Origin of the sequence: Bacillus cereus group sp. BfR-BA-01522 (assembly GCF_022662635.1) — a bacterium.
Lineage (GTDB): Bacteria > Bacillota > Bacilli > Bacillales > Bacillaceae_G > Bacillus_A > Bacillus_A cytotoxicus.
The window spans coordinates 57,672-170,728 of sequence record NZ_JAKUDY010000009.1 but is presented as its reverse complement, the minus strand read 5'-3'; the positions used below and the strand labels follow the sequence as shown (position 1 = coordinate 170,728).

Here is a 113,057-nt window from a genome sequence, read left to right as displayed (position 1 = left end):
CGCCAGCGTTCATCCTGAGCCAGGATCAAACTCTCCAATAAAGTTTGTCTAGCATCATAAATAAAAATTGACGTTTCACGTTGTTTGTTTCGTTCAGTTTTCAAAGAACTCATCAGCCGCCGAAGCGACTCCCTTATGTTAACAGCTTCATTTTTCGATGTCAACATTTTTTATAATTTCTTTCTGCGCTTTTTGCTGTTTCGCATCAGCGACGCTTATTAATATACCAGACCGTTTTTTTAATAGCAAGTCCTTTTATAAAAAAATATAAATATTATTTTATCCATCAATACATTTTGTCTTATTTATTCAAACCATCTCTTCTTATAAAATACCATTTCGTTATATACGAAACTCATCCTATAAAAAAAAATCAATTAAAGTAAAGATTTACTTAGCGAATGTTCCCTTCATCCCAACTGATTACAAGGCTTCTTCTAATCAGACCGTTCCAACTCCCCTTCCTTTCCTCCCTCTAAATCGAGAAATCGAAATTTTACTTTTCTAAAATGGCGGGGGGCAAAAATGAATCAATTAAATTCCCTATTTCTGTAACATGCACAATACATAACCTCTCTACCTTACAGTTCTAATCATATAACATCATTTGTTTAAATAAAACATTCTTCAATGTCACAAGCTAGCTTTTTCTTTTCAAACTAAAAGATACTCTCATGCGAAAGGAAAAATTTAGAATTTTTTTGCGTTTTTTAGTGAAAAATATCCAAATTTTGTTATATGATAAGAAAGTGCCATACCAAAACAAATAGTAAAGAAAGATGGAGGAATTTAATTATGGATAGGTTAACAAAATTTTCATTAAAAAATCGGGCCGCCATCATCATTATGATTTTTCTCGTTTCTGTACTCGGTATTTATTCCGGCTCAAAATTACCAATGGAGTTTCTGCCCAGCGCCGACAATCCTGCTATCACTGTCACTACAATGTCTAAAGGATTAGATGCGGAAACAATGACAAAAGAAGTAACCGAACCACTCGAAAAACAATTTCGAAACTTAGAGCATGTTGATACAATTACATCTTCTACTCATGAGGGGTTATCACGCATCGACATTGCATATACGTCTAAAGCAGACATGAAAGAGGCGACGCGTGCTGTCGAAAAGATTACAAACAACGTAAATTTCCCAAAAGAAATTACAAAACCTGTCGTCAGCCAACTAAACACTTCTATGATTCCGCTCGCACAAATTACTATTCAAAAACAAAATGGGTTTACAAAAGCTGACGAAAAACAGGTTGAAAAAGAAATTATCCCGCAGTTCGAAAATATCGATGGCGTTGCTAACGTCATGTATTACGGTAAATCAACATCTGAACTATCTATCATATTAGACATAAATGAAATGAAAAATAAAAATGTAACCTCTCAACAAGTATTAACTGCTTTACAAGGAAAAGAAACTTCTACTCCAGTTGGTCAAGTGACTGTCAACAACGAAGACCACAGCCTTCGCGTCATTGGAAATGTAAAAAATGTAGATGACGTAAAAAACATATCACTTACATCTCAATTGAAATTGCAAGATATAGCTCAAATAGAATTAAAACAACATTATGATGCTATTTCACATGTAAATGGCGAGGATGGAACCGCCCTAGTTATTATGAAAGAACCAGGTAAAAACGCCGTTGAAATCGGCAAAGAAATCGATAAAAAACTTAAAAACATTAGTAAAGAATATAAAGATACTTACACAATTAAATTACTATCCTCTACTCACGAACAAATCGAAAATGCTGTTACGAGTATGGGGAAAGAGGTCATTTTAGGAGCGATCGCTGCGACATTTATTATTTTACTCTTCTTGCGCAGCGTGCGAACAACGCTTATCGCTGTTGTTAGTATCCCGTTATCTATTTTGTTAACACTATTTTTACTCGATCAATCTCATGTTACGTTAAACATTTTAACTCTTGGAGGATTAGCAGTCGCTGTTGGACGTCTCGTTGACGATAGTATCGTTGTTATCGAGAATATCTTCCGTCGCTTACAAAAAGAGCATTTTTCAAAAGACATTATTGTAGATGCGACAAAAGAGGTTGCTATTGCAATTACTGCTTCAACATTAACTACAGTGGCTGTCTTTTTACCTATCGGCCTTGTATCAGGCGCAATCGGCAAATTGATGCTTCCTATGGTATTAGCAGTTGTATATTCTATTCTTTCGTCTCTCGTTGTTGCACTTACAGTTGTTCCACTTATGGCGTTTTTATTACTTAGAAAAACAAGACAGCGCACATCGAGACCTTCAAGAAAGTATACGGCTACTTTAAAATGGGCACTTTCACATAAATTTATTATTTTATTCTCGTCTTTCTTATTATTTGTAGCTTCCATTGCTGCTTATATCATACTGCCAAAAGCAAATATAAAATCAGAAGACGATACGATGCTCTCAATTAACATGACATTTCCAACGAGTTATGATGAGGAATCTAAAAAACAAAAAGCTTTTGACTTCGAAAAAAAATTACTTTCTAATCGCGATGTACAAGATACTTTTTTACGAATAGGGTCAAGTGCTGAAGATGCACAGTGGGGGCAAACTACTAAAAATAATCTTGCATCTATATTTATAACCTTTAAAAAAGGAACAGATATTGATCAATATATTAAACAACTAAAAAAAGAACAGACAGATTTCAAACCAGCTGAATTCGATTATACAAAAACAAGTTATTCTAATTTTGGCGGTGGAAATAACTTGCAATTCAACGTAACTGCAAACAATGAAACAAGTTTAAAGCAAGCTGCTGATATCGTTGAAACAAAATTAAAAAGTTTAAATGGACTTTCTAAAGTGAAAACAAACTTAGAAGAATCAAAGAAAGAATGGCAAATTAAAATCGATCAAAACAAAGTAGAACAAGTTGGATTAACACCAGAAATAGTTGGAGAACAAGTTTCACTCCTTATGAAAAAATCACCGATCGGACAACTCACGATCGATGATGAAAAAACAACTATTATGTTAGAACATAAAAATGAAAAGATAAATAATAAAGAAGATATCCTTAATACAAACATCTTATCACCGATAACAGGAGCAATTCCTTTAAAAGATATTGCAACAATATCAGAAAAACAATTACAAACTGAAATTTTCCATAAAGACGGAAAAGAAACAATCCAAATTAATGCCGTTGCTGCTAACGATGATTTAAGTAAAGTAAGCGCTGAAGTAAATACAGCAATCGCTAAATTAGATTTACCAACCGGTGCAAAAGTTGCCGTTGCTGGAGCAACTGAATCCATGCAAGAAAACTTTACAGATTTATTTCAAATCATGGGCATTGCCATCGGAGTTGTCTATTTAATTATGGTTATTACATTTGGGCAAGCACGCGCTCCATTTGCAATCCTTTTCTCTTTACCACTCGCTGCTATTGGTGGTATTTTAGGATTAATCATTTCCGGAACGCCGGTTGATCTCAATTCACTTATCGGTGCATTAATGTTAATCGGGATCGTCGTCACAAATGCTATCGTATTAATCGAACGTGTTCAACAAAATAAAGAGCATGGCATGACAACTCGTGACGCTTTACTAGAAGCAGGTTCTACAAGATTACGTCCAATTATTATGACAGCCATTACAACAATCGTCGCAATGTTACCTTTATTATTTGGCCAATCGCAAGCAGGAAGTATGGTCTCTAAAAGTTTAGCCGTTGTTGTAATTGGTGGTTTAGCTGTTTCCACTGTACTTACACTCGTTGTTGTACCTGTTATGTATGAGCTATTAGATAAATTCGGTAAAAAGCGTCGCTCACGCAGAAAATCAAATACGACTATCGATACTCCAAACGCCTAACAAAAAAACGTTATCTCACAAACTAGAGATAACGTTTTTTCTTTCGTAAACATACACATATTAAGCAGCTTTTACTTTCGATGTTTTACGAGACTTTTTCGTTCCCGTAAAATGTTTATGAAGTACAGTTGCAGTAAAACGAGCAATAATATTAAACAGTAATACCATAACAATGAGTACTGCTGCTGATTTTGTTGCAATCAGCTTCGCGTCTGGGATAATCCCTTCAGAATTTAATTTCCAAATATGAACTGCCAATGTTTCAGCTGGTCGAAATGGATTTAGCGGATGTGCAGGACTAGAAAAATCAACTGCAGAATTTAAAATTGGTGATGTTAATCCCGCTGTATAAATTAATGCCGCCGCTTCACCAAATATACGACCTGCCGCTAAAATAATCCCTGTAATAATTTGCGGTAATGACGATGGAAGAATAATTCGCACAATCGTTTGCCACTTTGTTGCACCAAGTCCAAGACTTGCTTCTTTTACATTTGCAGGGACTTCTGTGATTGCATTTTCACAAACTCGCGTTAATCCTGGTAAGTTTAGAATGGTTAAAGCAAGTGCACCACCTATTACTGTATAGCCCCAACCTGTCATTGTAACAAGCACTAATAAACCAAATAAGCCAACAACAATAGAAGGCAATGATGCCATCGTTTCAATGCATAGACGAACAAAACTTAAAAAGCGTCCTTGCTTTGCATATTCTGCAAGATAAATCCCAGCTCCCAATCCAAGTGGAATAGAGATAACAAGCGTAATAATAAGCATATAGAAAGAGTTGAATAATTGCGGACCAATCCCTCCCCCAGCCCTCGTATTACTCGGTTCTCCAAACAAGAAACCTGGATCCCAAAATCCCCAGCCCTTTTGTAAAATCTCATATACTAAGAAAACCAATAAAACTACCACAAATGCTGCAACTGTATATAAAATACCCGTCCAAATATTATTTACCTTTCTTGCATTCATCGTTATCGTTCACCTCTTTGGCCAATTGCTCGAATAACTAAAATAAATAGGAATGAAATAGCAAGCAATATCATCGCTAAGGTCCATAAAGCATTATTCCAAGCCGTTCCGTTTAACGTATTTGTCATGTCCATTGTGAGAATACCAGTCAACGTTGCCGTTGGGCTATATATTCCTTCTGGCAACTTCACCGTATTCCCAATTACCATTTGAACTGCCAGCGCTTCACCAAAAGCACGTGCTAACCCTAAAACAATCCCTGTTAAAATACCTTTCTTAGCAGCAGGAACAATGACACGGCTAATCGCTTGCCATTTTGTCGATCCTAAACCATACGAAGCTTCTAAATAATCAAATGGAACCGCACGTATTGCATCAGAAGCAATACTAGCAATAGTAGGTAAAATCATGATACTAAGTACAACAATACCTGCAATTAAACTAAAGCCAACACCACCAAAAGAATCTCTTAACAATGGAATTAAAATCGTAACCCCTAATAAACCGTATACAACGGACGGGATACCAACTAATAATTCCAAAACTGGTTTCAACACTTTGTTCCCAAACTTAGGCGATATTAAATTCATAAATATTGCAAGAGCAATCGCGATTGGTGTACTAATCATAACCGCACCAATTGAAACAAGCGTGGAACCGACAATAAAAATAACTGCACCAAAAGAACCTGGCTCAACATTCGGATTCCATTTTGTTGAAGTTAACATTTCAGAAAAGGAAATACCACTTTGTGTAAAAGATTGAATTCCCTTTCCACAAATAAATGCAATAATCGATAATGTAATAAGAACAATAAATAGACCACAAAACGTAACGAGTGTTCTTCCAATGTACTCGCTTTTCACATAATTAATCTGCTTTTTTCCCTTCATCACAAGACATAACCCCACTTCATAGTTTGAAATGAACAAGACTGGCCTCGCAGCCAGCCTCCTTGTATGTGTTACTTATCTAGCTTAGACATCGGGATGTATCCCATATCTTCAACTTGTTTTTCAAAATCTTTACCTTTTACATAATCAATGTAAGCCTTTGTTGCTTCTTTCGCTTCTCCTTTAGTCACCATGTATTCATAAGACCAGAATGGATATTTACCAGCAGAAATCTCTTCAACCTTTGGTTCTGCACCATCAATTTTTACAGTTTGTAATGCCCCTTTTTTATCGCCTACCATGTAGGACATCGCAAGGTAACTAATAGAACCTGGCGTAGAGTTAATTGCTTGTTCTACCGCACCGTTAGAATCTTGCGTTGTTCCTGTCCCGTCATTAATCTTTACATCTTTCATAATCGTTTTCTCAAATGTAGCACGTGTACCAGAAGATGCCGGACGATTGATTACATTGATTTTCTCATCTTTACCGCCTAGCTCTTTCCAGTTTGTAACCTTTCCACTAAAGATATCTTGTACTTGTTGTACAGTTAAGTTATCAACTTTCACATCTTTATTAACAACAAGTGCAAATGCGATACCTGCAACTTTATTATCAACTAATTCTTTTGCTTTTTCTGGATCTTTTATTTTATCTGCCGCCGGGACATCAGAGTTACCAATTTGTACCGCACCAGAGGCTACTTGGTTAATCCCCGTTCCACTACCGCCACCTTGAACTTGAACAGAAACTTTAGGATTCTTTTCCATAAACTTTTTACCCGCTTCTTCTGCAAGCGGTTGAAGAGCTGTAGATCCAGCTGCTGCAATCGTACCAGATATCTCTTCTTGTTTTGCATCATTGCTACCTTTAGCAGTCTCATTCGTATTTGTGCTTTCTGACTTTCCGCAACCAACTAATGCACCTGCAACAACTAATGCTGCTAATGAAAATGTAATTCCCTTTTTCATGACCATATCTTGTACCCCCATTTGAATTATCACTTTTCTTATTCATCGACTTCTTTCGAACACAAATTCATTGTAGGACAATATTATTGTGTTAGTGTTAAGCAATTTTTAATTTTAAGTAAATAGAGATAAAGGTATTAAAAACTTATATTTCTCAACTATTCCCATCAAGAAAAGCCAAAAGAATCCACAAAAAATTACATTCATTGTAAATTTAACTTTAATAATGTAAATATGAAGTAAATAAAACTCTCCTTTTAACCAACTTTATTAAAATTAAATTTACAAACTATTCTTGTCTGAACATATTTGTTTGAACTATGCATATATCCAACATAAATTCTAGTCATATTTTTTATCACAAAAAATAAATTGGAACAATTCTAAAAATTTTTGAATATTTCTAAAGTATTAATTGACAGCATTACCGAATGTAGTCTAGTATATTAATAACAAAAAGTTTACCTTAAGAAACTTTTTAAACTATAACTAAAAATATAGAGAAGAGGGAACTTTTATGGTGTCGGCTAATACCAAACCCCTTTCTTCATTTAGAACAGGGGAGTTTGTACAAATCGAGAGAATACAATTAGAAGGAACTATGAAGAGACGTTTATTAGATTTAGGATTTATTCCCGGGGCTACCATTAAAGTATTGCAAAAAAGTCCACTCGGAGATCCCGTTGCATATCAAGTGAGCAACACAACAATTGCATTGCGTAGCGAAGAAAGCTCCCTTATTTTTGGAATATTAATAGGAGATGATTCAAAATGAACAACCATCGCATTGCGTTAGCAGGAAACCCGAATACTGGGAAAAGTACATTATTCAACACATTAACAGGATTAAAACAACATACCGGAAACTGGACGGGAAAAACTGTATTAAAGGCAGAAGGAGAATATGAGCATAACGGAAAGGTATATACGGTAATCGATTTACCTGGAACATATTCACTTTATTCAAACTCTGCAGATGAGGAAGTAGCACGAGATTATATTATTTTTGAAAAACCAGAGGTAACTGTAGTTGTTGTAGATGCAACTGCAATGGAAAGAAATTTAAATTTAGCATTACAAGTGATGGAAATGACAAACGATGTAATCGTCTGCATTAACTTAATAGATGAAGCAGAAAAAAAAGGAATCGTCATTGATGAACAGAAATTAGCAAAGTCACTTGGCGTTCCTGTAGTCAAAATCTCAGCTCGCAACCGTACTGGAATTGGACATTTACTAAATGTAATTTCTAAAGTGGCTAGTAAAAAAACAATCCCTACACCAGTTCAAATTACTTATAATGAGCATATTGAAAAGATGATTCAAGAATTAGAGCCGCAAATTTACAAAGTATTCGGTGATACATACCCAGCTCGTTGGGTTGCACTGCGAATACTAGATGGGGATAAAAATTTCTTAACTACACTTCAAAAACATCATAAAGAACCGCTTGTAAGGGAGGTCGTAATCAATGGAATCTCACTCAGCCAGTAAGGCTCTTCCATTAGATTATATTATTCAGCATGCACAAACGCTTACTAAAGAAGATATACGCGATGACATTGTTAGTGATATTTATCGTACATCAAAAAGTATTTGTAAAGATGCAGTACAATACACAAATACCGATAGATTGTATCGTTCAGAAAAACTAGATAAGATTTTCACTTCTCCAATCTGGGGATTTCCAATTATGCTTGGTATTTTATCTATTATTTTTTACCTTACCATTGCAGGAGCGAATGTACCGTCAGATATGATTGCTGAATTTTTCGGTTGGGCAGAGGGACATTTAACTGCTTTGTTCCAAGCAATGCATGCACCTGAATGGTTACATGGTATTTTAATACTTGGCTTATTCCGGGGTACAGGGGCTGTTATTAGCGTTATGTTACCACCTATGGCTATCTTCTTCCCAATGTTTGCTTTATTAGAAAACTATGGGTACTTACCTCGTGTAGCATTTAACATGGATCGTTTATTTAAACGTACTGGTGCACACGGAAAGCAATCTTTAACGATGGCAATGGGCTTCGGTTGTAATGCTGCCGCTATTATGTCAACACGCATTATCGAATCACCACGTGAGCGTATGTTAGCAATTTTAACAAACAACTTCGTTCCATGTAATGGACGATGGCCTACTTTAATTTTAATGGCATCATTATTTATGGCTGCCGGTTATACAAGTAGCATGCAAACACTTGTTACAGCAGGCGTTGTAGTCGGCATGGTAGTCATCGGAATTATCGTTACTTTAACAGTTTCTTGGGCTCTATCAAAAACTGCATTAAAAGGTGTTCCAACTCATTATACATTGGAATTACCACCGTATCGTAAACCAAAAATTTGGAATACAATTGTACGTGCAACACTTGATAAATCAATTTATGTTTTAAAACGTGCCGTAGTTGTAGCTGCACCTGCCGCTATCTTAACTTGGGTTTTAGCAAATATTTATATCGGCGACACAAGCCTACTTATGTATTTCGTTAATTTCTTAGACCCATTCGCTAAATTGCTCGGGCTTGATGGATTTATTCTCGCTGCATTTATTCTCGGCTTACCAGCTAATGAGATTGTTATTCCAATTTTATTAATGTCTTATTTATCAACTGGTGCCTTAACAGAAATAGAAGATTTTAATCAAATTAAAAACTTATTCTTAGAGCACGGCTGGACTTGGTTAACTGCGTTAAACACAATGTTGTTTTCTCTTCTGCACTTCCCATGTGGAACAACATTGGTTAACATATATAAAGAAACAAAAAGTCCAAAATGGACATTCTTATCGTTTGCAATCCCTACCGTAATCGCCATTGTTGTTACATTCCTCTCTACGCAATTGGTACATTGGCTAGGGCTTGTATAAAACCTTCCATCAGTAGTGAGACTTCTCTTCTCTACTGATGGTTCATTTTCACGCCTTATACTTCTATATAAATGATTATAATCCCTTACTTCCGTTGCTAGATTTTAAATTTTACGATCCCAAAAACAAAAGGAAATCTAATCTACTGGTTTCCTATTTTCCTCTTCATTTACATCTTCCCATGGTTGCACAGTGTATTTTTTTATTTTCTTATTTAAAAAATACACTGTGTATGGAATAATAGCCATCAAAATCATACTAATAATTGCTAAAGTAGAAAGCATTTTCATATTACTGACCACCTTTTGGTACTAATGAACCAGAATGCTCTACTACCGGATGAACACGAACTGCTATATCAGTCTTCATAAAGTAGTTCTCCCCATAATCCCAATTCTTCTCTACTTTTTTCCACTTTTTATAATTATGCCGTTTATAATAATCCCCTAATCCAAGTACATCCGTTTTATACTCTTTTTGTACTTTTTTTATTGTTCTCCCCACTATACGTTCCATCTCTTTTGTAATGTATGAATTTATTCGCTTCTCACTCCATGCTTTTGCATCCTCTCCTAAATATACTTCTCCAAGCACACCTTTAGGATACATATCAATTATAAACTTTGGATGACGAGGATCTGTAAAGGAAGCACGGATTTTCCGTCTTATTTTATGAATTTCATACGTAAATACCTTTTCTTTTTTTCGAATGGTTAAAAATCCCCCCACTTTCTTTCCTATTATATAATTTAATCCTTGTGTATCTTTTCCACTTAAAAGACCGACCAGTTTATTATTCTCCCCCTTAAAAATAGCAGCTCCTTCCATCTTTACCCCTTGCTTTGTTAACTCTAAAACTGGAAGTACAAAGCTTCTTTTAGAAGTTAACATTTCTTGAACCTCTCCGATACGAACTGCCTCTAACATAAATGAATTCACATCTGCATGATCCGCTAGTAAATCAATATATTTTGCCGGAAAATTTTCTGGTTTCGCATTTTGTTCAAAAATTTTTCCAGCTTGATTTTTCGAAACAAAAATTTTAATATTCCGCCTCATTTCATGGGCACGAAAAAAGATATCTAATGTTTGTTCTAAAAAGTTTTGTCGCTTTAATAAATCTTTAGAAAAAATAACAACTTTAATATGAGGAAAAAACAAAGAACGACTTATTTTCTTGGATGCTTCACGAATTTGTGTAAAAAGACTATCCGCAGTTACATTGATATTCATATACTGAGCCCCATCTGCACCTTGTTTCCCCTGTTGTGCTAACGCACTTGGTAAAACTAATTGATACGTTCCTTTCATACGAGGTGGTTTCTTCTCTTCACTTTCTTCTTTCACAACATCAAATGCTGCCCCTACAACAAATCCTCTCTCTTCAATTTCTTTTCGCTCTGAGCACCCACTCATACAGATCACTAACATAACGCAACACATGTATTTATGAAGACGGCTCACTCTTTCCGCCCCCCTTTATTTTATAAATGCTAAAAACAAGTATAGGAACAATGATAATACATGCCATATCAATCCAAGCTAAATATGTACTATATTGCGTTAACTTCGTCACATTTTCAGGAAGCATATTCAAAAGATATATAATCGGCGCACTTATAAAAATAAATGTTTTCTTTTTAATAGCAGGAAACATCGAACAAAACCCTATTACTGCGATATCATAATACATGGCTGTTGTATTAAAAATGGTAATAATCCACGTCGTAAAAAAAATGGCATCGAATCGTTCTAAAAATCCCCCACCAATTTCAATCTCCTTTCCTAACTCAATGACAGGATACGCAAGACTTTTCGTGGTAGAATAGGAAAACACCATAATACAAGTAAGATAAATAAGAATATATAATAAATTGGTAATCATCACTCCTTTTGCAGCAGCAAGAGGCGCTTTATCTTTTTGTTTCACAATTGAAGAATAAAATAAGACAATTTCAAATCCAATGAATGTAAAGATCGATTCCTTCATACCAACAATATATTGGTTCCATTTTGTTTGAAAAAGCGGCAATACATTATCCGGCTCCATTAAATTAATATTTAATAACGACAGAGAAAATATAGCGCATACAACGATTGGTAAAAATAGCATATTTAAACGAAGTAACGCTACTCTAGAACCACTTACTCCATAAACAACAACAAGTAAGTAAAAAAATGATAAAAGTTCAATCGGTGTTTTACTAAATAAATACGTTTGTGAAATAACGGAAATGGCTCTTGCTTGATATGCAGTAATACTAGCAAATGTTAGCACCATAACACTTGTAACAAGGTAAGCTATCGGCTTTGATAAGTATATGCTAGTATATTGAAAAAACGTTTGTTCCGTAAATATATTTGCTATTTTCGCAATACACCAGGCAAAAAATGCACAAATCACTCCGCCAATAAGTAATATAATCCAACCATCTGAAAACAGTGTCTGCTCTGCAATTACGCGGGGCATCGAAAGTGCCCCTGTCCCTATAATGACCGAAGATACAGCAAATGTTAGTTCTCGAGATCCGATCTCCTCATCTCCGTACTCGAACGGTTTCAATTTATTTTCTCTCCTTTGAGCGTATTTGATCTTTTGTTTGCAAATAGTCTGGTCTCGTCTGTAACATCGCTTTTGGTAATCTTGCTACTTCTGCTTTCCAATCTTTATAAAAAGTAGGTGCTAATGGTGTAGAATACGGAATTCCAACACTTTTTAAATTCGTAATATGAATTGCTAATGCAATTAACGCTAAAATAATCCCGTATAGTCCAAATATAGTCGCAGCTAAAATAAACGCAAATAACAAAAAGCGAAATGTAATTGTGATACTGTAAACAGGCAATGAAAAAGTAGCAATCGCCGTAATCGCGGTTACAATAACCATAAAGGGATTTACAATTCCAGCGTTTACTGCCGCTTCTCCAATAACAAGTCCTCCTACAATTCCAACAGTTTGTCCAATTTGTTTAGGCAACCGAAGCCCAGCTTCTCTAATTAATTCCATTGTTAATGTCATAATAATCGTTTCAATATAAGCGGGAAACGGGACACCTTCCCTTGCTCCAGCAATTGAATACGCCAAATTAGATGGAATGAGACCTTGATGATAAGAAACAAGCGCAATATATACTGCTGGAAATAATACAGCCATAAGTCCAGCTAGCATTCGCAATCCTCTTAATAAAGTTGCCATAATCCAGCGTTCATAATAATCTTCAGGTGATTGAAAAATATCCACAATAACCATAGGTGCAAGAATTGCAAACGGTGAACCATCTACTAAAATAATTGCTTTTCCTTTTGCTAAAGCAGCAATCGCCCGATCTGGTCTCTCTGTATTTAAAAATTGCGGAAAAGGAGACAAGGTGTTCTCTTCTAGTAATTGTTCGATTTTTCCAGAATCTAAAATCATATCTGTTTTAATGGACTGTAAACGCCGATTCAACTCTTTTACAATATAAGGATTGATAATATCTTCAATATAAATTAATGTAACTTCTTTTTGAGAACGTTGCCCCATAATATAAGATTGAAATCGAAGCTTCGGATCACGCAACTCGCGTCTAATTAACATTTTATTAGTAGCAATATCTTCAACAAACCCTACTTTAGGACCTCGAATAACATCCTCTGTAATCGGCGGTTCTAAACCTCGCTTTTCCCATGCTCGACAATTAATGACTAACGCATGCGGAATTCCATCAATTAAAACAACCGTATCCCCCACCAAAACAGAATTCACAAGATCCGGAAATGTTTTAACTGTATTTATTTCACCTATAGAAATAAATCGATCGACTAAAGTTTGCATGATTGGACCTTTAGGCGGAATCTCTTCATGTTGTAATGGATGAATCACAAATCGATAAATTAAATCTTTATCCGTAATCCCACAAAGAAACACCACAGCGCACCGAGTAGATGAACCAGAAAGCGCAAATTCTCGTACCGTTAAATCATTAGGTGACTGCAGTGTTTCTCGAATAGAATTTGTAATTGCTGATAAGCTTGCTTCTAAATTCATCATCTTTCCTCCTAAGCGTTACAGTTATATTTCTCCGTATAGGGTAAATATATACAATAAAAAAATGCTATCTCCCTAAGGAAAGATAACATTTTTTTATCCCGCTATTTTAGAGGTGTAATAGCCCGATTGGTGGCGGCTCATAATTTGTAGAAAATGATTTAAGTTTCACTTTATCGATCTAACATAGTAGAAGTATGCTGTACTTCAATTTTTCTAGTCATGATACTCACTGCTAACATAACAATGATGTTGATTCCTAATGCAACAATCCCTACATTTAAATCTTTCATATATTGCGGAAAAATTGGAAATATAGTAGAGAGAGTCGATCCAGATAATGTAATATAAGCCACCATGAATAATCCAACTATCATTCCAGAGATAGCACCTTGTTTTGTTACAAATTGACGTGGAAATAAACTGCATACAAGCGCCGGAAAAAGTTGCGTCACAATGCTGTATCCCATTAAAAGCAGAGCTCCAATTGTTTCTCCTCCTTTGAAGGTAAAGAAAACAGATACAATCGTCACAATAGGCACAAATAGCTTGGCTACTCGTGCCACTTGCTGATCTGATACGGATGGCGCGAGCACTTGATAAATATTTTTTGCTAACAAAGTAGATGCAGCCATAAGAAGCATAGATCCCGGAACTAATGCAGTTAGTACTCCAGCACTTCCAATGATCCCAATAAACCACGGATCAAATGTTTGAATAGCAAGGCGGAATAAAGACAAGTCTGCATCTGCCCCCTGTAATCTAGGTACTTGTAAGATAGCCGCAAATCCTGCAAAAAATACAAAGAGTAACACGAAAGAGTATAATGGCATAATAGTGGCGTTTTTTCGAAATACCTTTTCACTCTTTGCTGAAAAAGCGGCAGCAAATGTATGGGGCCACATATAAAACCCTAGCGCTGTTAATATAATAGTAGAAACAAACCATGAGACACTCATTCCTTGTTCAGGTAAAGATAAAAATCCTGGTTTTGCAGCTTCTACCGCTTCAAACATCGGCTGAAACCCTCCGTAATAATGATAGGGTAAATAAATACCTAAAAACATAACGATAAATAGGATCATCATATCTTTTAATGCAGCTGTCCAAGCGGAACCATGTATACCAGAAATCATCACATATATTGTAATTGTTATTCCGCCAATCCAAACAGCAAGAACTGGTGATACTTTTCCATAAGAAGCTTCAGAAACAATAATCCCCAACCCTTTTAACTGCAGTACAAGATATGGAATAATTGAAATGACACCGATGATCGATACAATAATCCCTAACGCTTTACTATTATATTTTTTGGTAAAGAAATCTGGTTGCGAAATCAATCTATGCTCTTTGGCATACTTCCAAACTGGAGGTAAGAGAAAGTAAGATAAAATATATGCTAATGCACTGTATCCTAAAATATAAAATGTAGGTGCACCTTTGCTATATGCCCATCCACTTCCTCCCAGAAAAGTAAACGTCGTATATATTTCTCCTGCCATAAGAAGAAAGACAAAGACTGTTCCAAATCCCCTTCCCCCAACCGACCATTGTTCCAAATTCATGTCTTTTCCACTTCTTGCACGAACTCCTAAAAATAATGCCAAACATAGAAATACAACAATGATAATAAGTGCTATCATTTCATCTCCTCCTTGTTAGCAGGATCTAGCCAATATACAATCCACATACAAAAGGAGGTAATGAACACAGATAATAAAATCCAAAATAATAAAAATGGCATACCTAGTACATATGGAGTAACTGAATTTGTAAATATCGGTCCAATAATTAAACAAAGAACTGGAATCATTGCCAGCATACGAATTTTCTTCATTTTATTCTCCTTTGCGCATCAAATTCAAAACAGTTCTAACAAAAACCTCAACTCCAATTGGTAAGGCATCCTCATCAATTGTAAAGCGCGGATGATGATGTGGATATACAATTCCTTTTTCTTTATTCCCTGCACCAATAAAGAAAAACGTACCTGGGGCCTTTTGCAGAAAAGCTGAAAAATCTTCACCTGCCATCGTCGGCTTCAAACGTACAACTCGCTCTCTTCCATAAAGCTGTAGCGCTGCTTCTTCAACATACGCTGTTACTTTCTCATCATTCACAACAGGGCGATATCCATATTCATATGAGAATGTATAATTTGCCTTATACATTTCTGTCACATGCTTAACAATTCTTTCAATCTTTTGGGCTGTCTCTTCTCGTAGCTCATGTCTTAAACTTCTAACAGTTCCCTCAATCTCTGCTTGCTTCGGAAGAACATTGTGTGTTGTACCCGCATGAAATTGCGTAACAGATATAACGAGAGAATCTAACGGGTCTGTAAGACGTGATACAATCTGTTGAATTTGTGCTACAACTTGTGTACCAATCGCAATGCTATCAACTGTTTCATGCGGAATTCCAGCATGCCCTCCTTTTCCTTCAATTGAAATTTTAAATACATCAGGGGCTGCCATCGCAGGACCATAAGTGATACCAACTTTCCCAACTTCTAGCGATGCCCACAAATGTGCACCAATAATATAATCAACGCTTTCCATTACACCAGCTGCTACCATCTCCTCAGCGCCACCTGGGAAATTTTCTTCAGCATGTTGGAATAAAAAACGAATTTCCCCTCGAATTTGTTCACGTTTTTCAACAAGGGTATATACTGTACCAAGTAAGATAGCGATATGACCATCATGCCCACAAGCATGCATAACGCCAGGGTTCTTGGAGATAAATTCAAATTCATTTTCTTCTTGAATAGGCAGAGCATCCATATCAGCACGAATCGCAATCGTTTTGCCAGGTTTCTTCCCAATTAACTTTGCCATGACGCTATACTTTGTCGGTCTAGATACTTCTAAATGTGGATTTTTTTGAAGCAATTCAAATACAAATTGTGATGTTTTCTCTTCTTGGAAAGACAATTCCGGATATTTATGAAAATATCTTCTCCATTCAATCAATTGATTTTTTAATAGAAGCTGTTCATTTACAATATCCATTTAACTCTTCCTTTCTTCACTAAGTTAAATGTTATTATAGCTCCAATCGCAAGTTAAATAAATAATATTCAGAATAATTAACTAATTGTTCACATTCTCAACTCTATCCACATCTTGCTATCCAAAAATAGCAAGATAAAAATAAGCAGTCATCTTTTTTAGATGACTGCTTATTTTTATAAAATAGTAATTGCTTGTTTCCCCATTTGTTCCCATGCTTTTTCAAATTGAGCGCGCGGCACTCCTTTACGCGGATTGTTTGCAAGCGGATCATTTACATATACAAAATGTTGGTCATATCCAACAACTACTACACTATGTTCATAATACGTGATCTTTATTTCTCCTGCACTTGTATTCCATGTTTCAAAAAGTCCATCATCTAACGGTTGAAATCTTGTATTCGCAATGACCCATACAGGTGAACCTGAACTAATTGCCTTATATACATCTCCTATATCTCTTCCAGTTAAATTAATTACTTTTTCAGGAACATATTTTTCTGCGAGTTTAAAAATCGGTTGGTGATATACACCATATCCCGGCTCAGATTTTGTATAAATATTTCCTACAAAGCCTTCATACGGGTTACCATGCAAACCGTTTTCTTCAAACGGGACGCGATAAATTTCACTCGCAAGCTTCATTTTATCCACTTCAACTCCTTTATATTGAAGTAGCATTGCTAAACTTGTTACTTCACACCCTCTTGGTAATTCAGGAAGTTGCTGTATAAATGGAACATTTTCAATTATAGCGTTTTCTTTCATTTCAGTTAAATAATTCAATCTTAATTCTTGAGCTTTTTGCACAATCTTATCTTTTCCAAATAGACCTACAACAACCACGATTATACCTAATATGAATAAATATTTCAGTTTTTTCATTATCAATCAAGCCCCATTACCACATTAATTATTTTCACATCACTCTCACCATTGTACCCTTCTTCTTACTAGTTTACTAGAAAGAAAATGTAAATCATTATTCGATTTTATCTTTCAAAAATTCTAATTCTTTGCAATAAAAAGAAAAAATAAATATACATTTTCAGAATATTTTGTTAGAATTAGAAATGCTCCTGCGGTAAATAGTGATTTTATATCCGCATAGGACAGAAGGTAATTAGTCATTGTTTCTCATCCCCCATCAATGATTAATCTAGCAATTAAATCCTAATAGGTAAACAAAACAAACAATGCAAATACGGGGTGAAAAAGTATGAATCAAACAACTACAAACCAAAGCGGTTTAAAGCGGACAATGAAGAGCAGACATTTATTTATGATTGCTCTAGGTGGTGTTATTGGTACTGGACTATTTATGGGGTCTGGACAAATTGTGCACAATGCTGGACCTGGTGGAGCAATTCTTGCCTTCTTAGTTGGGGGCTTCGTTATGTATTTAACAATGCTCTGTCTTGGTGAACTATCTGTTGCGATGCCAGAAGCCGGTTCCTTTCAAAGTTATGCTAGCAAATTTATTTCACCAGGATTTGGATTTGTTGTCGGTTGGATGTATTGGCTAAATTGGGCTGTCACAGTTGGTGTAGAACTTACAACTGTTAGTATTTTAATGAAACGGTGGTTTCCGGACGTTTCTTCATGGATTTGGTGCATTACATTTGCTGCATTACTGTTTATTGTAAACGCTTTATCAGCGAAGGCATATGCAGAAGCAGAATTTTGGTTTGCTAGCGTCAAAGTTGCTACAATCGTCATCTTCATTGTACTTGGAGGTGCTGTAATATTCGGATTTCTAGATTTCAATGGGAAGCCCGCACCAATGCTACATAATTTCACTGAAAACGGCGGTTTGTTCCCCAATGGTGTCTTAGCTGTTTTATTTACAATGATTACTGTTAACTTCTCATTCCAAGGAACAGAGTTAATCGGTATCGCTTCTGGTGAAAGTGAACAACCTGAAAAAACAATTCCAAAAGCGATAAAAAACACCATTTGGCGTACTTTATTTTTCTTTGTATTGGCCATTGCTGTTGTAGTAGGCTTACTTCCATGGCAAGAAGCTAATCTCGTTGAAAGTCCATTCGTACTTGTTTTTGACACAGTCGGAATTCCATATGCAGCTGACATAATGAATTTTGTTATTATCACTGCTGTCTTATCTGTAGCAAATTCAGGACTATATGCAAATTCACGTATGCTCTGGGCAATGGCACAGCAAGGTATGGCAAACCCATTATTTACAAAATTAACGAAAAAAGGGGTACCTCTTAATGCTTTAATTTTCAGTCTTATTTTTGCAAGTCTTTCTTTATTAACGAGCGTATTTGCCGCAGATACAGTCTTCTTAGTTCTCACATCAATTGCCGCAATGGCAGCGGTTGTCGTTTGGATGTCAATTGCCGCTTCACAATTTTTCTTTCGAAGAGAATTTCTAAAGAACGGTGGAAATATAAACGATTTAAAATACCGTACACCTCTTTATCCACTCGTTCCAATTGTTGCTTTCTCGTTAAATTTTATTACATTTATTAGCTTAGCTTTTATACCAGATCAACGCATTGCTCTTTACTGCGGAATCCCGTTTATGATCATTTGTTACATTTTATATCAAATAAAATATAAAAAATTTGTCACATTTCATCAGCAACCAAATATTACACAGGAAATAAACTAAATATATAAAACATTCAACTATCTTTCTTTATGATAAGATAGTTTTTTTCTATTTACTGGATATCTTGGTATAACTTTATTTATCTTAAAATTTCTACAATCACCTTTTTGTTAAAAAAATAGTTTACAATGTTATCAAGTTACAAATGATATTCACCTTAAAAAGTGTGTATTTGTGTCTATTTTTTAACAATATGATGAAAACTATTGCCTTCTATAAATTAATAGGTTTATATTGTTTTATTGGCATAGTTTCAATCCAAGGAGAAAGGAGATTTTCAATCGTGCAACTAAAGAAAGCGTTTTGGAAGTTGGCTTCACTTCTTCCGCTATCATTACTCTTGTTCCTCGGTGGCTGCGATAAGAAACTCGCAGTATTAAACCCGCAAGGACCTGTTGCAAAAGCACAGTATGATTTAATTGTTTGGTCATTCGTGCTTATGTTGTTAATTATTGCAATTGTATTCATCTTGTTTACAGTCATCTTGATTCGTTATCGTGAAAAACCAGAAAATATGGACTATGAGCCACCTGATCAACACGGTAACACAATGTTAGAAATTATTTGGACGCTTTTCCCAGTTATTATCGTTATTGCTTTAGCAATTCCAACGGTAAAAGCTACTTATGCATCGGAAAAAGCACCAGAGCAATCTAAACATATGAAACCAGTTGAAATTTATGTTACATCAGCAAACTGGAAATGGTTATTCAGTTATCCAGAGGAAAAAATTGAAACCGTTAACTACTTAAACATTCCAGCTGGTGTACCAATTCAATTCAAATTAACATCCGTTGGTCCAATGAACGCCTTCTGGATTCCAGAACTTGGTGGTATGAAATACACAATGGATGGCATGATTATGGACTTATATTTACAAGCAGATAAACCAGGTTCTTACACTGGTCGTAGTGCAAACTTCTCAGGTGAAGGATTCACTCACATGGAGTTTGAACTTGAATCAAAAACAAAAGAAAAGTATGACAAATGGGTTAAAGAAGTACAACAAACTGCTCCTAAATTAACAGAAGAAAAATATAACGAAATTGTTAAACCTGGTGTAGTAGGTCGTATGACTTTCTCTAGTCATCACTTAGACTATGTAGATCCAAAATCACTTGAGTATTGTGATTACAACTACTACAAAAATAAAAAGTAATAGCTACTATTCCAACAGATTGGAGTGAACACAGTGAAGCTTGATGAATTTTTTGTCACAGGTGATCCGATTATTTACGGAGCTGACGCATCTATTGTTCTTGTGACATTAGCAATCCTTTTCGTACTGACAAAGTACAAAAAATGGAGATGGCTTTGGGACGAATGGTTAACAACTGTTGACCATAAGAAAATTGGTATAATGTATATTATCTCAGCAATTTTAATGTTATTCCGCGGTGGTATGGATGGTCTAATGATCCGTGCACAATTAACATTCCCTGATACAACATATTTAAACGCTGAACACTATAACGGTATCTTTACAACGCATGGTACAGTTATGATTATCTTTATGGCAATGCCATTCGTTATGGGATTAATGAACGTTGTTGTACCATTACAAATTGGTGCTCGTGACGTTGCATTTCCATTCTTGAATGCATTAAGTTTTTGGTTATTCTTTATCGGTGCTATGTTATTCAACATCGCCTTTGTTATCGGAGGTTCTCCAGATGCTGGATGGACAATGTACTTCCCAATGGCGGGTACAGAATTCTCTCCTGGCGTAGGAAATAACTACTACGCAATTGCATTACAGATTTCAGGTCTCGGTACGCTGATGACAGCAGTTAACTTCCTTGTTACAATCTTAAAAATGCGTGCACCTGGCATGAAGTTAATGCAAATGCCAATGTTCACATGGTCTATTTTAGTTACAACTGTTATTATTCTATTTGCTTTCCCAGTATTAACAGTTGCTCTTGCATTAATGACATTTGACCGTCTATTCGATGCTCACTTCTTTACGATGGCGAGCGGCGGTATGCCAATGCTTTGGGCTAACCTTTTCTGGGTATGGGGTCACCCTGAAGTATATATCGTTATTTTACCAGCATTTGGTATTTTCTCTGAGATTGTAAGTACATTCGCTCGTAAACGTTTATTCGGTTACAGTGCAATGGTATATTCAATGGTTGCAATTGCAATCTTAAGTGGTCTTGTATGGCTTCACCACTTCTTTACAATGGGTGCTGGTCCAGCAGTTAACTCATTCTTCTCGATTTCGACTATGGCGATTTCGATTCCAACCGGTGTTAAAATCTTTAACTGGTTGTTTACACTGTATAAAGGTCGTATTCGTTTTACAGTTCCAATGCTTTGGTCATTGGCATTTATTCCAAACTTCGTAATCGGTGGAGTTACAGGGGTTATGCTTGCGATGGCAGCAGCTGACTATCAATACCATAACAGCTACTTCCTAATCGCTCACTTCCATTACGTATTAATTGCAGGTACAGTATTTGCAATGCTTGCCGGATTTACATTCTGGTATCCAAAAATGACTGGTCACATGCTAAATGAGCGCATTGGTAAATGGACATTCTGGATCTTTATGATCGGATTTAATATCTGTTTCTTCCCAATGTACTTCCTAGGTTTAGATGGTATGACTCGTCGTATGTACACGTACTCAGCTGATCTTGGCTGGGGATGGCTAAACCAAATCGCATCTGTCGGTGCAGTAATGATGGGTATTGGCTTCATCCTATTAGCTTACAACGTAATTTACAGCATTCGCCATGGCGAACGCGATGTAACTGGAGACCCTTGGGATGGTCGTACGCTTGAGTGGGCAACACAATCTCCAGTACAACCTTACAACTTTGCAAAATTACCAGAAATTAAGCATAGCGATGTATTTTGGGAAATGAAGAAAAATGGTGAGTCTATTACACCGAAGGCTGAAGAATTGAAACCAATTCACATGCCAAGCAATTCAGGTGTTCCAATCATTATGTCTTCTTTTATCGGTCTTGCAGGTTTTGCTTTAGTATTTAGCTGGTTCTGGTTAGCAATTGTCGGTGGTATTGGTATGGTGGCTTGTATGATCTGGCGCTCATTCGATTATGACGAAGGATATTACATTAGCGTAGATGAAATTAAAAAGACAGAACATGTTGCATGAGAGGTGAAACGAAATGGCGGCTTTAGATAAAAGCTTACCTTTAGAATATCAATTGGAACAAAGTAGATTGAACATTCTAGGGTTCTGGATTTTCCTAGGGGCTGAGATCGTGCTGTTCGCAACACTTTTCGCCTCTTATCTAGTACTTGCTGGTCGTACGGCAGATGGCCCTACACCGGCTCAGCTGTTTGAACTAAAAACCCTTTTAATTCAAACACTCTTACTTTTAACAAGTAGTTTTACTTGTGGTATCGCAATTCATGAGATGCGTAGGCACAACAAAAATGCAATGTTAGGATGGTTTATCTTTACATTACTTTTAGGTGCAGGCTTCCTTTTCTTTGAAATTGAAGAGTTTATGACTTACGCTGCAGAAGGCGCAACAATCCAAACAAGTGGATTCCTATCTGGATTCTTCGTCCTTCTTGGAACGCATGGTGCTCACGTAACAGCTGGTATCATCTGGGCAATCTGTGTTATTATCCAAATTTTAAAACGAGGATTAACACCAATTACAGCTCGTAAAGTATTTATTATCAGCTTATACTGGCATTTCCTTGATGTTGTTTGGATCTTCATTTACACACTAGTTTACTTGAACGGGATGGTGGCGTAATAATGGGACAAAACAATCAAGCTCATAGCGGGTTTCCGTGGTCACACGTTTTCGGATTTATTTTATCACTTGCATTAACGTTCCTTGCTTTATACGTAGCGTTATATACTAGTTTGCCACTTTCAACAGTCTTAACAAGCATCATTGCAATGGCAGTGGCACAAGCAGCATTACAATTAGTTATGTTTATGCACATGAAAGAAGGAGAAGGTATCGCACAAACAATCGCAATGTTATTCAGCTTTTTCATCGCTGTAGTAACGGTTGCTGGTACAGTTTGGATTTTCTTCTCTATGTAATTTTCAAAAGTCTGCTGGACAATATCCTAGCAGACTTTTTTATTCCGCTATTTCCCCTCACTAATCCGGCTGTTAATTAGCAAAGAACGCATCCCTCTTAGTTAAAGTTTCACTCTCCCTTTTCATCCATATTACGGAAATTACAACATAATCATCTAAAGTATACTTATTATGACAAATGTTAAGAAAACTCTTTCTTTATGAAATCGAGTTCATACGCATTGCTTTTCTTCTTATAATATGGCTAAATAAGTACTATATTATTTGAAGGGAGAGAACGCAATGGAACAACATTCTTCAGTCCTATCACTCATGATTGTCGTCGCAATCGCGTTTTTCATTCCCCTTTTGCTGCAACGCTTTAAATTAAAAGCAATTCCTGTTGTCGTTGCAGAAATTATTGCAGGGATTTTTGTAGGAAAAAGTGGATTTAACGTTATCGAGCCAGATATGTGGCTAGAGGTCTTATCAACACTAGGATTTATTTTCTTAATGTTTTTAAGCGGTTTAGAAATTGACTTTTCAATTTTTAAACAAAAAGAAAAAAAGAATAAAACAAACGAACCAAATACGTTCCAAGTAGCAAGTACTATCTTCTTGTTCATCTTCATTTTGTCCTATGGCTTATCGCTCATGTTCGTATGGCTTGGATTTGTAGATAGTGCACTCTTTATGACGTTAATTATTTCAACGATTTCCTTAGGTGTCGTTGTGCCAACTTTAAAAGAAAACAATTTAGGTAAAACAGCAATTGGCCAAATTATTTTATTAGTCGCTGTTATCGCTGACTTAGTCACAATGATTTTGCTTGCTGTATTCGTTGGATTAAACTCTGAAAGCGGCCAAAGTATGTGGCTCCTTCTCGTTTTATTTGGAGCGGGCATTGTCATTTATTTCGTTGCAAGACGCTTTAAAAATATTCCATACTTAGAAAGCTTAAAGGCGGGTAGTGTACAAATTGACACACGTGCTGTTTTTGCACTCATCTTAATATTAGTTGGATTATCTGAATCTGTCGGTGCAGAAAATATTTTAGGAGCGTTTTTAGCTGGGGTTCTCGTATCCTTACTATCGCCAAATGAAGAAATGGTCGAAAAACTGGATTCTATCGGATATGGATTCTTCATCCCTATTTTCTTCGTTATGGTTGGTGTTAATCTAGAAGTATGGTCTATTTTTAAAGAACCTTCTAGTATGTTAATGATTCCAATTTTAATTATCGGTCTCCTTATTTCAAAACTGCTACCATCGCTTATCTTGCGAAAATGGTATCCACGCAACATTGTATTAGGAAGTGCGATTTTATTAACATCTACGCTGTCATTAGTTATCGCAGCAGCGCAAATTGGTGAAAAATTGAAGATTATTAGTCCAAGCCTGTCTGCTGCGCTTATTTTAAGTGCAGTCATTACATGTATTTTTGCACCTGTATTATTTAAAAAGATGTTCCCAAAAGTGGAAACGCCAAAACCTAAAGTTTCTATTATTGGTGCAAGTCGAATTACATTGCCACTATCGCTTGATTTGAAGCGTGAAGGCTATGATGTAACCCTTTATATGATGCGTCAAAATAAACTAAACACAGAGGAATCTCAGTCACATGACTTCCCAATTGTAAAGTTAGATACAATCTCTATAGAATCATTAGAAGAAAAGAAAGCATTTGATGCTGATCGCGTTGTTGTTGCAACAAGTGATGACGAACAAAACTTATTGCTGGCAGAACATGCAAAAGAATTAGGCGTTGAACATGTCATTGCAAGTGTAGAAGACCCGCTCCTCCAAGAAAAAGCGACACAAGAACATATTGCCGTATTCTCAACGATTAACTCGACACGAATTTTACTACGAGCACTTATTGATAAACCAAGTCTCGTTCATTTAATTACAACATCAAATGAAACAGTTCGTGAAGTTGAATTACGCAGTAATAAATATAACGGTTTACCACTTCGTCGTTTACCATTCTTAGGAGATGTGCTGATTATTCAAATTTATCGTGGAAAGAAAGCATTAATACCACATGGTGATACGAAACTACAGCATGGTGATACACTACTTGTTACTGGTTCTAAAGAGCATATTGATACACTAAAAAGTATACTCGAATAGGCAAAAGTCCCCTTCTCTCTTTTAAGGGGACTTTTTTATTCCAAGTTCTTTTTTATTCCAAGTTCTTTTTACTCTTCTTACACAATTTTTATTTTTTCTTACAGTTCTTATTTTTTAATGGTAAAATATTACTACCAACAATAATACGGAGATGAATTACACGATGTCTATTTCAACTTTAGCTCTTTTATTATTAGCAGAAGTACTTGTTGCCATTATTCTCATTGGCATTAGTATTGAGATTTGTAGTTACGGATGGAAAAAATCAACTGGAATAAAATATACTTGTCTCACATGTTCACTTCTTCTTGGTGCAAGCAGTATAATAGGGCTTTGTATTGCCCCAGCCTATTTCTTTTTACAACTTATTGAAAAAGGACTATAAGAAAGGAGAATCCTATGATAATTGTGAAACATATTGATGCATCCGAGACTTATGAATTACGGCAAAAAATTTTACGTCCAAAGCAAACGATAGAAGATTGTAAATATCCTTCTGATTACGAATCATCCTCCTTTCATCTAGGCGCATTTCTACACGATAAATTGATTAGCATTGCCTCTTTTTCTAAAGAATCCTCTCCCTATCTATCTGGAAGACTTCATTATCGTTTAAGAGGCATGGCTACACTCACCAACTTCCGAAAGCAACATGCTGGTAGCTCATTAATCCAACAAGCCAAAGTGATCTTACAAGAGCGCCAAGCACATATGCTTTGGTGTAATGCACGAATCACAGTTACAAATTACTATAAACATTTAGGATTCTATGAATATGGTGAAATCTTTCATATCCATCCGATTGGCCCTCATATACTTATGTATACAATTTTATAAGCTGAAACTTGAATCAGTATCATCGACTACTGATTTAAAGCTCTATTCCTCTCCTTTCTATAAACAGCGAAATACATGGACGTATAAGTTGCTTTCTTATGATGTCTATTGATGACAACCATTCACCACCGTAACTTACATGTTAGAGAATAAATCAATATATAGTACAGATATAATTAACCATTCTTGTAGCACAACAGAATAAAATGTTTTATAATTTAAAATAGTCAAACATATACAATGTATTTTTCATCCTACAAGGAGGCTTCTTATGCAACACTCAAACAAATCGAGTCATTTAAATCGCGGTTTAAAACAGCGGCACATTACTTTAATGTCACTCGGATCTGCGATTGGAGTTGGATTATTTTTAGGATCGGCTTCTGCTATTAAACTAGCTGGCCCTTCTATTTTACTAGCCTATATGATTGCTGGGCTCGTAATCTTTTTCATTATGCGTGCCCTTGGAGAAATGGCAATTGAACAACCTGTCGCTGGTTCTTTTAGTAAATATGCATATGATTATTTAGGACCACTTGCTGGCTATATAACGGGTTGGAATTACTGGTTTTTATGGGTCGTTACATGTATGGCCGAAATTACAGCAGCCGGAATATATATGCAGTATTGGTTCCCAGATATCCCGCGCTGGATTTGGGCGCTACTTGCTCTCTTATTAATGAGCGCTTTCAACTTTCTATCTGTAAAAGTATTTGGAGAACTTGAATTTTGGTTTGCTTTAATCAAAATTGTCACAATAATCTGTATGATCGTTGTCGGGGTTGGTATTATTCTATTTGGCTTTGGAAATGATGGGATTGCTACTGGTATTTCAAATCTTTGGTCACATGGCGGATGGTTTCCAAATGGTTTCTCTGGCTTACTCCTTTCCTTACAAATGGTTTTATTCGCTTATTTAGGGGTAGAACTAATTGGTGTTACAGCAGGTGAAGCACAGAATCCGAAAAAAACACTTGCTAAAGCAATTGATAATGTATTTTGGCGGATATTGCTCTTTTACGTCGGTGCTTTGTTTGTTATGATGGCAATTTATCCATGGAATGAATTAGGAGACAAAGGAAGTCCATTTGTATTAACATTCCAACAAATTGGAATAGCAAAAGCAGCTGGGATTATTAATTTTGTTGTTTTAACAGCTGCACTTTCTTCTTGTAATGGCGGATTATTTAGTACAGGCCGTATGTTATTTACGTTAGCAGAGCAGAAAAAAGCTCCGAAAAGATTTGGACACCTAAATAAAAATGGGATTCCAAGGAACGGTATTTTAGCAACTGCTTTCGTTCTTCTCGTTGGTGTTATTTTAAATTATCTTGTTCCTGCTAAAGTATTTACATGGCTTACAAGTATCTCAACATTTGGAGCAATTTGGACATGGGGGATTATACTTATTGCACAAATTCGTTTCCGTAAAGGATTAACCGTGCAAACAAAACAAAAATTAACATACAAAATGCCTTTATATCCACTCAGTTCTTATTTTTCACTCGCTTTTCTTATCCTTGTATTAGGCATCATGGCATATTCAGAAGATACAAGGGTCGCATTAATTGTTGGTCCCATTTGGTTAATTGCACTCGCAATTGTGTATTATATAAAAGGATTCCATAAAATAGACGATGTACCAAGCTCAAAAATTAGTTAAGTATTGATCCCCTCTTCATTAGAGGGGATATTTTTATCCCGCTATTTTAGGGGTAGTAAGACTCCCACCTCAAGACTCAGAGAGAAACAAGGAAGATAGGTGGGAGTAGGGCTGCCCGTAACAGCCCGATTGGTGAGGGCTCATAATCAGTAGGGGATGAAGAAAACCCCCGCTGATTAAAGTTTCACGTTATACTTTTTCAACAAAATTTGTGCTATTTTTACGTCTTTTTCATATATTTTTTATTTTTCATCTTTCTTTTTGCAAAAAAATCTATTACATTATTAAAGCAATTTATTTTTTTATTAGGGGGATTCTTCTATGAAGAACAAAAAACGGCTTATATTATCACTAGCAGTAACGATTACACTCACTACTGGAAGCGCTTATCTTCCATCTGCTTTTGCTGAAAGCTCCACAGATCCTGCACCTGAAATTACAGCAAAGGTTATCAATCAAAATAACGGAAAAAAAGTATTATTTGATAACACTCACGGTCAAACGGCCGGAACAGCTGATTGGGTTATCGATGGTGGTTTTTCTGATTTTGGAAATGGTATTGCTAATAATGGATATTTTGTAAAAGAACTTCGCCAATCGAACCCGATTACATATGAAACTCTAAAAGATTACAATGTATTTATCGTTCCTGAAGCAAATATTCCTTACAAAAAGTCAGAGCAAGACGCTATGCTACAATATGTTAAAAATGGTGGAAGTATTTTCTTTATAGCGGATCATTATAATGCAGACCGCAATAAAAATCGTTGGGATTCTTCGGAAGTTTTTAATGGGTATAGACGAGGTGCATGGGAAAATGCTGCAAAAGGAATGTCCACTGAAGAAGAAACTTCCTTAGCAATGCAAGGAGTAGAAAGTTCTGATTGGTTATCACAAAACTTTGGTATTCGCTTTCGCTACAATGCATTAGGAGATATTACTGCTACAAATATCGTATCCCCTAATCAATCATTTGGTATTACAGCAGGTGTTTCATCTGTAGCTATGCATGCGGGCTCTACACTTGCTATTACAAATCCTAAATTAGCAAAAGGAATTGTATATCTTCCAGAGAATCCACCAAAATGGAATCATGCAGTGGATAGTGGTGTTTATAATGGCGGTGGTATTGCGGAAGGTCCATATGTTGCAATCGCTAAAGTAGGGCTCGGGAAAGCAGCCTTTATCGGTGACTCATCCCCAGTCGAAGATGCAACGCCAAAATACGTTCGTGAAGATACGGGACAACCGAAGAAAACGTATGATGGCTATAAAGAACAAAACGATGCAATTTTGTTAGAAAATATCGTAAATTGGTTATCCCATCAGGAGACATACACAAGCTTAGACCAAATAAGTGGATTACAATTAGATGAACCAACACCTTTACAAACATTCGAGCAGCCAAGCTTATCAACTGAACCACAACCAGAACCTTGGAGCGCTCCAACTCAAGGTTATCAATGGTTCAATACGGATACTTTTAAACCTGGTTCATACGGATATAAAGGTTCAATAGCGACACCCGTTCATAATTATGTAGTTACTCATCCTAGCGTTCTACCAAATAATGAAGTGTTTCAAATAAAAATTCAAGTCAATAATTTATTACCTAACACAACGTACAACAATTATTCGCTAGGAATTTTCATAGCTGGCGGTACACAAGTTGCAAAAGTACAAAACTCAAACGGAACATGGCCATCTACTTATGGATATAGTAATGCCTTTTCCTTCACGACAAATAGCCAAGGTTCAGCTGAGAAAGTAGTAAATGTACAAATTTCACCGAATACAATTGGTCAAGCAACATTGCGCCTACGTCAAAATTCTATAGCTAAATATAGCGAGCCTGTTACAATTCATGCAAACTAAATAAAAAGGTGTTTTCCGTTATGGAAAGCACCTTTTTAATCCTTTTTGTTAACTAAAACACTTATAACAATTCCAAGACACGCACTTACAATAGCCGGAACTAGCCAACCGACTCCTTCTGTATAAAAAGGAATATGTTTAAGTAGCGGTGTCCATCTATCCATGAATACATTCCGATTTACAATATCTATTGCGCTAAATAGCGCTACGCTCCCGATTGTTATAGGATATATATATACATATCGGCTAATCTTTTTATGAAACAGTCCTAATATGATTAACGTTAAAGCAACTGGATATATGAATCCAAGGATTGGAACCGATACCTTTAAAATCTCTGTCAATCCCAAATTAGCCAGAAACATGCTTATAAAGCTTAGTATAAATCCCCAAACTCTATAAGGTATTTTGGGGAATACACTTGTAAAAAATTGACTACACGATGTCACAAGACCTACGGAAACACAGAGGCATGCAATCGTAAAGATAATTCCTAGCAGAACAACACCACTTTGTCCAAATAACAGAGTCATCACTCCTGCTAGTACTTTCGCACCATTCTCAAACTGTCCTAATGAACCACTAATTGAACCGACATATCCAAGGATAATATAAATAATAGACAATAAAAGCCCGGCACCAACGCCCGCTATACTCATATATTTCGCTAAGCTTTTATCGGATTTTATCCCCTTTTCCTGTACAGCATTCGCAACTACAATACCAAAGATTAAGGCAGCCAATGCATCCATTGTTAAATAGCCATCTAAAAATCCTTGAAACATAGGTGCTTGTCCATAATTTCCAAGCGGCGCTTCCAAAGCTCCTACAGGCGTAATCATGCTTTTTATAAAAATAAGAGCAATCATACATAATAATAAAGGCGTCAACACTTTCCCAAATAGGTCCATTAGTCTTGATGGCGATAAGCTAAGCCAATACACAATACTAAAGAAAACGACCGTGTAAACTAACAAGACTAATTTTCCAGGCTCCGGAAAGAATGATCCGAATCCCATTTCAAACGCTAAACTCCCTGCTCGTGGTATTCCAAGTCCTGGACCGATAAATACATACACTAAACAAGGAAAAACAATAGCAAATGAACGATGCACCCGTTCTCCTAATGCTTGAAAACTTCCTGCCTTCGCAACTGCCACAACACCTAATATCGGAAGTCCTGTCGCTGATATGATAAAACCTATCAACGAAATCCACACATACTCTCCTGCCTCATATCCTAAAAAGGGAGGGAATATAAGATTTCCAGCACCAAAGAACATGGAGAATAGCATTAAGCTAATAAGTAAAATCTCTTTTTTCTGTAACACTCTCATTTTCTCCTTCTAAATTCCATATAAAGCAAACATAGTCCATAGTCTATCACAAAAGAATTTCTCATTCTACACTTGTTATGTTTTCCGATTTCTTCAAAAAAATCAAACTTTATCGACTTTTAATACTTAATAAAGAAAAATATTTAATTTTGGTTTGTTTCAGAGGAACCTTATATGGAATCAGCGATACAACTTGAGAAAAAACAACATATAGCGGTAATCATTATTTTAACTTGCTTCGTTGTCTTGTTCTGGGCAGGATTTGAACAAGCAGGAAGCTCCTTGACACTATATACAAATAAAATGGAACTTTAATCAGTGGGGGTTTTCTTCCATCCCCCACTGATTATGAGCCCTCACCAACCGGGCTGTTACGGGCAGCCCTCCTCCCACCTATCTTCCTTGCTTCTTTCTGAATCTTGAGGTGGGAGTCTTACTGCCCTAAAATAGCGGGATAAATTTATTGATTGCTCCGTATTTGGATGGGAAATTCCAACATCTTAGTTTCAATCGGTCAATCCTTTATTTATTATTTTACTTGCTCCAGCTATTTCCGCACTATGGGCAAAGGTTGCAACTACAAAACACGGTGATTTAAAAATCTCAACAAAAATGGGTGTTAGTATGATTTTGCTTGGAATCGGTTATATGGTTCTTGTAATCTTGACATTAAAAACAAGTAGCGATGAATCTAATGTGGCGGAAAAAGCACACTTACTCTTTATTGTTTTTACGTATCTTTTCCATACATTAGGTGAACTATTCTTATCACCTGTTGGATTATCAATGGTAAGCACCTTAGCTCCAATCAAACTTGCTTCTTTACTGATAGGTGTGTTGGCTTGCCAGTTCAGGGATTGCTAATATTGTAAGTGGACAGCTTGCAAGCTTCACAACTTCTAGTATTTATCATGATAGGAGCTGTCGCAATTGTGCTAGGTTGTGTTTTATGGTTACTATCTAAAAAATTAGTAAAATGGATGGAATAAAAAAGATGAGGGACTTTCCCTCACCTTTTTATGCACTCTCACCTTTTTCAATTGCTTGCTTATATAACTCTTTATGCTCTTTGTATTCACTTGGAACAAATCTTTTATAGAAAAATGAAAGCCAGCTATCTCCTTTTTTATATCCTTCTTCACGAATTTTTTTGGCTTTTTTATTCGAATGGAATCCTTCTGTAAACCATTTCTTCTGCAAATCATTTTGTTTATACTTCGAAGGGACTTTTAAATCATAGTTTTCAAATGCATATGTATATCCCTCTTTCTCTATTCGTTTTTTCGTATTTTCATATGATTTTTCATAAGCTGCTTCATATGCTTTTACATACTCTTCTTTTTCATTATTTCTAGGATTCTTTTCAGCTAATGTTTCCCCATCTTTTTTACCTATCTCTTCCTGTTCCTTTTTAATCTTTTCTGTTCGCTCTTTATTTCCTATTTGAAATCCTTCTGCAAAGTTTGCTTTAAATTCTGGAGCTACTTGGCTATCATCCATTGTCTCTTGCGCTAATCCTTGTTCTTTTCCTTTTTCAAAATGCCCTTTTCTCTGCTCTGCTAATAACCACGCTGAAGAATACGCATGTGTAAAAGCTTGCTTATAAGCTTCTGATTTTCCAGCTATATGTACTTCTACATTGTTCTTTCCTGCTTGAAAATCTGTTTCTCCATTCTTCTGACCATCTGCTTGACCCTTTTCTATATCGGCTTGTCGTTGTGCTTCCTCTTTACGTTGTCTCTCTTCCTCCGCTTGTCGTTGCGCTTCCTCTTTACGCTGTCTCTCTTCCTCCGCTTTTCTTTGTTCCTCAGCTTTTTGTTGTGCTTTAGCTTCTGCTGCACCATTATTTTGACTAGATGTCGTAGAATTTGTAGTATTATTCGAAGCCGGTTTGTTATGATAATGATATTCTCCGTATTGCAATCCCCATTTCTCACAATTTGTCCGGCACGTATGTCCACCGTTAGCATCCGTTCTTCCTGGATGTGCATAAACAGATGCGGGTGCTACTAATAATGCTACACTCGCTGTTAAAAATAATTTTCGCACTTGTTTCTTCATTCTTGTTCCTCCAAAACTCAAAATACACCTTTATTATACAAAAATACTAATATGTTGTAATCATAATATATTTATTCTATTATTTTTTAATATTGGCAAAAATAAAGAAGGTTCACTCTCAAGCGAGTAAACCTTCTTTATTTCTTTTGCTTCATTTGTACAAAATCACCTGAAACAACATAACGTTTCGAATTATCTGCAATAGATACACAAGTAATAAGTGTTATTTCTTCTTTCCCATGATCCTCCACAACTTCCCACTTATCAGGAGTTACTTCTGATACACCTGTTACAGCATACTCATACTCATTATCATTATCATATAAATAAATTTTATCGCCTTTTTTCAAAGTTGCTACATCACTAAACAAAACACCCTTTTTAGACATATTATGCCCAGCTAATGCATAATTTCCTTTTCCCATTTCTTGCTTATCCTTCACGGTTGTTGCACCTGATAACAAATTTTTCTCAGTTGAACTATTTAAGACGGGAAGTTCCAATGAAATACTCGGAATCTTAATTCGCCCAATTACTTGTTTTTTATCTAACGACGCATTCGCTACCTCTGCTAAATCGGGCTGCTTAATTTGAGAAGCATCTACAAATTTTGTTTCTTGTTTTTGATATTCCATTTTCTGAACAACTTGAGCATTCGTTTCTTGTTTTTTCCCTGCCATATATTCATCATAAAATGGCTTACCTATTAATACTCCACCTACAACAAACAACAGAATTGCTAATATACTATATACTTTCCCCTTATTCATATATAATTCCTTTCCACTACAAAGTCTTACTTCTATATAAGATGATAAGATAAGATGACTATATGTACAAGTATGAGGTGAAAAGGAATAAGAATTTATTTATGAATATGATAAAGTGAAACTTTAATCAGTGGGAGTTTCCTCATCCCCCACTGATTATGAGCCCTCACCATCTGTTCCACTTTCCCGCGATATGCCGGGTTTGATATACTTCCTTTCGGCAATTCCTCTATTTCATTTACAAACATTTTCTTTTCTACCGACTCTGCATTCACATAATTCCCTGGACATAATACACTTGCAATGCCAATGATTCCGCTATACAACAATACTTTTTTCATTTTCTCACTTCCCCATGTTCAATCTAATTTCTATCATAAGAAACATTTGTAAACCCTTACCTCTTTATAAATTAATTTTTTGTAAAAAATAAAAGACGTGCTATACACACGCCTTTAAGCAAATTTATTTCGATAAAGTGAAATGTGAAACACTGTCATTTGAATGAAATAGATAAAATACACAATATACAATGGATATGCAGGAACATATAGGCTCACTAAAGGAGTGAATACTAGTAATGCAAGTGCAAAAGGTAATACACACCATAAAGAAAGAAATGTAGTACGGCATGCTTTCGCTGTCATTCCCTCTTCCCGTTCATCTTCCTGTGGAAATAATAACGGATACACCCAGACGGAAAGAGACTTCACTTTTTTCTTTTTCCTCTTATAGAAAACAAACGCTATAAGAGCTCCAGTTAATAATAGTACAAATGGCATGACGTTCATTGATATTTCAAATGAAAATTTGTCATATTTTATAATATTCGAAAACTCTGCAAAAAAATAATAAAACTCAACCAACGCCCAACACGATACTATGCTATACAATAGATTCACAATATACGAAACAGCGATTTTATTCATCTACTTCTCCCTCCTTATTTAAAACAAAAACATCCTCCATCTTTAGATGAAAAACATCACAAATCATTAACGCTAATAATAATGAAGGAACATAATCTCCTTTTTCAATTGCTGCAATTGTTTGTCTTGTCACACCGACTTTTTCAGCCAATGTACTTTGTGTAAAGTTAAAACGAGCTCTTAGCTCCTTTACTCTATTATAAATGGTCAACTTTACCACCCCTTACCATTATTGTATGCTATACTTTACAAAATGTAAATTCAACTTAACATTTATTTACAAAAAAATCCAACTTCACATAATGTAAAGTTGGATTTGATTTTAATTTAAAATTGTAACTTTAACAGTTCTTCTGCCCCAAGCACTAGATGCTGCTTTATTTGGCATTAGTACATCAATTCGATGTCCTTTAATAGCTCCACCAGTATCTCCAGCAATTGCAATTCCATACCCCTCAACCTTCACAGTAGATCCTAATGGAATGACTCTTGGGTCTACTGCAATTAGTTTTAAGTTTGGATTTCCAGTTAAATCATGTCCCATTGCTGACTTAACATGCTCTCCTGCCTTATAACCATTTTCTAAAGGATCTGCTGTATAAGCTGTAGCTTCTACATAAATCTCTCTCCCATTTGAAGCAGGTTTTGGAGTTGGTTTCAGTTCTGGTTTTGAAGTATTGTTGTTTACTACAGGTGCAGCTTGTTCCTGTTTTTGTTTAGCAGCTATTTCTGCTTTCGCCTTCTCTAAAGCTTCTCGTTCAGCCTTGGCAGCTTCCTCTGCTTTCGCTCGCTCTTCTGCTGCTAATCGAGCTGCTTCTTGTTCACGAGCAATCGTTTCTTGCACAGTTTTCATATTTGCTTCAATTTTCGCTTTTTCTTGTTCAGCTAAATTGATTTGATTTGCGATTTGATTATATTTTTCTTGTACACTTTGTAAATTTTCTTGACGCTTTTTCAAGTTTTCTTGTAGTTCGGCTTGCGCTTGCGCTAGCTTTTGTTTATCTACAGTTAAAGACGCTTCTTTTTCATCAATTGTCTTTTTATCTTCTTCAATTTGACGAAGATCTTGTTCTTGTAATCGTAAAATTTCTTTATCTGCATCTAAAATTGTAGACACAGCAGTCATACGTTGTAAGAAATCAGCAAAGTTTTTTGATTCTACAACAACTTCCACTACTAAACTTGTATTAGAACTGTTTTGTACAGAAATCATACGCTTTTTCATAATATCTTTGCGAGCAAGCACCTTATCTTCTAAAACGATAATTTCTTTCTTTTTTTGTTCAATCTGCTTATGCGTTTCATCAATTTTACGCTGAATAGCAGCTTGATCCTCTTTGTTTTTTGTAATTGTATTATTTAAAGTATGTAGTTCATTCTCAATGCTTTGAATTTCTTTCGTAACAGCTTGCTTCTCTTGTTCTTTTTTCTGAATATCATCATTATTCTGCTGCAATTGCTGTTGCATGTTGTTTAATTTCTCGTCGTTTGACTCAGCTTTTACAGCGACTGTACTAGAAAGGCCAATAATTCCTGCTAATACAAGGCTACTGATTCGCTTAAAATAGTTCATAATCCGACTCCCTTCTCATACAGTTATACATGATTTATTTTACAGTTTGTTTACAAACTCATTAAATGCATTTTATTTTTCATGACAAAAGAGCGCGGATTACAAAATAATGTAATACATTCTTAAATTTTTAACAATTAACTATACTTATAACGCGTTAAAAATGCTAAAATCCAAATATAGAGAAAATAAAAATCAAAGGCGGTTGGAGCGAATACTATGTTTACTCAAACAAAATCATTGCAAACGAAAATTAGCCAATTAGAGAATCGCATACATGAATTAGAAACTCAATTACAACAAAAGGAAATCGAACAACAAGAAATCATTTCTTCTATTCATAAGCGTTTACAAAATGTTGTTAAAGAACATGAGCATGTGAATAGCCAACATCATACACTCCAAGACTTAATTCAACAATTAAATGCAAGTTTCAAGAACGTTTCTACAAGTACAACAAATTCAAATGAATTAAACAGTGAAATGTTACAAAAAGAACAAGACCTCATTCAATCTATTGAAAAGATTGTCGTATGTTCTAACGAAGGAAAAGAATCTGTTCATCGTTTGTTAATTGTAATTAACAAATTAGGTGAACAATCGCAACGAACTTCTGATAGTATGAATCATTTAAGTGAGCGCTCTAAAGAAATTGAACAAATTGTTGAAGTGATTCAAAATATCGCTGCTCAAACAAATTTATTAGCATTAAACGCAAGCATTGAAGCTGCTCGTGCTGGTGAACATGGAAAAGGGTTTGCAGTCGTTGCAAATGAAGTACGTAAATTAGCGGAAAGTACAGCTGAAAGCACAAAAAACATAGGGAACTTAACGAAAAAAATTCAAGAAGAAATTGAGAAAGCATATGAAAATACGAAAGATAATCTTCATTTAGTCGATGAAGGCGTCGAAATGAGCGCAGATACAAACGCTAGAATTGAAACTATTTTAACAATGATCCAAACATTGCAAACAGATGCTACAAATGTTATTCAAGCTATTGAAAATCAAAAGCTTTGCAATGACGAGGTTTTACATGAATTCGCTACTACAAAACAAATGTTCGAAAAATTAAATACGACGATTATGAAGCATATCGATGATGCCCAAAAAGTTGATACACAATTATCAAAAAGCATACAAGAAATTGCAACAACAAAATAATAATACAAAGCTCCTACCAAAAGGTAGGAGCTTTGTATTATTATTCAAGAATGAATTTTATTTTTCTTTCAATCTACTGGCACTATTTTGCTATAATAAGAAAAGCTGTCTATATCAACTATTCGTTATAAGGAGGATGTTATGGAACAATTGTATTATATTTTAAAGTATTTATTCCTTGGTTTATTTCAAGGGTTAACGGAACCGATCCCAATCTCTTCAAGTGGGCATCTTGTACTAGCCCAGCACTTATTGGGTTTAAAAATAGAAGGGTTTAGTTTTGAGCTGCTTGTTAATGCTGCTTCATTATTAGCAGTATTACTCATTTATAGAAATGATCTAATCAGACTAACGAAAAATGGTTTCTCTTATTTATTCACAAAACAAGCAGAGGCAAAATCAGATTTTTTCTTTATTATTTACCTCATCATTGCCACAATTCCTGCAGGCGTAATTGGTGTGTTATTTAAAGATCATATTGAATATTACCTAAAAGGGGTCAAAATGGTTGGAATTTCACTCATTATTACAGCCATTGGTCTTTGGATTATTCGCAATTTACGTGGACGTAAAAATGATGGAGACCTTGCAATGAAAGATGCGATTATTGTTGGGCTGGCTCAAGCTTGTGCGTTAGTTCCTGGTATTAGCCGCTCGGGTGCTACAATTGTTGCAGCAATGTTACTTGGCATGAAACAAGAAACAGCTTTACGTTTTTCATTCTTACTATATATTCCGGTTAGTTTAGGCGGATTATTACTAAGTATTACAGATATTGCAAAAGATCCTAATTTAAATACATTATTTATTCCTTATCTTGTAGCATTCATTGCAACATTTATCATGACATATATTTCTTTAAAATGGTTTATGAACATTATGGCTAAAGGAAACTTAAAATATTTCTCATTTTACTGTGTAATCGTCGGTGTCCTTACTATTCTCTTTTTATAGATAGAAGAATTTTTTCACCATGATTATCCCTTATTTAAAAGGCTGTTCTATTTAATAGAATAGCCTTGTTCTATTCTAAATTAAATCCCTTCTATCCCCTTATATGCTTTTTCCTTTTGTTTACTTTTAATTTTCAGAATAGTATAATATTTATATCGTTATTCATTTATATAATTTTTTATCATGTATATAAAGAGGTGTGCCTATGTTTATTATTACGAAACTGATTCATATTAAATTTGGCTATGAAACCGAAGTGATTCAATCACTTCAAAACTATTATCCACTCTCTAGTACTCATGGATTTATTAACATCGAGTTCAATCATATACAACGTACAGATTATGGAAATGAGTATATGATTCGTATATTGTGGAAAACACAAGAAGATTATCACGAATGGATTTCTCATAAAAAGAAAACAGGCTTAGCAACATGGAAACAACAGTTTCAACACTGTATTCTTTCTTCAAAGTCTAATGTTATACACATGAAGTAAACTCCCCCACCTACGGCTCGCTTAGAAGTGGGGGGCTTCTATTTGCTTATCACCTGAAATTGATAGGAGTGTTCTAACTTCCTCACATTCACAGTAAGAGAGAGTGGTGATTCCTAATAGGATTAAGCCTGAAATGATAAAAACATGTATCACCTTGTTTTCTTAATAGAGAATATTTTTTCTATATATGGATTTAAAAAAAGCCCTGTTTCATCTAATAACTGTCTCACCTGTAAAAATGAATGCAGCTTCGGATACATAGCTCGTAATTGTTCATATGTCATTGTATGCATTTTCCCCCAATGTGGACGCCCTTCATACTTTTGAAAGATTTGTTCTACTGCACCAAAGTAATCTGCATATTTCATACCTTTATACATATGAACAGCAATATAAGCTGAGTCCCTCTCATAAGCTGGACTTAACCATATATCATCTCCTTTTACATAGCGACATTCGATAGGAAAATGTACTTGATACTCTTTTTCTTGAATAAGCTCATAAATCTCCTTTACTACATTTCGCATATATTGAGCAGGAATACTATACTCCATTTCATAAAAAGGGACATTTCGAGATGTTGCAAAAACTCGGAAACTCTGTCCAATTATTTTCATGTTTGGTACTGCTTTTGCTGACAGTTGACTTACTCTTTTACTTATAGAAGGAAATCGTCTGCATCCATTAGATAATAACGAAAACACTTTATTCTCTAGCAATTCAATTTTTAACTTATGCCATTTTAAATCTCCTGCTTCTCTTTCTGTTTCATTCGCAAACTTTACTTGAACATGATTGGAATACGGAAAAACAAAAAATTCAAAATGACGATTTTGTTTATATTCTTCTAACTTTTCCATAACGAGAGAAAAAGGCTCTTTTCTACTTTCATAGACGAGTGAATATGCAGGAATAACTTTCAATTTTATTTTCACAATAATACCGAGCAATCCAAGTGATAGTTGAAAGGCTTTCCAGTAATCAGAATTCTCCTTTTCAGAACAAACAATAATCTCTCCCGAATGAAGAACAGCTGTAATTTCGAGCACCTGGGTTGATAGACTCCCAAATGTAATACCCGTTCCATGTGTTCCCGTACTAATAGCCCCAGCAATAGATTGCGAATCTATATCCCCTAAATTCTCTTGTGCATAACCTGTCTGTTGAAGTAACTGTCCTAAATCATATAGTTTTGTTCCTGCCCAGACTTCTACCGCCATCGCTTGCGTGTCTACGTCTACAATTCCTTTTAGTTCATCTAAAGAAACTAAAATGTCTTCTGTTTGTACAAGAGGTGTAAATGAGTGACCAGAGCCAACGATACGAATCTTTTTCTCTTTCTTTTTGGCAATATGAATTACTTCAACAACATCTTGGACACTCTTTGGATACATCGTATATTGTGGAATTCCTTCCACATTACCAGTCCAATTTCTCCATTTCTGCTCTTTTATAGAAAGCATTGGCTATCCCCCCGATATGTTGTATATTCCCCTATAATCTCTCCTTCTTTAATCCGATACAAGGAACGAAAACGCTCACATAATTCTCCTGCTTTACTATGTCGAAACAATATAACATCCCCAACCTCTATTTGCTCATTTCCTTTATAGAAAACAGGCGTTTGCACCTCACCTGCTCCTTCTAAGGACAGTAGTTTAGCTCCTTTCGGCCTCCAAACTTCTGGCTGTTTATCTCTTCCCATCGATCCTGAAGCAATGTATCCTCCTCCTAAGCAAGTATAAATATGAGGAAGTGCTTTCCTAACAATAGGTAACGCAAAACCAACAGCTGGTTCAAAACTTATCTCCTTATAATAGTCAAACAGCTTTGGAGCATAAAATGCCGAACCTACTGTAATTTCCGTAACAGATCGATCTTGTCTCGTTGTTTTTATACTTCCTGTACCTCCACCATTTACAAACCGCAATTGAATTCCTTGTGCTTGTATCCCGTTTATAATACTTTGTCTTCTTTTTGTTACCTCTACTGCCGACTTTCTTTTTAAATAAGAAATCACTTTATTCTTAAACCACTGCTTTGGTACACGATCTCCAACACCAGCAATCTGTGCCTCATATCCCATTACTCCATCCATTTGTAAATAAGGAGATTGCATAACTTGCTTCACAATTCGTAACGCTTCTGATACACTTCTCACCGGAGACCTTCTTACTCCAAAATGAAACTGATAAAAATGACTACTCATATCAATATCAATACAAACTCGAAAACAACCACCTGATTTTTCCGCGATTTTCTCTAAATAAACAACATGTTCCTTGCAATCTACCATACATGTAATGACCAATCCTTGTTTTGTCATTACACTAATCTCCGTTAAAGAAGGCTCATCATACACCGGGTATCCTAACAATAAATCATCGAATCCTTGCTGAACTAAGTACAATACTTCCCTAGGTGAAAAACACATAATCCCTTGAAAACAATGATCTGAAGCTAATATTCGTTTCATGACAGAAACAGAACGTAATGATTTACTTGCAATACGAATCTTCTTTCCACCACTCAATTGAATAACTGATTCAATATTTCTCTCTAACGCACTTTCATCAAGAAACGCACATGGTAAGGCAACCTTCTGGAATATCTCTCTTTCCACATCGTTCGCTCCCCTTCTCTATTTGTCTTATACATATTGGAGAGAAACTTCTATTTTCCTGTCACCAAACCAAATAAAAAAGTTTCTTCCACAAAGAAGAAACTTTTTTCACTTATTTCATAATGATTGTTGCCTCTACTGGATAATGATCTGAATAATCATTATATGTATATGTTTTAAACCATGAAGTGACAGACCATTCAGGAGATTTTGGCTGTAATACTTTATTCTCTAAATATGTTGGAGTCGCATGATCTTTACTTGTAACGATGTAGTCTAAATATTCCGCTGGTGCCTCTGGGAAGTTGTATTTTGCAATACTATTTGTTGTTGCATCCCAAGTTGCAGTATGTCCTGTATACGATGGTACACTTGCATGTAATGTTTTAAACATAGATTCATATTCTGACGTATGATTACTGTTTATTTTATTTACATTCATATCTCCACCAATGACTACATACTCGTCACTTGGAATATTTTTCTTTTGAATAAACTCTTGAATTTCTTTTAATTGGTTTGTGCGCACCGATGATGGTGAAATGTTTCCACACTGATTATCCTCTGCTTGTAGGTGCGTTCCAATTACGTGAATAAAACGATCATCTTTCTTAATTTTTGTGTAGACAAATCCTTTATTAGATAGATTGTCTGGCCCGCATCCTTTCTGAAATACATATTGTACCTTTTCCACAATTGGCCACTTACTTACGATTGCAACTCCTCCATCTTCAGGGGCTACAGAAGAATAATTACCTAACGTTTGATCCCACATATCTCCATTAACGCGACCTAATACCGCTGTTTGGTTTGGATACTCTTTCTTTAGATTTTGCAATAGACTGTCTGAAGCTTTATTATCAAATACTTCATTTAATATAACAACATCTTGATTTTTTATATAATTCGCTTCCCCAATTAAGTCTGCTCGCTCCTTTTGTCCCCAATTTGGATACAAATTTGTTGATAGCATATATACATTATGTGTCATTATTTTGAATGTATCGCTATCACTAGATGTTTCAGCCTGTGCAGAAGAACTATATAAGGCTGTCAAACCAATTCCAAAGCTAAGAATACCTTTTAACAACTTACTTTTCATCATTCACTACCTCCATTTATTATATTCGAAAAGACCAAATACAACATATTTGGCCTTCTCAAATTACTCTTAACGGTTTACATATGTGTCAAACCAAAGTTGAATATATCCAGCTGTAACACGTTGTGCATCCATTAAACGCTTCCCTGTCATCGGTGTAACCTCAGCACGCCATTTGTCTGCATACTCCTGTGATATAGTTGCTTTCACAAACCACTCTTTTGTATTATCATTTACAATGCCAGGGAAATCTTGTTTTGCTACTACTGCCGCTGCATGAATCCAATCTTCTGGATTACTTCCTTTCCAGTTCCAATATCCATTTCCATCTGTTACCTTATAGTTATCTTTTATTGTATCTACAAAATTTTCATATTTAGAATGAAAGCCTTGTGGATAAGAAAGATTCGTAAAATTTGCTGCATGCATTGGTTGATTCACATCTCCTAAATAATGAAGAGATAAACCTAAATAGAAGAATGCTTGTTTCATATCTTTATTTTGATAAGATTCGCCAGCAAGTTTGAAATATTTTGCACCAGTTTCTTTTGCTTGCTTAGCAAATGAGATATACGTTTTCCCGCTATCTGGATCATAGAAATGAGAAGTAAATGTACTATTATCATAATAAGGATTTTCATAATCAGCAGAATAAATACCATTCTCTAAATCTGTACGCCATTCATTTAATAATGCCAATTGCTCTTGTTTTACAATTGTTGTGTTGCGAGACATGATATCTATTGCACGATTGACAATCCATAAATGAGAATTTACTCCCTCTTGATGTCGAGCTTCAGCAGACCAGCCCTGAAGTTTTCCAACTCTATATGCCCCGTCATTTTCATGCGCAAATGCTACCGTTTGCATCGGTGCTACTAATGTAATTGCCGCTGCTAAAGCAAGTACTTTCTTTTTCATATAACAAATCCTCCATTTATCATTAAGTAATAAAAAAACATATCGTTGGGATCCTATGATTTTATCCGGTTAACCTATGACTAGAATATCTCACCTTTTATGGAAATACTATCATTAAATTAAAATATGTAAATTTTCATAATCTATTTTATTGAAAATTAAAATAATTACCCATACAATTAACTTTTAAGTAAAATTCATGTATGACATTAGATAAAAATAATTACCAAAAGCTCTATAAAGGGACCGTAGAGTGTCATGTTTTGTTCCAGTCAATATTTTTTTACCATTCTAGTTTTAGCAAATTTTCACTTCACATTAGCATTACATGAAGAATTAAAAAGAGAACAAAAAAACATTTCATTCCATCTCTTCTTTCGCTTTCCAATATCTCTAGACACAACTTAAATACCCTTACATTGTAATCGGAAATTATGAATCTACTGCAAAGAAATGAATAAAAGATTGTAAAAAAAGGGGCCCCGAACCTCAAAAAGTAGCCTCCCTCTACTGCTAGAAAAAGCTACCTTTCTTGTTGAACTTATATATTATATTAGGTGAAACAAGAATTTTCACTGTTCCTGTTCGTACAGTTGGTTCTGGAACTTCTTCTACTCATACATCACGCTGATTGTGCCAAAGTAAAGTTTTCATTTTCTGCATCCTTCTCTCTGTATACTTAATGTGGTGAAGTTTACGAATTGATTATAGTATCGCTATCCATATGTCCCTAAAAACAATGTACATTTCACAAATTTTTAACAACTACTGTACATTATTTTGTCACTTTATACTTTTTTCCACATTTCATTCAATTTCATTGCAGTTAAAATTCGCATTATGCCATAATAGCATAGGAGAGGTGAACATCGCTTGAAATATTTTATCTATTTTATTGTTATCATCGCGTTTTTAGATACATTTTCACAATTACCGATTATGAGTACTTACGCACAAAGTCTTGGAGGAACTCCGCTTATAATTGGGCTTGTCATAGGTATGTATTCATTTGCTAATATGATTGGTAACATTATTGCTGGCATATCTGTTGATAAATTTGGTGCAAAGAAAGTACTTTATACGAGCATGGGGATTACAAGTTTCATAGTTTTACTATATACCATTGTTCAAAATGGTGAACAATTGCTTGTCGTTCGTTTCCTGCATGGATTTAGTGATGGCTTCTTAATCCCTGCTGCCTTTACTTTCCTGTCCAAACAAACAAAATCTACAAAGCAAGGAAAAGCAATGGCATTATCTGGGGCGGCTGTCGGAACAGCAGCGATCGTTGGACCTGCCTTTAGCGGTATTATGAAAGCAACTGCAGGGATTCAATGGGTCTTTATCACTATTTCTACCCTCATGATGATCGGAACAATTGTATCCTTATTTTTATTGCCAAGTCATATAACAAGAACAGATACATCACGCACTCAAATGATGACAAAAGAAGATATGATGGCTTTAGTAAAGTCCGAACCATTACTACAAGCATATATCGGAGCATTTACACTGATGTTCTCGCAAGGAATTGTCACATATATGCTGCCAATGAAAGTGGAAGCACTCGCACTCAAATCATCTACAACAGGCATGATGATGAGTATATTCGGGATTACTGCCATCCTCTTCTTCTTATTGCCGACCAATCGCATATTTGATCGCTTTAATCGTTCAAAAATGATGTTAATCGGTATCACCGTCATGGCATTATCATTGTCACTGCTCGGCTTATTTACAACAAAAGGAATGATTTTCATCGTCATGATGATTTATGGAGTCGGATTCGCAATCCTTTTCCCATCGATTAATGCTCTGCTTGTTGAAAATACAACCGAAAACAACCGAGGAAAAGCATTTGGATTATTTTACGCTTTCTTTTCGTTAGGAGTAGTCGCTGGTTCTTTTACAATCGGAGCAATCGGGGCATCACCGAGTGTCAGCTTTATAATTGGAACTGCATTTTTATTAACATTTGCCGGAATGATTTATGTAAGAGGAAAAGTCAAAAAGACAATGCTAGGCTAAATGCCAGCATTGTCTTTTTATTTCCCCTCTACTTTCACTACCTGTGTTCCAGCAATGAAATCATGAATCATTCTTTCTATATTTCCAGTAAAAATCCGCTAACTTCTAACTATATCTCGACAATTTCCTTGGAAATATTTCTTTTCCTTGTATCATTTGATAAAAGTAAACATTAATTTACCATATGTTCAATACTATAAAATAATCATATAATATATGATTTCTAAAATTCTTTCTCATTCTATTTCAAATACAATAAAAATCCCCGTAAAGTATTAAAAAACACTTTACGAGGACTTTTTATAATATTTATTTCTCTTGTGTTTTCTCCCAATCTGCTAAGAACTTCTCAATCCCTTGATCTGTTAATGGATGTTTCACTAATGCACCAATTACATTTGCTGGAATTGTTGCGATATGTGCGCCATTTAAAGCAGCTTCTGTTACATGTACACTATGACGTACAGATGCTGCAATAATTTCTGTTTCAATGTCGTGAATTGCAAAAATCTCAGCTACTTGACGAATTAAATCCATACCGTTATGACCAATATCATCTAGACGACCTAAAAATGGAGATACATATGTTGCACCAGCGCGTGCTGCAAGTAATGCTTGTACGGCAGAGAACACTAGCGTAACGTTTGTACGAATTCCTAAGTCTGAGAATGCTTTTACTGCTTTTAATCCTTCTTTTGTCATCGGGACTTTTACAACAACGTTTGGTGCGATTTTTGCTAATTCTTTTCCTTCTTCAATCATTTTATCGGCTTCTAAGCTAATTACTTCCGCGCTAACAGGTCCTTCAACAACACCGCAAATTTCACGAATACGTTCATGGAAATCTACGCCTTCTTTTGCTACAAGTGATGGATTTGTCGTTACACCTGCTAATATACCTAATTCATTTGCTTCTTTAATTTCATTAATATTTGCTGTATCAATAAAGAATTTCATTTGTAATTCTTCCTTCCTTATTTTTCATATTTTATTTTTTCTTAATAAGATCCAATCCAATCGGAATGAATTTCTCCACTTTTTTACCTTGATTTACTTGTTTTGCTGTTTCCATCGCCTTTTCTCCGATTAATTCTGGCTTTTGTGCGACGGTTGCTGCCATACGTCCTTCTTTAACCGCTTTCACGGCATCATCTGTTGCATCAAAGCCAACGACAGCTACATCCATTTTGCCTGCAGATTTTAACGCTTCTAGCGCACCTAATGCCATCTCATCATTATGAGCGAATACTGCCTTCACATCACTATTGGCCTGCAAAATATTTTCCATAACAGATAATCCTTTCGCACGGTCAAAATCAGCAGTTTGCTTAGCTGCTACTTTCAATCCAGTGTCTGCCACTTCATGAAATCCTTTCCCTCTCTCGCGTGCGGCAGATGATCCCGGAATTCCTTCTAATTCAGCCACAGCAGCTCCCTCACCAACGAGCTCACGAATATAATCTCCAGCTAATTTCCCTCCTGCCACATTATCAGAAGCAATATGAGAGACAACTTTTCCTGAATTTGCAACGCGGTCCACTGTAATTACAGGAATATTTGCTGCATTGGCTGCACTTACCGCTGAAGCAACAGCATCTGAATCCGTTGGGTTAATAACAACTATATCAACACCTTTTTGAACCAAGTCTTCGACATCGTTCGTTTGCTTAGCTGCATCATTTTGTGCATCAACTGAAATTAATTCTATGCCAATATCCTTCGCTTTCTTTTCTGCTCCTTTTTTCAATGTAACAAAAAATGGATTATTTAAGGTAGAAACAGAGAATCCAACTTTAATAGTCTTATTTCGCCCTTTATCGCTAGAATCCTTTGCCCATTCTGGTGGTTCCATCGAGCAACCAGTAGTAACGACCATAATGAGTGCAACAAGTACAAGTAACCATTTTTTCATGAATTATCCCTCCATTACGCTTCTTTTCGACGATCAATTAATACAGCAAGTAGGATAACAAGCCCTTTTACAACTTGTTGGAAGAAAGATGACACGCCTAATAAATTTAGCCCGTTATTTAGCACTCCAATGATTAGTGCCCCAATAAACGTACCAACAATCCAACCTTTTCCTCCAGAAAGGCTTGTTCCACCTAATACAACTGCAGCAATTGCATCTAATTCATAAGAAGAACCAGCAGTTGGCTGTGCAGAATCTAAACGAGATGTTAATACAATACCTGCAAGCGCTGCCAAAACACCAGATAGACCATAAATCATGACTTTGATTCTTGTAACATGAATGCCTGATAATATCGCTGCCTCTTCATTTCCACCGATAGCAAGTGTACGGCGGCCAAATGTTGTTTTCTTTAAAATAAAATATAGAACTGCAAAAGCAATCATCATCGTTACAGCTGGTACTGGGATACCAAGGAAATAACCACGACCAAACATTTGGAACATGACATGATCACCAAGACCAGTGATCGGACGTCCGTCCATATAAACAAGTGTCAATCCACGAAAAATTGTCATTGTTGCTAATGTCGCAATAAAAGGTGCCACTTTTCCTTTCGCAATAATGATACCGTTTACAATTCCCATCGCAAGACCGGCTAATAATCCAACTACTATTGCCAAAAACGGATCCATATCACTTGCTAGCATTCCAGCAACAAGTGCACTTGATAATGCTAAAATAGAACCCACTGATAAGTCAATACCCCCTGTTAAAATAACAAAGGTCATTCCAAATGCAATGAGTGCATTAATCGATACTTGACGTAAAATATTAAATAAATTCGGAATTTCAATAAATGCTGGATTTAATGCCGTAATCACTACAATAATGAGTACTAAGCCGATTAAAGATCCAAGTTGTTGCAGAACATTCCCCTTTTTTGCCATCGTTTACTCTCCTCCTGTAGCTAATGCCATAATGGATTCTTGCGTTGCTTTCTCTTTCTCAAGAATACCGCCTACTTTTCCTTCATGAATGACTAGAACGCGATCACTCATCCCTAATACTTCAGGTAATTCAGATGAAACCATAATCACTGCATCACCTTGGTTTGTAAACTTATTCATAATAGAATAAATCTCTTTTTTCGCACCAACATCTACACCCCTTGTTGGTTCATCTAAAATGAACAGCTGCGGATGGATTCCAAGCCATTTTGCAATGACAACTTTTTGCTGATTTCCACCAGATAGCGATTTCACAGCTTGTTCTCCATTTGTTGCTTTCACATTCAAAAGTTTCATCATATCCTCTGTAAACTGCGCTTCCAATCCTTTGTCCATGACACCGCTTTTTGAAAGAGTTTCTAAATTAGGTAATGCAAGATTTTCTCGAATGGAAAAATCTAATACAAGTCCTTCTGATTTTCTATCCTCTGTAATAAAAGCAATTCTTTGTCTAATCGCATCTATTGGACTAGCAATCTTTACTTCCTGTCCATTGATAAAGATTTGTCCTGAGTCAAGTGGCTCATATCCAAATATAGCTTTCATAATATCTGTACGTCCAGCCCCCATTAGTCCAGCGACACCAAGAATTTCACCTTTCCTAACTTGAAAAGAAATGTTTTCAAACTTACCTTTTTTCGTTCCATTCCGCATTTCAAAAATGACTTCACCAATCTTTGCATGACGCTCTGGATAACGTTCACCAATACTACGCCCTACCATCATGCTAACTACTTCATCAAATGATGTTTCAGGAATTTGTCTTGTGCCCACATATTCTCCATCACGCAAAATCGTAATTGCATCACAAATAGAAAATATTTCTTCCATGCGATGCGAAATATAAACAAATGATACACCTTCTTTTCGCAGTTTATGAATCACTGTAAAGAGCGTTTCAATCTCACGATCTGTCAAAGCTGCTGTAGGTTCATCCATAATAATGACACTCGCATTTGTTATTAATGCTTTACCGATTCAATAATTTGCTGTTGTCCAACCGATAATTCTCCTGCCATTGTAGTTCCTTTTACATAAAGCCCTAAATCAGCCAATTGTTGCTGAGCTATAGCATTCATTTGGCGCGAGCGCAAAACACCTGTTTTCCCATACATTAGCTCTTTGCCAAGAAACATATTTTCAGCAACTGTTAAATTAGGCAAGATGTTTAATTCTTGATGAATAAAAGCAATTCCATACTCCTCGGCTTCTTTTGCATTTTTAAATATTCTCTCTTGTCCATCGATTTTGATTTGACCACTATCTTTCTTATATACACCTGTTAAAATTTTCATGAGCGTTGACTTACCCGCTCCATTTTCCCCCATCAGTGCATGAACTTCGCCTGTTTCGATACGAAATTGGGCATTCTTCAAAACAGGGTTCCCATTGAACGCTTTTGAAATATTTTTCATTTCAATACGCATTCTCATCACATCCCTTTATTAAAAAATCACACCTGCATGTAAAATAATGTTCGCATAAGGTGTTGCTTCCCCTGTACGAATAATCGCCTTTGCCTGCTTTGTTTTCTCTTTAAACTCTTCATGCAAGACATATTCAAAATTCGCTTCTTTTAAACGTGTTTCAATTTCTTTATAGATTTCTCTATTATTTGTAGTAATCTCTTCCGCTACTGTTACTTTTTCAATAGCCATATCCTCTATTACAACTTGTAATACATCCAGAAAAGAAGGCTTTCCAAGCTCTACAGCTAAATCTATTCGCTTCACGCTATCAGGAATTGGTAATCCGCAGTCCGCGATTACAATCGTATCTGTATGACCAAGTGCCGCTAATATAGCAGCAATTTCACTATTTAATACGCCATGCTTTTTCATTTAACAATCCCCTGTACTTCCCGCACCTGTTCTCTTGTTGGCATACCACCTTGTGCACCGAGCTTTGTTACAGAAAGGCCACCGGCTATATTTGCAAAACGAATTGCTTTTTCAAGCACTTCTCCTTCTGCAAGCGAAACTGCTAATGCCCCGTTAAATGTATCACCAGCCCCTGTCGTGTCAACTACTTTTACAGAAATACTTGGCACTTGTACAATTTCTGTACCATTATGGAATCGAACTCCTTTACTTCCTTCTGTCATTAATAATTTATTTGGATATTTAGCAAGTAAGTCTTCAATCGGTGATTCAAAATCATCTAGTACAATGCGACACTCGTGTTCATTCGGTGTAATATATGTTGCCTTTTCCAAAATCCTTGTCGATAATGCTTGTGCTGGAGCTGGATTTAACATGACTGGGATCTTATGCTCCTCACAAATAGTAAGCACATATTCTACTGTCTCAAGCGGAATTTCTAACTGAAGAACGACCATATCTGCCTTTACAAGTAAATCTTTTGCACGGTCAACAATTTGCTGATTCACAAGGCGATTGGCACCTTGCACAACAACAATGCTATTATCTTCTTCTGCTAAAACGATATGAGCAATGCCTGTTGTTTCATCTGTAACCGGTACCACATGATCGATAAAAACACGCTCGTTCTCTAAATTTTTTCGTACACTCATGCCGTAATCATCATTCCCTACAGCACCTACCATAGCTACATTGGCCCCTAAGCGAGCTGCGGCAACAGCCTGATTTGCTCCTTTTCCTCCAGGTACTGTATGAAACGCCTCTCCGATTACTGTTTCTCCAGCTTTCGGTCTTTTCTTTGAAACGGCTACTAAATCCATTGAAATACTCCCTACTACAGCTATATTTGGCAACGACTTCATCTCCTTATTTCGTTGTATTTCGTTCGATAATTTCAATCGGCAAACGGTAATGTTCTGTTTCTAACCGTTTTCCTTCCATTTGTTCTAATAACAATTCGGTCGCAATACGTCCCATCTCATAAATAGGTTGTGCAACAGTCGTAATAGATGGACACATCATTTCCGCTAAAGAAATGCCATCAAACCCAATAATTTGTAAATCGTTAGGAATAGCAATCCCCTTTTGTAAAGCAGCCTTTACGACACCAATTGCAATCAAATCATTTCCTGCTACAATACCATCAATATGCGGATATTCGTCTAGTAATTTCCTCGCAACACGCTCACTATTTGCTGGGTCAAACGTACTTTCCGCAATCATATAAGAAAGACCGTATTCCGTAATCATATCAACAAAACCTTCAAAGCGTTCATTTGCAGTACTTACATCACGCGGTCCACGTATATGAGCAATATGGTTACACCCTTTCTCTAACAGTAACTTTGTTGCTTTTTGAATCCCCGCATAATTATCTGCATATACTGTGGGAATCCGCTCATTAAATAGGCGATCAATTGCCACAACTGGTACAGATATATTCATGTAATTCACGCTATTTTCAGGATTTGTTGCGACAATAAATCCATCTACGTTATTTTGTCTGAGTACATCAATATATTGTTTCTCTTTTTCTAAACTTTCATCAGAATTACAAAGTACAACGGTGTATCCTTGCTTATGCGCTACATCTTCTACAGCACGCGCAATTTCTGGAAAGAATGGATTCACAATGTTTGGAACGACTAAGCCAATTAAACGAGATTTCTTATTATACAAAGAACGCGCCACTGTACTAGGTTTATAATCCAACAGTTCAATCGCTCGTTCCACCTTTTTTAATGTATCTTCGTGAACGTATCCATTTTTATTTAGTACTCTAGAAACGGTCGCAACAGATACTCCCGCTAATTTTGCAACGTCTTTAATCGTACTCATTCTTTTCCTCCCTACCTTGTGTAACCGTTTACACGAAGTAATATAACCTATTCGCAAAAATACGTCAATCATTTCTACTCAAAAAGAGTATATGTTATACATATAATAAAAGCATCACCATAAGGCGATGCTTTTATTATGAATAGGATCCATTTGTATGTTTCTCTTCTCCTTCTACTACCTCTTCTGCACCTTTCTTTCGATCAGAAAGCTTAATCTTCTCTAAGAAAATCGTAAAGATAGCACCAACAACAGTAAATACTAATCCCGCTAAAAATACACTATGCAATGAATCCAATAACGAATTCTTCAAAATAGGAACGATACTTGTAGAAAATACTTCTGGCATTTTTTTCAATACCTCTGGACTAAACAGCATAGAATATAACCCTTGTGGATCTGTATGAATCATATCTTTAAATTTTGTTACAATCTGTCCAGCTTGTGGTGGAAACTTCTCTAATACGGGTACTAATTTTTCAGTTAAAATGGTGCTTGAAGTATTATTCATAATGGATCCTAAGATTGTAATTCCAAATGTTCCTCCAATTTGCCGAAAAAATTGACTGGATGAGGTTACAACACCAAGATTCTTTTTCGGGAAACTTTCTTGTAATGCCAATGTCAATGTTGGCATTACAAGCCCCACACCTAAACCGATAATGATCATATAAGAAGTCGCTACAAGCTTGCTTGTATGCATATCCATTGTTGTTAATAACCAGAAGCCACCAGCCATAATCAACATACCAACAATAATCTGCGGCTTCACGCCAACTTTTAAGACAAGTCGACCACCAATAATACTCGTCACAATCATTGTAATCATCATCGGTGTCATAATCGTCCCAGATTCAGCTGCACTTACTCCTACAATTCCTTGCATAAAGAATGGAACGAACATAATTGCACCAAACATTCCAATACTCATAAAGAAACCAATCGCATTCAATAGTGTAAATGTACGATTTTTAAAGAAATGCATCGGTAAGATTGGTTCCTCAGCTTTTGTTTCCACAAATACAAAGCTTACAATACCAATTAAAGCTAAACTAAACAATCCGATAATTTGCCAAGAATCCCATGCGTAATCTTTTCCGCCGAATGTTAATGCAAGTAATAAACTTACAACTCCAACAATCATCGTAAAAATTCCAGCAATGTCAATTTTAATAGGTCCTGTTTGCTTATGTGAGTGTAATCCCATCGCAATAAAGATTGTTGCGACAATACCAACTGGTAAGTTAATGTAAAACACCCATCTCCAGTTAACTGCATCTACAATCCAACCACCAACTTGCGGACCAATGACTGAAGCAAGACCATATAAAGCGCCAACAATACCTTGCCATTTCGCACGCTCTTTCCCCGTGAACATATCTCCAATAATAATCATAGCCATCGGCATCATAATACCTCCGCCAAGACCTTGAATACCGCGGAAAATAATCAATTCTGTCATACCATTTGCCATACCACATAATGCTGAACCAATCATAAAGATAATTAATCCTGTCATATATACGTTACGGCGTCCTAATAAATCCGCTAATTTACCTGCAATCGGTACAATTGTCGTAGATGTTAGCATGTAAGCTGTTACTAGCCATGTCATTAAGCTTAATCCACCTAGTTCGCCGACAATACGCGGCATCGCTGTACCGACGATTGTTCCATCTAACGCTGCAAATAATATCGCAATCACTAAACCAACCAACAATAATCCCCTTTTTTTACCACCCTGTTGTTTCATATAATCTCCTCACCTTCTCTTAAATTAGCTCTTTTTTCTCATTTGTCCCGCAAACAATTGTTTCTAATTTTTCAAACAGGCGTAATAAGTCTTTTCTTTCTTGTAATTCTAATTGCGAGAAATATTTTGCAATGTGCTCATTACGAGCATTCTTCGCATCTTCTACTTTCGCTTTCCCCTTTTTCGTTAATTCAATGATCACAACACGACGATCATCTTTATCTTGATAGCGTTCAACTAGTTCTTGATCAATTAAACGATCAATCATTACTGTAATTGCACTTGGTTTTACATACATTTTTTTCGCTAATTTTGTCGCTCGTGAGGCACCATAGTTCTCTAAAATTTTTAAAATATAAAATTGCGGTGGTGTAAGTCCTGATGCTTGCATTTGTTCCAATAACTCCATTTGCATTTTCTTTCCTATAGAGAATGCTAGAGTTTGAATTTTATCAATATGAGTAATATCATTTGGCATATTATCTACCTCTTATTTAAACAATAAAATATTTAATCTATTTAAATATTAATATCAAGAATAAAAATCGTCAATCATTTTATGATTAAAACCGTTTACATTCCTGTCACAAAGTTGTATAATTTTTCTCGAAGTTAATATTGACAGTCATGGAGAATGAGAGTATAAGACTATGGAACATAGAAAGGAACCTTTCTATTTTTCATGGTTTTTTTATTTTTCATGACATAAAATGGTTTCAACCATTAAGGAGGATTTGTAGGCTATGTTTTTAACTCAGTTGTTTAAACCTGCGCCACATAAAGAGCGCTTGCCTGCTGATCGCATCGACAGTGAATACCGCAAATTGCGCTTACAAGTGTTTTTAGGTATTTTTATCGGTTATGCAGGTTATTACTTTGTTCGAAAGAATTTTTCATTAGCAATGCCCTATCTAGTCGAACAAGGATTTAGTAAAGGAGAACTTGGGATTATCCTTTCGGCCGTATCTATTGCGTACGGAATAAGCAAGTTTATTATGGGAATTGTATCCGACCGCTGTAATCCCCGTTACTTTTTAGCAGCAGGTCTCTTTTTATCTGGTATCATTAACATTATTTTCGGTTCATTTTCTTTCATTACAACAAGCATTATCCTTATGTTTGTACTTCAATTTTTAAATGGTTGGGTACAAGGAATGGGTTGGCCTCCTTGTGGACGTACAATGGTGCACTGGTTCTCTATTAGTGAACGCGGTACGAAAATGTCCATTTGGAACGTTGCTCATAATGTCGGTGGTGCTCTTATGCCATCACTCGTTACATTAGGACTATATTTATTCGCTAATGATTGGAAAAGTATATTCTACTTCCCAGGTATTCTTTCTATTTTAGTTGGAATTTATGTATTAATTACAATGCGTGATACACCTCAATCTTGCGGTTTACCATCAATTGAAGAACATACAGGAGAATATCCAGCTGATGAGAAAGTAAAAGATCGTGAACGCGAACTTTCAGTAAAGGAAATTTTATTCAAATATGTACTGAACAATAAATTTCTATGGTACATCGCAATTGCAAATGTATTTGTATACTTTGTGCGTTACGGTGTTGTAGACTGGGCTCCTACTTATTTAGTAGAAGAAAAAAGCTTTACACATAATAGTTCTCGTACTGCTTATGCTCTATATGAATGGGCTGGGATTCCAGGTACACTTCTTTGCGGCTGGATGAGTGATAAACTCTTTAAAGGACGCCGTGCACCTGCTGGTATTTTATTTATGGTGGGGGTATTTATTTCCGTTCTTGTATACTGGTTAAATCCAGCTGGTCATCCAATCATTGATAGTATCGCTCTAGTAGCAATTGGATTCTTAATTTATGGACCAGTTATGCTAATTGGATTACATGCACTTGACTTGGCACCAAAAAAAGCAGCTGGAACTGCTGCTGGTTTAACTGGATTCTTTGGTTACCTGGGCGGAGCATCATTTGCTAGCGCTGCGATGGGCTTTATTGTAGATGCTTTCGGCTGGAATGGTGGATTTATTTTACTACTTACATCTTGCTTACTTGCAATCATCTTCTTAGCCCTTACTTTAAACACAGGTTCAGCAAAATCAAAACAAGCTTAAAATAGAACTTTATTAAAGAGCATTATTATATTTCACAAAAAACGAGAGACAATTCTTACTAGAATATCTCTCGTTTTTTCTACATATATCCCTTTTTTTCTACAAAGTATTTGCCTTATTCTCCTCCCGATATTTACGCTTTCAAAGTATCTTTTTTACTGTTATATCAACAAATTCAATCTTTGTATAAAAAGATTTTTGAATATTTTCTCAACTAGTTCTTGTCAAACAATGTCAATCTATATTAAAATAACAACAATATATAAAACATTTAGTCTTTTTAGAAAGATGGAGGGATAGCCATGAAGAATTCGCTTCTTCGCATTGAAAACTTACAGACATCCTTTCGTATACGAGATCAGTATCATGCAGCGGTTGATAATGTCTCTTTAACTGTACATGAAAATGAAATTGTTGCTATTGTCGGTGAGTCTGGATGTGGTAAGAGTGCACTTGCCCTTTCCATTATGCGATTGCACAATGAAGCTAATACAAAATTGCAAGGTCATCTTTATTATAAAGATAAAGATTTATTGACCATGTCAGCCGCAGAAATGAATAAAATACGCGGTTCAAATATCGGAATGATTTTCCAAGAACCTCTTACAGCATTAGATCCTCTTATGACAGTTGGAAAACAAATTGAAGAAAACTTAGACTATCATACAAATCTCTCAAAAGCAGAAAAGAAAGAACGCACCTTAGAACTCCTTCATCAAGTTGGGATTCCAAAACCAGAACTTACTTATAAACAATACCCACACGAACTCTCTGGCGGAATGAGACAAAGAATTGTTATCGCAATTGCAATCGCATGTAAACCAGCGCTTGTCATTGCGGATGAACCCACAACTGCTCTTGATGTAACAATTCAAGCACAAATTGTAGACCTACTAAAATCTATTCAAGAACAAACGAAAATGGGCATTATTTTAATTACACATGATTTAAGCATTGTTGCTGAGACTGCTGATCGCGTTGTTGTTATGTATGCAGGACAAATTGTAGAGACAGGTAAAGTGGAAGAGATTTTTAATCATCCTCTTCACCCATATACACGCTCTTTACTACATTCTATTCCATCTGCATATACCGAAAAAGAAAAATTACACGTAATCCAAGGGGTTGTTCCTACTTTAGCGAAACTCCCTCGCACAGGTTGCCGCTTCAAAGATAGAATTCCGTGGATTACATCTGACAAACATGAAGAAAATCCTGTTTTACATGAAGCAAAACCAGGTCATTGGGTACGCTGCACTTGTTATAAACATTTCGACTTCCAAGATAAGAAAGGAGATGACGTTACTCATGGCACTGCTTAAAGTAAATGATTTAAAAGTACACTTTCCAATTAAAGGCGGCTTCTTTGGACGCACGCTAGACTACGTGCACGCTGTTGATGGAGTGAGCTTTGAACTACAACCTGGTGAAACATACGGGATTGTTGGTGAATCAGGAAGTGGAAAATCAACTACAGGTAAAGCGATTATGCATTTAACAAAAGCAACGGGCGGTAGCATTGTTTTTAACAATAAAGATTTAACAAAATTAAGCCGTTCTGAACTGCGTGAACAAAGAAAAAATATTCAAATGATTTTCCAAGATCCATACTCATCGTTAAATCCAAAGAAACGTGTTCTCGATATTATCGCAGAGCCATTACGAAACTTTGAAAAGCTCTCACCTGATGAAGAAAGAAGAATCGTCCAAAAATATCTTGAAAAAGTTGGACTAAATCCAGAATCTATTTATAAATATCCACATGAATTTTCTGGTGGACAAAGACAGCGGATTGGCATCGCGCGCGCATTAACACTAAAACCAAAATTAATTATTGCTGATGAACCAGTATCTGCGCTCGACGTTTCTGTACAAGCACAAGTGCTAAACTTCTTACAAGATCTACAAGCTGAGCTCGGATTAACATACTTATTTATTAGTCATGATTTAGGTGTAATTCGGCATATGTGTAACCGCATCGGGGTTATGTATCGTGGTCGCCTTGTGGAAGAAGCAACAAGTGCTGAAATTTATAATAATCCACAGCACATTTATACGAAACGATTGATCGCAGCAATTCCTGATATCCGACCTGAAAATAGAAAACAAAAAAGTACGTTACGGCGGCAAGTACAAGAAGAATACGAGCAATCACATAAAAATTATTTTAATGAAAACGGCCGTGCTTATGATTTAAAACCAATCTCGCCAACACACCGGGTGGCATTACCATAAGGGAGTGATAAAACATGTGGAAGTTTATACTGCGAAGATTCTTAATTATGATTCCGCAGCTATTTATATTAAGTATCCTCGTCTTCATGCTTGCGAAAGCAATGCCAGGAGATGCATTAACTGGTAGAGCTGCAAATAATCCAAAAGCAGACCCAAAAATTATTGAAGAACAACGCGAAAAATTAGGATTAAATGACCCTGTTACAACCCAATATGTACGCTGGATTAAAAATGCCTTACAAGGTGATTTTGGTATTTCTTACGCACATAAATTAAAAGTAACCGACTTAATTGGGGAACGCCTGGGGAATACAGTATTACTCGCTCTTGTCATTCTTATTCTGACTTACTTAATTGCGATTCCACTTGGCATTATTAGCGGACGTTGGAATGATACATTAGGCGACCGACTCATTACACTATACAACTACTTAGGATTTGCAACACCTTTATTTATATTTGCATTAATTATGCTATTTCTTTTCGGATTTAAATTCCCGATATTTCCAACAGGAGGTAGTGTCGATCCGCAAATTACGACCGGTACATTTGCTTACTATATGAGTAAGTTGAATCACTTACTATTGCCCGCTCTATCTGGAGCATTAATTGCTACAGTTGGTACTGTACAATATTTGAGAAGTGAAATTATTGATACAAAACATAAAGACTTTGTACGCACAGTACGAGCAAAAGGGGTTCCGGAATCAAAAGTGTATTCTAGACATATTTTACGAAACTCATTCTTACCAATTGCAGCATTTCTAGGTTATGAAATTACCGGATTAGTTGGTGGAGCGATATTTTTAGAAAATATCTTTAGCTATCCAGGTATCGGACAATTATTTATGCAATCCATTTCCCAACGTGACTTTAGTGTCATAACAGCCCTCGTTTTATTTACTGGATTCGCAACGTTACTTGGAACTCTCCTTTCAGATATCATTCTAAGCATCGTTGACCCACGTATTCGTATTGATTAAAGGAAAGGAGGAATTTTTTCATGTTAGCAAACCCTGAAAAACAAACTGAGGTCATTCATTACGAAAAAAGCCCATCTGGTTTTTCCATCATGTGGCGCGAACTTCGTAAAGATAAACTTGCATTGTTCTCATTATTCTTTTTAGCTATTATCTTAATAGCCGTTTACACAACATCCTTTATTATGAAGCAAGAAGATATTGTACGAGTAGATTTATTTTCCATTTACTCACCTCCTTCTGCTGAACATTGGCTAGGAACAGATTACGGCGGACGCGATATTTTTGGACAGCTCATTATCGGTACGCGCAACTCCTTTACAATCGGTTTAGCAATTACTGTTATTTCGTGCTTAATCGGTCTTACAATCGGTTTAATTGCTGGCTATTTTGGAGGAGTCGTTGACAATATTATTATGCGCATTATCGACTTTGTCATGGTTCTACCATTTTTAATGCTCGTTATCGTATTTATTACACTTGTTCCTAAGTTCAATATCCTTACATTTATTTTAATTATGAGCATTTTCTTATGGACAGGAAAAGCACGGTTAATTCGCTCCAAAGTATTAACCGAAAAAGAGCTCGATTATGTATCAGCGTCAAAAACATTAGGAACGCCAAACTGGAAAATTATCCTTTTCCAAGTACTACCTAACTTAAGTTCTATTATTATCGTCAGCGTTACTTTGAATCTTGCTGGAAACATCGGAATTGAATCTGGTTTAACATTCCTAGGATTTGGTTTACCAGAAAGTACACCAAGTCTAGGTACACTTGTTAGCTATGCTAGAAACCCGGATGTACTACAAGATAAATGGTGGATTTGGTTACCTGCATCAATCATGATTTTAGTGTTGATGCTGTGTATAAATTTTATTGGTCAAGCGCTCCGTCGTTCGGCTGATGCAAGACAAAGAAAAGGTTAAGAGGGGTGGAAAAAACGATGAAAAAACCAAAATTTTTTAAAGTATTAAGTACACTTGCTGTTTCAACGTTACTACTTTCGGCATGCGGAGGTAGTGGTGGTAATGAAAAATCAAGTAATAGTTCTAAAACAACTGATACAAAGAAGTTCAGTACCGCAGTCAAAAATGATAAAAAAGAAGTTAAAGATGGTTCACTGACAATTGGCTTAGTATCTGATACACCATTTGAGGGGCTGTTAGACTTTTCCGTATATGAAAGTAATCCAGATTGGAGAATATTAACCATTTTTAATGAATCTTTACTAACAAACAATGATGACTGGGAATATACAAATGATGGACCAGCTACATATGAATTGTCAGAAGATAAAAAAACGGTTACATTAAAAATTAAAGATAATGTGAAATGGCATGATGGAAATCCTGTTACAGCTGAAGATTTAGAGTACGCTTATCTCGTAATTGGAAGCAATAAATATACAGGTGCTCGATTTGATTCTCAGATGCAATTAATTGAAGGTATGGATGAATATCATTCAGGAAAAGCGGAAAAGATTTCTGGTGTGAAAGTCATTGATGACAAAACGATTTCGATTACTTTTAAAGAGCCAAATCCTTCTGTTAAAACAGGCCTTTGGACATCTCCCATTAACAAAAAATATTTAGGTGATGTTCCAATTGATAAATTAGCAGAATCTGATAAAGTACGGAAAAATCCAATCGGTTTTGGGCCATTTAAAATTAAGAAAATTACACCTGGAGAATCTGTTGAATTCGAACGTTTTGATGATTATTATGGCGGAAAACCAAAACTTAAAAATATTGTATTAAAAGTTGTAAATCCTTCTATTGTAAATGCATCTTTGAAAAAAGGTGATATTGATATTGCAGAAGTAAGTGCAGATCAATATCCTAACGTAAGCAAGCTTAAAAACATACAATTAATTGGTACAACGGATTTGTATTATAGCTATATCGGCTTTAAACTTGGACACTACGATAAAGAAAAGAAAGAAAGCGTAATGGATAACGACAAATTTAAAGATGTACGATTACGCCAAGCAATGGCTTACGCAATTGACCGTAAAGAAATTGGCGAAAAATTATATCACGGTCTACGTTATCCAGCCAATTCAGTAATTCCTCCGTCTCTACCAAAATACCACAACAATAAAGTCGGTTCTTATGATAAAGATGTAGACAAAGCGAAAAAATTATTAGATGAGGCTGGTTATAAAGATAAAAATGGAGATGGCTTCCGTGAAGACCCAAATGGAAAAGAATTTAAAATTAATTTCCTATCCATGAGTGGTGGTGATACAAGTGAACCACTTGCTAAATTCTTTATTCAATCTTGGAAAGATATCGGTTTAAAAGTAGAACTTCTTGATGGTCGTCTACATGAATTCAACTCATTCTACGACATGCTGAAAACAGATGATCCGAAAGTTGATGTATTCGCAGGTGCTTGGGGCGTTGGTTCCGATCCAGATCCTTCTGGTATCTGGGCAAAAGAGGCACCTTTCAACTACACACGCTGGGTCAATGATAAAAATACTGAATTATTACAAGAAGGAATTTCTCCAAAAGCTGCTGATGAAAAATATCGTAAAGATGTATACGACAAATGGCAAAAACTTGTTCACGATGAAGTACCATTAATTCCTCTTCATTATAAGTTTGAGCTAATCGGGGTAAACAACCGCGTAAAAGACTATAAATATAATCCAGAAGATCGATACAAATGGGGAAATGTTACTGTAACAAGTGAAAAACCAGAAGTAGAAAAATAAACGAAACTAGCCCTTCGCAGTCATCAATGATTGCGAAGGGTTAGTTTTCATTTCTGTATATAACTTGTTTGTCGTTTTTCATCATTTGTTCCTTTCTATACATCAAAATAAATGCTGCAACAATTTCAGTGCAACTGCCAATATAACCGTTACTAGAAATCCGCCTAAACAAATCAAGCTTACTCCCTGACTATATGATAAATGTTGAAATGCTTTCATTCCTCTCATATATGTATCCAATATCTTTATTCTATCCATAAAAATACTTTTATAACATCGATTTCACTAACAACTGTCTTACATTTTTGTAAGATTAACAAAAAAACAGACAGTCTTCTAGCTGCCTGTTACTTTACAATCATCACGGGGCATTTCACTCGTTTTGCAACTTTATGACTTACACTACCAAGAACCATTTCCTGAAGTGTATTTAATCCTCTACTTCCTACGACTACAAGGTCAATATCTCCAGTATTTACATATTGCACAATTGTTTCCCCTGGGTCGCCATGTAGAATCGTAATTTTATAAGAGACTTCTTCTTGTTGTAACATCGTTTCTATTTCTCTTACTCTCTCTTTTCTACTAGCTTCTATTGTTTCTATATCTGTTTGCCCTTGAATAATATCTGATTTTGCTGTTCTATTATCAACTACATATACAACTTCAACATTTGCTTCTACATTGCATTTCGCAATATGTGCTGCATGCTTTGCCGCGCGAAACGCATGTTCCGAACCATCACATGCTAATATAATCTGTCTATACATATGCTGAATCCCCTTTCCGTATCATAATCGTATTATAATACAAAAAACCACCTTTTTGTTTTCAAAAAGGTGGCTTGACTTTAGCTAATGGCTTGTTTATTATGAGTAGCTAATTTTGTTATGAGTTTTAAACTACGCTCATTTAATCCTACTATATTCACCTGTATACCATTTTGCTCATATTTCATCATAACCTTATCAACTGCTGCTACAGCTGAATCATCCCACACATGTGCATGTGTAAAGTCAATCGTTACCTCTTGCACATCCTCTTTAAATTGAAATGCATTTATAAACTCTGTCGTAGATGCAAAGAATAATTGTCCATGAACTTCATAGATTTTCTTATTTTCAATATATAAATGTTTCACGTGAATCTTTGCCATATTTACGGCAAATAATACAGCGCTGATTACAGTTCCAACAATCACACCAAACCCTAAATTATGTGTAATGAGAACAATAATAACTGTTACAATCATCACAAATGCGTCACCTTTCGGAACCTTATGAAGAGTAAATACAGATTTCCAATCAAATGTTCCAATTGAAACCACAATCATCACAGCTACTAACGCGGCCATTGGAATATGAACAACATAATCTCCTAAAACAAATAATAAGACAATTAAAAATCCGCCTGCTACAAATGTTGATAATCGTCCTCTTCCGCCTGATTTCATATTAATAAGAGATTGTCCAATCATGGCACATCCAGCCATGCCACCAAAGAATCCAGCAACAATATTCGCAATTCCTTGTCCGCGTGCCTCTTTATGCTTATTACTTGACGTATCTGTTATATCGTCTAAAAGAGAGGCTGTAAGCAATGATTCCAATAAACCAATCACGGCTAGCATAATCGAATACGGCAAAATAATTGCGAATGTCTCTAATGTGAATGGTACATCTGGAATATGAAAGAAAGGTAATTCTTTTGGTAAACTCCCCATATCACCAACTGTCCGTAACTGAAATCCACTTATAAGTGCAATACTTGTTACAGCTAGAATTGCAACAAGCGTAGACGGAACTGCTGTTGTCATACGTGGAAATAGATAAATAATGGCAAGACCTAATGCAACAAGTACATACATTTGCCAATTTGCCCGATGGAAATGCGGAAGCTGTGCTGTAAAAATTAAAATGCCAAGTGCATTCACAAATCCGCTCATAACAGGCCGTGGAACAAATTTCATAAGCGAACTTAATTTTAATACTCCAAAAATAATTTGGACAACCCCGGTTAATATCGTCGCAGCAAATAAATATTGTAGCCCATGGTCTTTTACAAGCGTCACCATTAATAGCGCCATCGCGCCTGTTGCTGCAGAAATCATTCCCGTTCTTCCGCCTACAAATGAAATTGTGACTGCAATACAAAAAGCAGCATACAATCCAACCATCGGATCAACACCTGCAATGACAGAGAAGGCGATTGCTTCAGGGATTAAAGCTAACGCAACTACAATTCCTGATAGCACATCTCCTTTCACATTAGAAAACCATTCATGTTTTATCGTTTGAAACAAAATAACACTCCTCAACTCTTTTATTATTTAATTTTCTCCATAAGAAAATCAGGACCGACTGCACGAAGGCTATTATATAACAATTAGGAAATTTTATGCTATACAAAAATTCTCACCTTTTAATGGAAAGATGCTGTCTTACATTTCAAACAGGTAATAAAAATAGCAATTATAGCCGATGTAAAACCACTTCCACAAAAACTAGAAAACTATATCTATACCTTTATGAGCTTGCCTCAATGACTACATTCCTCTTTATAAATAGAAAAAGTGCTACTTTATAGCAGCACTTTTTCTATTTAGTGTTCCCCATGTCCCTTTCCACTCTCTTGCACAATCTCAAGTTTTTCATCTAATATACCTTGCGTTTCAAATGAAATATCGGTAGTGCTTCCTAATAAGAAACCGTGGTTGTATGGACCTAATGTTGGATCATCTTTAAACTTGGGCTGGATAGTTGCCAATAAATCATACACTGGCTGGGTAACCTTTCCTTCCTCTAGCAAAAGAACTGGAGCATGCTTTCCCATATGCGAAAACGATGCACCAGCAATTGCTAAATCTGGTGTTTTTGTTGATAGAAATGAAATACCATGGCCCGGTTTTGTGAGCCCCCATCCAAACTTTGTTTTCCGATCTTTAAATGTAGCAAAGGCGATTGCATTTTCTGTAGGGGTGTCTCCGCTAATACGCGTTACTTTCCCATACTTCGCTAACTGTTTTTCTACTTCTTTTGAAATAATGGCTTCTGGTCCTAACACATATATATTCGCCTTATCTTTTCTCATTTTTAATGCTTCTATTGTTGCCTCTGGTACTTTATCTTTCCCTACATACAAAAGTGGTTCCGGCATATGTGCAATCCAATTTATCGCAGGTGTTGTATAAAGACGCCCTCCCTCTTCAAATGAACCAATAATAACATTGTCTGGATACCTACCTGCTATATCGGCATACTCTTTATCAACTTCTCTAGCAAATTTAGCTGGATCTGTTTCTTTTATTTGTTTTACTTTATATTCTTTTAATTGTTCTAAAGCAGAAGTTCCTACATCCCCCATCACCATAATTTGTGTTCCATCTTTTGTCCCAAGCGGTTGCAATCGTTTTATTTCGTTTAATGTCGCTTCTGGAATTCCATTTTTATCCACGAATAAAATCGGGCCATTGTTTGGATGATGAATGAGATCTGCACTCGCTATCCCAAGTTTCCATTCATTTATTGGTACTAAAATAACCGCTCCCGGCTGATTTTCTCTATGAGTCGCTGGCCAAATCATTTGTGATGTTAATACGGCCATTTGCACGGGATCATTTGTATTGAGCCTTGTACTATTTTTTAAACTCAACGTGTGTAAATTACTAGATGCGTGCGCGTTCATTTCTTTCGGTGCCGCCGATTTATGAGTCATGCTCATTTCTTGTTTCTGCTCATTTTTCTTCTCATTATGTTCTGTATTTGCTTGTCCACACGCTGTAAGATTCACCGCTGTCATAATGGTAATGCCTAAAACGCAGGTTATTTTTTTCACTCGCTTCCCCTCCGTATCTATTATTCTCGAGCTAATATTCTTACCTAAAGTAGAACTTCACCTTATACAATAGCAATCAAATCTAAAAAAATTATGCAGATACATAATAATCTGCACCATTTCTTCACGATTTTGCATTACACTTTAAGAAATGAATAACAAATATGGAGGAAACTCTATGATTGATATATTACTTGTAGATGATGAACCCAAAATGTTAGAATTATTAACTCTTTATCTTACACCTAAGGGGTATAACTGCGTTTGTGCAACTTCAGGACAAGAAGCGATTTCTTATATCGAAAAACAAAATTTCAAATTCGTGCTTCTTGATATTATGATGCCAAACATGGACGGTTGGGAAACATGTAAAAACATCCGTTCATTCAGCCGTATTCCTATCCTCATGGTAACAGCTCGTGATCAAAAAATAGATGTTGTGCATGGATTAAAGATAGGTGCGGATGATTATATAACAAAGCCGTTTCACGAAGAAGAACTGTTAGCGCGAATTGAAGCGGTCCTACGACGTACAAATGAGCATGAACAAATCCAATATAAAGGGCTTTTATGGGATGAAGTAAAGCACTTCGTTTCTATTTATGAACAAGAAGTGTTACTCACCCCTATTGAATTTTCTCTGCTTGGGTTATTTTTGCGCCACATAAATTATGTACTTAGCCGCGATCAACTTATTGAGCGTATTTGGGGGTTAAATGCAAATACAGAAGATCGTACAATTGATTCTCATATTCGTAATTTACGTGACAAGTTACGAAAAGCTCGCTTCCCTATTGACATACATTTAAAAACGGTATATGGAGTCGGCTATCACTGGATTGATACTGAATAATAAGGAGTAGTCAGATGAAACGAATCTCTGTTCAACTAGGATTTTATTTTTTAATCGTCACACTTTTAATCGAAAGCGTTCTATTTATTCTTTTGTATTACAGCCTTGTTAACACGAGAGTAAATGAAGAAATGAATGCATTATTAAAGCGTGGCAATAGCCATCGTGATGTATTAGAAAAATATTTTGATTCACAAACAATTTCTCATGTTGCATTAATGGAGTCAGAAGCAGAGACAACTGCCGTTATTACAAATGCAGATAAAAAAGTGTTAGCAAAGTCCAATTATATAGATTCCACTATAAAGATGTATATTACAAAAATGAAAATAAGACCAAGTCATAACGGAACGATTATTGACAGCCACTGGAAAACTTCTAATTACATATGTACTGTTAGCCCTATTGTAATAGGAAAGAAAGTACAAGGGTACGTATATATGTTTCTCGGCACAAACTCAATTAAACAAATGGTCAATGGGCTAACAAAACAATTTATGATTGCAGGTCTCATTACTTTTCTATTAACAGTGATTACAATTTTTCTACTATCACGCTTATTAACAAAGCCTCTGATTCGTATGAAACATGCAACTGAAAAAATGAGTCGTGGTGATTTATCTATTTCTTTACGTACATCTCGAAATGATGAAATCGGTGAACTTGCTAGCGCAATTCAAACACTGGCAAATGATTTACATTATATGAAAAAGGAACGCAGTGAATTTCTAGCAAGCGTAGCACATGAATTAAGAACCCCGCTTACGTATGTAAAGGGCTATGCAGAGATTGCACAAAAACGTACTACACAGCCTACAGAACGAGAGAAATATTTGTCCATTATAAAAGAGGAAGCGGATTACATTACGAATTTAGTACAAGATTTATTTATACTTGCCCAGATGGAGAAACATAATTTTTTAATTGAAGCGAAAAGGATCGATTTAGAAAAGTTTCTAAATCGGATTGTCACAAAAGTGAATGGAATATATGTCCAAAAACATCTTACCGTCTCCTTAACATGTCCTCCATCACTTTTTATCACTTTAGACGAAAGACGGTTTGAACAAGTTATTATGAATATTTTAAATAATGCTTATAGGCATTCAGCAGAGTATTCAGTGATTACAATCACCGTCACAGCATATGTGTCACATATTAAGATTTCGATTCAAGATACAGGAGAAGGAATTCCGCCGGAAGATATTCCGCATATCTTTGAACGTTTTTATCGCGTTGATAAAGCACGATCACGTGCAACGGGAGGAACCGGATTGGGTCTGGCGATTGTGAAAGAAATTGTAGAACTACATGACGGTCATATTACTGTTAGCAGTAAATTAAATAAAGGAACATGTTTTACTATTACTTTGCCACGAGAAAAAGAGAGTACAATGATGTAATTGTACTCTCTTACTTTTTTTCTATTAACTCCACTGTTTCAGTAATCTGAATGCTATCTTTAACAGATTGTGCAATTGTACAATTTTTCACTGCAATTGCTAACGCCTTTTCGAGTTGCATGAGCGTAATTCCCTCTGCCCTTACTTTATAGTACAGATGTACACTCTCAACAGGTCTTGATAAAGCATCACTGTGCTCAACTGTCGTTTCAATTGTAAATGTGTCATACTGAATACGCTTCTTTTCTAAGATCGTTCGAAAAACAATTGCACTACATCCTGCAATGGAAGAAATGAATAGTTCTAACGGGGAATACCCATTTTCTTTTCCAATTGACAACTGTCCATACGAATACTCAGCTTGAATATGATCATGCTTAATTGTTAGTCTCATACGCTTTATCCATCTCCACTTTCATCACTTTTTGCCGCTTCTTATTTATATAATAATACACATAGCAACAAATGATAAATGGAATACCGCAATATAAAGCCATCCGTTGTTCTGGAATAAACGCTAAACTAATGATAACGATACTATTTGTAACGAGAGCTAGAATTGGAACAATTGGATATAGCGGAGTCTTATATTTCAAGTCTTCTAACTTGCCTCCATCCTTTACATACTGACTTCTAAAACGAAGTTGTGATAGCGCAATAATAACCCAGCTAGCAACAGCAGATAATCCTGCTACAGACAATAGATACATGTATACTGTATCTTCTGCAAAGAAGCTTGTCAGTAAAGATAAACCAGCTACAGCAATCGTAACAATTAACGCTGTAATTGGAATACCACGTTTATTTACTTTTTTGAAAGAAGTCGGTGCCATTCCTTCATTTGCAAGAGACCATAGTATACGCGTCGCTGCGTATAATCCAGAATTTGCTACAGATAATAGCGCTGTAATAATGACAAAGTTCATAATATCGGCTGCATAAGGAATCCCAATTTTATCAAATACAACAACGAACGGGCTTTCAATAACCCCTGCTTCTTTCCATGAAATTAATCCTACTAAAATCGTCATTGTTAAAATAAAGAATAACATGATGCGCCATACTGTGTTACGAATGGCACGAGGAATTGTTTTCTCTGGCTGTTCACTTTCTCCAGCTGCTATCCCGATAAGTTCTGTTCCTTGAAAAGAAAAATTAACTGTAATCATTGTAAGAAGTACAGCAGCAACCCCATTTGGAAACAATCCACCGTCATTTACAAAGTTAGAAAAAAGAGGTGCTGCCGCTTTTCCATCATACGGTAAAAAGCCAAGCAATGCACAGCCTCCTAAAACGACAAATACAACAATTGTAATTACTTTTATACTAGAGAACCAAAACTCTAATTCAGCATAGCTTTTCGCTGAAATTGCATTCGAAATGTATAAAATAAGTCCAAAGATCAAACACCATACCCAAACACCTACAGATGGAAACCATCTTTTCATCATCAAGCCTATTGATGTTAGCTCTAATCCAACTGTAACAGCCCATCCTAGCCAATATAACCATCCAATCATAAAACCTGTTCCTGGCCCAATAAATTTCGTCGCATATTTTTGAAAAGATCCAGAAACTGGCATCGCGACAGTTAGTTCACCGAGACAAAGCATCGTTAAATACATAATAAATCCACCAACTAAATAAGAAAGAATAGCTCCCCCTGGTCCTGCCTGGTTAATCGTATACCCTGATCCAAGAAAAAAACCTGTTCCGATGACACCCCCAAGCGCAATCATAAATAAATGTCTACTCTTCATCGTTCGATGTAATTTCTCGTTCGTTGTTTGCTGCATCGTAATCCTCCCCTATAAAAACCCTCTGTTTTGAAAATTTTCTGATAATAAAAATATACACGAAAGCGTTTACAATTTCTATATAAAATTAAAACTTTTCTGATAAAACTATACATTTTTTATTATGAACACAACTCATTTTGTATTCACAAGAGAAGATGGTTTTATTAGTAAAAAAACTCTTACATGTCCGTAAGAGTTAATGATGTTCTAATTTTCTTGATAAAATTGACAATTGATAATTTACAACAAAATATATACAAGCTACTAATACAAATGTAGGAATCATGTAATTCACATTTTGTCCATTAATAATTTGGGCATTATGCATAAGCTCCGGTAATGAAATGACAACTGCTAATGATGTATCCTTTAATAAAGATATAAATTGGCTCACTAGCGGTGGTACCATACGTCTCAACGCTTGTGGTAAAATAATGTACCAAAGTGTTTGTATATATGACAATCCTGAAGCTCGCCCTGCTTCTATTTGCCCTTTCTCAATCGATAATAAGCCGCTGCGAACAATCTCTGAAATCATCGCTGCCTCAAAAATTGTTAAAGCAACAATCGCTGCTGTTTTAATCTCTAATTTCAACCCAGCTTCTGGAAGTGCAAAATAAGTAAAGAAAATAATTAAAAGCAATGGTAAGTTACGAATTATTTCAACAATGACGGCGAATATTTGCGATAGAATCGGTATTTTCGTATATCGTACTGTTCCCACTATACTACCGATAAGAAAACTAAGGAAAATAGAAATAATGGCGATTTCTAATGTGACAAGTAATCCTTTTAATAGGAAAACAATATGATCTCCAGTATAAGCTCCTTGAAAATCCATCTATACCGCTCCTTTCGCCAAGCGTTTTTCCAAGTAACGCACAAGCATGCTAAGCGGTACAGTTAAAAGTAAGTAAAACATCCCAACAAATATATACACATCAAATGTGACAAATGTTCTCGTTGAAATTAAATCTCCTTGATACATTAAATCTGCTCCGGCAATAATTCCAAGAATCGAAGAGTTTTTTACTAAATTAAGAAATTGGTTGCCTAGCGGCGGAATGACGATTTTAATAGCTTGTGGTAACACAACATAATACATCGCTTGTACGTATGTTAAACCAGAAGAACGTGCTGCTTCCATCTGTCCTTTTGCAACAGATAAAATTCCGGCTCGAATCGCTTCTGCAATAAAAGACGCTGTATATATAGTAAGCGCTGCTGTTCCTGCAACAAACCCACTTAATGTAACACCAACGACTGGAAAGGCAAAATAAAAGGCGAATGCAATTAAAACGATGGGGATATTTCGAACAAATTCTACATACGCTGTACCAATCCAATTTAACGCTCGAATTGGCGTAATTCGCATAACGGCTATAATAACACCGAGAAGAAAACTACCAATCAAGGCAATTACACTGGACAATAACGTATATTTAAATCCCTCCAAATACAAATCTATGTTATTTGTCAAAATTGAAAAGTCAGGCAAACTTCCACCCTCTTTCTTTATAAGAAGAGGATGAGCCAACCTCATCCCTCTCCTCGCAATCTACTATTTTTCTGGCTTTTCCCCAATCCATTTCTCGTATAACTTGTCATATTCTCCATTTTCTTTTATTTCTTTTAACAAATCATTGATCTCTTTCGTTAAATCCGTTGCTCCTTTTTGAACGGCAATGCCGTATGGCTCATTCGTAAAGATCTTACCCACTACTTCATAATTCGCATCTTGTTTGGCCATTCCATATAAAATTGCATTATCAGTCGTTAAGACATCTCCCTGTCCCGCCTTTAATGCTGTAAATGCTTCACTATAATTTTCGAATTCTAATACGGTTGCCTCCGGTGCTTTTTGACGAACATTTTGTGTTGATGTGGATCCTTTTACCGCTAATACTTTTACCCCTTTTTTCACATCATCAATACTTTTAATATCGCTTCCTTTTTTCACAAGCAATGATTGACCTGCTTTAAAATATACATCTGAAAAATCCACTTCTTTTTTCCGTTCTTCTGTAATTGTCATTGTCGCAATAATCGCATCAATATCTCCATTTTTCAGCATTGGAATACGCGTTTTCGAAGTTACTTCTTTTAGTTCTAGTTTCTTCTCATCACCAAGAATCCTTTTTGCAAGTGCTTTTGCCATATCAACATCAAACCCTTCTACTTGCCCTGTTGAAGGGTTCTTTAATCCAAATAAATTAGTATCATTCTTTACACCAACTACTAACTTTCCGCGTTTCTTAATTTGTTCGACCACTCCGCCACTTGTACTTGTTTCTTTCGCCTCTTCTTGTTTATTTCCACATCCTGCAACAATCAAAGTAAATAAGCACACAAAAACAATAAGAGTGAACCATTTTTTCATCCTTTTCATCATGCTCCTCCTCTAATGATTGAATACTCTTCTTAAAAACAGTCTCGCTCTCTCCTGCTCTGGGTTCACAAAAAACGCTGCTGGTATTGTATCCTCAATAATCTGTCCCTCATCCATAAATAAAATTCGATCTGCTACCTCACGTGCAAATCCCATCTCGTGTGTGACAACAACCATTGTCATCCCTTCTTTCGCTAGCGCTTTCATAACATCCAGCACTTCCCCAATCATTTCTGGGTCAAGCGCAGACGTTGGCTCATCAAACAGCATAATTTCTGGTTGCATAGCTAGCCCTCTAGCGATTGCAACTCTTTGTTGTTGTCCACCGGATAATTCATGCGGATATACCCCTGCTTTTTCAGGTATCCCCACTTTTTCTAAATAAAACATGGCTGTTTTTTCAGCTTCTTCTTTAGAAATTTTATTTACCTTCATTGGTGCTAATGTAATATTTTGAAGCACCGTTTTATGTGGATATAAATAAAAATGCTGAAAAACCATTCCAATATTTCGGCGCAATTTATTCATATCTGTCTTGGCATTGTGCACTTCTGTATTTTGGACAATTAATTCCCCATCCGTAATTGCCTCTAACTGATTGATACACCTAAGTAGTGTACTTTTTCCTGATCCCGAAGGTCCTACAATAACAACTACTTCTCCTTTTTGAATTTGAATATTAATATTTTTTAAGACTTGAAAGTTACCATAATATTTATTTACATTACGAAACTCAATCAACATACTCCCCCCCTTCCCCTAACAAAGCATGTACATTCTTTTTATATTCAAAAGGATCCTAAAAAATAACTTTGCCCCATAAAAAAGTGCTACAACTCGGAATAAGAATGCAATTCTAGTAACGAAATGATTGTAGTAATTCAACAAAAATCAAGATTTCCTGCATTTGATCTTCAACAACCAAAAAAAGCAAAGGGATTTCCCTTTGCTGTCTCATTGCTATTCTTTTATGATACTTCTTCTTTCTTATCTTTTCCGTATTCATGCTCCCAGAAATCTGCATTTTTAATTCCAAGTTCTCGCGGATGAAATACGGGGTCTTTCCCTTCTTTCTTCTGCTTCTCATAATCTTTTAATGCTAGAATGGCTGGCTTTTGCAAACATAAAATCGCAATAATGTTAACCCACGCCATAATCCCTACACCAATATCCCCTAAAGCCCAAGCTGTCTCTGCCGTTTTGACACAACCATAAAATACAACTCCTAAGAAAATAAATTTTAGTAACATCAACATCCAAGGGCGATCTTTCTTACGATTTAAGTAGGCAATATTCGTTTCAGCGATATAATAATATGCCATTACTGTTGTAAATGCGAAGAATAGTAAGGAAATAGCAACGAAACCGTTTCCAAATCCAGGGAAGACAGATTCAACCGCAGCCTGCGTATAACCAGGTCCCGGCTGTGCACCATTTAATTTATTGACAATAAAATTTTTGCCACTCGCATCAAATACGTTATACATGCCTGTAATGATCATCATAAATGCAGTTGCAGAACAAACAAATAATGTATCAATATAAACAGCAAATGCTTGCACTAACCCTTGCTTAGCTGGATGTGAAACTTCCGCAGCAGCCGCAGCATGTGGCCCAGTTCCTTGCCCTGCTTCATTAGAATAAATTCCACGTTTTACTCCCCAAGAAATAGCTAAACCGATAATTCCACCAAATGCAGATTCTAAAGCAAATGCACTTTTTATAATTAACATAAATGCTTCTGGTAACTTTTCAATATTCATTACAATAATTGCACAAGCTACGAGAATATAACCAACTGCCATAAAAGGCACTACAACTTGCGCTACATTTACAATACGCTTTACTCCACCAAAGATAATAAGAGCGACTATTCCGACTAATATTACTCCAGATACAGATGTATTCACACCAAACGCTGTTTCTAAACTTAACGCAATACTATTTGCTTGCACACCAGGAAGAAGCAGCCCCGTTGCAAGAATAGTTGCTATAACAAACAATAACGCATACCATTTCAGTCCTAGCCCCTTCTCAATATAATAAGCGGGCCCGCCACGAAATTGTCCCTTATGTTTCGTTTTATATATTTGTGCAAGTGTCGATTCTATATAAGAAGATCCCGCACCTAAAAAGGCCACTGCCCACATCCAAAATATGGCTCCTGGACCCCCAAATGCAATCGCTGTTGCGACCCCAGCAATATTTCCCGTCCCCACGCGCCCTGATAAAGACAGTGCTAATGCTTGAAACGAAGAAACACCTGCTTCTGACTTTTCCCCCTGAAATGTAAGTTTCAACATTTCTCCAAAATGCCTGAGTTGTAAAAATCTCGTTCGAATAGAAAAATATAAACCTGCACCCAAACATAAATAAACAAGCGCAGAACTCCAAACAATATGATTTAACCATCCTACGAATGCTTCCACAATTCCCCCTCCTTTTTATAAAGAATATTCAGAATATATAAAAATTATAAACTCATCCTCAAATCATGACAATATTATTTTAATAAAGCAAGCATATTTTTGTATAAAAAAAACAAAGTATATCGCTTTTTCATATACTTTGTCTCTTCAAATTTGTATTATATATTCACAATTGGCTGTTCTTTCATAATTCTCTTATATAATGAATCAGATAATGTATGAAAATACTCCGGCATTTCTTTTCCTTTAAATTTCTTTTGAATTGTACCATATAAACCGATATCACGAAGTCTTAAAAATAGTGATAAAGATTCATACCATCTTTCCTCTAATTGATGTTCTAGCTCATACCCTGATCGTAATACTTTTAATTGATGGCGAGCAAATGCTGTTTTTTCTTCCATTGCCCCATTTATTACCATCGCTGAATAATAGAGAACCATCGCTATATCATGTATAAAATAATTATACGTAGCATCATCAAAATCAAAAATTGTTAATTTTGTTCCATCATAATGAAAATTCCCTTAATGAATATCGCCGTGTATAAGTCCAAAACTTTTCTTTTCTATCGGCAGTTTTTTTATATGATTAATTAATGTATTCGCAATCTGTTTCAACGGTTCATCCTCTAAATCTTCTATAATCGCTCTTTCATCTACCTCCCATGTCGTACGATGTCTTGTTTTAGGGTAATCCATTGTAAGGCGATGAATTTGTCCAATTGCTTTTCCCCATGCTTGAAACAAATCATCTCCCCAATGTATAGAGGCATCATCTTTTATCCTTTCCCCTTGTGCATATGAAAAAAGGGACGCATAAAAGGTTGTTCCATCTGTTGCTTGTATTCCTTCTACTAGTTTTCTAGTTTTTGAATTATGTGGTCCGGCAATATGCGCTCCATGTTCTTTTAAATATTGCAAAAACTCTAATTCAGCTTGGACTTGCACCTCAGACCGATGAGAAGAATGAGTCAATCTCAACACATAGGATCCTTTCTTTTCATCCTCCGCATGAAAAATATAATTTTCGAAATCTCCAAGTGGTTTTTTTTCTACTTTCACATGAAATAAACTTGCCGCTTCTTCTAAAATAGTATCATTAAAGACCTGTTCTACAGTTATTTCCATATGTACAATCCCTCCTTTATATGTACTATATTGAATTCGGCATAAATGTAAGAAATACTCCCACAAAGTGAAACTTTAATGAACCCTCACCAATCGGGCTACCCTAAAATAGCGAGATAAATTTTTCATATTTTTCTTTTCATTCTAAAAAACATGTAGTATACTAGCTTCAAAATCAGAGGAGAAAGGGAGCAAAGAACTATGTTTACTTATAAATCTGTAGTTACATTTGCACAAAAACATCATCATCATACGTAAACCCTTGAAACCTAGCGGAAAAAATGACGCGTAGGTACAAGGGTTATTCCCGTTGTACCTACACTTTGCTAAAGAGCCATGTAGGTATTTTTTATCTACATGGCTCTTTTTTGTTTATAAAAAGCTAGTAAAAGATGATGAATAAGCAAAACTACTACAAAGGAGATCATAAATATGGAAACGAGAAAATGGGGTTTATGGATTTTAACAGCATTCGTAGTTGGGAATATGGTCGGAGGAGGCGTATTTATGCTACCGGCAAATTTAGCACAAGTATCAGGTCCCTTAGGTTCTACACTCGCTTGGAGTATTACAGGACTTGGTGTATTTACGATTGCACTTGTATTTGGAAATCTTTCCGTACGTAAACCAGAATTAAAGGCGGGCCCACAAAGTTATGCACAAGCCATGTTCCCTTCACCAAAAATCGGGAAAGTGGCTGGTTATAGCATGGCATGGGGATATTGGGCGGCAAATTGGGCAGCGACTGCTTCCGTCATTATTTCGTTTGCAGGATATTTATCTACGTTTTTCCCGATTTTACAAAGCAAGCAAATTCTCTTTTCCATAAGCGGCTCTTCATTGGAGCTTGGAAAAGGATTAACATTCGCGGTATGTAGCATTATGCTGTGGGGTATTCAATATATTCTATCTCAAAATATTGATCGAGCAGGCAATATGAATCTTGTAGCAACCATTGCTAAGATTATTGGATTTACGATGTTTATTGTGATTACATTATTTATTTTTAACGTCTCTAATTTGGGTGATGGACAAACTTTTATGAGTGAATCTGGAACATCAATTCCATTAGGTGGACAAGTCAATTCTGCTGCTATCGCTACACTTTGGGCCTTTATTGGAATCGAGTCAGCTGTTATGCTATCGAACCGAGCCAAATCACAGCGTGACGTAAAAAGAGCTACTATTTTAGGATTAATCATTGCTCTTCTTATTTATATGGCGATTACATTGCTAACAATGGGAGCTCTCCCGCAAGAAGTTTTGAAAGAGTCGCAAAAGCCGTTAGTAGATGCTCTAAACTTAGCCATTGGTAATCAAGGCGCTTACATTATGGCACTGCTTGCACTTATATCTCTATTCGGCTCTACTGTTGGTTGGATTGTTGTTAGTTCTGAGGTACCTTATCAAGCAGCAAAGAATGGACTTTTCCCAAAATTCTTTGGAAGAACAAATCAAAAAGGAAGTCCCTCAAAAGCGCTTCTCATTACAAATATTATGACACAAATTTTCTTATTTTCTACGATTTCTGGTACGGTTTCAGAAGCTTATCATTTCGCCATTGTCGTTGCCACTTTAGCCTATTTAATCCCATATCTTGTTTCTACACTATATCAACTAAAACTCGTTATAACGGGCGAAACATATGAGATACAAACTGGTTCTCGTATAAAAGATGGAATCATCACCTTACTGGCATTCTTTTATTCCACTTGGGTTATTAAAACAGGAACAGCAGACTTAACAACATTTTTCTTAGGAATTGGGTTATTTGTATTAGGCCTTATTCTTTATCCAATTTTAATGAAGAATTCACCGCCCCTTATTTCTGAACACCGAAATAACAAAGCAAGCTAACAAAAAGAAGCGGGAAATAACCATTTTTTTGGTTTACTCACCGCTTCTTTTCTCTTAATGACTTTTATAGTGTTCTACATAAGGCGAGATCGAATCCTCCCATTCCTAACATAACAAGAATGAAATAACACGCTCCCAAAAATAACCATTAAATGCACCGACGAAACTTGAATCACCGTTGTCTTCATTCCCACTGATTAAAAAACGATTAAGAGCCTCTTTTGCTTATCGATTTTATATGTAAGAAAGAATAAATGAAAGGTATAAATAGGAAAAGTCACTTCGTTCAGCTATTATGTATATTTACTACTAAAAAAATAATCTATTCAAATTCGATTGCTTCTTTGTTTTATAATGCCCGCTTCCTCCCTTCTCTTTCCTTTGCATACCATAAAAAAACACGTTATCATAAGATATATTGTTTTATTTTATGAAAATAATGTTAGGTGGGAAACACATGTTAGAACAATTGCATATACATGCTGATTTAAAGCAGCTACTAGCGGCAATTCATGAAAAAAATAAGCAAGCAGCTGGTGAAAATAAACATTTAATTGGAACAAAAGTGTATAAAGCGGCTGATAATAGCATTCTTGAAGATGCTATTACAGCTCTTTTACTTGGAAAAAATATTCTATTAAAAGGACCAACTGGTAGTGGAAAAACTGTACTAGCAGAGACGCTTTCTTCCTTATTTCAAAAGCCAATGCATAGCATTAACTGCTCTGTTGACCTAGATGTAGAAGGGATTTTAGGATACAACACACTACAGACAAAAGATGGTGCTTCTGAAGTTACCTTTATTGATGGTCCCCTTATGAAAGCAATGAAGAATGGTCATTTCCTATACATTGATGAAATTAACATGGCGAAACCTGAAACACTTCCCCTTCTTCATGGTGCATTAGATTATCGTAAAATGATTACAAACCCATTTACACAGCAAGTTGTACATGGAGATGAAGAATATCGTGTAATCGCAGCTATTAATGAAGGTTATGTTGGAACAAGCGAATTAAATGAAGCTTTAAAAAACCGCTTCGTTATCATTGAAGTTCCTTATATTCAAGGTGAAACATTAAAAGAATTATTATTATCTGATTCAAAGTTAAAAGATATGGCAACTATTGAAAAGTTTGTTGCATTTGCAAGTGACCTTATGCCTCTTGCTCGTGACGGTCGTGTAAGTGAAGAAGCAGCAAGTATTCGCGGTATTCTTGATGCATGTGATTTAAGTGTATATATCCCCGTTATGCGTGCAATCGAACGAAGCATCATTGCAAAACTAAGTGATGAAACAGAACAAATGACTGTCCGTGAATTAGCGGAGAGCTACTTCTTTGAGGGATAATTCATGAGACAAATTTTTAGTGACAAAAAAATTGATGCGTCGCTGTTTCTTCAAATGGAAAACTTAATGTATGCCCTTCTAAAAGAAGATGATGCTTACTTAGAATATGGCTATAAAGCATACTATGATGAAGTTGAACAAAAAGTTGTCATCAGTCATTTTTGGGATGATCGCAAAGAAGACGATATGATAGTCGGCTTAAAAAGCGAAGTATTTTTAAAGGCACTTGGCAATAAGCATTATTCCGATATGAGATTAATTCGATCTTACGCTATCGAATTACAAGAGTCTTCTCTTACAAAATTTCTAACACAATTGTTTATTCTACTGGAAGACTTACGCATTGAAGAGATTGTAAAAGATTTACGCCCTGGTACGAAGTATATTTTCAAAAGACGTAAAGAAATGTACCGTAATTATTTCAGTTCACAAAATGAAATAAATCGCGTTCGTAACTATCAAGCTGATCGTCTTTTCTGCTTATGCTATCTCTCACTCACAAGCGATAAATACGAAATGTTTCACAATGAGTACTTTGAACAAATTGAAACGTTGTTACACGATGTATTCCAAGCTCGTAATACAGAAGATATTATGTATATTGTGGAGAAAATTCGTTATCGTTTAGAAGGATTTCTTGAAAGTGATATGATTAACACCTACTTTGGGCATGCCCCTCTCTATTTATCTGTTATTGCTGATGAAAAAGATGGACATCCTGAAGACTTAGCAAATGATGATATTCAAATTGTCGATGACAATGAAAATAAAAGTAAAATAAATGAAAGCTTTTCTACATGGCATCGAGAAAACAAAAATAATGAAAATGAAAATTTCTTACGCTTTGAATTAGAAAGTGGAACAAAAACGAATATGATGGGTGATACAGCTCGTGAATCTGAAGATGGCGATCAAGCGCTCGGCTCCGTACAAGGAACTTCACAAAAGAGTACACAGTCCAACTTTGATGGAGCTGATGCTGAAGATGCGAGAGCGTCGCATGCTTCTAGCCAGCATGAAGGCACATACGGTAAATATAACGTCGGTGCTTCTCATACATTTAAAGAATCCCGCAAGCCAAACCATGATGAAAAGAAAGACTATCAGGCCATCAAGTCGATTATCAATAAAGATGTGAAAGAATTAAAGAAAATTATTGAGAAAACGATTGAAAATAAAACAAATGCAAATAGTGATAAATATTATGGAAGACTTCATAAAAAGTTTTTACGTATTTATACCGAAAAACAGCCGCGAATGTTTTATAAAAAAGGACAAGAATCTCAAGAACTTGATGTAGCCTTTCAACTGCTCGTTGATTGCTCTGGTTCTATGTATAATAAAATGCAAGAAACAAAGAAAAGTGTTGTGTTATTCCATGAAGCATTAAAATCATTAAAAATCCCACACGCCATCAGCGGCTTTTGGGAAGATGCTTCAAGCGCTACCCCAGAAAACAAACCGAATGTCATTCATGAAGTTGTAACATACAAAAACTCAACACTTCCAAATGTTGGACCTGAAATTATGCAACTACGTGAAGAAGAAGACAATCGCGACGGTTACATTATTCGCATCGTTTCTGAAAAGCTCGCGAAAAGAACAGAAAAACATAAATTCTTACTCGTTTTTACAGACGGTGAACCTTCTGCACTAGATTATCAACAAGATGGTATTTTAGATACGCACGAAGCTGTTAAACTTGCTCGCAAAAACGGAATGGAAGTCATTGGTATCTTCATCGAAGAAGGCGAAGCAAAAGAAGCAACTTATCAATTGATGAAAAACATCTATAATCATCATTTCTTAATCGCCAATGATGCTGAAGATTTACGATTAAAAATCAAACCCTTATTGAAGAAATTACTACTGAAGACGATTGAATAGCAAACAGGGGCCGAACAGGGCCCCTGTTTTTAGTTGTGATTTATCGAACGAGCAATCCCCTGAAGCTAGCACCAAACAAAGCAGTCTAGATAAGAATACGGTAAAGTCCATATAACGAGAAACGTTATTTCTTTCCTAAACTACATTTAGGTATGATGACAAAAAAGAGCCAATCCATTCGAATCGGCTCTCTTCATTAACTCAGTACTAACTCATCTGTTAACTTTTTTTTTAATTTTGCTAGCATATCTGCTGTCATTTTATCTAAGTCATACTCCGCTTTAAAACCCCACTCTTCTTTTGCTGCCGTTGCATCAATTGAGTTTGGCCAACTATTAGCAATTGCTTGGCGAGCTGGATCTACTGCATAATCCATTGTAAATGTTGGAATGTGTTTGCGAATTGCTGCAGCAATCTGTTCTGGCTCGAAGCTCATTGCTGTAATATTGAAAGCATTGCGATGTACGAGTTTACTTGGATCAGCTTCCATTAATGAAATAATTGCTTGCAAAGCATCGGGCATATACATCATATCCATGTATGTTTCTTCTGCGATGTAGGAGGTGTATGCACCTTTTTTAATTGCATCATAATAAATTTCCACCGCATAATCAGTTGTACCGCCTCCTGGAGGAGCTACATAAGAGATTAAACCTGGGAAACGTACCCCGCGCGTATCAACACCAAATTTATGATAATAGTAATCGCACAATAATTCTCCTGCTACTTTGTTTACCCCATACATTGTAGTCGGACGCTGGATGGTGTCTTGCGGTGTAGCATCTTTTGGCGTTGTTGGACCAAATGCACCAATAGAACTTGGTGTAAAAAACTGACAATCTAGTTCCCGTGCTGCTTCTAGTGCATTGACAAGTCCGCCCATATTTAAATTCCAAGCAAACAGCGGATTCTTTTCTGCAGTTGCTGAAAGTAAAGCTGCTAAATGAATAATTGTATCTACTCCATTACGTTTTGCAATATCATGGAGTTTCTGACCATCTGTTACATCTAATTTTTCAAACGGACCAGATTTGACTACTTCACTGTCTTTTTCACGAATATCAGTTGCAATAACGTTTGATGTGCCGTATACATCACGAAGTTTCATGACAAGTTCAGAACCAATTTGCCCTAAAGAACCGGTTACTAAAATTTTTTTCATTTTCCCCACTCCTCATTTGCAAGCTTTCAAAAGATGTAAAAGTGTTAAATAATCCCCATTTCTTTTCCTACTTTTTCATACGTACGAATTGCTTCATCAAGCATTTCTTTCGTATGAGCTGCTGTTGGCATATTACGAACACGCCCTGTTCCTCTTGGTACAGTTGGGAACACGATAGATTTTGCATATACACCTTCTTCATTTAAACGTTTACTGAACTCTTGCGTTAACACTTCATCACCAATAATACATGGTGTAATTGGCGTTTCACTGTCCCCAATATTAAAGCCAAGATCTTTTAACCCTTGTTTTAAATAGCGACCATTTTCCCATAAACGATCATGCAGCTCCGTACTTTCCATTAAAATCTCGATAGATTTCTTGCAAGCCGCCGCATCAGCTGGTGTTAAAGCTGTAGAAAATAAGAATGGGCGTGAACGCACTTTTAACCAATCGATTAAGTTTTGCTTCCCTGCTACATATCCACCAATTACCCCAATTGCTTTTGATAGTGTACCAATTTGGAAATCTACTTTATCTGAAAGACCGAAATGCTTAACAGTACCTGCACCTTTTCCGAGCACTCCTGAACCATGTGCATCATCTACATATGTCATTAAATCTAATTCTTCAGCGATTTTAACGATTTCTGGTAATTTTGCAATATCACCATCCATTGAGAAAACACCATCTGTAATAACCATTAATTTGTTGTAAAGCCCTGATTCTTTGGCTTCGATTGCTTTTTTGCGTAAATCTTCCATATCAGAATGTTTATAAACGATTATTTTTGCTTTTGATAAACGAGATCCATCAATAATAGATGCATGGTTTAACTCATCAGAAAGAATAGCATCATGTTTATCCATTACAGCTGAAATTGCTGCCATGTTACAGTTAAATCCTGATTGATATGCAATCGCTGCTTCTGTATGTTTAAACTTTGCAATTGTTTCTTCTAATTTGATATGCAAGTCAAGTGTACCGTTAATCGTGCGAACTGCCCCCGCACCAACACCATACTTATGGATTGCACCAATTGCCGCTTCTTGCAGACGATTATCTGTTGCTAAGCCAAGATAGTTATTTGAAGATAAGTTAATATATTCTTTCCCGCCAATTGTAATCATTGGTCCATTTGGACTTTCTAGCGGATCAATTACGTTATAAAGTCCCTTTGCTTTCAAATCTTCTAAATTTTCTTCTAAAAATTTTGCAAGTGTTTTACTAGACATTGTGAAGCCTCCCATCATTCATGTAAGCGGATTATTATCTCAATAATGCCAATACTCCCTCTATTAGCTTAACACGTTTTTTAATCTTATTATAGAAAAATAACATAAAGAAAACGCTTACATAATGTAATTATATATGATGCAACCAAAGAAATCTATCACTTGCTTTTAAAGTTTGATAGAAGAAACAAAATATGTAAAGGGAATGAGAACATGGCATTTATAGAATCTGAAGCGTATAATGAAGACTCTTTTTCAAACAATATATGAAGCGGAAATATCGACAAGATAACTCAAATGATATGATTGAAAACCCTGCCTTGTTACAACTTATCTGTGATGTAAAAGAAAAAATAATTCTTGATTTAGAATGTGGTGATACTCAGTTACGTACAGAGTTATTTCAAAAAGAATGCGCGACCTATATAGGAATTCAAAATAGAAACAACCTCTCCTCGGAAATTGTTTTTATTTTGAATTCCCGGAAATGTCACATTATTTTTTTGTATTTTTATACTTCATATGTTATATTGTAAAAATAAGTAGAATGCAATTTCTTTATATCAGAAAAATTGATTACTCTAAATTTTCCGACTTATCATTATTTTATTTTCTTTGAGAATTTAAATGTTACATTTGAAAACGCTTATTAAGCAAATTTAAGGAGAAAATATGCTAGTGGATGAAGTTAAATGAGTTATTTCAAAAATTTTCTTTCTATTCCCATATAATTCTATTGACTTCTAAATATTTTTTAAATTAAAATGATTACATAAATATCCGTTATGTAAGATTAGGGGGACAACAAAATGGATGCAGCTTTAAAATTAGAAAAAGCTAAAGAACAGCAAACACCAAAGAAACACCCACCAGGATTATATTTATTGTTCTTTACAGAAGCTTGGGAAAGATTTAGTTATTATGGCATGCGTGGACTTTTAGTTCTTTACTTAACAACAGCTGCCATTAGCGGTGGTCTAGGGCTTGATAAAGGTTTCGCAGTGCAATTATACGGAATTTTTACCGCATTCGTATATTTTACACCAATTGCCGGTGGATGGTTAACAGACCACTTTATTACAAGACGTCATGCCATTACCGTTGGTGGTATTATTATGGCACTTGGTAACTTTGTATTATTTTCCATGAATACAAAAACCGGACTCTTTTTAGGACTAATATTATTAATTATTGGTAACGGATTTTTCAAGCCAAATATTTCTACATTATTAGGTGAACTATACGGCGAAAACGATTCACGTCGTGACAGCGCCTTTACTATCTTCTACATGGGTATCAACGTAGGTGCTTTTTTCGCACCGCTTATTTGCGGATACTTAGCTGAAGATTTCTTCAAGACAAATGTTGATGGCGTTATGGTAATGGGTTACAAATACGGGTTCCTTGCAGCTTGTATCGGTATGATTATTGGCCAAGTTGTCTTTAACTTACTAGCTCCACGTTACCTCGGTAACGCTGGAACAACTGTCGTTGGAAAAACAGCAAAAAATAAAGATACGAAAGCAATTGAGAAAAAACCTTTAACGAAACAAGAGAAAAAGCGCACTTGGGCAATTGTTATTTTAACTTGCTTCGTTGTATTCTTCTGGGCAGGTTTTGAACAAGCTGGTAGTTCTTTTACTCTTTATACAAATAAATTTGTTGATCGTACTATTTTTGGTTGGGAAGTTCCAACATCTTGGTTCCAATCTGTTAACCCAGCATTTATCGTACTATTAGCACCATTTGTATCAGCCTTATGGGTTAAGTTATCTAAATCTAAACGTGGTGATTTAAAAGTCCCAACAAAAATGGCTCTTGGAATGATTTTATTAGGAATTGGCTATCTTGTACTCACATTGGCAGTTTTAAAAACAGGCAGTGACGAAGCTCATATTACTGTAAAGGCTAATTTACTATTTATTGTTATCACATATATGTTCCATACGCTAGGTGAACTATTCTTATCACCTATTGGATTATCAATGGTAAGTGCGATTGCACCTGTGAAATTAGCTTCCCTATTAATGGGTGTATGGTTAGCAGGTACTGGTATTGCAAACTATATTGCTGGGGCATTAGCAGCATTCACGCAATCTCTAGGATACTTAGAAGTATTCGCAAGTATTGGTATGATCGTAATTGTACTTGGCTTAATACTTCTCATGTTCTCGAAAAAAATTGCACATATGATGGAATAGTAAAAAAGACTCTCAAACTTGAGAGTCTTTTTTACTCCAAGAACGAATCTGTTTCTGCCTATATATTATGAATCCTTACATCGCTAAAAAAAGACGTGCGTTTGCAACATCATGCTTTTTTATTTTTCTTCTAACGCTGTAATATCAACCTCTACTGTTTCATGTGGTGCCGTTATATCATGAACTTGTGCAATTCCACGTCCTTCATCACAACTCTCAATCCAAACTGGTACACCTTGATAGGTAACATCTATTTGGCTCGAGGACGATAAAATTTGTTTTACCCGTTTTACATCCATTATGTATTCCTCCTTTTACAAAATACACTCCTCTCTATCTTTCCATATTTTTTTGAATGTATTCCATAAAAAAAGACGTATATTTCTATACGTCTTTCCTAAATATTGAAATTTTATGAAAATAATGTCTTTACCACTTTGCTTACTTTATCATTATGCACTTGGTAATATACTTCTAAACCTCGTCTTTCAAAACGAACAACCTTGTTTTGTTTTAGTTTCGTTAAATGTTGTGAAACAGTTGATTGCGGAATTTCTAATACTTCCTGCAATTGTGTTACATTGCACGTTCCACGTTGCATAAGTTCCATTACTAAGCGCAAACGTAATGGATGAGCTAAAGCTCGTAACATTTGAACATCTTCTTCTAAAATACGACAATCAAATTGATTTTGATTCATAAAGTTCCCCTCATTTTTTCATTTTATTTTCTCTTTATTTATTTATATACTTGTTTTTATATTTCCTGTTACGACACAACTTTATCAACCTAAACGGTAAAATTATTTTCCTCCTTTTTAATCAACACAAAATACAAAAAACTCGCTGATTTTGAATATTATACTATATGATATAGAAAAAATGCAAAATATTTAAAGCTGAATACATTGCTTCTAAACGTTGATTTATCAACGTTTTTATTATATTTTCTCTCTCTACTTCCTTCTGTAATGGTATTGTAAAATACTGTTCTCAAATGATATATCCTTGTAAAGTTATTTGCCCCTTAGTAATCAGTTTGTTACGATAGAAAGAGTGAATTTTTGGTAAAAGAGCTGATTTCTAATAAAAAATGAATGATTGTCGCTGTACTTAGTATTGCACTTGTTTGGACGATTATCCATAATCTTATACCAATGGAACAAAATTCTCATTTACAAACAGTAGATGGGGATGAAATATCCTTGTCCGACTATAAAGGAAAAAAGTGATCTTGAATTTTGGAGCAAGCTGTGTGGGCCATGTAAAATCAAAACACCTAATATAGGAAAATTCTACTAATACTCAAAAATAGATGAAATTGAAATAGTTGCTGTAAACGCAAATCCTTTTGAAAAAGCCCCTAACTATGTAAAACAATTTCTTTAAGAGAATGATTTACTTTTCCTGTTTGACTTGATACAAAAGGACAAGCGAATACAACTTATCAAATTGCTAGTATTCCACCCTCCTTTATTCTAGCCAAAAAGGTATCATTCATTTTAAACATGTTGGACCTATGACATACGAAAAGATGAAGGAATATATGGAAAGGTGATCATTTTAAACTGTCTATTTTTCTTTTCTATTATTTATGAATAAAATATTGATAGAGTGCTCAAAATATATGAGCACTCATTTTGTCAGATTTATGAACAAAATGTAAGGTTTTGTTCATAAATAACACTATTGTGGAATAATTATACTTTTTCACGTTGACAATAGTGTTGAACAGGATTATACTTAACAATGTAATTTGATTGTGAATTATTTCACAAATAATGTGAATAACTTCACATAATATAGATAGGAGTTGTTATTCTCATGAATACTTGGACACAAATTTATGATCCACTAAACAACATTTGGCTTTCTGCACTAATAGCAGCTTTACCAATTTTTTGTTTCATCATTTGTTTAACGGGATTCAAAATGAAAGGTTATATCTCTGGTCTTTACAGTGTAATTGTTGCTGTTATTATTGCCATCTTTGTGTATAAAATGCCCACAACTGCAGCTGTGGCATCAGCAGGATTCGGTATTTTATCTGGATTTTATCCAATTTGTACAATTGTTATCGCAGCAATTTTCCTTTACAAAATAACTGTAAAAACTGAACAATTTAATGTTATTCGTGATAGTATTTCAAGTATCACAAGTGATCAACGCTTACAGGTATTATTAATCGCTTATTCTTTCGGTGCTTTCTTAGAAGGTGCAGCTGGATTTGGAGTTCCGGTTGCTATTACAGCTGCATTACTTGTTGGTATGGGCTTCAATCCATTAAAAGCAGCAGGTATTTGTTTAGTAGCTAACATCGCTGGTGGCGCAATGGGAGCAATGGGTATTCCAGTTACAGTACCAGCACAATTAACTCAACTTGATGCATTAACTGTCGGTCGTCACACTGTTACGATTCTACCATTTATTAGTATTATTTTACCGTTCTTACTTGTTGCAATGGTTGATGGTTTTAAGGGCATTAAAGAAACATGGCAAGGTATTCTTGTTAGCGGTGTTTCATTTGCCATTACTCAATTTACTGTAACATATTTCTTAGGCGCTGAACTTACTGATATTTTCGCAGCAGTTGTAAGTATGGTTGCTCTTACATTATTTTTACGAGTTTGGCAGCCAAAATCTTCTGCTAAAGAAGAAAAACAAGAAGAGAAACAATCTCATACATTCAATCAAATTTTATATGCTTGGTCTCCATTTGTATTCTTAACTGCATTTGTAACAATTTTTAATTTAAAACCAATTAAAGCTTTATTCGCTCCAAAAGGTGCACTTGAGAGCTTAGTATTCAATATTCAATTCCCTGGTCTTCATAATCAAGTTATAAAAACTGCACCGATCACAAAAGCAGATACACCTTTTGCAGGTATTTTTAAACTAGATGTATTCTCATCTACAACTACTGCCATTGTATTAGCGATTATTGTTTCACTTATCCTATATCGTGTAAATGGCAAAATGATTAAAGAACTTATAATTGAAACACTTAAAGAATTAAAAGCTCCAGTTTATACAATTTGTAGCGTTATCGCTTTAGCTTATGTTGAGAATTACTCTGGGATGTCATCTACACTTGGATTAGCATTCTCTTCTACTGGAAATGTATTCCCAATTCTTTCTCCAATCTTAGGATGGATTGGCGTATTCATTACAGGTTCAGTTGTGTCAAGTGGTTCATTATTCGCACCACTTCAAGCAGTAACTGCAGCTCAGTTGGATATTGTACCATCTACACTTGTTGCGTTAAATGTAGTCGGTGGAACAATGGCAAAAATGGTTTCGCCACAATCTGTAGCAGTTGCTTGTGCAGCAGTTGGATTAGTTGGTAAAGAGTCTGCACTATTTAAAGTAGCAATGAAATATAGCTTAATCTTCTTAGCTATCATTAGCTTACTTCAACTTAACTCCATATTCCATATTTTTTAACATAAAAGGCTGATGACTCGTTCATCAGCCTTTTATGTCTCGTTGTTATATTATCTTTTGCTAAATAAAAAATCTTGATACGAACGTATCAAGATTTTTTATTTTTAAGTAATGATGCTCCGGCTATTTCAGGATGTGTCATTTCATATGGATCCAAAATAATATCCAGTTCTTCTTCTGTTAAAACACCATGTTCTAGGCAAAGTTCTCGAACTGATTTTCCTGTTGCGATTGCTTCACGAGCAATGCGAGAAGCAGCTTCATATCCAATATGAGGATTGACTGCTGTAATAATCCCAACACTTCGTTCCACATATTCTTTCAATAGTTCTTCATTCGCCGTAATACCTTCAATGCAATATTCACGGAATACACGAAATGCATTATTCATAATACTAATAGATTGGATTAAATTAAATACGAGAACTGGCTCCATTACATTTAATTCTAATTGCCCTGCTTCAGATGCTAAACAAATCGTATGGTCGTTCCCAATCACTTGGAAGGCAACTTGATTAATCACTTCAGCCATAACCGGATTAACTTTCCCAGGCATAATAGATGAACCTGGCTGACGAGCTGGCAATTGAATCTCTGCTAATCCAACTCTTGGACCAGAAGCCATAATACGTAAGTCATTTGCAATCTTAGACATATTCATCATACATACTTTAAGCGCTGCGGATACTTCTGTATATGCATCCGTATTTTGCGTTGCATCTACTAAATGCTCCGCTCCTACAAGTGGAAAACCACTTAATTCTCGTAAATGCTTTACAACTTGTTCAATATACATTGGATTTGCATTTAATCCTGTGCCAACAGCTGTTGCGCCCATATTAACTTCATATAAATGCTGACGAGATTGTTTAATTCTTTTTATATCACGTTCTAATACACGACTATATGCGCTAAATTCTTGTCCAAGTCGAATAGGAACAGCATCTTGTAAGTGCGTACGTCCCATTTTAATGACATGATCAAATTCTTTCGCTTTCTTTATAAATGCACGATGAAGCTCTTCCATCGTAATAAGAAGCTCCTCTAACATCATTAAAGTTGCAATATGAATTCCTGTTGGAAATGCATCATTTGTGGATTGTGCCATATTGACATGTGTATTCGGACTAATTTTTGCATAATCCCCTTTTTCATATCCCATCCGTTCTAATGCACGATTTGCAATTACTTCATTCGCATTCATGTTAATGGAAGTTCCAGCCCCACCTTGAATAGGATCGACAATAAATTGATCATGAAGTTTACCATCCATAATTTCCTGAGCTGCTGCTGCAATTTCCTTACCAATGTTCTCTGGTAAATAACCTGTTTCCACATTGGCAAGCGCTGCCGCTTTCTTTACAATCGCCATTGCAGTGATGAGTGAATCATGTATACGATATCCTGTAATTGGAAAGTTTTCCACAGCACGTAAAGTTTGGACTCCATAATAAGCTTCATTTGGTACTTCTTTCTCACCTAAGAAATCTTTTTCTATCCGTATGTCTTTTGTCGCTATCATATTTATCACCTATGCTTTTCGTTGTATATCTTTAAAGTTTTAGCATTGTTTCTATGAAAACATCATTTTCATAGAAACATTTCCATCTCCATCCACTATATAGCACCTTCTTTGAAAGCGCAAACATTATGTTTTTTATCCCGCTATTTTAGGGCAGCCCGATTGGTGAGGGCTCATAATCAGTAGGGGATGAAGCCCCCACTGATTAAAGTTTCACTTTATCTAATCCTTCCTCTCCTTAAACGCCCCTTTTTCTTCTTTTCTCATAATTTCTACTCGTTTTATTTGATGCATGTCTTTTTCCAGGACTTTGAATACTAATCCATTTGTTTCAATATAATCCCCTTCTGTAATCGTTTGTTTCTGCATCATAATCCAGCCACCGATTGTATCGACATCATTCGCTAATAGCTGTAGTCCAAATAAATCATTTACTTCGCTAATACGTACTTTTCCATCTACAATTTTCCATGTTTCACTTATGTGCTCTATTGGTGGATATTCATCCTCATCATACTCATCTCGAATTTCCCCAACAATTTCCTCTAGAATGTCTTCAAGAGTTACAATACCAGCCGTCCCGCCATACTCATCATATAAAACAGCCATTGGAATTCTTCGCTTTTGCATCTGTAACAACAAATCGTGAATCGGAATGTTTTCTAACACTTCAATGACAGGTCTTGTATACGGCGTAATAGAACATTCTTCCTCTCGTCCTCCATCCATATAGCGAATGAATAAATCTTTTACATTCACCATCCCAATAATTTCATCTTTATCTTCTCCAAATACGGGATATCTTGTATATTTTTCCTGTCTAATAATTTGAATATGCGTCTCAAATGGTTCATCTTCATATAATCCTACAATTTCCGTACGGGGAACCATAATCTCTTTCGCTAATCGATTGTCAAATTCAAAAATGTTATTTACATACTTAAATTCTGCTTGATTAATCTCCCCTCGCTCATAACTTTCCGATAAAATGAGACGCAATTCTTCCTCTGAATGTACCACATCATGTTCAGAAGCAGGTTGAAGTCCAAATATTCCTGTCACAAAGCGTGAAGACCCATTTAAAGCCCAAATAAAGGGGTACATAATCCGATAGAAATAAATAAGAGGCTGTGACAGTAACAAGCTAACTTTTTCTGCTTTTTGAATCGCAAACGTTTTTGGAGCCAGCTCTCCAGCAACGACGTGCAGAAATGTGATGACTGCAAATGCAATAATAAATGATACTGTACTTGCAGCTACTGATGAAATATTCATTCTCAAAAATAATGGCTCTATCATATGTTTAACTGTCGGTTCACCTAACCACCCTAATCCTAAAGCTGTAATTGTAATTCCAAGCTGACAAGCGGATAAGTATTCATCTAAATTCGAAGTGACTTTCTTCGCCGCTAATGCCCCTCGTCTTTTTTCGATTACAAGTTGATCGATACGACTACTTCTCACCTTTATAATAGCAAATTCAACGGCAACAAAAAAGGCTGTTAAAGCAATTAAAATAGCAACCATAAGTAATTTTAAAATTCCCACCAAAATCCTTTAGCTTTCTCGCTAAAGTTACACCTCCTTTTTAAAAGAAGTTTTCCTTTAGTTTCTTCATTTATTGAAAAGCAAATCTAGATAAAATTCCCCAATTTTCATTCCTCATATCATTCTAATGGAAGTAAATCTGGATTTTGGAAAAACAAAAATTTTTTCCCTGCTATTTCATCGACACATATCGGCTCTGTCTCTACTCCATATCGTTTTAAATGTGCAACCGCTGCTTATATATCCTTTAACAGCAAATATTAAAGGTTTAAGACCTGTTATCTCTGGGAAGCTTGGACGCTTTGGTGGATTTAAAAAAAATCATTTAATTTGCTATTCATTTCCTACACATAAATCGAATTTATAAGAATTCCTATCTTCTCTGTATAATTCATTTATTATTTAAAATCCTAAAATTTTTGTATAAAACTACTTAGATATCCCGAATTTAGAACAAATAATTGCACCGTAGTGAACCCTAGACATGTCCATTTTTCACACGTTCTTCTGGAAATCCATTGTAGAAACTTAACGAAGTTATATCGATATGGCAATAATCCCACTATTTATGATTACAGATTCTTTCTTGTTACAATAATGTATTCCTCATTTTTTGCACACAATAATACAAACGTAAATAGATACCTCATAAATAATCGCGATATCTATTTTTTATACATGTACAATCTCCTCTATTTAGCGTACAATATTTTTTATGTGTCTTATCTATATACGCTACTGAAGAATATATTGATTAATTTAAAGGAGAGCAACAAATGAAATTTGATTTAGAGAAAAATAGTAGAACCTCAAAGCAGCACGCTAAAAAAAGACGTCTACTTTGGTTCATTGTGATTCCATTACTCATCGTTACGCTTGGAAGTGGAAGCTACTTCTTCCATCTATATAGTAAAGCAAAATCTATTGTGAATAATGCTTACTTGGAATTAAACCGAGGCGATAAATCAAATAAGCGAGAAAAAGCCGTAAAACCTATGACAGATAATATTTCTGTTCTTATTATGGGAGTAGATGAGAGCGATATTCGCGAGAAAAATTACGGTAAAGCGACACGTACAGATGCGCTACTACTTGCTACAATTAATAAAAATGACAAGTCAGTCAAGCTTGTTAGTATCCCTCGGGATTCCCGTGTATATATTAAATCACGCCATAAAAAAGATAAAATTACACACGCCCATGTATTTGGTGGTGTTGATAGTACCATTGATACTGTCGAACGTTTTTTAAATGTTCCGGTTGATTACTATGTTAAATTTAACTTTACATCTTTTATCAAAATTGTCGATTCACTTGGTGGTATTACTGTGGACGTCCCAGTAGAATTTACAGAACAAAACAGTAAAGATGAAGCAGAAGCAATCCACCTCAAAAAAGGGCGTCAGCATTTAAATGGTGAAGAAGCACTTGCCTTAGCAAGAACTCGACATATTGATAGTGACTATATGCGCGGGCAGCGTCAACAGCTTGTTTTAGAAGCAATTGCTCAAAAAGCATTATCTATCAATTCTATTAACAAACTTGGCAGTTTATTAGATGCCGTTGATCGCGATTTAAAAACGAATTTAACTTTTGATGACATGATGACAATTACAAAGCATTCAATGGGCTCAGATTTAAAAATGGACAAGCTTCAAGTAAAAGGATCAGATAAATATATAGATGGTATTTATTACTATGTCCCTGATGAAAAGAGCGTTCAAAATATATCTGTTACTTTACAAAAACATCTAGAGGTTACGAATAAAAGTGAACATAAAAAATTATAATAAAAAGGCTGCTAGAACTTTTCTATGCAGCCTTTTTATTATAATTATCCTTCCCCATTCTTAATAGATAATAATTCCCAAAAATAGGTTATTATTACATAATTGTAACATTATTTATATAAAGATTACACTTTCATAAGAATAATAGTATACTGGTACATACATAATGCTATTTGCATCATTCTTATGTAAAAAACAGAATACATATCATGTTATCCATTCATTACTAAGGGGGAAAACAAATGAAACTGCACCAATTCCTTATTTGTTCTGCTATTACTGGTGGTATCTTACTTTGTGCAGGTGGAATCAGCGGCTATCAGTACATATCAAAACTAAATAAAGAACTAGATACTACTGCATTACCACATACTACATTTGAAGGGATTCCTCTGGATGGAAAAAATAAGCAAGATATTCAAAAAATTGTGCAACAGAAAGTAGAGGAATTAAATAAAAAATCACTCAACTATGTATTTGAAAACAATACACAAACATACACATGGAAAGATCTCGGTGTAGAATATAAAGAAAAAGATATCGTTGCGAATATTTTTAAAGAACAGCAAGGAAACATTATAGATCGTTATAACATGAGAAAAAAGGCGATACATGGTGAATTAAAACGCGAGTATAAGCTGAAGCCACAGTTAAACTCTACTGCTTATGAAGCCTTTATGGAGGATAAATATAATGAAACTTTAAAGAATCCTGTTAATGCTGAATTAAACATTTCAGGAACTACTGTAAATATTAGCGAAAGCCAGAACGGTGAAAAAATTGATAAAGAGCAATTAGCAATCTTAACAAAACAAGCCATTGCTGCAAATACACAAAACATCAAACTTCCTATTGCTTCTATCAAACCTGAACGTTCTACAGAAGATATACAAAATATGGGGATCAAACAAGTGATTGCAGAATATTCCACGCCTATGACTGGACGAAATGGAAGCCAGTCCTTTAATGTAAATAAATCTGCCAATACATTAAGCGGAGCAATTGTAGCACCAGATGAAACATTTAGTTTCAATGGACGTGTCGGAATTACAGATGCTGCACACGGCTATAAGTCAGCTGCTGTCTATTTACAAGGAAAGGTAGTTCAAAGTGCCGGGGGCGGTGTTTGTCAAGTAAGTAGTACTTTATATGGAGCTGTACTACGTGCAGATTTAGGAGTTGTTGCTCGTAGTAATCATTCTATGCCTGTTCACTATTTACCACTCGGACAAGATGCGGCTGTAGCTGATTACGGCCCTGACTTAAAATTTAAAAATAATACTGGGCATTATATTTATATTCAAGCATTCTCTGATGGTAACCGGATTACGACTCGTATTTTCGGTACGCCAACTGGTAAGAATGTGGAAGTTTCCTCCAAAGTCATCAGCAATACTGGAAATAAAATTACTGCCGTTACATACAAAAAAGTAACAAAAGATGGGCAAGTCATTTCAAATGGTCAAATTTCAAAAAGTGTATATAAAAAGGCGTGATTCATCACGCCTTTTTCGTATGCAACAATTGCATGAAGATCTCCAAATGATTTTTCGTTTCTTCTAAAGACCATATACGATTTCCATACTTGGCAGCTAATACACACCCTTCTTCCCACGCTTCATCCTCACATATATGTAATAGCTCCTCTTGTAAATTTTGAATATTTTCTTGTTCTTCTTGCTCCAAAAACTCTTTCATTGCCTCTGCTATTTCTTCTTCATGCACGCTCAATGTGCAATATGCTTTAAAAAAATATTGAAGTGTTGAATACATATTGCCCCTCCTTTTTTATTTATCTGATGGGTAGGAAGTAACTATTTTAAAACCTAATGATCCTGATTTATCTCTTGCGAGAACTGTAACTGTATTCATAAGTTTATCCTTTACACTCATATTCTTTTTTAATACCGTTTTTCCAACAGGGAATGAATGTTTTGTATGTAAGACAAGACGATTTTCTTTAGAGTTCTTTAACCACTTATCAATTTCCTGCTCATGTTGCTTTATACTATCTTTTACAGCTTTTGTAGCCGTTTCTTTATCATAATATGTACTTGCTGCAGATACTTTATCAGTACGCAAACGTTCCTGTAATTGTTCTTCTGTTTTACCGACATGTCTTTCTATCGTATGACCATTTTTCGGTGGTCCTTCCATTTCGTCTAAAATATTGTCACTCACTTTTTCGATGGATGCTGAGTTGTTTCCTTTTTGTTCTACTTTCTTTTGCTCTTTCCCAGCACATCCACTTAATATAAGAATCATTGCCAGTAAACTACTTAACAATATGTTGCCAAATCGTTTCATTCTATCACCTCTTCCATGATTATTATTGTAACTGCACGAAAAGTCAATTCATAAAAAAAACGTGTAGAATGATAAAATCCACACGTTTTTTTATGAATATCTATACAATATCATAACCTTGTTCTTCAATTGCATCTTTTAACTGCTGAACATTTACTTTCGTTTCATCATATGCAATTTCTACTGTACCTGCCTGTAACTCAACTACTACACGACTTACACCATTTATCTCTTGAAGGGTATTTGTTACAGCTGCTTTACAGTGATTACATGTCATTCCTTTTACATTTAATGTTACAGTCATTTTTATTTCCTCCTTCTATATCCTCTTGTATTTATAAAAATAAGAACTTTAGTTTCCATTCTATTTATATTTTAACACGTTTCAAACGAAGAGCATTTGTTACAACAGACACAGAGCTAAATGCCATCGCCGCACCAGCTACCCAAGGCTCTAACAGACCGCTTGCCGCAATTGGTATACCAATTGCATTATAAAACAGAGCCCAGAATAAATTTTGGCGAATATTTTTCATTGTTTTTGTACTTAGCTCAATTGCTTGCGGGATATGTTTTAAGTTCCCACCGACAAGAGTAACATCTGCTGCTTCGATTGCTACATCTGTTCCTGTTCCAATCGCCATCCCAATATCGGCTTTTGCTAAGGCTGGAGCATCATTCATCCCATCACCAACCATCGCCACTTGTTTCCCGTTATGCTGTAATTCCTCCACAATACGTGCTTTTTTCTCGGGTAACACTTCCGCATACACATGTTCAATTCCTACCTGTTTTGCAATTGCTTCTGCTGTTCGCTGATTGTCACCTGTTACCATGTATACATCGATTCCAGCAGATTTCATCTCATGAATCGCTTCTTTTGAACTTTCTTTAATTGTATCTGCTACAGAAATCATTCCTGCGAATTGATTTTCAATCGCTACAAGCATAACAGTTTTACCATCAGCTTCCTGAGCGGCCATGTGCTCTTCAAACTGACCTATATTCACACCATGCTCATTCATTAATTTTCGCGTTCCAATCACAATGGACTGTGCTTCAATCCTAGCTTCAATACCGTGTCCAGGTGCCGCCCGAAAATCCTCTACAGGTAAGAGTGTAATTCCTTGTTGTTTCCCGTACTCAACAATTGCAGCCGCTAATGGGTGTTCTGAAACATTTTCTGCTGAAGCGGCAAATGCGAGCATATTATCTTGCAAGCTTAATACATCTGTAACTTCTGGTTTTCCCTTTGTAACAGTACCAGTTTTGTCTAGTAACACAGCATTAATTTTATGTGTCGCTTCTAAATATTCTCCGCCTTTAAAAAGTATACCTGCCTCTGCGCCTTTTCCAGTTCCCACCATAATTGATGTTGGCGTAGCAAGACCAAGTGCACAAGGACAAGCAATTACTAATACAGCTATGGCGACTTCTAATGATTGTGGTAAATCATTAGGAGCAATAGCAAAATACCAAACAAGAAAAGCAACTATCGCAATCGCAACTACTATCGGAACGAAAATGCCAGAAATGATATCTGCCATGCGCTGAATTGGTGCTTTTGACCCTTGAGCTTCTTCAACGATTTTAATAATACTTGCAAGGGCAGTATCCTTCCCTATTTTTTCAGCACGCATTGTGAGAATACCATTTTTATTGATTGTCGCTCCTATTACAGCATCACCAACTTGTTTTTCAACCGGGATAGATTCACCTGTAATCATCGCTTCATCAACTGAGGATATACCTGATAATACAATACCATCCACAGGTATTTTCTCACCTGGTTTCACTATAATTGAATCGCCAATCACAACATTTTCTATAGGAATTAATATTTCATTTCCATCACGAATAACCAAGGCATCTTTCGCTTGTAAACTTAGTAATTTTGAAATAGCCTCTGTTGTTCTTCCTTTTGCAAGCGCCTCGAAATACTTACCAACAAGTATTAGTGTAATTAGCACCGCACTTGTTTCAAAGTAAAGCTGAGGTAAATAAGATGGTTCCTGTATTGTTTTGATCCCTTCGTATAAGCTATAAAAATATGCAGCCGATGTACCAAGTACAACAAGTACATCCATATTTGCACTTTTATTTCGCAATGCACGATATGCACCGCTATAAAAGTGTGCACCAATATAAAATTGTACCGGTGTTGCAAATAATAATTGCACCCATGGATTCATTAAAAAATGCGGCATTGGTATTCCCGTTTCAAACGGCAAATGTGCCACCATCGTATAAAGAAGGGGAAGTGACAATAAAATAGAAAGAAACAGTTGTTTTCTTTTCTTTTTTAGTTGCTCTTCTTTTTTCGTCGATCCAACGTCTTCTTGCAGTTTACCTTTATAGCCTAATTTCTTTATTTTATCGAGAATCGCTTCTATTGTAAGAAGACCATCTTTATAGACAATCGTTGCAGTGTTCATAGCTAAATTAACGGTAACTGTTTCAATTCCTTCCATTTTGCCGATTACTTTTTCAATTCGATTTGAACATGCAGCACATGTCATACCTTCAATATCAAAATTTACTTTTTTCGTTCGAACTTCATATCCTAATTTCTTAATACGATTTGTAATTGCTTCTATATTTTGTTCCTCTTCATCATATTGAACCGTCGCTTGTTCCATTGCTACATTCACATTCGCTTCCACACCATCTAGCTTATTTAATACTTTCTCAATCCGCGCGGAACAAGCTGAACATGTCATTCCATCAATACCAATTGTTATTTGTTTTGTTTTCCCCATACAGTTCGTCTCCTTTCTATTTCGAGAACTGTTTGTTGACTCTCATTAAAACTCTTTTATAAATACATCCCCATTTCCTTCTTGAACAGCTTTTTTATACAACGATTTGCATAACGTTCTAACAATGAAAAACGAACTTTATTTAACGTTGCTTTGCACTGCAGAAATTTGAATGAATACATCAATACAATAGCGATTATCTTCCATCATCTTTTGAATGCCCCTCACTTGGCCTTCAATTCTTTTTAAACGATTTACAACTTTTTCAATTTCTTCATCTGTTCTAGGTACCATCTTTTCTTGATTCACGCAATGGCCACCAACATACCCCCTCCCCTTATATATTATACCCGTAAGGGGTATAATGTTGCAAATTTTTAAAATAAAAACTATGTATTTTACAACAAATCCACCCTTGCCTATCTTCCTGAAATATGGTGTAATGCTAAAAAAGATAAAGGATCTATCACTATGGACGAACTTATTTACGATACATTAAAAGAGCATGATACCATCGCCATTCCACTTAGTATTCTATTTAATATCGTTATTAGCTTACTTGGACTCATCCCTAGCATATTTTTAACAGCGATTAATATACAATTATTCGGTCTACTAGATGGAACAATGATTTCAATCACAGGAGAAGCTTTAGGTGCAATTGTTTCATTTTATCTTTATCGTTTAGGATTACAAAAATTTACACACGATAAAATAAATGCTTATCCAAAGATAAAGCGGCTCCTTTACGTAAAAGGGAAAGAAGCATTTTTTCTTGTCTTATCATTTCGACTCGTTCCATTTATTCCATCAAGCATCATCACATTATTTGCTGCATTAGGAAAAATATCATTATTATCCTTCAGCATTGCAAGTACAATCGGAAAAATACCAGCATTGCTCATTGAAGTATATTCTGCATATCATGTTATGAATGGAACGAATGAAGCAAAATGGATTATAACAATTGCTAGTTGCATCGGAATCATATATATATGGAGGAAATGGAAGAAAAAATAAAAAGGAGCATATCGCTCCTTTTTATTTTTTCTTATTTTACTCCAACTGCGTCATATGATTGTTTTACCGCTGTTACCTCTGCAGAATTTGCACCGTATAAATCAGCTGCTGCTTGTACTAAACCAGCACGAGCTTGACTAAATGTAGTCGATTGCGTGAAATATTGCGTATTTGCACGATAGTAAATTGCTCCTACTTTATCCTTGCCAATACCATTCACTGTCACTCCATAATGTGTGCCACCATTTGCTAATAAATAAGCCGCTTTGTTAATAATTCCGCTGTTTGTATGAACTCCACCATTATCACCAGAACCAGTGTAGCGTTTCGAATAATGATCTGGATCACCATACTTTGTCGGATCACTCATAGAGCGAAGTGCATCTCCGGCTTTTCCAGGTGTATAAATATCTTCTCCAATTTCCCAATCTGGATTACGATTATCATAGTATTCTACCAATGTACCAAAAATATCAGAAATCGCTTCGTTTAATGCACCCGACTCATATTGATAGATTAAATTCGAACTATATTCTGTCACAGCATGTGTCAATTCATGCCCAATTACATCAATTCCACCAGATAACGAAGTAAATGTTACTCCATCACCATCTCCATATACCATTTGCGAACCATTCCAGAAAGCATTATTATAATTACTTCCATAATGAACTGTTGATTTTAGCGCAGCTCCTGCATCGTTAATAGAATTTCGATTAAACGTATTTTTATAGTAATCATATGTGACGCCCGCATAATAATGAGCATCTACTGCTGCTGCATCATACTTTGCATGAAATGCATTATCAACATCTGCCCATAACGTTCCTGGTAAAGAAGAACGATTTTTCGCATCATATGTGAAAATTTGCGCCCCTCTCGTATTATCTTGTAAATAATACGTAGATCCAGATAATGTCGTATTTATTGATTTTTTATCTCCTAATACACCTGTACCTGTCCCAACTGCATTCGTTCCCGTTACAGGTTTGATAGCTCCTTTTTCTTGTTTTGTAAACTCTTGATTAACCGGTACTTTACTTTCTTCAGTTACATGATCTAATGTATTGTATTTATTTAATACTTTACCGCTTTCTGCTTCAATAAAATAATAATAGTTTCCTGGTTGCGGATCTAAGAAATTTAAATTTACAACATAGGCATACGTTGTTTCATCGCCATTTTGATAGACATGTAAATGAGCTTTGGGCTCTACTTCATATTTTGGTTTTAACCCTAAGTCTTGTTCAGCAATGGCAATTGCTTTTTTCTCCTCAATCTTATTCGTATTTCTTAATTTCTCTTTTTTATCTAAATCTGGTACAACCGTTCCAGACAACACCTTCAATGAGCCATCTTTACTTACGTGAGCCACTTGAGTAGACCCCCATACAGGTGTCCCTTCAAATACTTGTTGCATACGTACGACTGTCGAATCTGTTACCGAATCCTTTTTCACTTCTTTAATTTTAAAAGAATCTTCGGCATTTTTATTTCCTAACTTATAGTCCCCTTTGGCCGCATTTAAATAATCAAACACGACAGATTCTGCTTTCTTTCCAGTCGCTCCAGTCAAATCACCTGCTACAAACTCTGGCGATTTAACGGCTTCATTGTACTTTTTCGTAGAGAGCACATTCTTTGAATCTGCAAACGCAGAGCTCGTCCCTCCAAATGTCGTCACAGCCATCCCTGCTGCTAATACAAAAGCTAAACTCTTCTTTTTCATTCAACCTTCCCCCTAAATAAAAATTTTTAAAAAGAGTAGCTTTATATTATCATTAAGTTTTCGCTATGAATATACAAAAAAATCAAATAATTACTTTCTCAAGTTTTGTAGAATTTTGGAGAACAAATGTTGAGAAAGGCCCTTTTTCGTTTGAAAAGAGCCTTTCTCAATGGTATTATAAATTTACTTTTTCTACTATATTTCCTTCTCCAATGGACATATCTGGCCTCCAACCATATTGAGGTTCTAGTACCGCAATCAACAATGCTGCCAATACAATTCCACCAAAAATCACCTTTTTCATATTATTTTCCTCCTTCTTCTTCTAATAATTTCACAGCTAATTTATAATAATGACTACTTTCTTGGAATTCTGATAATTCTTCGAAACATTCAGCTAGTTCTAAGTAAACCTTTTTTAAATCTTTCGTATTTTCTTCTGCTTTAAAAAAAGGAATGGCCTCTGCTTCTAAAAATCTTTTGTACGCTTCTTTTTTTTCAAAGTATTTATATTGAAGTATTAATAATAAATACAGCATTCCCTTGTATCTTTCATCTTTTTTCGCGACAATTATGCCTTTATCAATCCATTCTCTTGCCTCTTCAAACTCTTGTAATTGAACACATTGTAAGGAAATTTCATATACAGCATCAATATAATTAAGGTCTTCTTCTTTTTTTTCTTTTTTATACTGTAAGCACTGCAAATAATATTCTTTTGCTTTTTTATACTCTTTTTTATGATAATATAAATAGCCCAGATTATTTAATACTATTGAAGTAATAACGTCTTTATCCGCAAAAGAAATTGCTTCTCTTGAAATATTATTATACATTTCTAAAGCTTCATCATATTGTTTTTTTCGAATGTAACTAAAAGCAATAATCAATTGACAATTAATCACGTTTCGGAATTTGTATTCGCTTCGAAATCCTTCTAATGCAATATTAGCAAAATATATAGCCATATAATCAAGTTCTAAATAACTATATACAAGTGCCAAGTTATAATAAATACCTGTCTCATAATATCCTTGTTCTTTTGCCATTAACTCTGTCTGAACTAAACACTCAAGTGAATCCTTATATCTATGCTTCATAAAGTACATTAAAGCCCTACTATACGTATATAGCAACTTCTGAAACGGAGAATACTTCTTATACACCTTCTTCAATTCCTCCAGCTCTTCTTCCAGTGCTGGAAGATCTCGTTTCATGATTAAATAACGTGTATAAAGTAATTTATAATAGTTGATGATTTCAAAATCTAAAACTTGATTCATTTCTTCTTGCAATTCTTTATAAATCCGTTCAACTTGTGGTTTATCTAAATGAACTAATGCATTTAACCACTCATCCAATTTGTCTTTCACTTCTTCTTCTACATCTCGTAAATCTGAAACGGCAATCTCTAACCTTGTGCAGAGTAGCTGCAAGATTTCCTCCGATGCTTCGATTTTTCCATTTTCAATCTTACTTAAATATGAGACGGAACAAATGCCCTGACATAATTCTTCTTGTGTCATTTTTTGCTGCAGTCGTTTATAAAAAACTTGTTTGCCGATTTTCTCTAATGTTTGTTGCATTGTCCTCCTCCATTCTCATTTACCCTCACTACTTTAATAATACATAAAATTAAGAGAAATATAAATTGATAAATTTAAATTTTTTAAAAAAATTTAATATTCCCTTTTATATTTTCTTCGAATATATAATTAAAATAAAAATCCTTTTTTTGGTACAAAAATAAAAAAATTGGTATACTATAACCAAATTACGGAGGTGTTTTTCGCAATGAATCATTATAAAGACGATAGTTACGCCTTACATACTGATTTATATCAAATCAATATGGTTTATACATATTGGAAAGACGGGATTCACAATCGCCGTTCTGTTTTTGATTTATATTTTCGAAAGCTCCCATTTGAAAATGGCTATGCAGTTTTCGCTGGTCTTGAAAAAATTATAGAGTATATAGAAAATTTCCGTTTCACTGAAAGTGATATTGCATATTTAACTGAATTACAATTTGAAGAGGAATTTCTTCGTTATTTACAAAATATGAAGTTTACAGGGACTATTCGCAGCATGCGAGAAGGTGAAGTTGTTTTTAATAACGAACCTTTATTGCGCGTTGATGCGCCACTTGGCGAGGCACAAATTATTGAAACAGCTTTATTAAATATCGTAAATTATCAAACATTAATCGCAACAAAAGCAGCTCGTATGAAGCATGCTGCTGGTAATGATGAACTATTAGAATTCGGAACACGGCGCGCTCATGAATTTGATGCTGCTCTTTGGGGAACACGCGCAGCTTTTATTGGCGGCTTTTCTTCCACAAGTAACGTTCGTGCTGGCAAACGATTTGGAATTCCTGTAGCAGGTACACATGCCCACTCCTTCGTTCAAGCCTATCGGGATGAATACGTTGCCTTTAAAAAATATGCAGAAACACATAAAAAATGCGTCTTTTTAGTGGATACATATGATACATTAAAGTCTGGTGTACCAAATGCAATTCGAGTTGCCAAAGAGTTTGGAGATCGCATTGATTTCTATGGCATTCGTCTTGACAGCGGGGATATGGCATACTTATCTAAAGAAGCTCGTAAACAGCTTGATGAAGCTGGATTTACGAACACAAAAATTATTGCTTCTAGCGATTTAGATGAATATACAATTATGCATTTAAAATCTCAGGGAGCCAAAATCGACGTCTGGGGGGTTGGAACAAAGCTTATTACTTCTTTTGAACAACCTGCATTAGGAGCCGTCTATAAACTTGTCGCGATCGAAGATAAACAAGGGCTATTAAACGATACCATTAAAATTTCTTCCAATCCAGAAAAGATTACAACACCAGGACTCAAACGAGTTTATCGAATTATCAATCGCATGAACAATCACGCTGAAGGAGACTATATCGCATTAGAATCCGAAGAACCTGGGCAAGAAAAGCGTTTGAAAATGTTCCACCCTGTCCATACGTATATTAGTAAATTTGTAACAAATTTTGAAGCACGCGAACTCCATCACGATATTTTCACAGATGGAAATAGAGTATATGAATTACCTAACATACTAGATATCCAAAAATATACTGCAAACAGCTTAACATTATTTTGGGAAGAATATATGCGAACACTCAATCCTGAAGAATATCCTGTCGATTTAAGTCAAGAATGTTGGAATCATAAAATGAAGTATATTCAAACTGTAAGGGAACAAATTACAAAAAATATCCAAAAGTAAAAAGAGGAGTTTTCTTCACTCCTCTTTTTACTTTATAAATTTTTTACTCTAAGCGCACGCATTGCATTTAATACAGCAATTAATGTAACACCGACATCAGAGAAGACAGCTTCCCACATGGTTGCAATTCCAAATGCCCCGAGTAGTAACACAAGACCTTTTACACCAAGCGCAAAAATAATATTTTGCCACACAACGCTACGCGTACGTTTGGCAATTTTTATAGCCGTTGCGATTTTAGAAGGTTCATCTGTCATAATGACAATGTCTGCCGCTTCAATCGCTGCATCAGATCCTAAACCCCCCATCGCAATCCCAACATCCGCTCTCGCTAATACTGGTGTGTCATTAATACCATCACCAACGAAAGCAACTTTTTCTTTCGACTGTTTTGCCACAGCAATTTTTTCAATTTCTTCTACTTTTTGCTCTGGTAATAGTTCCGCATGTACTTCATCTAATCCAAGCTCTTTTCCAACAGCTTCTCCAATCCGTTTGGCATCACCTGTTAGCATAACTGTTTTCTTAATACCGAGCTCTTTTAATTTCTGAATCGCTTGTTTTGAATCTTCTTTTACTTCATCTGAAATTACAATATACCCAGCATATCTTCCGTCAACAGCAACATGAACAAGTGTCCCTACCGTTTCTGGCTGCTGGAATTCAATATTTTCTTTTTTCATTAATTTTGCGTTACCGGCAAAAATTTCTTTTCCATTTACTTTTACTACTGTACCATGACCAGAAATTTCGTTATAATCCTCAATATTTTTTTCATCAACTGACTTTCTATACGCATTTCGAATGGATTGCGCAATTGGATGATTTGAATATACTTCTGCGAATGCTGCATATTCAAGAAGTTCCTCTTTCGTAGTCGTGCCAGCTGGCTCCATTTTTGTTACTTTAAAAACACCTTTTGTCAATGTTCCTGTTTTGTCAAAAACAATATGTTGTACATCATTTAATGCTTCTAAATAGTTACTTCCTTTCACTAAAATACCACTTTTAGATGCGCCGCCAATGCCACCGAAGAATCCGAGCGGAATGGATACGACTAATGCACATGGACAAGAAATAACAAGAAATACTAACGCACGATAAATCCACTCTGAGAATGTAGCTCCCTCTAAAATAAGAGGTGGAATAAATGCCAATACAGCTGCTGTAATCACGACAACAGGCGTATAGTAGCGAGCAAATTTTGTAATGAAATTTTCTGTTGGTGCTTTACGGCTACTTGCATTTTGTACCAAATCTAAAATTTTAGATACTGTTGATTCCTCAAACTCTTTCGTTACCTCAATGGTTAATACACCATTTTGGTTTACGAAACCGCTTAATACTTCATTCCCAACTTCTACTTCTCGCGGTACAGATTCACCCGTTAATGCTGAAGTATCTACCATTGATGTTCCTTCAATTACTTTCCCATCTAACGGTACTTTCTCACCTGGTTTCACAATAATATAATCACCAATTTGTACGTCTTCTGGTGAGACTTGTTTTGTTTCATTTCCGACTTTAACGTTTGCATATTCAGGACGAATATCCATTAATGAAGTAATTGATTTACGGGAACGATTTACTGCAATACTTTGGAACAATTCACCTACTTGGTAGAAAAGCATAACTGCAACTGCTTCAGGATATTCACCAATCGCAAATGCACCTAACGTTGCTACAGCCATTAAAAAGTTTTCATCAAACACTTGGCCGCGAGCTATATTTCTTACCGCGCGCCACACGATTTCCCCACCAATTAGTAAATATGCGATGATGAAAAGAGAAATACTCATTGCTTGTGGTAGTCCTGCAAGCGCTGCTGCTGTTAATCCCCCACCTATCGCTAAGCGTACAATCATTTTCTTTACATTTCCTTCTCCATGGCTATGATCATGATGATGTTCTTTTTTCCCCTCACGAACAACTTTTACATCTGGCTCTAACTTATGAACAACATGTTCTACATTCGCTACTACTGTTTCTAGTTCTTTTTTATTCGTAACTTCTATTTTTAATTTTTTCGATACGAAATCAACTGTAGCTGTTGAAATACCAGGCATTTCTTTTACATTCGTTTCAATTTTTAATGCGCAATTTGCACAATCTAACCCATTTAATACCAATACTTCTTTTACGCTTTTTTTGTTTTGTTCTTCCCGTACTTTAATGTGCGGTTCTAATTTCGTAACGAGTTGTTTTGCTTCCGTAACAACATGGCCTTCTTTATTTTTCTCTGTCTCTAAAACCATTGTCTTCGTTGCAAAATTGACAGAACAAGACGATACGCCTTCTAAATTTCCAATGCCTTTTTCGATTTTCATAGCGCAATTCGCACAATCCAATCCTTCCAACACAAGTTTTCGTTTCACAAGTGCCTCAGCCATTTTTCTCCCTCCTTGCGCTTTTTCTTTTTAATCTTCCTCATTTACGTGTTCGAATGCTTGTTCAAAAATACCGATTACATGATGGTCAGCTAATGAATAATAGACAACCTTTCCTTCTTTACGGTTTTTCACAAGTTTTGCTTGTTTCAATACACGAAGTTGATGGGAAATAGAGGATTGTGTCATGCCGAGTAAATAAGCTAAATCACACACACACATCTCCGCTTCAAATAACGCGTGCAAAATTCGCGTGCGTGTACGATCACCTAACACTTTAAATAATTCTGCTACTTTACTTAAACTTTCATCATTTGGAATTGTTTGTTTTACTTGATCTACAACTTCTTCATGGATAATTGTTTGAGAACATGTATCCTGACATGTTTCTACTTTATTTTCAGCCATTATAGCTCACCTCTTCACTTGAATATATGAACAATCATTCATATATCTTATGCTTTTATTATATGAACATCCATTCATATGTGTCAATGAAATCTGATACATTTTTTCGAACATTTCGTTCACATTTTAACAAGACATACGCCTATTTCCCATATCCATCACATTCTCATACAAAAAAGGCTGTACACTTTGTACACCCCTTTCCTACTTACTTTTCATTTTCACGGTATCCACAATTAAAGAAACAAACCCTAACTTATTAACCTGATTTCTATGATCAAAACGTTTCGCTCGATAAATTTAATTCTTCCTCATTTGTATGTAACCAACATGGATTATTATCCCCTTCGGCACCAACAACAACCTTCGCCTCTAGCATTTCTCTTCCATCCCTTTTTATATTCCGACATAACAACTCGACAAAATAACATAGGTCCTCTTCATTTGCACAAAAAAGCCTTGCACGCTCCCTAGACGCACAAGGCTTACATGTTTTATATCCCTTTAGTTAGCTTTTTCTAAACTATCTTGCGAACTTCCATCTTCTTTTAAATGACTATGTTTTTTCGAATATACAAAGTATACACCAACTCCAATTGCTAACCATGCTCCGAAATACATCCACGTTGTTAACGGTAAGTTCACCATTAAGAATAAACAACATGCAATTGAAATGATCGGTATAAGAGGTACAAGCGGTACCTTAAATCCACGATCTAATTTCGGATGTGTTTTACGAAGGATGATAACCGATACACCTACCATCGCAAATGTTAATAACGCTCCAATATTCGCTAAATTTGATAATTCTTTCAAATCAATAAATCCAGCAATTAAAGCACTACCAATTCCTGTTAACCAAGTCGAAAATGTTGGTGCTTCTGTCTTTTTGTTAATTTTCGCAAAAGATTCTGGCAATAAACCGTCACGGCTCATTGCAAAAAATACGCGCGTTGTCGCATAAATATAAGCGAAAATTACAGCCATAATCCCAATTACAGCTCCAACTGCGATTACACCTGCCACTTTATCTTGTCCTACAACTTCTAATACATAAGCCATCGCTTCTGGTACATCTAATTCCTTATAAGAAACCATGCCCGTCATAACAAGACAAACTGCAACATAAATGATTGTACAAATGATTAGTGAGGCAATAATACCGATTGGAAGATCACGTTGTGGATTTTTCACTTCTTCTGCTGAAGTTGCTAATGCATCAAATCCTAAGAAAGCAAAGAATACTGCTGCTCCTCCAGCAAAGATTCCACTTAAACCATATGGTGCAAACGGTACCCAATTTTCTGGTTTTACGTAAAATACACCAACAGCAATAAATAGAACAACAATGCCAATTTTTATTAACACCATTGCGTTATTTACACGTTTACTTTCCTTTGTACCACGCGATAATAACCAAGTCAGTACTAAAGTGATAACCACCGCTGGCAAATTCACTATGCCGCCTTGCGCTGGAATCGTTAACAGTTCCTTTGGAATTTCTAATCCAAATCCACTTATTAAGTTATGGAAGTAACCTGTCCATCCACCAGCTACCGCAGCAGTTGTTACTACATATACGGATAGCAATGTCCATCCCATTAAATGGGCAATAAATTCACCAATCGTTGCATACGAATATGTGTATACACTACCTGAAACAGGCAGAGTCGAAGCAACTTCTGCATAACATAATGCTGCGAATCCACAAACAACAGCCGCAATCATAAATGAAAAAATAACGGCTGGACCAGCATCTCTTGCTGCTACTAATCCAGTTAATACAAGTACTCCTGTACCAATTATCGCACCAATCCCTAGCATCGTTAGGTCAAATGCCCCTAGTGTTTTCGTTAAAGTTTTACTTTTACTTTCCCCTAACAATTGCGTAACGGATTTCTTTTTAAATAGGTTGGCCACGATGTATGCCCCCTTTTGCTAATAAGAGCTAAGAGGTCTTCACTCTTAGCTCTTATCATGTTGTATGAAATATTGTTCGATTATTATTTTGTATAATGCTTTTGTTAACAAGATACTGTTTCTGCTTCTAATAACTCTTTTGCATCTTTGTATGCTACACCGTGAGCTTCTGCAACTGCTTCAAATGTTACATAGCCATCTAATGTATTAATACCTTTTAATAACGCAGTGTTACCTAAGCAAGCTTCTTTATAACCTTTGTTCGCAATTTGTACCGCATATGGTACTGTTACGTTTGTTAATGCAAGAGTTGATGTACGTGGAACCGCACCTGGCATGTTTGCAACTGCATAATGCACAACACCATGTTTTTCATAAGTTGGGTTATCATGAGTTGTAATGCGATCCGTTGTTTCGAAAATACCACCTTGATCAATCGCGATATCCACAACAACAGAGCCAGGTTCCATTGATTGAATCATTTCTTCTGTTACAAGTTTTGGCGCTTTTGCCCCTGGAATTAATACTGCACCGATTACAAGATCAGATTCTTTTACAGCTTGTGCAATATTGTAAGGATTAGACATTAAAGTTTTTACTTGATTTCCGAAAATGTCATCTAACTGACGAAGACGTTCTGCACTTAAGTCGATGATTGTTACATCCGCACCTAGTCCAACTGCAATTTTAGCAGCATTTGTACCAGCTTGTCCACCACCGATAATTGTTACTTTCCCACGTTTTACTCCCGGAACGCCTGCAAGTAAAATACCTTTGCCACCTTTATTTTTCTCAAGGAACTGTGCACCGATTTGTGCAGCCATACGACCTGCTACTTCACTCATAGGTGCAAGTAATGGTAAAGAGCGGTTTTCTAATTGTACTGTTTCGTAAGCAATAGAAACCACTTTCTTTTCGATTAAAGCTTTTGTCAATTCTGGTTCTGGAGCTAAATGTAAATATGTGAATAAAATTAAACCTTCTCTAAAATATTTATATTCGCTTTCAATCGGTTCTTTAACTTTCATAACCATATCTTGATTCCAAGCTTCCTCAGCTGTTTCAACCATTTTCGCTCCTGCTTCAACATATTCAGCATCTGTAAAACCAGATCCTAAACCAGCACCCTTTTGAATAAATACCTCGTGATTGTTACGAACTAAGTGTACAACACCAGCTGGTGTCATTGCTACACGGTTTTCGTTGTTTTTAATTTCTGTTGGTACCCCAATACGCATAATGAAATGCCCCCTTATAATTAACAGAAAAAAGAAATCCTTTTTTCTTTTTTAAATAATTAATAACTTATGTCCTTATTCTAGCATAATTTCAAATCGATGAAAACGCTAACATATAGAAAATAAAAAAGTTTATATATTTGAAATAGTGTAAATATATAAAACTTTATACCATAAGAAATAAAAGGGGAGGGTTCTACTATCTATCATTCTACTTTTATTATACAGAGATTCACCCTTTATTATTTGACAATAATATAACAATGTGAGAAATCAATAAAAACTGCATACGTATACATTTTTTTAATACTGCAATATTTTAGAAATATATTCTTTTCAATCAAAAACCATTATAATTTCTCACCAAAAGTTTTTGAATCGTAAAACTTATTCTTCTTTTGTTTTAAATTGTGAAATTTGTTTTTGTAATTGATTCATTATTTTAATCGTCTGTAATGATTTTTCTTCTACTTCTGACGCCGATTTAGCCTGATTATTTGTCACTTCAAATACTTTTATGTTTTCTTGTGTAATTGTTTGGGAAGTAGACGAAATATCTGAAAAAGAAACGCTTACTTCCTCAATACCCGCAGACATTTCTTCTGTTGAAGAGGATACTTCTTGTATTTGAGTTACGACTCCATTAATATGCGTTACAATATTATCGAACGTCTGACTCGTTGTTTCAATTGCACTCATACCTTTTACTGTTTCTTGCTGTCCTATTTGCATTTCTTTCGCAAAATTCTTTACATCCATTTCAATTTCTTTCAGTAAGCGATTAATCTCTATTGTTGAATCTTTAGATTGTTCAGCAAGTTTGCGTACTTCATCAGCTACAATTGCAAAGCCTCTACCATGCTCTCCCGCTCTTGCCGCTTCAATACTTGCATTTAAAGCTAATAAATTCGTCTGTTCAGCAATATAAGCAATAGCTTCTATTGCTTTGTCAATATTTTGAGTACGCACTTCCAACCCTTGAACAGCATGCAAACTTCGTTTTACAACATCATGAATTTCCTCCATTTGTACAATAGATTTGTTTACAATCTCTTTACCTGCGTTTGCATCCTCATTCATTTTTACCGCAAGTTCACTAACTGTTGCTGCTGATTCCGATACTTGCTGCACACCTATTGCCATATCATTCATCGCAGCTGCATTTTCTTGGATTCCATGATCCTGTAATTCTAGATGTTTATTGATTTTTTCCATTGTATTTCTTACTGTAGTTGCTGTTTCTGAAACGTTTTTTATATCCAATAACATAGAATCAGTAGAACTTCCTGCATGATATACCGTTTGTTTCACCACTCCTAATATCTCACTTAAACTCCGCATTGTTTCATTAAATGACTCAGATATATGCCCAATCTCATCTTTAGATTTATATGTTGCTCTAGCTGTTAGATCTCCTTTTGCAGCCTTTCCTATTTCGATCTCCAAGCTTTGAATAGGTCTTGTAATCATTTGAGCAACAACATAGCCTAAGATCACTAACGCAATAATCGTTGACAAGATAACTAAAATAAATGTTGTAAGCGTATGTTTTGCAGATTGTTGCGTGACTTCATATGCTTGTTGAGCCATCTTCTCGTTAATTTGTCCAACATGCTTTAAATTTTCTGTAACGCTTTTTTTTAGAGGAAGAAGCTCCTCTGTATGCTTTACGTGTGCATCTTCATTTCTATTTTCTAAGCCTAATGTAATGATTTCATTAACTTTTTTAGCATATACAGTTAAGTCTGACTTAAAAGCTTCATAAACCTTTTGTTCATCAGATGTCTTCTTCGTCTGTTCATAAAGTTTCATCATCTTTTCATTATCTTGAATATTCTTCTGTAATTTCTCATTTAGTTTATTATGTTTTTCCTCATCATTTGTCATGACAAACTCTAACAAGTAAGCATCTTGTGCATGAAAATTCGATTCAATATTATCCATTGTTTGTACAGACAACATACTATTATTGTAAATTTCATCTATATGTTTACTCATTTTATCCATTTGTGAATATCCAATGATTCCGATAATAATCATTGAAA

General features: G+C 35.6%; 92 protein-coding genes and 11 pseudogenes (1 of these 103 only partly in view). 37 read left to right on the top strand and 66 right to left on the bottom strand.

Going from position 1 to position 113,057, the window contains the following annotated elements; translation table 11 throughout:
- Positions 1-795 precede the first annotated feature (795 nt).
- Positions 796-3,840 carry an efflux RND transporter permease subunit gene (locus tag MR059_RS14690; protein WP_011983710.1) on the top strand — a complete coding sequence of 1,015 codons (3,045 nt, stop codon included), beginning with the start codon at positions 796-798 and terminating at the stop codon, positions 3,838-3,840.
- A 60-nt stretch (positions 3,841-3,900) separates the two neighbouring features.
- Here MR059_RS14690 and pstA read toward each other — a convergent pair whose 3' ends face one another.
- The 3 genes from pstA to MR059_RS14675 form a co-directional block, all read right to left on the bottom strand.
- Complete coding sequence (gene pstA / locus MR059_RS14685; protein WP_011983709.1) at positions 3,901-4,818, bottom strand: phosphate ABC transporter permease PstA; 918 nt, start codon at positions 4,816-4,818, stop codon at positions 3,901-3,903.
- Positions 4,819-4,820: 2 nt separating this feature from the next.
- Complete coding sequence (gene pstC / locus MR059_RS14680) at positions 4,821-5,711, bottom strand: phosphate ABC transporter permease subunit PstC (RefSeq protein WP_011983708.1); 891 nt, start codon at positions 5,709-5,711, stop codon at positions 4,821-4,823.
- Positions 5,712-5,782: 71 nt separating this feature from the next.
- Positions 5,783-6,688 (bottom strand): phosphate ABC transporter substrate-binding protein PstS family protein, encoded by a 906-nt coding sequence (locus tag MR059_RS14675; RefSeq protein ID WP_041809450.1) that lies wholly within the window; start codon positions 6,686-6,688, stop codon positions 5,783-5,785.
- 511 nt (positions 6,689-7,199) lie between these two features.
- Here MR059_RS14675 and MR059_RS14670 point away from each other — a divergent pair.
- From MR059_RS14670 to MR059_RS14660, 3 genes are read left to right on the top strand one after another with little or no spacing between them, the layout of a single operon-like run.
- Positions 7,200-7,457, top strand: coding sequence for a FeoA family protein (locus MR059_RS14670; RefSeq protein ID WP_011983706.1), 258 nt, complete (start codon positions 7,200-7,202; stop codon positions 7,455-7,457).
- Positions 7,454-8,176, top strand: coding sequence for a FeoB small GTPase domain-containing protein (locus MR059_RS14665; RefSeq protein WP_011983705.1), 723 nt, complete (start codon positions 7,454-7,456; stop codon positions 8,174-8,176). The genes MR059_RS14670 and MR059_RS14665 overlap by 4 nt, the downstream gene beginning before the upstream one ends.
- On the top strand, positions 8,154-9,554 hold the full coding sequence (locus MR059_RS14660) for a nucleoside recognition domain-containing protein (protein WP_011983704.1): 1,401 nt from the start codon (positions 8,154-8,156) through the stop codon (positions 9,552-9,554). The genes MR059_RS14665 and MR059_RS14660 overlap by 23 nt, the downstream gene beginning before the upstream one ends.
- Before the next feature lie 137 nt (positions 9,555-9,691).
- Here the strand turns inward: MR059_RS14660 and MR059_RS14655 are convergent, their stop codons facing one another.
- The 8 genes from MR059_RS14655 to MR059_RS14620 all read right to left on the bottom strand — a co-directional run bounded on the left by MR059_RS14655 (position 9,692) and on the right by MR059_RS14620 (position 17,486).
- Entirely contained in the window at positions 9,692-9,844 is a 153-nt protein-coding gene (locus MR059_RS14655; RefSeq protein WP_095206561.1) for a hypothetical protein, read from the bottom strand.
- 1 nt (position 9,845) lies between these two features.
- Complete coding sequence (locus tag MR059_RS14650; RefSeq protein ID WP_373367232.1) at positions 9,846-11,018, bottom strand: Ger(x)C family spore germination protein; 1,173 nt, start codon at positions 11,016-11,018, stop codon at positions 9,846-9,848.
- Positions 11,002-12,117 carry a GerAB/ArcD/ProY family transporter gene (locus MR059_RS14645; protein ID WP_011983702.1) on the bottom strand — a complete coding sequence of 372 codons (1,116 nt, stop codon included), beginning with the start codon at positions 12,115-12,117 and terminating at the stop codon, positions 11,002-11,004. Before MR059_RS14645 ends, MR059_RS14650 begins: the two co-directional genes overlap by 17 nt.
- Before the next feature lies 1 nt (position 12,118).
- Positions 12,119-13,585, bottom strand: coding sequence for a spore germination protein (locus tag MR059_RS14640; RefSeq protein ID WP_011983701.1), 1,467 nt, complete (start codon positions 13,583-13,585; stop codon positions 12,119-12,121).
- 170 nt (positions 13,586-13,755) lie between these two features.
- A complete protein-coding gene (locus MR059_RS14635) occupies positions 13,756-15,228 on the bottom strand; it encodes a sodium:solute symporter family protein (RefSeq protein ID WP_094396590.1) in 1,473 nt (490 codons plus the stop codon).
- Positions 15,225-15,422, bottom strand: a complete 198-nt coding sequence (locus MR059_RS14630) for a DUF3311 domain-containing protein (protein WP_011983699.1) — start codon at positions 15,420-15,422, stop codon at positions 15,225-15,227. The genes MR059_RS14635 and MR059_RS14630 overlap by 4 nt, the downstream gene beginning before the upstream one ends.
- 1 nt (position 15,423) lies before the next feature.
- A complete protein-coding gene (locus tag MR059_RS14625; RefSeq protein WP_011983698.1) occupies positions 15,424-16,599 on the bottom strand; it encodes a M20 family metallopeptidase in 1,176 nt (391 codons plus the stop codon).
- Between the two features lie 176 nt (positions 16,600-16,775).
- Positions 16,776-17,486 carry a C39 family peptidase gene (locus MR059_RS14620; RefSeq protein WP_087094487.1) on the bottom strand — a complete coding sequence of 237 codons (711 nt, stop codon included), beginning with the start codon at positions 17,484-17,486 and terminating at the stop codon, positions 16,776-16,778.
- A 334-nt stretch (positions 17,487-17,820) separates the two neighbouring features.
- Between MR059_RS14620 and MR059_RS14615 the strand changes: the two genes are divergently transcribed.
- From MR059_RS14615 to MR059_RS14570, 10 genes are all read left to right on the top strand, one after another.
- The gene (locus MR059_RS14615; protein WP_087094486.1) at positions 17,821-19,239 is read left to right on the top strand and encodes an amino acid permease; all 1,419 of its coding nucleotides are present in this window, start codon (positions 17,821-17,823) and stop codon (positions 19,237-19,239) included.
- A 283-nt stretch (positions 19,240-19,522) separates the two neighbouring features.
- Positions 19,523-20,398 (top strand): cytochrome aa3 quinol oxidase subunit II, encoded by an 876-nt coding sequence (gene qoxA, locus MR059_RS14610; RefSeq protein ID WP_011983695.1) that lies wholly within the window; start codon positions 19,523-19,525, stop codon positions 20,396-20,398.
- Positions 20,399-20,431: 33 nt separating this feature from the next.
- Positions 20,432-22,366 (top strand): cytochrome aa3 quinol oxidase subunit I, encoded by a 1,935-nt coding sequence (gene qoxB, locus MR059_RS14605; RefSeq protein WP_011983694.1) that lies wholly within the window; start codon positions 20,432-20,434, stop codon positions 22,364-22,366.
- A gap of 13 nt (positions 22,367-22,379) precedes the next feature.
- Positions 22,380-22,982 (top strand): cytochrome aa3 quinol oxidase subunit III, encoded by a 603-nt coding sequence (gene qoxC, locus MR059_RS14600; RefSeq protein WP_011983693.1) that lies wholly within the window; start codon positions 22,380-22,382, stop codon positions 22,980-22,982.
- A gap of 2 nt (positions 22,983-22,984) precedes the next feature.
- On the top strand, positions 22,985-23,281 hold the full coding sequence (gene qoxD, locus MR059_RS14595) for a cytochrome aa3 quinol oxidase subunit IV (RefSeq protein ID WP_011983692.1): 297 nt from the start codon (positions 22,985-22,987) through the stop codon (positions 23,279-23,281).
- A gap of 282 nt (positions 23,282-23,563) precedes the next feature.
- Positions 23,564-25,393, top strand: coding sequence for a monovalent cation:proton antiporter family protein (locus MR059_RS14590; protein ID WP_087094484.1), 1,830 nt, complete (start codon positions 23,564-23,566; stop codon positions 25,391-25,393).
- A 163-nt stretch (positions 25,394-25,556) separates the two neighbouring features.
- Positions 25,557-25,778 (top strand): DUF4022 family protein, encoded by a 222-nt coding sequence (locus MR059_RS14585; protein WP_011983690.1) that lies wholly within the window; start codon positions 25,557-25,559, stop codon positions 25,776-25,778.
- A 14-nt stretch (positions 25,779-25,792) separates the two neighbouring features.
- Positions 25,793-26,230 (top strand): GNAT family N-acetyltransferase, encoded by a 438-nt coding sequence (locus MR059_RS14580; RefSeq protein ID WP_011983689.1) that lies wholly within the window; start codon positions 25,793-25,795, stop codon positions 26,228-26,230.
- A 271-nt stretch (positions 26,231-26,501) separates the two neighbouring features.
- Entirely contained in the window at positions 26,502-27,893 is a 1,392-nt protein-coding gene (locus tag MR059_RS14575) for an amino acid permease (protein ID WP_011983688.1), read from the top strand.
- A gap of 321 nt (positions 27,894-28,214) precedes the next feature.
- Complete coding sequence (locus MR059_RS14570; RefSeq protein WP_011983687.1) at positions 28,215-29,768, top strand: DNA-binding protein; 1,554 nt, start codon at positions 28,215-28,217, stop codon at positions 29,766-29,768.
- A 35-nt stretch (positions 29,769-29,803) separates the two neighbouring features.
- Here the strand turns inward: MR059_RS14570 and brnQ1 are convergent, their stop codons facing one another.
- Positions 29,804-31,105, bottom strand: a complete 1,302-nt coding sequence (brnQ1, locus tag MR059_RS14565; protein WP_041809448.1) for a branched-chain amino acid transport system II carrier protein BrnQ1 — start codon at positions 31,103-31,105, stop codon at positions 29,804-29,806.
- A gap of 174 nt (positions 31,106-31,279) precedes the next feature.
- On the opposite strand from brnQ1, the gene MR059_RS14560 reads away from it, so the two are divergent.
- A complete protein-coding gene (locus MR059_RS14560) occupies positions 31,280-31,420 on the top strand; it encodes a peptide symporter family protein (protein ID WP_011983685.1) in 141 nt (46 codons plus the stop codon).
- Positions 31,421-31,561: 141 nt separating this feature from the next.
- Positions 31,562-32,094, top strand: a pseudogene (locus tag MR059_RS14555) (POT-type proton-dependent oligopeptide transporter); the annotation flags it as partial.
- A gap of 28 nt (positions 32,095-32,122) precedes the next feature.
- On the opposite strand, the gene MR059_RS14550 reads toward MR059_RS14555, so the two are convergent.
- The 6 genes from MR059_RS14550 to MR059_RS14525 form a co-directional block, all read right to left on the bottom strand.
- The gene (locus tag MR059_RS14550; RefSeq protein WP_011983684.1) at positions 32,123-33,166 is read right to left on the bottom strand and encodes a YHYH domain-containing protein; all 1,044 of its coding nucleotides are present in this window, start codon (positions 33,164-33,166) and stop codon (positions 32,123-32,125) included.
- A 137-nt stretch (positions 33,167-33,303) separates the two neighbouring features.
- Positions 33,304-33,936, bottom strand: coding sequence for a class A sortase (locus MR059_RS14545; RefSeq protein WP_011983683.1), 633 nt, complete (start codon positions 33,934-33,936; stop codon positions 33,304-33,306).
- A 95-nt stretch (positions 33,937-34,031) separates the two neighbouring features.
- A complete protein-coding gene (locus MR059_RS14540; protein ID WP_011983682.1) occupies positions 34,032-34,277 on the bottom strand; it encodes a hypothetical protein in 246 nt (81 codons plus the stop codon).
- Positions 34,278-34,391: 114 nt separating this feature from the next.
- Positions 34,392-34,865 carry a hypothetical protein gene (locus tag MR059_RS14535; RefSeq protein WP_011983681.1) on the bottom strand — a complete coding sequence of 158 codons (474 nt, stop codon included), beginning with the start codon at positions 34,863-34,865 and terminating at the stop codon, positions 34,392-34,394.
- Complete coding sequence (locus tag MR059_RS14530; protein WP_011983680.1) at positions 34,858-35,076, bottom strand: helix-turn-helix transcriptional regulator; 219 nt, start codon at positions 35,074-35,076, stop codon at positions 34,858-34,860. Before MR059_RS14530 ends, MR059_RS14535 begins: the two co-directional genes overlap by 8 nt.
- Before the next feature lie 111 nt (positions 35,077-35,187).
- The gene (locus MR059_RS14525; RefSeq protein WP_011983679.1) at positions 35,188-36,438 is read right to left on the bottom strand and encodes a 3D domain-containing protein; all 1,251 of its coding nucleotides are present in this window, start codon (positions 36,436-36,438) and stop codon (positions 35,188-35,190) included.
- A gap of 660 nt (positions 36,439-37,098) precedes the next feature.
- Here MR059_RS14525 and MR059_RS22305 point away from each other — a divergent pair.
- The 3 genes and pseudogenes from MR059_RS22305 to MR059_RS14510 form a co-directional block, all read left to right on the top strand.
- A pseudogene (locus MR059_RS22305) lies at positions 37,099-37,602 on the top strand (methyl-accepting chemotaxis protein); the annotation flags it as partial.
- Positions 37,603-37,743: 141 nt separating this feature from the next.
- Positions 37,744-38,556, top strand: coding sequence for an undecaprenyl-diphosphate phosphatase (locus MR059_RS14515; RefSeq protein ID WP_011983677.1), 813 nt, complete (start codon positions 37,744-37,746; stop codon positions 38,554-38,556).
- A gap of 205 nt (positions 38,557-38,761) precedes the next feature.
- Complete coding sequence (locus MR059_RS14510; RefSeq protein WP_011983676.1) at positions 38,762-39,055, top strand: antibiotic biosynthesis monooxygenase family protein; 294 nt, start codon at positions 38,762-38,764, stop codon at positions 39,053-39,055.
- 149 nt (positions 39,056-39,204) lie between these two features.
- Here the strand turns inward: MR059_RS14510 and MR059_RS14505 are convergent, their stop codons facing one another.
- The 4 genes from MR059_RS14505 to cerA all read right to left on the bottom strand — a co-directional run bounded on the left by MR059_RS14505 (position 39,205) and on the right by cerA (position 43,701).
- The gene (locus MR059_RS14505) at positions 39,205-40,518 is read right to left on the bottom strand and encodes a D-arabinono-1,4-lactone oxidase (RefSeq protein ID WP_011983675.1); all 1,314 of its coding nucleotides are present in this window, start codon (positions 40,516-40,518) and stop codon (positions 39,205-39,207) included.
- Positions 40,506-41,678 (bottom strand): amino acid deaminase/aldolase, encoded by a 1,173-nt coding sequence (locus tag MR059_RS14500; RefSeq protein ID WP_011983674.1) that lies wholly within the window; start codon positions 41,676-41,678, stop codon positions 40,506-40,508. Before MR059_RS14500 ends, MR059_RS14505 begins: the two co-directional genes overlap by 13 nt.
- Positions 41,679-41,790: 112 nt before the next feature.
- Positions 41,791-42,780 (bottom strand): sphingomyelin phosphodiesterase, encoded by a 990-nt coding sequence (gene sph, locus MR059_RS14495; RefSeq protein WP_041810223.1) that lies wholly within the window; start codon positions 42,778-42,780, stop codon positions 41,791-41,793.
- A 69-nt stretch (positions 42,781-42,849) separates the two neighbouring features.
- The gene (gene cerA, locus MR059_RS14490) at positions 42,850-43,701 is read right to left on the bottom strand and encodes a phospholipase CerA (RefSeq protein WP_011983672.1); all 852 of its coding nucleotides are present in this window, start codon (positions 43,699-43,701) and stop codon (positions 42,850-42,852) included.
- Between the two features lie 873 nt (positions 43,702-44,574).
- On the opposite strand from cerA, the gene MR059_RS14485 reads away from it, so the two are divergent.
- The gene (locus tag MR059_RS14485; protein WP_011983671.1) at positions 44,575-45,729 is read left to right on the top strand and encodes an MFS transporter; all 1,155 of its coding nucleotides are present in this window, start codon (positions 44,575-44,577) and stop codon (positions 45,727-45,729) included.
- A 309-nt stretch (positions 45,730-46,038) separates the two neighbouring features.
- Here the strand turns inward: MR059_RS14485 and fsa are convergent, their stop codons facing one another.
- From fsa to MR059_RS14440, 9 genes and pseudogenes are all read right to left on the bottom strand, one after another.
- Positions 46,039-46,686: a fructose-6-phosphate aldolase gene (gene fsa / locus MR059_RS14480; RefSeq protein ID WP_011983670.1), complete on the bottom strand. Its 648-nt coding sequence runs from the start codon at positions 46,684-46,686 to the stop codon at positions 46,039-46,041.
- Positions 46,687-46,717: 31 nt separating this feature from the next.
- Entirely contained in the window at positions 46,718-47,641 is a 924-nt protein-coding gene (gene rbsB, locus MR059_RS14475; RefSeq protein WP_011983669.1) for a ribose ABC transporter substrate-binding protein RbsB, read from the bottom strand.
- A gap of 14 nt (positions 47,642-47,655) precedes the next feature.
- Positions 47,656-48,591: an ABC transporter permease subunit gene (locus MR059_RS14470; protein ID WP_011983668.1), complete on the bottom strand. Its 936-nt coding sequence runs from the start codon at positions 48,589-48,591 to the stop codon at positions 47,656-47,658.
- Between the two features lie 3 nt (positions 48,592-48,594).
- Positions 48,595-50,078, bottom strand: a pseudogene (locus tag MR059_RS14465) (sugar ABC transporter ATP-binding protein).
- Positions 50,079-50,096: 18 nt separating this feature from the next.
- The gene (gene rbsD, locus MR059_RS14460; protein ID WP_011983666.1) at positions 50,097-50,492 is read right to left on the bottom strand and encodes a D-ribose pyranase; all 396 of its coding nucleotides are present in this window, start codon (positions 50,490-50,492) and stop codon (positions 50,097-50,099) included.
- A complete protein-coding gene (rbsK, locus tag MR059_RS14455; protein ID WP_011983665.1) occupies positions 50,489-51,385 on the bottom strand; it encodes a ribokinase in 897 nt (298 codons plus the stop codon). Before rbsK ends, rbsD begins: the two co-directional genes overlap by 4 nt.
- Before the next feature lie 13 nt (positions 51,386-51,398).
- Positions 51,399-52,370 carry a LacI family DNA-binding transcriptional regulator gene (locus MR059_RS14450; protein WP_011983664.1) on the bottom strand — a complete coding sequence of 324 codons (972 nt, stop codon included), beginning with the start codon at positions 52,368-52,370 and terminating at the stop codon, positions 51,399-51,401.
- A 136-nt stretch (positions 52,371-52,506) separates the two neighbouring features.
- On the bottom strand, positions 52,507-54,123 hold the full coding sequence (locus MR059_RS14445; protein WP_011983663.1) for an MDR family MFS transporter: 1,617 nt from the start codon (positions 54,121-54,123) through the stop codon (positions 52,507-52,509).
- Between the two features lie 19 nt (positions 54,124-54,142).
- On the bottom strand, positions 54,143-54,601 hold the full coding sequence (locus MR059_RS14440) for a MarR family winged helix-turn-helix transcriptional regulator (RefSeq protein ID WP_011983662.1): 459 nt from the start codon (positions 54,599-54,601) through the stop codon (positions 54,143-54,145).
- Between the two features lie 265 nt (positions 54,602-54,866).
- On the opposite strand from MR059_RS14440, the gene glpT reads away from it, so the two are divergent.
- The 6 genes from glpT to opp4A all read left to right on the top strand — a co-directional run bounded on the left by glpT (position 54,867) and on the right by opp4A (position 62,153).
- The gene (gene glpT, locus MR059_RS14435; RefSeq protein ID WP_011983661.1) at positions 54,867-56,216 is read left to right on the top strand and encodes a glycerol-3-phosphate transporter; all 1,350 of its coding nucleotides are present in this window, start codon (positions 54,867-54,869) and stop codon (positions 56,214-56,216) included.
- Positions 56,217-56,518: 302 nt separating this feature from the next.
- Entirely contained in the window at positions 56,519-57,538 is a 1,020-nt protein-coding gene (locus tag MR059_RS14430; protein WP_011983660.1) for an ABC transporter ATP-binding protein, read from the top strand.
- A complete protein-coding gene (locus MR059_RS14425; protein ID WP_011983659.1) occupies positions 57,525-58,451 on the top strand; it encodes an ABC transporter ATP-binding protein in 927 nt (308 codons plus the stop codon). Before MR059_RS14430 ends, MR059_RS14425 begins: the two co-directional genes overlap by 14 nt.
- Before the next feature lie 14 nt (positions 58,452-58,465).
- Positions 58,466-59,434: an oligopeptide ABC transporter permease gene (opp4B, locus tag MR059_RS14420; RefSeq protein WP_011983658.1), complete on the top strand. Its 969-nt coding sequence runs from the start codon at positions 58,466-58,468 to the stop codon at positions 59,432-59,434.
- 20 nt (positions 59,435-59,454) lie between these two features.
- Complete coding sequence (locus MR059_RS14415; protein WP_011983657.1) at positions 59,455-60,360, top strand: ABC transporter permease; 906 nt, start codon at positions 59,455-59,457, stop codon at positions 60,358-60,360.
- A gap of 17 nt (positions 60,361-60,377) precedes the next feature.
- Entirely contained in the window at positions 60,378-62,153 is a 1,776-nt protein-coding gene (opp4A, locus tag MR059_RS14410) for an oligopeptide ABC transporter substrate-binding protein (RefSeq protein WP_011983656.1), read from the top strand.
- 102 nt (positions 62,154-62,255) lie between these two features.
- Here the strand turns inward: opp4A and MR059_RS14405 are convergent, their stop codons facing one another.
- The 4 genes from MR059_RS14405 to MR059_RS14390 form a co-directional block, all read right to left on the bottom strand.
- Positions 62,256-62,381: a DUF4027 family protein gene (locus tag MR059_RS14405; RefSeq protein ID WP_176371913.1), complete on the bottom strand. Its 126-nt coding sequence runs from the start codon at positions 62,379-62,381 to the stop codon at positions 62,256-62,258.
- Positions 62,382-62,500: 119 nt separating this feature from the next.
- A complete protein-coding gene (locus MR059_RS14400; RefSeq protein ID WP_011983655.1) occupies positions 62,501-62,923 on the bottom strand; it encodes a universal stress protein in 423 nt (140 codons plus the stop codon).
- Positions 62,924-63,003: 80 nt separating this feature from the next.
- On the bottom strand, positions 63,004-64,455 hold the full coding sequence (locus MR059_RS14395) for a SulP family inorganic anion transporter (protein WP_011983654.1): 1,452 nt from the start codon (positions 64,453-64,455) through the stop codon (positions 63,004-63,006).
- 299 nt (positions 64,456-64,754) lie between these two features.
- The gene (locus tag MR059_RS14390) at positions 64,755-65,987 is read right to left on the bottom strand and encodes a cell wall-binding repeat-containing protein (protein WP_041809441.1); all 1,233 of its coding nucleotides are present in this window, start codon (positions 65,985-65,987) and stop codon (positions 64,755-64,757) included.
- A gap of 178 nt (positions 65,988-66,165) precedes the next feature.
- On the opposite strand from MR059_RS14390, the gene MR059_RS14385 reads away from it, so the two are divergent.
- On the top strand, positions 66,166-66,840 hold the full coding sequence (locus tag MR059_RS14385) for a response regulator transcription factor (RefSeq protein WP_011983652.1): 675 nt from the start codon (positions 66,166-66,168) through the stop codon (positions 66,838-66,840).
- 14 nt (positions 66,841-66,854) lie between these two features.
- On the top strand, positions 66,855-68,243 hold the full coding sequence (locus MR059_RS14380) for a sensor histidine kinase (protein WP_011983651.1): 1,389 nt from the start codon (positions 66,855-66,857) through the stop codon (positions 68,241-68,243).
- A gap of 10 nt (positions 68,244-68,253) precedes the next feature.
- Here MR059_RS14380 and MR059_RS14375 read toward each other — a convergent pair whose 3' ends face one another.
- The 8 genes and pseudogenes from MR059_RS14375 to MR059_RS14340 form a co-directional block, all read right to left on the bottom strand.
- The gene (locus MR059_RS14375) at positions 68,254-68,637 is read right to left on the bottom strand and encodes an OsmC family protein (RefSeq protein WP_011983650.1); all 384 of its coding nucleotides are present in this window, start codon (positions 68,635-68,637) and stop codon (positions 68,254-68,256) included.
- A complete protein-coding gene (locus MR059_RS14370) occupies positions 68,621-70,039 on the bottom strand; it encodes an amino acid permease (RefSeq protein WP_011983649.1) in 1,419 nt (472 codons plus the stop codon). The genes MR059_RS14375 and MR059_RS14370 overlap by 17 nt, the downstream gene beginning before the upstream one ends.
- A gap of 199 nt (positions 70,040-70,238) precedes the next feature.
- Positions 70,239-70,883: an amino acid ABC transporter permease gene (locus tag MR059_RS14365; RefSeq protein WP_011983648.1), complete on the bottom strand. Its 645-nt coding sequence runs from the start codon at positions 70,881-70,883 to the stop codon at positions 70,239-70,241.
- A complete protein-coding gene (locus tag MR059_RS14360; protein WP_041810221.1) occupies positions 70,884-71,540 on the bottom strand; it encodes an amino acid ABC transporter permease in 657 nt (218 codons plus the stop codon). It lies immediately after the preceding gene.
- Between the two features lie 63 nt (positions 71,541-71,603).
- Entirely contained in the window at positions 71,604-72,431 is an 828-nt protein-coding gene (locus MR059_RS14355; RefSeq protein WP_011983646.1) for a glutamate ABC transporter substrate-binding protein, read from the bottom strand.
- Between the two features lie 12 nt (positions 72,432-72,443).
- Positions 72,444-73,455: pseudogene (locus MR059_RS14350) on the bottom strand (amino acid ABC transporter ATP-binding protein).
- Positions 73,400-74,860, bottom strand: a complete 1,461-nt coding sequence (locus tag MR059_RS14345) for an alanine/glycine:cation symporter family protein (RefSeq protein ID WP_011983644.1) — start codon at positions 74,858-74,860, stop codon at positions 73,400-73,402. The pseudogene MR059_RS14350 and the gene MR059_RS14345 overlap by 56 nt, the downstream one beginning before the upstream one ends.
- A gap of 158 nt (positions 74,861-75,018) precedes the next feature.
- A pseudogene (locus MR059_RS14340) lies at positions 75,019-75,990 on the bottom strand (phosphotransferase enzyme family protein).
- A 432-nt stretch (positions 75,991-76,422) separates the two neighbouring features.
- On the opposite strand from MR059_RS14340, the gene MR059_RS14335 reads away from it, so the two are divergent.
- From MR059_RS14335 to MR059_RS14325, 3 genes are all read left to right on the top strand, one after another.
- Positions 76,423-77,847 carry an amino acid permease gene (locus MR059_RS14335; RefSeq protein WP_011983643.1) on the top strand — a complete coding sequence of 475 codons (1,425 nt, stop codon included), beginning with the start codon at positions 76,423-76,425 and terminating at the stop codon, positions 77,845-77,847.
- Between the two features lie 457 nt (positions 77,848-78,304).
- The gene (locus MR059_RS14330; protein ID WP_011983642.1) at positions 78,305-79,198 is read left to right on the top strand and encodes an ATP-binding protein; all 894 of its coding nucleotides are present in this window, start codon (positions 78,305-78,307) and stop codon (positions 79,196-79,198) included.
- A 3-nt stretch (positions 79,199-79,201) separates the two neighbouring features.
- Complete coding sequence (locus MR059_RS14325; RefSeq protein WP_011983641.1) at positions 79,202-81,085, top strand: vWA domain-containing protein; 1,884 nt, start codon at positions 79,202-79,204, stop codon at positions 81,083-81,085.
- A gap of 196 nt (positions 81,086-81,281) precedes the next feature.
- On the opposite strand, the gene MR059_RS14320 is transcribed toward MR059_RS14325, so the two are convergent.
- Together MR059_RS14320 and MR059_RS14315 are read right to left on the bottom strand one after the other, a co-directional pair.
- On the bottom strand, positions 81,282-82,256 hold the full coding sequence (locus tag MR059_RS14320) for an L-threonine 3-dehydrogenase (RefSeq protein WP_176371912.1): 975 nt from the start codon (positions 82,254-82,256) through the stop codon (positions 81,282-81,284).
- Between the two features lie 35 nt (positions 82,257-82,291).
- Positions 82,292-83,482, bottom strand: coding sequence for a glycine C-acetyltransferase (locus MR059_RS14315; protein ID WP_011983639.1), 1,191 nt, complete (start codon positions 83,480-83,482; stop codon positions 82,292-82,294).
- An 809-nt stretch (positions 83,483-84,291) separates the two neighbouring features.
- On the opposite strand from MR059_RS14315, the gene MR059_RS14310 reads away from it, so the two are divergent.
- Complete coding sequence (locus tag MR059_RS14310) at positions 84,292-85,683, top strand: peptide MFS transporter (RefSeq protein WP_011983638.1); 1,392 nt, start codon at positions 84,292-84,294, stop codon at positions 85,681-85,683.
- 119 nt (positions 85,684-85,802) lie between these two features.
- On the opposite strand, the gene MR059_RS14305 is transcribed toward MR059_RS14310, so the two are convergent.
- Positions 85,803-85,982 carry an acid-soluble spore protein H gene (locus tag MR059_RS14305; RefSeq protein ID WP_011983637.1) on the bottom strand — a complete coding sequence of 60 codons (180 nt, stop codon included), beginning with the start codon at positions 85,980-85,982 and terminating at the stop codon, positions 85,803-85,805.
- Between the two features lie 113 nt (positions 85,983-86,095).
- A complete protein-coding gene (locus MR059_RS14300; protein WP_011983636.1) occupies positions 86,096-86,383 on the bottom strand; it encodes an ArsR/SmtB family transcription factor in 288 nt (95 codons plus the stop codon).
- Between the two features lie 1,123 nt (positions 86,384-87,506).
- Between MR059_RS14300 and MR059_RS14295 the strand changes: the two genes are divergently transcribed.
- On the top strand, positions 87,507-89,126 hold the full coding sequence (locus MR059_RS14295) for an L-lactate permease (protein ID WP_011983635.1): 1,620 nt from the start codon (positions 87,507-87,509) through the stop codon (positions 89,124-89,126).
- An 88-nt stretch (positions 89,127-89,214) separates the two neighbouring features.
- Here MR059_RS14295 and aspA read toward each other — a convergent pair whose 3' ends face one another.
- From aspA to MR059_RS14280, 3 genes and pseudogenes are all read right to left on the bottom strand, one after another.
- Positions 89,215-90,648 (bottom strand): aspartate ammonia-lyase, encoded by a 1,434-nt coding sequence (gene aspA, locus MR059_RS14290; RefSeq protein WP_011983634.1) that lies wholly within the window; start codon positions 90,646-90,648, stop codon positions 89,215-89,217.
- Positions 90,649-90,870: 222 nt separating this feature from the next.
- On the bottom strand, positions 90,871-92,196 hold the full coding sequence (locus MR059_RS14285; RefSeq protein WP_242161879.1) for a hemolysin family protein: 1,326 nt from the start codon (positions 92,194-92,196) through the stop codon (positions 90,871-90,873).
- Between the two features lie 119 nt (positions 92,197-92,315).
- Positions 92,316-92,688 (bottom strand): annotated as a pseudogene (locus tag MR059_RS14280) (VOC family protein).
- A 284-nt stretch (positions 92,689-92,972) separates the two neighbouring features.
- Between MR059_RS14280 and MR059_RS14275 the strand changes: the two are divergent.
- Both MR059_RS14275 and MR059_RS14270 read left to right on the top strand, forming a co-directional pair.
- Positions 92,973-93,986: an LCP family protein gene (locus tag MR059_RS14275; protein WP_011983632.1), complete on the top strand. Its 1,014-nt coding sequence runs from the start codon at positions 92,973-92,975 to the stop codon at positions 93,984-93,986.
- 242 nt (positions 93,987-94,228) lie between these two features.
- Positions 94,229-95,482 (top strand): VanW family protein, encoded by a 1,254-nt coding sequence (locus tag MR059_RS14270; RefSeq protein ID WP_011983631.1) that lies wholly within the window; start codon positions 94,229-94,231, stop codon positions 95,480-95,482.
- A 4-nt stretch (positions 95,483-95,486) separates the two neighbouring features.
- Here MR059_RS14270 and MR059_RS14265 read toward each other — a convergent pair whose 3' ends face one another.
- The 5 genes and pseudogenes from MR059_RS14265 to MR059_RS14245 all read right to left on the bottom strand — a co-directional run bounded on the left by MR059_RS14265 (position 95,487) and on the right by MR059_RS14245 (position 99,346).
- The gene (locus MR059_RS14265) at positions 95,487-95,759 is read right to left on the bottom strand and encodes a hypothetical protein (protein WP_011983630.1); all 273 of its coding nucleotides are present in this window, start codon (positions 95,757-95,759) and stop codon (positions 95,487-95,489) included.
- 15 nt (positions 95,760-95,774) lie between these two features.
- The gene (locus MR059_RS14260) at positions 95,775-96,293 is read right to left on the bottom strand and encodes an RNase A-like domain-containing lipoprotein (RefSeq protein WP_011983629.1); all 519 of its coding nucleotides are present in this window, start codon (positions 96,291-96,293) and stop codon (positions 95,775-95,777) included.
- A gap of 100 nt (positions 96,294-96,393) precedes the next feature.
- Positions 96,394-96,597: a copper chaperone CopZ gene (copZ, locus tag MR059_RS14255; RefSeq protein WP_011983628.1), complete on the bottom strand. Its 204-nt coding sequence runs from the start codon at positions 96,595-96,597 to the stop codon at positions 96,394-96,396.
- A 64-nt stretch (positions 96,598-96,661) separates the two neighbouring features.
- Complete coding sequence (locus tag MR059_RS14250) at positions 96,662-99,052, bottom strand: heavy metal translocating P-type ATPase (protein ID WP_011983627.1); 2,391 nt, start codon at positions 99,050-99,052, stop codon at positions 96,662-96,664.
- A 16-nt stretch (positions 99,053-99,068) separates the two neighbouring features.
- Positions 99,069-99,346, bottom strand: a pseudogene (locus tag MR059_RS14245) (metal-sensing transcriptional repressor).
- Between the two features lie 177 nt (positions 99,347-99,523).
- Between MR059_RS14245 and MR059_RS14240 the strand changes: the two are divergent.
- Positions 99,524-100,072 carry a TVP38/TMEM64 family protein gene (locus MR059_RS14240; RefSeq protein WP_011983625.1) on the top strand — a complete coding sequence of 183 codons (549 nt, stop codon included), beginning with the start codon at positions 99,524-99,526 and terminating at the stop codon, positions 100,070-100,072.
- A gap of 31 nt (positions 100,073-100,103) precedes the next feature.
- On the opposite strand, the gene MR059_RS14235 is transcribed toward MR059_RS14240, so the two are convergent.
- From MR059_RS14235 to MR059_RS14225, 3 genes are all read right to left on the bottom strand, one after another.
- Positions 100,104-101,801, bottom strand: coding sequence for a M4 family metallopeptidase (locus MR059_RS14235; protein WP_011983624.1), 1,698 nt, complete (start codon positions 101,799-101,801; stop codon positions 100,104-100,106).
- A gap of 175 nt (positions 101,802-101,976) precedes the next feature.
- Entirely contained in the window at positions 101,977-102,105 is a 129-nt protein-coding gene (locus tag MR059_RS14230) for an NprX family peptide pheromone (RefSeq protein ID WP_140388385.1), read from the bottom strand.
- Position 102,106: 1 nt separating this feature from the next.
- A complete protein-coding gene (locus tag MR059_RS14225) occupies positions 102,107-103,387 on the bottom strand; it encodes a helix-turn-helix domain-containing protein (protein WP_011983623.1) in 1,281 nt (426 codons plus the stop codon).
- Positions 103,388-103,595: 208 nt separating this feature from the next.
- Between MR059_RS14225 and MR059_RS14220 the strand changes: the two genes are divergently transcribed.
- Positions 103,596-105,059: a nicotinate phosphoribosyltransferase gene (locus tag MR059_RS14220; protein WP_011983622.1), complete on the top strand. Its 1,464-nt coding sequence runs from the start codon at positions 103,596-103,598 to the stop codon at positions 105,057-105,059.
- Positions 105,060-105,091: 32 nt separating this feature from the next.
- Here MR059_RS14220 and MR059_RS14215 read toward each other — a convergent pair whose 3' ends face one another.
- The 8 genes and pseudogenes from MR059_RS14215 to MR059_RS22485 all read right to left on the bottom strand — a co-directional run.
- Positions 105,092-107,449 (bottom strand): heavy metal translocating P-type ATPase, encoded by a 2,358-nt coding sequence (locus MR059_RS14215; RefSeq protein ID WP_011983621.1) that lies wholly within the window; start codon positions 107,447-107,449, stop codon positions 105,092-105,094.
- Positions 107,450-107,476: 27 nt separating this feature from the next.
- Positions 107,477-107,854 carry an ArsR/SmtB family transcription factor gene (locus tag MR059_RS14210; protein WP_011983620.1) on the bottom strand — a complete coding sequence of 126 codons (378 nt, stop codon included), beginning with the start codon at positions 107,852-107,854 and terminating at the stop codon, positions 107,477-107,479.
- A gap of 204 nt (positions 107,855-108,058) precedes the next feature.
- Positions 108,059-108,154, bottom strand: a pseudogene (locus tag MR059_RS22300) (class I SAM-dependent methyltransferase); the annotation flags it as partial.
- Positions 108,150-108,233 (bottom strand): annotated as a pseudogene (locus MR059_RS22010) (class I SAM-dependent methyltransferase); the annotation flags it as partial. The pseudogenes MR059_RS22010 and MR059_RS22300, both read right to left, overlap by 5 nt.
- A gap of 125 nt (positions 108,234-108,358) precedes the next feature.
- Complete coding sequence (locus MR059_RS14205) at positions 108,359-109,774, bottom strand: amino acid permease (protein ID WP_011983619.1); 1,416 nt, start codon at positions 109,772-109,774, stop codon at positions 108,359-108,361.
- Positions 109,775-109,878: 104 nt separating this feature from the next.
- Complete coding sequence (ald, locus tag MR059_RS14200) at positions 109,879-111,012, bottom strand: alanine dehydrogenase (protein WP_011983618.1); 1,134 nt, start codon at positions 111,010-111,012, stop codon at positions 109,879-109,881.
- Between the two features lie 539 nt (positions 111,013-111,551).
- A pseudogene (locus MR059_RS22490) lies at positions 111,552-112,227 on the bottom strand (methyl-accepting chemotaxis protein); the annotation flags it as partial.
- A gap of 123 nt (positions 112,228-112,350) precedes the next feature.
- Positions 112,351-113,057, bottom strand: a pseudogene (locus MR059_RS22485) (MCP four helix bundle domain-containing protein); its annotated part runs 64 nt beyond the window's last position; the annotation flags it as partial.

Excerpts from the sequence above, each read along its gene's own strand:
- MR059_RS14615 (WP_087094486.1), top strand. The coding sequence starts at position 17,821 with ATGAATCAAACAACTACAAACCAAAGCGGTTTAAAGCGGACAATGAAG.
- sph (WP_041810223.1), bottom strand. The coding sequence starts at position 42,780 with ATGAAAAGTAAGTTGTTAAAAGGTATTCTTAGCTTTGGAATTGGTTTG.
- rbsB (WP_011983669.1), bottom strand. The coding sequence starts at position 47,641 with ATGAAAAAATGGTTACTTGTACTTGTTGCACTCATTATGGTCGTTACT.
- MR059_RS14515 (WP_011983677.1), top strand. The coding sequence starts at position 37,744 with ATGGAACAATTGTATTATATTTTAAAGTATTTATTCCTTGGTTTATTT.
- MR059_RS14450 (WP_011983664.1), bottom strand. The coding sequence starts at position 52,370 with ATGAGTACGATTAAAGACGTTGCAAAATTAGCGGGAGTATCTGTTGCG.
- MR059_RS14430 (WP_011983660.1), top strand. The coding sequence starts at position 56,519 with ATGAAGAATTCGCTTCTTCGCATTGAAAACTTACAGACATCCTTTCGT.
- MR059_RS14575 (WP_011983688.1), top strand. The coding sequence starts at position 26,502 with ATGCAACACTCAAACAAATCGAGTCATTTAAATCGCGGTTTAAAACAG.
- MR059_RS14265 (WP_011983630.1), bottom strand. The coding sequence starts at position 95,759 with ATGTATTCAACACTTCAATATTTTTTTAAAGCATATTGCACATTGAGC.
- MR059_RS14275 (WP_011983632.1), top strand. The coding sequence starts at position 92,973 with ATGAAATTTGATTTAGAGAAAAATAGTAGAACCTCAAAGCAGCACGCT.
- ald (WP_011983618.1), bottom strand. The coding sequence starts at position 111,012 with ATGCGTATTGGGGTACCAACAGAAATTAAAAACAACGAAAACCGTGTA.
- qoxD (WP_011983692.1), top strand. The coding sequence starts at position 22,985 with ATGGGACAAAACAATCAAGCTCATAGCGGGTTTCCGTGGTCACACGTT.
- MR059_RS14300 (WP_011983636.1), bottom strand. The coding sequence starts at position 86,383 with ATGAATCAAAATCAATTTGATTGTCGTATTTTAGAAGAAGATGTTCAA.
- MR059_RS14525 (WP_011983679.1), bottom strand. The coding sequence starts at position 36,438 with ATGAACTATTTTAAGCGAATCAGTAGCCTTGTATTAGCAGGAATTATT.
- MR059_RS14585 (WP_011983690.1), top strand. The coding sequence starts at position 25,557 with ATGTCTATTTCAACTTTAGCTCTTTTATTATTAGCAGAAGTACTTGTT.
- MR059_RS14230 (WP_140388385.1), bottom strand. The coding sequence starts at position 102,105 with ATGAAAAAGGTGATTTTTGGTGGAATTGTATTGGCAGCATTGTTGATT.
- MR059_RS14380 (WP_011983651.1), top strand. The coding sequence starts at position 66,855 with ATGAAACGAATCTCTGTTCAACTAGGATTTTATTTTTTAATCGTCACA.
- MR059_RS14330 (WP_011983642.1), top strand. The coding sequence starts at position 78,305 with ATGTTAGAACAATTGCATATACATGCTGATTTAAAGCAGCTACTAGCG.
- rbsD (WP_011983666.1), bottom strand. The coding sequence starts at position 50,492 with ATGAAAAAGCATGGCGTATTAAATAGTGAAATTGCTGCTATATTAGCG.
- MR059_RS14425 (WP_011983659.1), top strand. The coding sequence starts at position 57,525 with ATGGCACTGCTTAAAGTAAATGATTTAAAAGTACACTTTCCAATTAAA.
- MR059_RS14675 (WP_041809450.1), bottom strand. The coding sequence starts at position 6,688 with ATGGTCATGAAAAAGGGAATTACATTTTCATTAGCAGCATTAGTTGTT.
- MR059_RS14315 (WP_011983639.1), bottom strand. The coding sequence starts at position 83,482 with ATGTCTAGTAAAACACTTGCAAAATTTTTAGAAGAAAATTTAGAAGAT.
- MR059_RS14640 (WP_011983701.1), bottom strand. The coding sequence starts at position 13,585 with ATGATGAATTTAGAAGCAAGCTTATCAGCAATTACAAATTCTATTCGA.
- MR059_RS14305 (WP_011983637.1), bottom strand. The coding sequence starts at position 85,982 with ATGGATGTAAAACGGGTAAAACAAATTTTATCGTCCTCGAGCCAAATA.
- MR059_RS14660 (WP_011983704.1), top strand. The coding sequence starts at position 8,154 with ATGGAATCTCACTCAGCCAGTAAGGCTCTTCCATTAGATTATATTATT.
- opp4B (WP_011983658.1), top strand. The coding sequence starts at position 58,466 with ATGTGGAAGTTTATACTGCGAAGATTCTTAATTATGATTCCGCAGCTA.
- MR059_RS14385 (WP_011983652.1), top strand. The coding sequence starts at position 66,166 with ATGATTGATATATTACTTGTAGATGATGAACCCAAAATGTTAGAATTA.
- MR059_RS14510 (WP_011983676.1), top strand. The coding sequence starts at position 38,762 with ATGTTTATTATTACGAAACTGATTCATATTAAATTTGGCTATGAAACC.
- MR059_RS14295 (WP_011983635.1), top strand. The coding sequence starts at position 87,507 with ATGAATACTTGGACACAAATTTATGATCCACTAAACAACATTTGGCTT.
- MR059_RS14670 (WP_011983706.1), top strand. The coding sequence starts at position 7,200 with ATGGTGTCGGCTAATACCAAACCCCTTTCTTCATTTAGAACAGGGGAG.
- MR059_RS14335 (WP_011983643.1), top strand. The coding sequence starts at position 76,423 with ATGGAAACGAGAAAATGGGGTTTATGGATTTTAACAGCATTCGTAGTT.
- fsa (WP_011983670.1), bottom strand. The coding sequence starts at position 46,686 with ATGAAATTCTTTATTGATACAGCAAATATTAATGAAATTAAAGAAGCA.
- MR059_RS14590 (WP_087094484.1), top strand. The coding sequence starts at position 23,564 with ATGGAACAACATTCTTCAGTCCTATCACTCATGATTGTCGTCGCAATC.
- MR059_RS14355 (WP_011983646.1), bottom strand. The coding sequence starts at position 72,431 with ATGAAAAGGATGAAAAAATGGTTCACTCTTATTGTTTTTGTGTGCTTA.
- MR059_RS14400 (WP_011983655.1), bottom strand. The coding sequence starts at position 62,923 with ATGTATAGACAGATTATATTAGCATGTGATGGTTCGGAACATGCGTTT.
- MR059_RS14445 (WP_011983663.1), bottom strand. The coding sequence starts at position 54,123 with ATGAAACAACAGGGTGGTAAAAAAAGGGGATTATTGTTGGTTGGTTTA.
- MR059_RS14210 (WP_011983620.1), bottom strand. The coding sequence starts at position 107,854 with ATGGCTGAAAATAAAGTAGAAACATGTCAGGATACATGTTCTCAAACA.
- MR059_RS14630 (WP_011983699.1), bottom strand. The coding sequence starts at position 15,422 with ATGAAGAAAATTCGTATGCTGGCAATGATTCCAGTTCTTTGTTTAATT.
- copZ (WP_011983628.1), bottom strand. The coding sequence starts at position 96,597 with ATGACTGTAACATTAAATGTAAAAGGAATGACATGTAATCACTGTAAA.
- MR059_RS14310 (WP_011983638.1), top strand. The coding sequence starts at position 84,292 with ATGGATGCAGCTTTAAAATTAGAAAAAGCTAAAGAACAGCAAACACCA.
- MR059_RS14570 (WP_011983687.1), top strand. The coding sequence starts at position 28,215 with ATGAAGAACAAAAAACGGCTTATATTATCACTAGCAGTAACGATTACA.
- MR059_RS14405 (WP_176371913.1), bottom strand. The coding sequence starts at position 62,381 with ATGAGAGGAATGAAAGCATTTCAACATTTATCATATAGTCAGGGAGTA.
- cerA (WP_011983672.1), bottom strand. The coding sequence starts at position 43,701 with ATGAAAAAGAAAGTACTTGCTTTAGCAGCGGCAATTACATTAGTAGCA.
- MR059_RS14560 (WP_011983685.1), top strand. The coding sequence starts at position 31,280 with ATGGAATCAGCGATACAACTTGAGAAAAAACAACATATAGCGGTAATC.
- MR059_RS14415 (WP_011983657.1), top strand. The coding sequence starts at position 59,455 with ATGTTAGCAAACCCTGAAAAACAAACTGAGGTCATTCATTACGAAAAA.
- MR059_RS14370 (WP_011983649.1), bottom strand. The coding sequence starts at position 70,039 with ATGCAGCAAACAACGAACGAGAAATTACATCGAACGATGAAGAGTAGA.
- MR059_RS14635 (WP_094396590.1), bottom strand. The coding sequence starts at position 15,228 with ATGATAGCACTTATTATCATTGTTGTATTTCTATGTTTGGCATTATTT.
- MR059_RS14270 (WP_011983631.1), top strand. The coding sequence starts at position 94,229 with ATGAAACTGCACCAATTCCTTATTTGTTCTGCTATTACTGGTGGTATC.
- pstA (WP_011983709.1), bottom strand. The coding sequence starts at position 4,818 with ATGAATGCAAGAAAGGTAAATAATATTTGGACGGGTATTTTATATACA.
- MR059_RS14580 (WP_011983689.1), top strand. The coding sequence starts at position 25,793 with ATGATAATTGTGAAACATATTGATGCATCCGAGACTTATGAATTACGG.
- MR059_RS14220 (WP_011983622.1), top strand. The coding sequence starts at position 103,596 with ATGAATCATTATAAAGACGATAGTTACGCCTTACATACTGATTTATAT.
- MR059_RS14215 (WP_011983621.1), bottom strand. The coding sequence starts at position 107,449 with ATGGCTGAGGCACTTGTGAAACGAAAACTTGTGTTGGAAGGATTGGAT.
- MR059_RS14625 (WP_011983698.1), bottom strand. The coding sequence starts at position 16,599 with ATGGATATTGTAAATGAACAGCTTCTATTAAAAAATCAATTGATTGAA.
- qoxC (WP_011983693.1), top strand. The coding sequence starts at position 22,380 with ATGGCGGCTTTAGATAAAAGCTTACCTTTAGAATATCAATTGGAACAA.
- MR059_RS14250 (WP_011983627.1), bottom strand. The coding sequence starts at position 99,052 with ATGGGGAAAACAAAACAAATAACAATTGGTATTGATGGAATGACATGT.
- pstC (WP_011983708.1), bottom strand. The coding sequence starts at position 5,711 with ATGAAGGGAAAAAAGCAGATTAATTATGTGAAAAGCGAGTACATTGGA.
- MR059_RS14550 (WP_011983684.1), bottom strand. The coding sequence starts at position 33,166 with ATGAAGAAACAAGTGCGAAAATTATTTTTAACAGCGAGTGTAGCATTA.
- MR059_RS14665 (WP_011983705.1), top strand. The coding sequence starts at position 7,454 with ATGAACAACCATCGCATTGCGTTAGCAGGAAACCCGAATACTGGGAAA.
- MR059_RS14505 (WP_011983675.1), bottom strand. The coding sequence starts at position 40,518 with ATGCTTTCTATAAAAGAGCAGAAATGGAGAAATTGGACTGGTAATGTG.
- MR059_RS14690 (WP_011983710.1), top strand. The coding sequence starts at position 796 with ATGGATAGGTTAACAAAATTTTCATTAAAAAATCGGGCCGCCATCATC.
- MR059_RS14540 (WP_011983682.1), bottom strand. The coding sequence starts at position 34,277 with ATGAAAAAAGTATTGTTGTATAGCGGAATCATTGGCATTGCAAGTGTA.
- MR059_RS14225 (WP_011983623.1), bottom strand. The coding sequence starts at position 103,387 with ATGCAACAAACATTAGAGAAAATCGGCAAACAAGTTTTTTATAAACGA.
- MR059_RS14620 (WP_087094487.1), bottom strand. The coding sequence starts at position 17,486 with ATGAAAAAACTGAAATATTTATTCATATTAGGTATAATCGTGGTTGTT.
- glpT (WP_011983661.1), top strand. The coding sequence starts at position 54,867 with ATGTTTTTAACTCAGTTGTTTAAACCTGCGCCACATAAAGAGCGCTTG.
- MR059_RS14470 (WP_011983668.1), bottom strand. The coding sequence starts at position 48,591 with ATGGCAAAAAAGGGGAATGTTCTGCAACAACTTGGATCTTTAATCGGC.
- MR059_RS14535 (WP_011983681.1), bottom strand. The coding sequence starts at position 34,865 with ATGAATAAAATCGCTGTTTCGTATATTGTGAATCTATTGTATAGCATA.
- MR059_RS14440 (WP_011983662.1), bottom strand. The coding sequence starts at position 54,601 with ATGCCAAATGATATTACTCATATTGATAAAATTCAAACTCTAGCATTC.
- MR059_RS14235 (WP_011983624.1), bottom strand. The coding sequence starts at position 101,801 with ATGAAAAAGAAGAGTTTAGCTTTTGTATTAGCAGCAGGGATGGCTGTG.
- brnQ1 (WP_041809448.1), bottom strand. The coding sequence starts at position 31,105 with ATGAGAGTGTTACAGAAAAAAGAGATTTTACTTATTAGCTTAATGCTA.
- aspA (WP_011983634.1), bottom strand. The coding sequence starts at position 90,648 with ATGATAGCGACAAAAGACATACGGATAGAAAAAGATTTCTTAGGTGAG.
- MR059_RS14260 (WP_011983629.1), bottom strand. The coding sequence starts at position 96,293 with ATGAAACGATTTGGCAACATATTGTTAAGTAGTTTACTGGCAATGATT.
- MR059_RS14545 (WP_011983683.1), bottom strand. The coding sequence starts at position 33,936 with ATGAATAAGGGGAAAGTATATAGTATATTAGCAATTCTGTTGTTTGTT.
- opp4A (WP_011983656.1), top strand. The coding sequence starts at position 60,378 with ATGAAAAAACCAAAATTTTTTAAAGTATTAAGTACACTTGCTGTTTCA.
- MR059_RS14375 (WP_011983650.1), bottom strand. The coding sequence starts at position 68,637 with ATGAGACTAACAATTAAGCATGATCATATTCAAGCTGAGTATTCGTAT.
- MR059_RS14655 (WP_095206561.1), bottom strand. The coding sequence starts at position 9,844 with ATGAAAATGCTTTCTACTTTAGCAATTATTAGTATGATTTTGATGGCT.
- MR059_RS14325 (WP_011983641.1), top strand. The coding sequence starts at position 79,202 with ATGAGACAAATTTTTAGTGACAAAAAAATTGATGCGTCGCTGTTTCTT.
- MR059_RS14240 (WP_011983625.1), top strand. The coding sequence starts at position 99,524 with ATGGACGAACTTATTTACGATACATTAAAAGAGCATGATACCATCGCC.
- MR059_RS14365 (WP_011983648.1), bottom strand. The coding sequence starts at position 70,883 with ATGGATTTTCAAGGAGCTTATACTGGAGATCATATTGTTTTCCTATTA.